Source organism: Pseudomonas sp. P42 (assembly GCF_017973755.1).
Classification (GTDB): domain Bacteria; phylum Pseudomonadota; class Gammaproteobacteria; order Pseudomonadales; family Pseudomonadaceae; genus Aquipseudomonas; species Aquipseudomonas iridis.
The window spans coordinates 569483-684825 of the sequence record NZ_JACOPU010000003.1; the positions used below are offsets into that span (position 1 = coordinate 569483).

Annotated in this window: 103 protein-coding genes (2 of these 103 running past the window's edge); 41 read left to right on the plus strand and 62 right to left on the minus strand. The window is 58.6% G+C overall.

The annotated features are described in order from the left end of the window. Together oadA and H8B20_RS11995 are read right to left on the minus strand one after the other, a co-directional pair. On the minus strand, positions 1-230 hold the start of the coding sequence (oadA, locus tag H8B20_RS11990) for a sodium-extruding oxaloacetate decarboxylase subunit alpha (RefSeq protein ID WP_210623233.1). 1579 nt of this gene lie to the left of the window's left edge; 230 of the gene's 1809 nt are visible here — the first part of the coding sequence; its start codon is at positions 228-230; the stop codon falls past the left edge of the window. A gap of 98 nt (positions 231-328) precedes the next feature. After that, positions 329-1744: an acetyl-CoA carboxylase biotin carboxylase subunit gene (locus tag H8B20_RS11995; protein WP_210623234.1), complete on the minus strand. Its 1416-nt coding sequence runs from the start codon at positions 1742-1744 to the stop codon at positions 329-331. A gap of 190 nt (positions 1745-1934) precedes the next feature. Here H8B20_RS11995 and H8B20_RS12000 point away from each other — a divergent pair, with 190 nt between their 5' ends. Next, positions 1935-2897 (plus strand): LysR family transcriptional regulator, encoded by a 963-nt coding sequence (locus H8B20_RS12000; protein WP_042561844.1) that lies wholly within the window; start codon positions 1935-1937, stop codon positions 2895-2897. Here the strand turns inward: H8B20_RS12000 and H8B20_RS12005 are convergent. Both H8B20_RS12005 and hexR read right to left on the minus strand, forming a co-directional pair. Continuing rightward, positions 2839-3051 carry a PA3496 family putative envelope integrity protein gene (locus H8B20_RS12005; RefSeq protein WP_047304266.1) on the minus strand — a complete coding sequence of 71 codons (213 nt, stop codon included), beginning with the start codon at positions 3049-3051 and terminating at the stop codon, positions 2839-2841. The genes H8B20_RS12000 and H8B20_RS12005 overlap by 59 nt on opposite strands. 183 nt (positions 3052-3234) lie before the next feature. Further along, positions 3235-4101 (minus strand): transcriptional regulator HexR, encoded by an 867-nt coding sequence (hexR, locus tag H8B20_RS12010; RefSeq protein ID WP_150688289.1) that lies wholly within the window; start codon positions 4099-4101, stop codon positions 3235-3237. 321 nt (positions 4102-4422) lie between these two features. Here hexR and H8B20_RS12015 point away from each other — a divergent pair, with 321 nt between their 5' ends. The 3 genes from H8B20_RS12015 to H8B20_RS12025 are packed head-to-tail and all read left to right on the plus strand — an operon-like array spanning position 4423 to position 9144. Continuing rightward, on the plus strand, positions 4423-5916 hold the full coding sequence (locus H8B20_RS12015) for a DUF6531 domain-containing protein (RefSeq protein ID WP_210623235.1): 1494 nt from the start codon (positions 4423-4425) through the stop codon (positions 5914-5916). A gap of 17 nt (positions 5917-5933) precedes the next feature. Next, entirely contained in the window at positions 5934-8624 is a 2691-nt protein-coding gene (locus tag H8B20_RS12020) for an RHS repeat domain-containing protein (RefSeq protein ID WP_210623236.1), read from the plus strand. Continuing rightward, positions 8608-9144: a hypothetical protein gene (locus H8B20_RS12025; RefSeq protein ID WP_210623237.1), complete on the plus strand. Its 537-nt coding sequence runs from the start codon at positions 8608-8610 to the stop codon at positions 9142-9144. Before H8B20_RS12020 ends, H8B20_RS12025 begins: the two co-directional genes overlap by 17 nt. A 42-nt stretch (positions 9145-9186) precedes the next feature. Here H8B20_RS12025 and H8B20_RS12030 read toward each other — a convergent pair whose 3' ends face one another. Next, on the minus strand, positions 9187-12057 hold the full coding sequence (locus H8B20_RS12030; protein WP_210623238.1) for a putative bifunctional diguanylate cyclase/phosphodiesterase: 2871 nt from the start codon (positions 12055-12057) through the stop codon (positions 9187-9189). A gap of 256 nt (positions 12058-12313) precedes the next feature. On the opposite strand from H8B20_RS12030, the gene uvrD reads away from it, so the two are divergent. The 3 genes from uvrD to H8B20_RS12045 all read left to right on the plus strand — a co-directional run bounded on the left by uvrD (position 12314) and on the right by H8B20_RS12045 (position 16213). Further along, on the plus strand, positions 12314-14497 hold the full coding sequence (gene uvrD, locus H8B20_RS12035) for a DNA helicase II (protein ID WP_042561847.1): 2184 nt from the start codon (positions 12314-12316) through the stop codon (positions 14495-14497). Positions 14498-14794: 297 nt separating this feature from the next. Further along, the gene (locus tag H8B20_RS12040; protein ID WP_210623239.1) at positions 14795-15667 is read left to right on the plus strand and encodes a Tim44 domain-containing protein; all 873 of its coding nucleotides are present in this window, start codon (positions 14795-14797) and stop codon (positions 15665-15667) included. A 138-nt stretch (positions 15668-15805) separates the two neighbouring features. Beyond that, positions 15806-16213: an SMI1/KNR4 family protein gene (locus H8B20_RS12045; protein ID WP_003187120.1), complete on the plus strand. Its 408-nt coding sequence runs from the start codon at positions 15806-15808 to the stop codon at positions 16211-16213. A gap of 21 nt (positions 16214-16234) precedes the next feature. On the opposite strand, the gene H8B20_RS12050 is transcribed toward H8B20_RS12045, so the two are convergent. Then, on the minus strand, positions 16235-17998 hold the full coding sequence (locus tag H8B20_RS12050; protein WP_210623240.1) for a cation:proton antiporter: 1764 nt from the start codon (positions 17996-17998) through the stop codon (positions 16235-16237). A 280-nt stretch (positions 17999-18278) separates the two neighbouring features. Between H8B20_RS12050 and H8B20_RS12055 the strand changes: the two genes are divergently transcribed. Continuing rightward, positions 18279-18761, plus strand: a complete 483-nt coding sequence (locus H8B20_RS12055) for an acyl-CoA thioesterase (RefSeq protein ID WP_003229693.1) — start codon at positions 18279-18281, stop codon at positions 18759-18761. A gap of 102 nt (positions 18762-18863) precedes the next feature. On the opposite strand, the gene pdxY is transcribed toward H8B20_RS12055, so the two are convergent. Then, positions 18864-19736 carry a pyridoxal kinase PdxY gene (pdxY, locus tag H8B20_RS12060; protein ID WP_210623241.1) on the minus strand — a complete coding sequence of 291 codons (873 nt, stop codon included), beginning with the start codon at positions 19734-19736 and terminating at the stop codon, positions 18864-18866. A 117-nt stretch (positions 19737-19853) separates the two neighbouring features. Between pdxY and H8B20_RS12065 the strand changes: the two genes are divergently transcribed. Beyond that, positions 19854-20267: a DUF3301 domain-containing protein gene (locus tag H8B20_RS12065; protein ID WP_210623242.1), complete on the plus strand. Its 414-nt coding sequence runs from the start codon at positions 19854-19856 to the stop codon at positions 20265-20267. 13 nt (positions 20268-20280) lie between these two features. Here the strand turns inward: H8B20_RS12065 and H8B20_RS12070 are convergent, their stop codons facing one another. Further along, positions 20281-21246: a CobW family GTP-binding protein gene (locus H8B20_RS12070; RefSeq protein WP_210623243.1), complete on the minus strand. Its 966-nt coding sequence runs from the start codon at positions 21244-21246 to the stop codon at positions 20281-20283. A 41-nt stretch (positions 21247-21287) separates the two neighbouring features. Between H8B20_RS12070 and H8B20_RS12075 the strand changes: the two genes are divergently transcribed. Then, complete coding sequence (locus H8B20_RS12075; protein WP_210623244.1) at positions 21288-21644, plus strand: NADH:ubiquinone oxidoreductase; 357 nt, start codon at positions 21288-21290, stop codon at positions 21642-21644. A 4-nt stretch (positions 21645-21648) separates the two neighbouring features. Here the strand turns inward: H8B20_RS12075 and H8B20_RS12080 are convergent, their stop codons facing one another. Together H8B20_RS12080 and zigA are read right to left on the minus strand one after the other, a co-directional pair. Next, a complete protein-coding gene (locus H8B20_RS12080) occupies positions 21649-22299 on the minus strand; it encodes a DUF1826 domain-containing protein (RefSeq protein WP_210623245.1) in 651 nt (216 codons plus the stop codon). Continuing rightward, positions 22299-23504, minus strand: a complete 1206-nt coding sequence (zigA, locus tag H8B20_RS12085) for a zinc metallochaperone GTPase ZigA (RefSeq protein ID WP_210623246.1) — start codon at positions 23502-23504, stop codon at positions 22299-22301. The genes H8B20_RS12080 and zigA overlap by 1 nt, the downstream gene beginning before the upstream one ends. Before the next feature lie 221 nt (positions 23505-23725). Between zigA and H8B20_RS12090 the strand changes: the two genes are divergently transcribed. The 7 genes from H8B20_RS12090 to H8B20_RS12120 all read left to right on the plus strand — a co-directional run bounded on the left by H8B20_RS12090 (position 23726) and on the right by H8B20_RS12120 (position 29506). Then, positions 23726-24103, plus strand: a complete 378-nt coding sequence (locus H8B20_RS12090) for a glutamine synthetase (protein WP_210623247.1) — start codon at positions 23726-23728, stop codon at positions 24101-24103. A gap of 196 nt (positions 24104-24299) precedes the next feature. Next, a complete protein-coding gene (gene folE2 / locus H8B20_RS12095) occupies positions 24300-25196 on the plus strand; it encodes a GTP cyclohydrolase FolE2 (RefSeq protein WP_210623248.1) in 897 nt (298 codons plus the stop codon). Then, on the plus strand, positions 25193-25861 hold the full coding sequence (locus H8B20_RS12100; RefSeq protein ID WP_042561856.1) for a metal ABC transporter ATP-binding protein: 669 nt from the start codon (positions 25193-25195) through the stop codon (positions 25859-25861). Before folE2 ends, H8B20_RS12100 begins: the two co-directional genes overlap by 4 nt. Next, positions 25861-26727, plus strand: coding sequence for a metal ABC transporter permease (locus H8B20_RS12105; RefSeq protein WP_210623249.1), 867 nt, complete (start codon positions 25861-25863; stop codon positions 26725-26727). The genes H8B20_RS12100 and H8B20_RS12105 overlap by 1 nt, the downstream gene beginning before the upstream one ends. Before the next feature lie 11 nt (positions 26728-26738). Next, the gene (locus H8B20_RS12110) at positions 26739-27614 is read left to right on the plus strand and encodes a metal ABC transporter substrate-binding protein (protein ID WP_210623250.1); all 876 of its coding nucleotides are present in this window, start codon (positions 26739-26741) and stop codon (positions 27612-27614) included. Further along, complete coding sequence (locus H8B20_RS12115) at positions 27611-28171, plus strand: gamma carbonic anhydrase family protein (protein WP_047304287.1); 561 nt, start codon at positions 27611-27613, stop codon at positions 28169-28171. The genes H8B20_RS12110 and H8B20_RS12115 overlap by 4 nt, the downstream gene beginning before the upstream one ends. 3 nt (positions 28172-28174) lie before the next feature. After that, entirely contained in the window at positions 28175-29506 is a 1332-nt protein-coding gene (locus H8B20_RS12120) for a dihydroorotase (protein WP_210623251.1), read from the plus strand. A gap of 80 nt (positions 29507-29586) precedes the next feature. Here H8B20_RS12120 and H8B20_RS12125 read toward each other — a convergent pair whose 3' ends face one another. After that, complete coding sequence (locus H8B20_RS12125) at positions 29587-30105, minus strand: DUF3617 domain-containing protein (RefSeq protein ID WP_047304291.1); 519 nt, start codon at positions 30103-30105, stop codon at positions 29587-29589. A 131-nt stretch (positions 30106-30236) separates the two neighbouring features. Here H8B20_RS12125 and cls point away from each other — a divergent pair, with 131 nt between their 5' ends. Further along, positions 30237-31676 (plus strand): cardiolipin synthase, encoded by a 1440-nt coding sequence (gene cls, locus H8B20_RS12130; RefSeq protein ID WP_210623252.1) that lies wholly within the window; start codon positions 30237-30239, stop codon positions 31674-31676. Positions 31677-31711: 35 nt separating this feature from the next. Here cls and cfaB read toward each other — a convergent pair whose 3' ends face one another. From cfaB to hflK (H8B20_RS12170), 8 genes are all read right to left on the minus strand, one after another. Next, the gene (cfaB, locus tag H8B20_RS12135) at positions 31712-32899 is read right to left on the minus strand and encodes a C17 cyclopropane fatty acid synthase CfaB (protein ID WP_210623253.1); all 1188 of its coding nucleotides are present in this window, start codon (positions 32897-32899) and stop codon (positions 31712-31714) included. 85 nt (positions 32900-32984) lie between these two features. After that, positions 32985-33773, minus strand: coding sequence for an HvfC/BufC N-terminal domain-containing protein (locus H8B20_RS12140; RefSeq protein WP_210623254.1), 789 nt, complete (start codon positions 33771-33773; stop codon positions 32985-32987). Next, complete coding sequence (bufB, locus tag H8B20_RS12145) at positions 33764-34609, minus strand: MNIO family bufferin maturase (protein ID WP_210623255.1); 846 nt, start codon at positions 34607-34609, stop codon at positions 33764-33766. The genes H8B20_RS12140 and bufB overlap by 10 nt, the downstream gene beginning before the upstream one ends. Positions 34610-34673: 64 nt before the next feature. After that, the gene (gene bufA2 / locus H8B20_RS12150; RefSeq protein ID WP_210623256.1) at positions 34674-34925 is read right to left on the minus strand and encodes a BufA2 family periplasmic bufferin-type metallophore; all 252 of its coding nucleotides are present in this window, start codon (positions 34923-34925) and stop codon (positions 34674-34676) included. Between the two features lie 110 nt (positions 34926-35035). Then, entirely contained in the window at positions 35036-36943 is a 1908-nt protein-coding gene (locus tag H8B20_RS12155; protein ID WP_210623257.1) for a heavy metal translocating P-type ATPase, read from the minus strand. After that, the gene (hflK, locus tag H8B20_RS12160; RefSeq protein ID WP_210623258.1) at positions 36940-38001 is read right to left on the minus strand and encodes a protease modulator HflK; all 1062 of its coding nucleotides are present in this window, start codon (positions 37999-38001) and stop codon (positions 36940-36942) included. The genes H8B20_RS12155 and hflK (H8B20_RS12160) overlap by 4 nt, the downstream gene beginning before the upstream one ends. Then, entirely contained in the window at positions 37998-39038 is a 1041-nt protein-coding gene (gene hflC / locus H8B20_RS12165) for a protease modulator HflC (protein ID WP_210623259.1), read from the minus strand. The genes hflK (H8B20_RS12160) and hflC overlap by 4 nt, the downstream gene beginning before the upstream one ends. Further along, the gene (hflK, locus tag H8B20_RS12170) at positions 39035-40996 is read right to left on the minus strand and encodes a protease modulator HflK (RefSeq protein WP_210623350.1); all 1962 of its coding nucleotides are present in this window, start codon (positions 40994-40996) and stop codon (positions 39035-39037) included. The genes hflC and hflK (H8B20_RS12170) overlap by 4 nt, the downstream gene beginning before the upstream one ends. 212 nt (positions 40997-41208) lie before the next feature. Between hflK (H8B20_RS12170) and lpdA the strand changes: the two genes are divergently transcribed. Then, positions 41209-42609, plus strand: a complete 1401-nt coding sequence (lpdA, locus tag H8B20_RS12175) for a dihydrolipoyl dehydrogenase (RefSeq protein ID WP_210623260.1) — start codon at positions 41209-41211, stop codon at positions 42607-42609. A gap of 126 nt (positions 42610-42735) precedes the next feature. On the opposite strand, the gene H8B20_RS12180 is transcribed toward lpdA, so the two are convergent. After that, positions 42736-43209 (minus strand): Lrp/AsnC family transcriptional regulator, encoded by a 474-nt coding sequence (locus H8B20_RS12180; RefSeq protein ID WP_042561872.1) that lies wholly within the window; start codon positions 43207-43209, stop codon positions 42736-42738. Positions 43210-43353: 144 nt separating this feature from the next. On the opposite strand from H8B20_RS12180, the gene H8B20_RS12185 reads away from it, so the two are divergent. Continuing rightward, positions 43354-43983, plus strand: coding sequence for a LysE family translocator (locus tag H8B20_RS12185; RefSeq protein ID WP_047304308.1), 630 nt, complete (start codon positions 43354-43356; stop codon positions 43981-43983). On the opposite strand, the gene H8B20_RS12190 is transcribed toward H8B20_RS12185, so the two are convergent. The 6 genes from H8B20_RS12190 to H8B20_RS12215 all read right to left on the minus strand — a co-directional run bounded on the left by H8B20_RS12190 (position 43980) and on the right by H8B20_RS12215 (position 52148). Continuing rightward, positions 43980-46115, minus strand: coding sequence for a hypothetical protein (locus H8B20_RS12190; protein WP_210623261.1), 2136 nt, complete (start codon positions 46113-46115; stop codon positions 43980-43982). The genes H8B20_RS12185 and H8B20_RS12190 overlap by 4 nt on opposite strands. Then, complete coding sequence (locus H8B20_RS12195) at positions 46102-47289, minus strand: DUF3142 domain-containing protein (protein ID WP_210623262.1); 1188 nt, start codon at positions 47287-47289, stop codon at positions 46102-46104. Before H8B20_RS12195 ends, H8B20_RS12190 begins: the two co-directional genes overlap by 14 nt. 162 nt (positions 47290-47451) lie before the next feature. Next, on the minus strand, positions 47452-48285 hold the full coding sequence (locus tag H8B20_RS12200) for a class I SAM-dependent methyltransferase (protein WP_210623263.1): 834 nt from the start codon (positions 48283-48285) through the stop codon (positions 47452-47454). Between the two features lie 40 nt (positions 48286-48325). Further along, entirely contained in the window at positions 48326-49225 is a 900-nt protein-coding gene (locus tag H8B20_RS12205) for a class I SAM-dependent methyltransferase (protein ID WP_210623264.1), read from the minus strand. Beyond that, a complete protein-coding gene (locus H8B20_RS12210; RefSeq protein ID WP_210623265.1) occupies positions 49222-50526 on the minus strand; it encodes a glycosyltransferase in 1305 nt (434 codons plus the stop codon). Before H8B20_RS12210 ends, H8B20_RS12205 begins: the two co-directional genes overlap by 4 nt. Further along, entirely contained in the window at positions 50520-52148 is a 1629-nt protein-coding gene (locus H8B20_RS12215) for a glycosyltransferase (protein ID WP_210623266.1), read from the minus strand. Before H8B20_RS12215 ends, H8B20_RS12210 begins: the two co-directional genes overlap by 7 nt. Before the next feature lie 426 nt (positions 52149-52574). Here H8B20_RS12215 and H8B20_RS12220 point away from each other — a divergent pair, with 426 nt between their 5' ends. From H8B20_RS12220 to H8B20_RS12255, 8 genes are read left to right on the plus strand one after another with little or no spacing between them, the layout of a single operon-like run. Next, positions 52575-53489 (plus strand): GDP-mannose 4,6-dehydratase, encoded by a 915-nt coding sequence (locus tag H8B20_RS12220; RefSeq protein ID WP_210623267.1) that lies wholly within the window; start codon positions 52575-52577, stop codon positions 53487-53489. Continuing rightward, positions 53486-54457: a GDP-mannose 4,6-dehydratase gene (gene gmd, locus H8B20_RS12225; protein ID WP_047304319.1), complete on the plus strand. Its 972-nt coding sequence runs from the start codon at positions 53486-53488 to the stop codon at positions 54455-54457. Before H8B20_RS12220 ends, gmd begins: the two co-directional genes overlap by 4 nt. Before the next feature lie 3 nt (positions 54458-54460). Continuing rightward, complete coding sequence (locus H8B20_RS12230; protein ID WP_210623268.1) at positions 54461-55903, plus strand: mannose-1-phosphate guanylyltransferase/mannose-6-phosphate isomerase; 1443 nt, start codon at positions 54461-54463, stop codon at positions 55901-55903. Beyond that, a complete protein-coding gene (locus H8B20_RS12235; RefSeq protein ID WP_210623269.1) occupies positions 55904-56701 on the plus strand; it encodes an ABC transporter permease in 798 nt (265 codons plus the stop codon). After that, a complete protein-coding gene (locus H8B20_RS12240) occupies positions 56701-57966 on the plus strand; it encodes an ABC transporter ATP-binding protein (protein ID WP_210623270.1) in 1266 nt (421 codons plus the stop codon). The genes H8B20_RS12235 and H8B20_RS12240 overlap by 1 nt, the downstream gene beginning before the upstream one ends. Beyond that, positions 57963-59339: a glycosyltransferase family 4 protein gene (locus H8B20_RS12245; protein ID WP_210623271.1), complete on the plus strand. Its 1377-nt coding sequence runs from the start codon at positions 57963-57965 to the stop codon at positions 59337-59339. The genes H8B20_RS12240 and H8B20_RS12245 overlap by 4 nt, the downstream gene beginning before the upstream one ends. Continuing rightward, a complete protein-coding gene (locus tag H8B20_RS12250) occupies positions 59323-60453 on the plus strand; it encodes a glycosyltransferase family 4 protein (RefSeq protein ID WP_210623272.1) in 1131 nt (376 codons plus the stop codon). Before H8B20_RS12245 ends, H8B20_RS12250 begins: the two co-directional genes overlap by 17 nt. After that, the gene (locus tag H8B20_RS12255; RefSeq protein WP_210623273.1) at positions 60454-61584 is read left to right on the plus strand and encodes a glycosyltransferase family 4 protein; all 1131 of its coding nucleotides are present in this window, start codon (positions 60454-60456) and stop codon (positions 61582-61584) included. 62 nt (positions 61585-61646) lie between these two features. Here H8B20_RS12255 and H8B20_RS12260 read toward each other — a convergent pair whose 3' ends face one another. From H8B20_RS12260 to serC, 8 genes are all read right to left on the minus strand, one after another. Further along, positions 61647-63677 (minus strand): pyridoxamine 5'-phosphate oxidase family protein, encoded by a 2031-nt coding sequence (locus tag H8B20_RS12260; RefSeq protein WP_210623274.1) that lies wholly within the window; start codon positions 63675-63677, stop codon positions 61647-61649. 45 nt (positions 63678-63722) lie between these two features. Next, complete coding sequence (locus tag H8B20_RS12265; protein ID WP_047304334.1) at positions 63723-64349, minus strand: glutathione S-transferase family protein; 627 nt, start codon at positions 64347-64349, stop codon at positions 63723-63725. A 105-nt stretch (positions 64350-64454) separates the two neighbouring features. Next, on the minus strand, positions 64455-65381 hold the full coding sequence (locus H8B20_RS12270; protein ID WP_210623275.1) for a LysR family transcriptional regulator: 927 nt from the start codon (positions 65379-65381) through the stop codon (positions 64455-64457). 362 nt (positions 65382-65743) lie between these two features. Continuing rightward, positions 65744-67009, minus strand: a complete 1266-nt coding sequence (glyA, locus tag H8B20_RS12275) for a serine hydroxymethyltransferase (protein ID WP_210623276.1) — start codon at positions 67007-67009, stop codon at positions 65744-65746. 25 nt (positions 67010-67034) lie between these two features. After that, positions 67035-68216: an aspartate aminotransferase family protein gene (locus tag H8B20_RS12280; protein WP_210623277.1), complete on the minus strand. Its 1182-nt coding sequence runs from the start codon at positions 68214-68216 to the stop codon at positions 67035-67037. Between the two features lie 23 nt (positions 68217-68239). After that, positions 68240-69085: a YggS family pyridoxal phosphate-dependent enzyme gene (locus tag H8B20_RS12285; RefSeq protein WP_210623278.1), complete on the minus strand. Its 846-nt coding sequence runs from the start codon at positions 69083-69085 to the stop codon at positions 68240-68242. Further along, positions 69085-70338, minus strand: coding sequence for a benzoate/H(+) symporter BenE family transporter (locus tag H8B20_RS12290; RefSeq protein WP_210623279.1), 1254 nt, complete (start codon positions 70336-70338; stop codon positions 69085-69087). Before H8B20_RS12290 ends, H8B20_RS12285 begins: the two co-directional genes overlap by 1 nt. A 123-nt stretch (positions 70339-70461) precedes the next feature. Continuing rightward, positions 70462-71544 (minus strand): 3-phosphoserine/phosphohydroxythreonine transaminase, encoded by a 1083-nt coding sequence (serC, locus tag H8B20_RS12295; RefSeq protein ID WP_200612923.1) that lies wholly within the window; start codon positions 71542-71544, stop codon positions 70462-70464. Positions 71545-71680: 136 nt separating this feature from the next. Here serC and pdxR point away from each other — a divergent pair, with 136 nt between their 5' ends. Continuing rightward, a complete protein-coding gene (gene pdxR, locus H8B20_RS12300; protein ID WP_042561892.1) occupies positions 71681-73177 on the plus strand; it encodes a MocR-like pyridoxine biosynthesis transcription factor PdxR in 1497 nt (498 codons plus the stop codon). Here the strand turns inward: pdxR and H8B20_RS12305 are convergent. Beyond that, complete coding sequence (locus H8B20_RS12305; RefSeq protein WP_210623280.1) at positions 73174-73350, minus strand: hypothetical protein; 177 nt, start codon at positions 73348-73350, stop codon at positions 73174-73176. The two genes, pdxR and H8B20_RS12305, sit on opposite strands and share 4 nt — an antisense overlap. Positions 73351-73380: 30 nt before the next feature. Beyond that, positions 73381-74679: a serine hydroxymethyltransferase gene (locus H8B20_RS12310; RefSeq protein ID WP_042561893.1), complete on the minus strand. Its 1299-nt coding sequence runs from the start codon at positions 74677-74679 to the stop codon at positions 73381-73383. Between the two features lie 260 nt (positions 74680-74939). Here H8B20_RS12310 and H8B20_RS12315 point away from each other — a divergent pair, with 260 nt between their 5' ends. The 5 genes from H8B20_RS12315 to H8B20_RS12335 all read left to right on the plus strand — a co-directional run bounded on the left by H8B20_RS12315 (position 74940) and on the right by H8B20_RS12335 (position 79523). Continuing rightward, positions 74940-76154, plus strand: coding sequence for an MFS transporter (locus tag H8B20_RS12315; RefSeq protein ID WP_210623281.1), 1215 nt, complete (start codon positions 74940-74942; stop codon positions 76152-76154). 155 nt (positions 76155-76309) lie between these two features. Continuing rightward, positions 76310-77272 (plus strand): AurF N-oxygenase family protein, encoded by a 963-nt coding sequence (locus H8B20_RS12320; protein ID WP_210623282.1) that lies wholly within the window; start codon positions 76310-76312, stop codon positions 77270-77272. Continuing rightward, the gene (locus H8B20_RS12325) at positions 77269-78330 is read left to right on the plus strand and encodes a 2Fe-2S iron-sulfur cluster-binding protein (protein WP_210623283.1); all 1062 of its coding nucleotides are present in this window, start codon (positions 77269-77271) and stop codon (positions 78328-78330) included. Before H8B20_RS12320 ends, H8B20_RS12325 begins: the two co-directional genes overlap by 4 nt. Positions 78331-78367: 37 nt before the next feature. Beyond that, positions 78368-79078 (plus strand): glutamine amidotransferase, encoded by a 711-nt coding sequence (locus H8B20_RS12330; protein WP_210623284.1) that lies wholly within the window; start codon positions 78368-78370, stop codon positions 79076-79078. 76 nt (positions 79079-79154) lie between these two features. Continuing rightward, a complete protein-coding gene (locus H8B20_RS12335; RefSeq protein WP_122543417.1) occupies positions 79155-79523 on the plus strand; it encodes an antibiotic biosynthesis monooxygenase family protein in 369 nt (122 codons plus the stop codon). A 354-nt stretch (positions 79524-79877) separates the two neighbouring features. Here the strand turns inward: H8B20_RS12335 and glmS are convergent, their stop codons facing one another. The 21 genes from glmS to rpmH form a co-directional block, all read right to left on the minus strand. Continuing rightward, on the minus strand, positions 79878-81710 hold the full coding sequence (gene glmS, locus H8B20_RS12340; protein ID WP_210623285.1) for a glutamine--fructose-6-phosphate transaminase (isomerizing): 1833 nt from the start codon (positions 81708-81710) through the stop codon (positions 79878-79880). Positions 81711-81712: 2 nt separating this feature from the next. Further along, a complete protein-coding gene (locus H8B20_RS12345; protein ID WP_210623286.1) occupies positions 81713-82489 on the minus strand; it encodes a DeoR/GlpR family DNA-binding transcription regulator in 777 nt (258 codons plus the stop codon). Positions 82490-82652: 163 nt separating this feature from the next. Beyond that, complete coding sequence (glmU, locus tag H8B20_RS12350; RefSeq protein WP_210623287.1) at positions 82653-84020, minus strand: bifunctional UDP-N-acetylglucosamine diphosphorylase/glucosamine-1-phosphate N-acetyltransferase GlmU; 1368 nt, start codon at positions 84018-84020, stop codon at positions 82653-82655. Between the two features lie 117 nt (positions 84021-84137). Then, positions 84138-84563, minus strand: a complete 426-nt coding sequence (locus tag H8B20_RS12355; protein WP_042556889.1) for a F0F1 ATP synthase subunit epsilon — start codon at positions 84561-84563, stop codon at positions 84138-84140. Positions 84564-84608: 45 nt separating this feature from the next. Next, positions 84609-85988, minus strand: a complete 1380-nt coding sequence (gene atpD / locus H8B20_RS12360) for a F0F1 ATP synthase subunit beta (protein WP_042556890.1) — start codon at positions 85986-85988, stop codon at positions 84609-84611. A 27-nt stretch (positions 85989-86015) separates the two neighbouring features. Then, positions 86016-86876 carry a F0F1 ATP synthase subunit gamma gene (gene atpG, locus H8B20_RS12365; protein ID WP_042556891.1) on the minus strand — a complete coding sequence of 287 codons (861 nt, stop codon included), beginning with the start codon at positions 86874-86876 and terminating at the stop codon, positions 86016-86018. A 50-nt stretch (positions 86877-86926) separates the two neighbouring features. After that, complete coding sequence (atpA, locus tag H8B20_RS12370; RefSeq protein ID WP_042556892.1) at positions 86927-88471, minus strand: F0F1 ATP synthase subunit alpha; 1545 nt, start codon at positions 88469-88471, stop codon at positions 86927-86929. Positions 88472-88492: 21 nt separating this feature from the next. Next, complete coding sequence (locus H8B20_RS12375) at positions 88493-89029, minus strand: F0F1 ATP synthase subunit delta (RefSeq protein WP_042556893.1); 537 nt, start codon at positions 89027-89029, stop codon at positions 88493-88495. 12 nt (positions 89030-89041) lie between these two features. Beyond that, complete coding sequence (locus tag H8B20_RS12380; protein ID WP_016772403.1) at positions 89042-89512, minus strand: F0F1 ATP synthase subunit B; 471 nt, start codon at positions 89510-89512, stop codon at positions 89042-89044. A gap of 59 nt (positions 89513-89571) precedes the next feature. Continuing rightward, positions 89572-89829, minus strand: coding sequence for a F0F1 ATP synthase subunit C (gene atpE, locus H8B20_RS12385; protein WP_003097235.1), 258 nt, complete (start codon positions 89827-89829; stop codon positions 89572-89574). Positions 89830-89962: 133 nt separating this feature from the next. Further along, positions 89963-90832 carry a F0F1 ATP synthase subunit A gene (atpB, locus tag H8B20_RS12390; protein WP_042556894.1) on the minus strand — a complete coding sequence of 290 codons (870 nt, stop codon included), beginning with the start codon at positions 90830-90832 and terminating at the stop codon, positions 89963-89965. Positions 90833-90848: 16 nt separating this feature from the next. Then, entirely contained in the window at positions 90849-91256 is a 408-nt protein-coding gene (locus tag H8B20_RS12395; protein ID WP_008084411.1) for a F0F1 ATP synthase subunit I, read from the minus strand. A gap of 148 nt (positions 91257-91404) precedes the next feature. Further along, a complete protein-coding gene (locus tag H8B20_RS12400) occupies positions 91405-92277 on the minus strand; it encodes a ParB/RepB/Spo0J family partition protein (RefSeq protein WP_210623288.1) in 873 nt (290 codons plus the stop codon). 9 nt (positions 92278-92286) lie between these two features. Next, positions 92287-93084, minus strand: coding sequence for a ParA family protein (locus H8B20_RS12405; RefSeq protein WP_007911909.1), 798 nt, complete (start codon positions 93082-93084; stop codon positions 92287-92289). Positions 93085-93102: 18 nt separating this feature from the next. After that, a complete protein-coding gene (rsmG, locus tag H8B20_RS12410; protein WP_210623289.1) occupies positions 93103-93747 on the minus strand; it encodes a 16S rRNA (guanine(527)-N(7))-methyltransferase RsmG in 645 nt (214 codons plus the stop codon). Continuing rightward, positions 93744-95642 carry a tRNA uridine-5-carboxymethylaminomethyl(34) synthesis enzyme MnmG gene (mnmG, locus tag H8B20_RS12415; RefSeq protein ID WP_042556897.1) on the minus strand — a complete coding sequence of 633 codons (1899 nt, stop codon included), beginning with the start codon at positions 95640-95642 and terminating at the stop codon, positions 93744-93746. The genes rsmG and mnmG overlap by 4 nt, the downstream gene beginning before the upstream one ends. A 554-nt stretch (positions 95643-96196) precedes the next feature. Further along, positions 96197-97567 (minus strand): tRNA uridine-5-carboxymethylaminomethyl(34) synthesis GTPase MnmE, encoded by a 1371-nt coding sequence (gene mnmE / locus H8B20_RS12420; protein ID WP_210623290.1) that lies wholly within the window; start codon positions 97565-97567, stop codon positions 96197-96199. 81 nt (positions 97568-97648) lie between these two features. After that, positions 97649-99331, minus strand: a complete 1683-nt coding sequence (gene yidC / locus H8B20_RS12425; protein WP_042556899.1) for a membrane protein insertase YidC — start codon at positions 99329-99331, stop codon at positions 97649-97651. Positions 99332-99333: 2 nt separating this feature from the next. Next, positions 99334-99579, minus strand: coding sequence for a membrane protein insertion efficiency factor YidD (gene yidD, locus H8B20_RS12430; protein ID WP_010465488.1), 246 nt, complete (start codon positions 99577-99579; stop codon positions 99334-99336). Then, a complete protein-coding gene (gene rnpA, locus H8B20_RS12435) occupies positions 99572-99973 on the minus strand; it encodes a ribonuclease P protein component (protein ID WP_042556900.1) in 402 nt (133 codons plus the stop codon). The genes yidD and rnpA overlap by 8 nt, the downstream gene beginning before the upstream one ends. Positions 99974-99989: 16 nt before the next feature. Next, complete coding sequence (gene rpmH, locus H8B20_RS12440; protein WP_003213577.1) at positions 99990-100124, minus strand: 50S ribosomal protein L34; 135 nt, start codon at positions 100122-100124, stop codon at positions 99990-99992. Positions 100125-100690: 566 nt separating this feature from the next. Between rpmH and dnaA the strand changes: the two genes are divergently transcribed. From dnaA to gyrB, 4 genes are read left to right on the plus strand one after another with little or no spacing between them, the layout of a single operon-like run. Then, the gene (dnaA, locus tag H8B20_RS12445; RefSeq protein WP_042556901.1) at positions 100691-102214 is read left to right on the plus strand and encodes a chromosomal replication initiator protein DnaA; all 1524 of its coding nucleotides are present in this window, start codon (positions 100691-100693) and stop codon (positions 102212-102214) included. A gap of 39 nt (positions 102215-102253) precedes the next feature. Next, the gene (dnaN, locus tag H8B20_RS12450; protein WP_042556902.1) at positions 102254-103357 is read left to right on the plus strand and encodes a DNA polymerase III subunit beta; all 1104 of its coding nucleotides are present in this window, start codon (positions 102254-102256) and stop codon (positions 103355-103357) included. Positions 103358-103371: 14 nt separating this feature from the next. After that, entirely contained in the window at positions 103372-104475 is a 1104-nt protein-coding gene (recF, locus tag H8B20_RS12455) for a DNA replication/repair protein RecF (RefSeq protein WP_047303476.1), read from the plus strand. Between the two features lie 5 nt (positions 104476-104480). Then, entirely contained in the window at positions 104481-106898 is a 2418-nt protein-coding gene (gyrB, locus tag H8B20_RS12460) for a DNA topoisomerase (ATP-hydrolyzing) subunit B (protein WP_042561927.1), read from the plus strand. A gap of 63 nt (positions 106899-106961) precedes the next feature. Here gyrB and H8B20_RS12465 read toward each other — a convergent pair whose 3' ends face one another. Beyond that, positions 106962-107681, minus strand: a complete 720-nt coding sequence (locus H8B20_RS12465; RefSeq protein WP_210623291.1) for a response regulator transcription factor — start codon at positions 107679-107681, stop codon at positions 106962-106964. A 167-nt stretch (positions 107682-107848) separates the two neighbouring features. On the opposite strand from H8B20_RS12465, the gene H8B20_RS12470 reads away from it, so the two are divergent. Beyond that, a complete protein-coding gene (locus tag H8B20_RS12470) occupies positions 107849-109381 on the plus strand; it encodes a sensor histidine kinase (protein ID WP_210623292.1) in 1533 nt (510 codons plus the stop codon). Between the two features lie 169 nt (positions 109382-109550). Here H8B20_RS12470 and H8B20_RS12475 read toward each other — a convergent pair whose 3' ends face one another. The 4 genes from H8B20_RS12475 to glyQ all read right to left on the minus strand — a co-directional run bounded on the left by H8B20_RS12475 (position 109551) and on the right by glyQ (position 113962). Continuing rightward, positions 109551-110330: a lysophospholipid acyltransferase family protein gene (locus H8B20_RS12475; protein ID WP_210623293.1), complete on the minus strand. Its 780-nt coding sequence runs from the start codon at positions 110328-110330 to the stop codon at positions 109551-109553. Between the two features lie 83 nt (positions 110331-110413). Further along, the gene (gene gmhB / locus H8B20_RS12480) at positions 110414-110953 is read right to left on the minus strand and encodes a D-glycero-beta-D-manno-heptose 1,7-bisphosphate 7-phosphatase (RefSeq protein ID WP_210623294.1); all 540 of its coding nucleotides are present in this window, start codon (positions 110951-110953) and stop codon (positions 110414-110416) included. Positions 110954-110957: 4 nt separating this feature from the next. Next, on the minus strand, positions 110958-113012 hold the full coding sequence (glyS, locus tag H8B20_RS12485) for a glycine--tRNA ligase subunit beta (protein WP_210623295.1): 2055 nt from the start codon (positions 113010-113012) through the stop codon (positions 110958-110960). Further along, a complete protein-coding gene (gene glyQ, locus H8B20_RS12490) occupies positions 113009-113962 on the minus strand; it encodes a glycine--tRNA ligase subunit alpha (RefSeq protein WP_025112261.1) in 954 nt (317 codons plus the stop codon). Before glyQ ends, glyS begins: the two co-directional genes overlap by 4 nt. A gap of 81 nt (positions 113963-114043) precedes the next feature. Here glyQ and tag point away from each other — a divergent pair, with 81 nt between their 5' ends. Together tag and H8B20_RS12500 are read left to right on the plus strand one after the other, a co-directional pair. Continuing rightward, positions 114044-114601, plus strand: a complete 558-nt coding sequence (tag, locus tag H8B20_RS12495; protein WP_210623296.1) for a DNA-3-methyladenine glycosylase I — start codon at positions 114044-114046, stop codon at positions 114599-114601. Between the two features lie 40 nt (positions 114602-114641). Continuing rightward, positions 114642-115343: the 5' portion of a lysophospholipid acyltransferase gene (locus H8B20_RS12500; protein WP_210623297.1), read on the plus strand. It continues 186 nt past the right edge of the window; only the first 702 of its 888 coding nucleotides appear in the window; the start codon lies at positions 114642-114644; its stop codon lies beyond the right edge, outside the window.

Sequence of the window (115343 nt, forward strand, 5' to 3'; positions counted from 1 at the left end):
GTGTTAGGCAGCGCGGCGCGCAGTTGGCGCAGACGCTCCCACGGATCTTCCTTGAGGAAACGTACGCAGGCGTCGAAGGTCGCGCCGCCCCAGCATTCCAGCGACCAGTAGCCGACTTTGTCGAGCTTGTCGCAGATCGGCAGCATGTCTTCGGTGCGCATGCGGGTGGCGAGCAGCGATTGGTGAGCGTCGCGCAGGATGGTGTCGGTAACGAAGATCTTCTTAGTCATTGGTATCTCCTCATAGCGGCAAGCTTCAAGCTACGAGCTGCAAGAAAAAGCCGAGTCGCTTTCACTTGAGGCTTGTAGCTGACAGCTCGCAGCTGCATTCATAGGCCTGCGTGGGCGGCGATGGCGGCGGCGATGGCCAAGGCCAGCTCTTCGGGTTTGCGCTTGATCGAGTAGTTGGTCAGTTCAGGGTGGCTTTCAACGAAGCTGGTATTGAACTGGCCGCTACGGAATTCCGGGTTGCGCAGGATTTCCTGGTAATACGCTGCGGTGGTCTTCACGCCTTGCAGGCGCATGTCGTCGAGGGCGCGCAGGCCACGATCCATGGCCTCTTCCCAAGTCAGCGCCCAGACCACCAGTTTCAGGCACATCGAGTCGTAGAACGGCGGGATGGTGTAACCGGTGTAGATCGCCGTGTCGGTGCGCACACCCGGCCCGCCGGGGGCGTAGTAACGGGTGATCTTGCCGAAGCTCGGCAAGAAGTTGTTTTTCGGGTCTTCAGCGTTGATGCGGAACTGCAACGCGAAACCACGGTGCTGGATGTCTTCCTGCTTGACCGACAGCGGCAGGCCGGAAGCAATCCGGATCTGCTCGCGGACGATGTCGATCCCGGTGATTTCTTCGGTGATGGTGTGTTCGACCTGCACCCGGGTGTTCATCTCCATGAAGTACACCTCGCCCTCGGCGAGCAGGAACTCCACAGTACCGGCATTCTCGTAGCCCACGGCTTTGGCTGCACGCACCGACAGGTCGCCGATGTAGGCGCGCTGTTCCGGGGTCAGTTGCGGGCTCGGGGCGATTTCAATCAGTTTCTGGTTGCGACGCTGGATCGAGCAGTCACGCTCGAACAGATGCACGACGTTGCCGAAGCTGTCGCCGAGAATCTGCGCTTCGATGTGTTTGGGATTGACGATGCATTTTTCCAGGAACACTTCCGCCGAACCGAAGGCCTTGGTGGCCTCGGAGATAACGCGGGGGAAATTCTGTTCAAGTTCTTCGCGACTGTTGCAGCGTCGGATACCGCGACCGCCACCACCGGAGGTGGCCTTGAGCATCACCGGATAGCCGATGCGGTCACCTTCGGTCAGGGCTTCGGCGATGTCCGCCACGTTGCCCTCGGTGCCTGGCGTAACCGGCACGCCAGCCTTGATCATGCTGCGGCGCGCTTCGGTCTTGTCGCCCATGCGGCGAATCACTTCTGCCGACGGGCCAATGAATTTGATTCCACGCTCGGCGCAGATGTCTGCCAGTTCGGCGTTTTCCGACAGGAAACCGTAACCGGGATGCAGTGCATCGCAACCAGTTTCCACCGCGAGGTTCACCAGCTTGCGCGGGTTGAGGTAACCGGCCAGTGGTTCGGCACCAATGCTGTAGGCCTCGTCCGCACGCTTCACATGCAGCGCATGCCGGTCGGCGTCGGAAAAAATCGCAACCGAGCGAATGCCCATCTCGGCGCAGGCTCGCACGATTCGTACGGCAATCTCACCACGGTTGGCGATCAGGATCTTTTTTATCACTTGGAGGTTCCCTTGAGCCGGTGGCACCACGACCTGCTAGACCCAGGTCGACGCGTGACCAAATGTTTCAATTTGGTCGCTTCTCCACACTAGCGCTCGCAAGGGATTAACAAAAATGAATAATTATTGGGTTAGGCATAAGTAAACACTTATAGTTGAAACATCTGCCCGAACCCTGAGCCTGAATAAAATGCGTAAGTCACTGATGCGTATGACATTACGCCAGTTACAGATCTTCAATGAAGTGTGTGATTTACGCTCTTACAGCCGCGCGGCCGAGGAAATGTCGCTGACACAACCGGCCGTCAGCCTACAGATTCGTCAGCTCGAAGAGCTGATCGGGCAGCCATTATTCGATTATGTCGGCAAAAAACTCTACATGACCGAGGCCGCCGAAGCCCTTCAGCGCGCCAGTCGAGACATCTTCGGACGCCTGGAAAATCTCGACATGCAGCTATCGGACATGCAGGGCTCGCTGCAGGGCCAACTGAAGCTGGCGGTGGAGTCGAGCGCCAAGTATTTCGTGCCACATCTGTTCGCGGCGTTTAAACGCCAGCATCCGGAAGTGAATCTGCAACTGACCGTGGTCAATCGTGGCCAGGTGATCCGACGTCTTTCCGACAACCGCGATGATCTGGTAATCATGTCGATGGTGCCGCAGGACATGGGGCTGGAATTCCTTCCATTTCTCAATAATCCGATTGTCGCCGCGGCTCGCCCGGATCATCCACTGGCGCATATGGGGCCGCTGCGTTTGCAGGATCTTGAGCCGTACACGCTATTGATCCGCGAACCCGGCTCGGGCACGCGACTGGCGTGCGAAGAGTATTTCAAAGAGAAGCGCGTGCACTTCACCCAGACTCAAGAGGTGGCCTCGGCCGAAGCACAACGTGAATGCGTGGCGGCGGGTCTGGGCCTGGCGCTGTTGACGCGCCACGCCCTGAACCTGGAGCTGGCGACCGGCGGCCTGGTCGAGCTGCCGGTCGAGGAGTTACCGCTGTTGCGAAGCTGGTGCCTGGTACAAGCCAAAGCCAAGCGCTTGTCACCAGTGGCGCACGCCTTCCTGGCGTTTATCCGCAGCGAACGCGTGCAGATCAGCGCGCTGGTTGAGCGCTTCGACGGGAAGCTGCCGGTGCCGCCTGCCAATAATTGAGTTCGACTTCCTCGGGAAAACCGCCGATTTCGGCCTGAAGCTGACGAAGTTCATAGCGATCTTCGATGGCGCGACGGAACTCCATGCGGCGCTGGTCTTCCTGCTGACGACGGGTTTTCGCTGCGCTGTTGCGTTCTTCGTAGGGCTGAGCCATTTCGAGTCTCCCAAGGCGATTACGGGAGTTTCACGATAGGCGCGGGGGATGACGGTTTGGCTGCGTCATGGTTACAGACTGATGAAGGTTTGCACCGAAAAGCAAAAGATCGCAGCCTTCGGCAGCTCCTAAAAGGGAATGCGTACACCCGTAGGAGCTGCCGAAGGCTGCGATCTTTTGATCTTAGTCATCCAGTGCTTTCACTGCTTTCGGAGACAAACGCAAGCTACGCAGACTGCGCTTCACACTCTTGAGGTGGTTGACCAGGCTCGGACCTCGCGCCATGGCCACGCCCATGGCCAGCACGTCGATTACCACCAGGTGAGCAATGCGCGAAGTCAGCGGCGTATAGATTTCGGTGTCTTCATGCACATCGATCGCCAGATTGACCGTCGACAGTTCCGCCAATGGCGTCTGGCTCGGGCACAGCGTGATCAGCGAAGCGCCGCTCTCGCGCACCAGATTGGCGGTGATCAGCAAATCCTTGGAGCGCCCGGACTGGGAAATGCAGATCGCCACGTCAGTCGGCTTCAACGTTACCGCCGACATCGCCTGCATGTGCGGATCGGAGTAGGCCGCCGCCGTCAGCAGCAGGCGGAAGAACTTGTGTTGCGCATCCGCTGCCACCGCGCCCGACGCGCCAAAGCCATAGAACTCGACGCGCTGCGCCTGCGACATCAAGGTCACCGCACGCTGCAATTCCACCGGATCGAGCCTCTCGCGAACCTCCATCAACGTGTGCAACGTGGTGTCGAAAATCTTCAGGCTGTAATCAGCGACCGAGTCGTCTTCATGGATCGCGAACTGGCCGAAACTGGCACCGGCGGCCAGGCTCTGCGCCAGTTTCAGTTTCAGATCCTGAAAGCCGGAACAACCGATGGCGCGACAAAAGCGCACGATGGTCGGCTCACTGATGCCGACGTTGTGGGCCAGGTCGGCCATGGAACTGTGCATCACCGCCGCAGGGTCAAGCAGCACGTGGTCGGCGACCTTGAGCTCCGACTTGCGTAACAGGTGACGTGACTGGGCGATGTGTTGCAGCAGATTCAAGGGGCTGGACTCTTGTTATGGTCGGGGATGTAGCAAGCTTGTAGTTATACTACATGAATTGGCTTTTTGCCTGCTCAATGCGTAACTGGATTGTCTCACCGCCCCCTGTTCTCGGCGCGTGCACCTTGTGTAGCCATTTTTAGCCCCCCAGACGAATCACCCGGATACCTTCAATCCAAAGACCTGGCAGAGTGGCGAAGCTTTAACTCCGTTTTAAATTAAAATTGATTTGTAAAAGCAATATATATGTACCACACCTCAAGCGACTTCAGGCGCGAGAATCCAAGAGATTAAGGACAACAAATACTCTAAGGATTTTCAATGCCCTCAAAACTACTGGCACCCTATGCAACACTTGCCCTTCTACTAGGCATATCTTTTCAAGCTTTAGCGGAGGGTTATTATTGGCACATCCAACCAGAGGCATATGACTGGACAGAAAGTCAGAAAAAGCATTCCTCTCCTGAAATGGCATGCAGGTCGCTCCATACAGACACCGAGTACGGCGAATATGAATACTACACTGCCACACCTACTTCCAGTGAAAACCAATGGACTTGCAATCTGATTTATGGGCCCGACCCAAATGAAGACAATCTCGCACTTTCCATTCATAGATACGGAGACTCATGCGAACGAAACACATTATTCAACCCTTTGAGTGGACAATGCGAAAATCAAAGCACTGATGAGATTTTTTGCATTTCGCAAACCGTCGGGAACCCCATTAATTTTTTAACCGGGTATAAAATACAAATAGAACAAGACCTCCCACTTTCGACAACTGCTGCTAAAAACAAATTAAAATTTATAAAATATTACAGTAGCGTCAATGGACTGTGGACCCACTCTTATTCCGACAGAATAATCACTAATGGAAAAACTATTACTTTAGTTCATTCCAATGGCGAAAGATCTTTATTTGACAAAGAATCAGGAAGCTATGTAGCCAGACACCCAAGGGCAGGATCGACATCAAATATCTCAAATACCTGGGTTTACTTAGCAGCAGATAACAGCATCCTTAGTTTTGACTCAACAGGGAGACTGCGCGAGTTCAAAAACCATGAAACGAAATACTCCATCACCTACACCGACAAACACCTGAAAATAACCAACGCACATGGAGATACGCTGGAAGTTTTCGAGGACACGAAAAAGCAACCATTAAAAGTAAAAACAAACAACACAGAGTTAACTTATGACTATAACGAATACAAGCAATTAGTCTCTATGACACGTGCACTCCATGACAGCTTAAAAATTAAACGATATCTATATGAGGACGATAATGACAGCAGACTTTTAACAGGCATTATCGATGAACGCGGCGTGCTCTACGCCACTTGGAAATATGACCAACATGGCCGAGCGATCTCAAGCGAGCATGCGCAAGGCGCTGAGAATGTGACTATTGAATATCACTCTGACGATTCCACCACTGTATCCAACGCTCTGGGCAAAAGCGCAACTTATAAATTCGGTTATTTTCAGGGTACCAAACGCATAACTTCGATTATTGGAGAACCCACCGCTAACTGTCCAAAAAGCAATTCGACATTTACCTATGACGAACGCGGCTTACTGACATCGCAAACTGACAGCAAAGGAATTACTACGCTTTACACCCATAATGATCGCGGCCTGGAAACATCCCGTACCGAGGCAAGTAATACACTTGAATCAAGAACCATTACTACAGAGTGGCACGATACACTATCACTGCCTTTGAAAATCAAACAGCCAAAGCGATCAATCCAATACACTTACGACGCTGAAGGACGCAAGCTTACCCAGACAATCAAAACACATTGATTCAGAAGGATCTGAACATGAACACACTGATAATAAGACTAGGCCTTCTAGTGTTAGCAATCGGGGGCACCTTCCTTACCGCCCCACTTTTGCAGACGCCAGAACGCGGATGGTTGTTTACCTACAATGCCCGTGGCTTGCTGAAACTCTCGGACGGACCAAGAACCGATGTAAATGATTTCACTCGCTACGAATATGACTCACACAGCAACCTGACGCGTGTTATTAACGCAGCTGGGCATACCTTCGAAATGTCAAACTTCGATTATTTAGGGAACCCGCAAACAATCGTTGATCCCAATGGCGTCTTAACCTTATTAACCTATACGCCTCAAGGTTGGCTGTCGTCTCTAAGCATCGAAGAAAGCACCCTGCAATTCGATTACAACGCTACCGGGGACATAACCAGACTGACCCAAGGGGATGGCGGGTGGATTGCTTATACTTGGGACGATGCCAGACGATTGATTCGAATTGAAAATAACCTGATGGAGCAAGTTGAATTTGAACTCGATCCGATGGGCAATCAAACAGCGATACGTTTGAAAGACGAAACAGGGAATATAACGAACCAGCATCGAAAGGTATATGACGAACTGGGGCGTTTACTTTACTCAGTAGGTGCTAATGAGCAAACGAGTCATTTGAAATACGACCTTAATGATAATCCTGTTGCGTTCGTCACTCCTCGTGACACTCACTATGGTCACGCTTACGACCCACTCAATCGTTTAATAAAAAGCACCGACCCGCTAAACGGGACGTCTCAGTTTGAGTATGACGCTCAGGACAACCTCACCCACGTCAGCGACGCACGCGGGGTAAGCACTCGGTATCACTTCGATGGCTTGAGTAACCTGACCCAGCTAGACAGTCCAGACAGCGGTACTAGCAAATACAAATATGACGCCGCTGGAAACATCAAAGAGAAAACGGATGCTCGAGGTGTTGCCACGTTTTACGCGTACGACGCTCTCAATCGATTGCTTAGTCGTCGCTATCCAGCAAACCCAAAGCTTGATGTACGCTTCCATTACGACTCTATCGCTGAAGGCAACAGGGGAGTTGGGCGCTTGACGGCGATTGAGGATGCGAACGGTGTGCAGACCTACTCCTATGACGCACACGGCAACTTGATAGCGCAACTGCACACGCCCTCCATGGCAAACATGGCTCAGTCCGAAAACGTTAGGTACGGGTATGACTCGGCCAATCGACTCAACCGAATCGACTACCCGGCTGGATTCAACATTCACTATCTTCGCGACACTGCCGGACAGGTCACTCAAGTGCAGATTCAGAATGGCAGCGAAAAGTCAGTTACCCTCGCACGAGACCTCACCTATTTACCATTCGGCCCATTGAAAAGCCTCACGTGGGGGAATGGCATCACGCTTCAGCGTACCTACGATCAGGATTATTTTTTAACCGCACAGGCGGTTGCTGACAAGAGCAACATTTATAGTTACGACCAAAATGGCAATATCACCAGAATACAAAATAATCATTTTGGCGATACAAACTATGCATATGACTCAATGGATCGTCTTGTAGAGAAGGACGACGCTAGCTCCCAGCAAACATATTCTTATGACGCTGGGGGCAACCGAATTAAGAGCACCCATAGATTTAAAGGCTTCGAACAAGAAAAACCCAGCACTCAAGTTTCGTACCGTTATGGAGAGAGCAGCAATCGATTAGTAAAGATCAACGATCAATTAATAACTATAGATCCAACTGGCAATATAATAAGTGACCAGCCCCATCGCCAGACCACATATACTGACAACAATCGCATGACTAGCGCAAACATCGGTGACATGCCACTGATACATTTTCACTATAACGCTACAGGCCAACGAATTAGGAAAGAAACTTCGGCACAGGTAACTACATTTCTCTACGGATACAACAGACAATTACTAGGTGAGACACGCCTAAATGAAAAAGGAAAAAAACTTTCTAGCCAGTATTACTTTTGGTTAGACAACATCCTGCTGGGCGGAATCACTATTGATTATGACTCGTCCGAGAATGAGATAAAACGTTCCCTTTTCTACATCCATAGCGATCATCTTAATACGCCACATAGAATAACGAATGACGCAAAAGAAATTATTTGGACTTGGAGTCCCGATTCTTTCGGTAAAGGAGAGCCTAATGGATCTTTGGTCTTTAATTTGCGCTTTCCTGGGCAGTATTACGATATTGAAACAGGGTTGCATTACAACTATTTTAGATATTACGATCCCGAATCCGGACGCTATTTAGAAAGTGACCCAGTAGGTCTTAGGGGTGGCTTTAACACCTACGTATATGTCAATGGCAATCCGTTGAAATATGTTGATCCCTTTGGATTGGAATCTGTGTTTGAATGGTCGTCAAACGCCGAGAAAATTGCAGAAAAGAGTGGTCTCCCAGGACCATACAATGGCCCCCAAGACGCTTACAGGCACTGTGTTGCATCGTGCATGATTGCGGCATCAAACTGGGGAGAATCAGTAAGCCGATTCGCCGGGTGGGCACATGAAGTATCGAATTTTGGCCAAAACAAATATGAAAGGGCTATGGATGACTGGAATAACCAAGCCGGATTGTGTGCTGCCAAAAACAGCGATGCTCCTAGTGACTGCCCCAACAGTTGCATGAATCTTATTGAAAACAATGCCCTTATTATGGAGGCAACATCACATGGCGCCTATTATTAAACGTAGACATTCAAAAACAGCAACGACCTCGGCGGTATTTCTTCTCGCATGCTTTGTAGCAGTCATAGCAGCACAATACTACTACCCCGCAGATATAGATCAAATTTGCGAAAAAGAATCATCACTGCTTGTGAACAACATCCAGAGTTGCAGCCTCACTCAATCGTTAATCAGCGACCTCGAAAATCAAGGCTACACCCCAATTCTTTTAGAAAGCTCCGAGAGTAGCAGAGGCCCATTTAAAGCAAAATTTGATTATAAAGTTTTTGAAGTATTCAACTTTAAGATAGATGGGGATTCTGGCAGTGGCACAGCTCGATTCCGATTCATTAACGGCCGACTTTCTTCAATAGTATATACCCCCGAAAAATCAGGGTCTGCGTTCGAACTGTTCCCTGAAAATAAAACCGAAAGCATAAGTATTCAACACTCATCAAACCCTGGGAGGGTGAAATCTGTATCCTGGTCAAATAATAAACTTGAGGCATATATTTCTTGGTGGATTAGACGATTCGCCTAAAGATGATCCTGTTGAGTCAGCAATATCTGCTGACTCATCAACTCAATTGGCTTCTTGCCCTCGTAATAGGCTGCCTAAGCCGGTTGAGTCCACCGGACGACTGATCAGATAACCCTGCACTTCATCACAGCGCTCGGCGCGCAAAAATTCCAGCTGCTCCTCGCGCTCTACCCCCTCAGCCACCACTTTCAGCGACAGCCCATGGGCCATGGCGATGATCGCCCGAGTGATGGCCGCATCTTCACTGCTCTCGCCCAAACCACGAATGAACGCTTGATCGATCTTCACGTAGTCCACCGGGATGCGCTTGAGATAACTCAGCGACGAATACCCGGTGCCGAAATCATCGATGGCCAGTTTCACCCCCAGATCGCGCAGTTGCTGGAACGTCGCGATGATGTGCTCAACGCTGTCGAGCAGCTGACTTTCAGTCAGTTCGAGTTCGAGGTAGTGCGGCGCCAGCCCGGTTTCTTCCAGCACTTGTCGCACCAGACTGACCAGCTTGCCTTGGCGCAATTGGTGCACCGACAGGTTCACCGAAACGCGAATTGGCGCGAGCCCCTGACGCTGCCATTCGCACGCCTGCCAGCAAGCCTGGCGCAGCACGAATTCGCCGATCGGCCCGATCAATCCGGTTTCCTCGGCCAGCCCGATGAAGTCCCCCGGCGGCACCTGGCCCATGCTCGGGTGATCCCAGCGCACCAGAGCTTCCGCCGCATTCAAGCGCCCCGACTCCAGGCACAGCTTGGGCTGATAGAACACCTGTAACTGCTTCTCATCGATAGCTTTGCGCAACTGGTTTTCCAGCTGCAATCGCTCAAGGGTGCTGGCTTGCAGGCTTTCGGTGTAGAACTGGAAATTATTGCCGCCCAGATGTTTGGCATGTTGCATGGCCATGTTCGACTGGCTGACCAGCGCGGAGATCTCCCGTGCGTTGTCCGGCAGCATGCTGATGCCCATCGAGGCGCTGACCACCAATTCGTGCCCGTCAACGGTCAGCGGCAGGCGCAGCTTGGCCGACAGCCGCGTGGCGACCCGCGCCAGACTCGACAGGTTGCCGTAGGCATCGAAGAGCACAGCGAACTCGTCGCCGGATAAACGAGCGATCGTGTCGGCTTCCGGCAAGGCGTTGACCAACCGGCGAGCCATCTTCTGCAACAACTGGTCAGCGACTTCATGGCCCAAACTGTCGTTGAGCAATTTGAAGCGATCCAGATTGATGTGCAGCAGCGCAAGACTGCGCCGGCCGCCCTGTCGAACCCGCTGATGCGCCTCATGCAGCCGCTCGCGGAATAGCGAGCGATTGGCCAGACCGGTAAGTTCATCGTAGTGCGTCAAATAACGCATGCGCTCTTCGGATTCACGCCGCGCGGAAAGATCAGCGAAGAAGCCCACGATATGGCCGACATTTCCCCGACTATCGCGTACTGCGTTGAGTTGGAGCCATTGCGGATACAGCTCGCCGTTCTTGCGGGTCTCCACCAATTCGCCCTGCCAACTGCCGTACTGCTCAAGGGCGGTGCGGATGGCGACGTAGTGGCGGCGGGCATCGCGACTGCATGGCAGCTCGACCACATTACGCCCGAGCATTTCATCAATGCCGTAACCGGTGACCCGGCTGAACGCCTGATTGATCGCGATCAGTGTGTAATTCGGGTCGAAAATCACAATGCCTTCGCTGGCCGCTTCGAACACCGTTGCCGCCAGGCGCTGCTGCTCTTCGAGGCTCTTGCTGGCGCTGATATCCCGGCGAGTGCCGACCATGCGGATCACTCGCCCACTTTCACTGCGCTCTACGGCGCGGCCCCGGTCCTCGATCCAGACCCAATGGCCATCGCCGTGACGCACGCGGTACTCGATCTGATAGTCCTCGCTGCGGCCCTTCAGATGCTCGATCAACGCCTGTTTGAGGGGTGGCACATCTTCGGGGTGCAGCCGCGGTTTGAGGTCGCGCAGGATGGCGGTGACGTATTCCGGGGCCAGGCCGAACAGTTCCTGGATCTGCGTGTGGTGGACTTCGTCGGTTTGCAGATTCCAGTCCCACAGCCCCAACTCACTGGCCTTCAACGCCAGCGCCAGACGTGTTTCGCTTTTGCTCAAGGCCTGATTGGCAGCGTCCAGCTCGCGGCTGCGCAGGGCGACGCGGTCTTCCAGCTCGACCTGAGCTTCGCGCAACTTGCCCTCGGCGCAGCGCCGATGGTCTATTTCTGTCGCCAGTTCTTGATTGAGCTGCTCGCTGCGCGCCTGTGTCTGCTGCAGATGTTCGATCAGGTGCTGATTCTGGAAGCGCCGCAGCAAACCACGATCGATCAGACGATTGACCTGCCATGCCACCACGCTCAGCGATCCCAACAGAATCAGCCCGAGCCAGCCCCAACCGCGCGCCTGCTCGTCACCGCCCCAGAACAGATAACCGATCGCCGGTAGCAGACAGGGCAAGGTAAACGACAGAAATGCCGGCAGGCTCACCGCGTAGGCGACACTGGCCGACAGGGTCGCGGCGCCGATCAGGCCGAAAACCCAGGCTTGCTGCATGAAATTGTCGGCGGGTACCAGCGCGATGCCCGCACCGGCCAGGGTCAGGCCGGTCATGGTCGAGCCGAGCAGGAACATCCGGCGCCAGATAGGTTGGGCCTGGCGATTGGGGATGGCTGAGTCGAACGCGGCCACCTGAATCACACGTAAAGCCACCAGCGACAACAACCACACCAGCCAGACGCTGACCACGAAATAGCGCTGCGGGCTCCAGAGCAAACCGGCGCAGACCAGACCATTGATCAACATGAACAGCGTGGGCAATAAAGAGCCCTGATACAGCAGACGCGTGCGCTCGACCGCCATCTCGACGGCGTAGTGCTTGCGGATAACCCGGGGTTCCACAGAGGGGCCCGACAGTTCGGCGCTGAGGGTCATGGGCAACGTTCTTGTTCTTATAAGGGGGCGTGCGCCCGAAACGTGGACGGAGCATACACAAGCCGATCCCGTTGCCAAACTGCTCCGGACCACAAATTCATCGAAAGTTTTCCCTCCCTTGGTGCCGGCAGAACCCGCAGAGTGAGGCGGGCTGACGCCTGTAGCCAGTGACCGACCGGTCGTCATTGACGGCACTTTCATCGGCTAATGCAAAGCTCGGTTTGCCCGGGCCTGCGGCGCACCCTAGAATGCCCCGATGCGCGATGACCTCTCCCTTCTGCTGAACTCCCTCAACGATGCCCAACGCCAGGCCGTAGCAGCCCCCGTTGGCCGTCAGTTGGTCCTGGCCGGTGCCGGCTCCGGTAAAACCCGAGTGCTGGTGCACCGTATCGCCTGGTTGATCCAGGTCGAAAACGCCTCGCCCCACTCCATCCTGTCGGTGACCTTCACCAACAAGGCCGCTGCCGAGATGCGTCACCGCATCGAGCAGTTGCTGGGTATCAACCCGGCTGGCATGTGGGTCGGCACCTTCCACGGCCTCGCGCACCGCTTGTTGCGGGCGCACTGGCAGGAAGCCGGGCTGAGCCAGACCTTCCAGATTCTCGACAGCGACGACCAGCAACGGCTGGTCAAGCGGGTAATCCGCGAGCTGGGCCTGGACGAGCAACGCTGGCCGGCCCGTCAGGCCCAATGGTTCATTAATGGACAGAAAGACGAAGGTCTGCGTCCGCAACACATTCAGGCCAGCGGCGACTTGTACCTGGCCACCATGCGCGGCATTTACGAGGCCTACGAGGCTGCTTGCCTGCGCGCCGGTGTTATCGACTTCTCCGAACTGCTGCTGCGCGCCCTCGACTTGTGGCGCGACCACCCCGGCTTGCTGGCGCATTATCAGAAGCGCTTCCGGCACATTCTGGTGGACGAGTTCCAGGACACCAACGCCGTGCAGTACGCCTGGTTGCGCCTGCTCGGCAAGGGTGGCGACAGCCTGATGGTGGTCGGCGACGACGACCAGTCGATTTACGGCTGGCGCGGGGCGAAGATCGAAAACATCCATCAATACTCCGCCGACTTCCCGGACGCTGTGACCATTCGCCTGGAGCAGAACTACCGCTCCACTGCCGGCATCCTGAAAGCGGCCAACGCCCTGATCGCCAACAACACCGGACGCCTGGGCAAAGAGCTGTGGACGGACGGCGGAGACGGTGAGGCGATCAATCTGTACGCCGCGTTCAACGAACACGACGAAGCACGCTACGTTGTCGAAACCATCGAAAGCGCGCTCAAAACCGGCCTGGCTCGCAGCGATATCGCGATTCTGTACCGTTCCAACGCCCAATCACGCGTTTTGGAAGAAGCATTGCTACGTGAACGCATTCCGTACCGCATCTATGGCGGCCAGCGCTTCTTCGAGCGTGCGGAAATCAAGAACGCCATGGCGTATCTGCGTTTGCTCGAAGGTCGGGGCAACGATGCTGCGCTGGAACGGGTGATCAACGTCCCGGCTCGCGGCATCGGCGAGAAAACCGTTGAAGCAATTCGCGAGCATGCGCGCCACAGCGATGTGTCGATGTGGGAAGGCATGCGCCTGTTGGTCGCCAATAAAGGCCTGACCGGTCGTGCTGCGGGTGCGCTGGGTGCGTTCATCGAGCTGATCGAGAACCTCGCTGCCAAATGCGCGGAGATGCCGCTTCACTTGATGACCCAAACCGTCATCGAGCAATCCGGCCTGATCGCCTATCACGAAGCGGAAAAAGGCGAGAAAGGCCAGGCTCGGGTAGAAAACCTTGAGGAACTGGTTAGCGCCGCGCGCAACTTCGAGAACACTGAAGAAGACGAAGAACTGACGCCACTGGCAGCATTCCTTGGCCACGCTTCGCTGGAGGCCGGCGACACTCAGGCCGACGAGCACGAAGACAGCATTCAGTTGATGACCCTGCACAGCGCCAAAGGCCTGGAATTCCCTTACGTGTTCCTCGTGGGCATGGAAGAAGGCCTGTTCCCGCACAAGATGAGCCTGGAAGAACCCGGGCGTCTTGAAGAAGAACGACGCTTGGCCTACGTCGGTATCACCCGGGCGATGCAAAACCTGGTGATGACCTACGCTGAAACCCGACGCCTGTACGGCAGCGAAACCTACAACAAGGTCTCGCGTTTCGTACGAGAGGTGCCGAAAGGTCTGATTCAGGAAGTCCGTTTGTCGAACAGCGTCAGCCGTCCGTTCGGCGGCAACCAGTCGATGAGTGGCAGCAATCTGTTCAGCGGCAGCGAGATTCCGGAAACCGGCTTCAGCCTGGGTCAGGCAGTGCGCCATTCGGTCTTTGGCGACGGCGTGATCCTCAACTTCGAAGGCGCGGGTGCACAGGCGCGGGTGCAGGTGAACTTCGGTGAAGGCAGCAAGTGGCTGATGCTCGGTTACGCGAAGCTGGAAGCTATCTGACACCGATTTCGCTTTTCTGTGGGAGCGAGCCTGCTCGCGGTGAAAATCACCACGGTTTATCTGATAAACCTCGGTGTGGCTTTCGCGAGCGGGCTCGCTCCCACAGGATTCTGCGCTGTAACCCCCAATCGCTCTGAACCAATCGCCTTTTCCTACAGCCAAAAGTACATCCGCTGATTGCCCCGACGGAGCTGAACGTAACCTGTCAGGCAAAAGCCCGAAACACTCTCTCGCTAGCCAGTAACACTTCAGCTGTGCAACATGGCGCGCGTGTCTCCACAAACGGGAATTCCCTTTATGAAACGTTTTCTTAGCATCGCCATGGCGTTGTGCATCGGCCTGACGATGAGCCTCGACGCCAACGCCAAGCGCTTTGGTGGTGGCAAAAGCGCCGGCGCTGCGCCGTCGCACCAGACCAGCCAAATGGCTCCTTCTTCCGCAGCTGGCGGCGCTGCTGCGACCGCTGGTGCTGCCGGTGCCGCTGGCGCTGCTGCCAAGGCCGGCGGTGCTTCGAAATGGCTCGGCCCTCTGGCCGGTATCGCCGCCGGTGGTCTGCTCGCTTCCATGTTCATGGGCGGCGGCTTCCAGGGCATGCAGATCTTCGACATCCTGATCATGGCCGTGATCGCGTTCGTGATCTTCCGCTTCATCGCCGCTCGTCGCCGCAAGCAGCAGGAGCACCTGGCTCCAGCTGGCGCGCCGATGCAGCGTGAAGTGTTCGAGCAGAAGCCTGCCGGCATGGGTTCGATCTTCGGTGGTTCGGCTACATCTGCTGCCGCCCGTCCGGTAATCAACGCACCGGCCTGGTTCAACGAGCAGAGCTTCCTTGAAGCTGCACGCAGCCACTTCCAGTCGCTGCAGCAGCACTGGGACGCTAACGAAATGGACAAGATCGCCGAGTTCGTGACCCCGCAGATGCTCGAGTTCCTCAAGCGTGAGCGTGCGGATCTGGGCGACGCCTTCCAGTCGACCTACATCGACAACCTCCAGGTTCAACTGGACGGCGTAGATGACCGTGCCGACAAGACCATCGCCACCCTGACCTTCAGCGGTGTGTCGAAGACCTCGCGTTTCGACCAAGGCGAAGTGTTCAGCGAAAGCTGGAACATGGAACGTCCGCAGGGCGAGAACCAGCCTTGGCTGGTGGCCGGTATCCGCCAGAACGGCTGATCCCCTCTGCGTTAAGCATGCGGTAACAAAAACCCCGGACTTGTCCGGGGTTTTTGTATTTCGCGGTTGCATCTATAGCAAGCTACTGTATAAACCGGCCCATATAAACCGCGCCATACAAGCAAGAGGATCCCGGACGTGGAAGAAATTATCGAACAACTGCGCGAAGCCAACGAACCGGTACCGGTTCCTTTGGAGTTGCCTGACGAAGACCTGCTGGTTGAAATCGAAGAACAACTGTTCATCGATATTCCGTTTGTCTTCAGGGAGTTTTTGCTGACGGTCAGCGACGTGGTTTACGGTAGCCTGGAGCCGGTAACTGTCACCGACCCGCAATCGCACACCTACTTGCCGGATGTCGCCGCCAACGCTTGGGATGCCGGTGTGGATCGCAGCCTGATTCCAATCTGCCAGGACGGCGACGACTACTACTGCGTCGAAGAAGACGGCACGGTGGTGTTGTGGCAAGCCGAGGAAGAGCTGATTGCCGAAGAAACCTGGGAATCGGTCTGGCATTGGGCACGGGACGTCTGGCTGGAAAGCTGATCGGCCAAACGCCCCGGGTGGTCAGTGCCCCGACGACTCCTTGTGGTTGTCGAGGGTTTCCAGCAAGGCCACCTGCATCCGCGTGTGCACGCGGATAAACCAGCGCCAGAGCAGCGCCGCCACGGCGGCCGCGACCACGGCGATCAGCACCAGCAACTTGTTGGTCGGCAGAATACTGGCCGACAAGGCTGCCAGCAGCAGGAAAATCACCAGCAGCGAGAGAATCGGGATCACCTCGGAGATCACCCGGCGCACTCGCTGCGTGTGCCTTCCGGCCATCTCCGGCTTCACGCCCATCTCGGCCAACAGCATCGATAGCGCCTTGAGCTTGCGATAGGCCGCGATCAGAAACGGCAACGACACCAGCAAAGCTCCGCCCCAGATCAACGCTTTCTGCCAGCTCGGATCGCTGATCCAGTCTTGCAGATACATCGAGATACGCTCGGCGAAGAACGCACCCGAGAAGAAGATCGCGATGACCAGCGCCAGATTGACCCCGACCTGCAACAGGATTCGCCGGATAATCGACGCCAGCATCGCCCCCTCGCCCTGCGGCTGAATGCTGCGCAGCCATTCGCCATACATCCCCAGCACCCGCCCTAAACGCTGCGGCATCGCGGCGGCCAGTTTGATCGACAGTGGATCGGCGGAGCGAATCAGGTACGGCGTCAGGAGCGTGGTAATCACCGAGACGGCCACGGCCACCGGATAGAGGAAGTTGCTGGTGACCTGCAGCGTCATGCCCAGCGCGGCGATGATGAAGGAAAATTCGCCGATCTGTGAAAGTCCCATCCCTACCCGCAGTGAGGTGCGTCCGTCATTGCCGGCGATAAACGCACCGAGCCCGCAGGACAACATCTTGCCGAGCACCACGGCTACCGTAATCACCGCAATCGGCCAGGCGTATTGCAGCAGAATCATCGGGTCGAGCATCAGGCCGATGGCGACGAAGAAGATTGCGCTGAACAGGTCACGGACTGGTTCGATCAGTCGCTCGATTTTCAGCAGTTGCCGCGACTCGGCCATGATCGCGCCGATCAGGAATGCGCCGAGCACCATGCTGTATTCAATTTTGACCACCAGCAGGCAAAAGCCGAAACACAGGCCCAGCACGGTTATCAGCAGCATCTCGTTGCTTTCGAATTTGGCGACGTAAGCCAGCAAACGCGGCACCAGCAGAATGCCGATCACCAGCGCGACGATCATGAATAGTGACAACTTGCCGACCGTGGAAAACACTTCGCCGGAGCTCACCGTACCGCTGACCGCGATGCTCGACAGCAAGGCAATGATGCCGATACCGAGGATGTCCTCAACGATCAAGACGCCGAAGATCAACTGTGCGAAGCGCTCGTTCTTCATCTTCAGGTCGTTGAGCGCCTTGACGATGATGGTGGTCGAAGAGATCGCCAGGATCGCGCCGAGGAACAGCGAATCCATGGTGTTCCAGTCGAACCAGCGGCCGATTTCGTAGCCGATCCAGATCATCAGGACGATTTCGAGAAACGCTGCGATGAACGCCGTGGCGCCCACCTTGAACAGCTTGCGCAGGCTGAACTCCAGCCCGAGGCAGAACATCAGGAAAATCACCCCCAGCTCGGCGAGGGTCTTGATGGTTTCTTCGTCGTGGATCAGGCCGAACGGTGGGGTGTGCGGGCCGATGATGAAGCCGGCGACGATGTAACCGAGCACCACCGGCTGCTTGAAACGATGGAACAACACGGTCACCACGCCCGCGACCAACATGATCACTGCCAGGTCCTGAATAAAACTGATGGCATGCATGGCGTGGGCTCCTTGAATGACGACGCTCGCAGTCAGGCATCAGAAAGGTCTGAGCGAGCCGGGGTAAAATCCGCTTTTCGTGTGGGAATTGCCCTTGGGCAGGGCTTTTGCAGGTTAACACCGCGACTTCTCACTGGAAGGCGGTGCAATATTAGGAAACAGATCGATCCCGGCGTGACGGCAGCCAGTCGCCCGGCGTCCCGATAACGGTGCTTTTGAAAAGTGACCAGGCACCCGCAGAGGTGCTTCCAGCAAACCAGCCTTGATCCGTGAGAACGTTATGGAACCCGGAAACGCCCAGCTGTCGATGACGGTACTGATGACCCCCGACATGGCCAATTTCTCTGGCAATGTCCACGGCGGCACCTTGCTCAAATACCTCGACGAAGTGGCTTACGCCTGCGCGAGCCGCTACGCCGGTCGTTACGTGGTGACACTGTCTGTGGATCAGGTGATTTTCCGCGAGCCGATCCATGTCGGCGAACTGGTGACATTCCTGGCGTCGGTCAACTACACCGGCAACACCTCGATGGAAGTCGGCATCAAAGTCGTCACCGAAAACATCCGCGAGCGCTCGGTGCGCCACACCAACAGCTGCTTCTTCACCATGGTCGCGGTGGATGACCAGCGCAAACCGGCCGCTGTGCCGCCGCTGCAGCCGCAGAACAGCGAAGACAAGCGCCGCTACATGCAGGCGCAGCAACGCCGGCAGATTCGCCAGGAGCTGGAAAAGCGTTATCAGGAGATCAAGGGCGACGCTTGATTGGTAGCGATCTGACGACCGCTTTCGCGAGCAGGCTCGCTCCCACAGGGTTCACGCGGTACCTGTGGGAGCGAGCCTGCTCGCGAATGGGGCGACGCAGTCTTACAAACTGATTGCCGTCGCCTCGAATTTCACCCGCGGATGCGCAATGCGATCCTGGGCCCGCACCAGTTGCAGCTCGTAACTGGAGCACGCCTGCGTTTCCAGCAGCACCTCATGCACCGCTGCCGCCGTGAACTCGAACGCCGCCACCAGACTGTCGCCCAGCAGCACGCGCGCCAGGAACAGGCCGGACGTCAGATCGCCCACGCCCACCGGCTGACGCGGAAATGCCAGCAGCGGACGACGCAGGTGCCAACTGCCCTCGGCGGTCACCAACAACATCTCGAAACCATCCGCCGGTTTACCCGGGTAGTCCAGATGCTTGACCAGGACGACTTTCGGCCCGCGAGCCAAAAGCGCCCGAGCCATTGCCAGGCAATCGAACAGCGATTGCGGCTTGCGTCCGGAAAAACTGTCCAGCTCCAACTGGTTCGGACACATGATGTCCGCCACAGCGGCCGCTTCTTCCAGCAGAAAATCGCTGACCTCCGTTGGCACGCTGCAACCTTTCTCCGCATGGCCCATCACCGGGTCGCACAGGTACAGCGCCTTCGGATTGACCGACTTGATGCGCGCCACGCCACTGAGAATCGCCCGGCCCTGCGCTGCGCTGCCGAGATAACCGGACAGCACCGCATCGCAATTGCCCAGCTCGCCAATGGCCGCAATGCCTTCGACCAGTTCGGGAATCTGTTGCGGCGCCAGCACTTCGCCGGCCCACTGGCCGTACTGGGTGTGATTGGAAAACTGCACCGTGTTGAGCGGCCAGACATTCACCCCGACCCGCTGCATCGGAAATACTGCGGCGCTGTTGCCGGCGTGGCCGAACACCACATGGGACTGAATGGCGAGCAGATGAGGCGTACGTTTCATTCGGGTTTTTCCGTAAAACGATTGAAATTCAAGCCGCGCAGTATGCGACGAAACGCAGCCTGTACGACAGACCGGCGACGCAGTTAAGCTGACGCTAACTTTTGGAGTTCCTTGTTGATGCTGACCCTCGAAAACATCTTCGTGCTGATACTGTTCGCCGCCGCTGGCGCGTGGCTATGGCACAACCACGGCTTGCGCGAGCGGGCGCTGGAGCGGGTCAAACAGCATTGCATCAACGTCGGTGTGGAGCTGCTGGACGGCAACGTCGCGTTGAAGAAGATTGGTTTTATCAAGGATGCCAGCGGTCGCCGGCGACTGGCGCGGGTGTACAACTTCGAGTTCACCGTGACTGGCGAAAGCCGCCACAACGGCACCATCACCCAGTTCGGCGCCCACAGTGCGCAGATCGAATTGGCGCCCTACCCGGCACCGTTCGACGACACGCTGCCGGTTGTCGAGGTGCACAAGCCACGGGCTGAAGTGATCGAGCTGAGTCAGTGGCGGCAGGAACACACCAAGTGGAAGCCGTAGAAATCAAAAGATCTCAATCGACTCGACAACCCGCTAACGCGTTCTGCAACACGCCAACATCCTGCACCTGAGCGAAAATCAGCTCGATCCGCGAATCGCGCCGCCATTCACTGGGCTGCCAATGCAGATCCGCGTTCTCCAGGGCATTCGCTGAAACCCAGCCATTGGTGCTGTGGATAACCAGTTTTGCCCTTTTCCAGACAAGGCTTTGCAGCCAGGCTGCGAGCTTTCGTGAGTCGAACGCCTGGCTCGGATGCCAACGCCAACCGATACTCCAACTACCGTCCTGGGCCTGGCTCAGGCAAATCGGCAGTGTCGGATCGCTCCAGACCGCCGGCATCTGCGCCAATCCTTTGGGCACGATCAGGTTATCCACACCCGCCACCGCTCGCGCGGCCAGACCCGGCAATTCGCTCAAGGGCAATTGCGCTTGTTGCGTCCAGACGAGTCTGACTGGCGGCAACTGACTGGCAATCTTCTGCCTGCCAGTTTCAGAAAGGTTTTCGGCCTTGTTCAACACCAGTAAACCCGCGCTGGCCAACGCATCCTGCTGCGCTGCCGGCAGCGCTTTCCCCGCATTGAGTGCCAGGGCATCCAGCACCAGAACGCACGGCTGAACCGCCAGCACACCTAGCCATGGCGCTTCACTCAATTGCTTGAGCAACTGCGCAGGATGGCCCAGTCCGGAGGGCTCGATAAACAGCCGATCCGGTTTCGCCTTGCGCAATAAACGCCCAAGGCCAATCTGAAACGGCGCCCCATTGACGCAACACAAACAGCCCCCGGCCACTTCCCCCAGTGCGATACCATCGCCGTCGCGGGTCAATAGAGCGGCGTCGAGGCCGATCTGGCCGAACTCGTTGATCAGCAACGCCCAGCGCTCGCCTTCAGGGCGTTGCGCCATGAGCTGGCGGATCAGGCTGGTCTTGCCGGCGCCGAGTGGGCCTGCGATGACGTGGACAGGAATGTTCTGCAACATGGCCGGGGATTTTCTAAGGAAAGTTTCTGAGGAGATTGAAAATGCGTTGGATGGGATGGTCGTTGCTGTTGCTGCTGGTGTCCAGCAAGGTGTTGGCTCAGGCCTGCGTGGTGCACAGTCAGGGCGAGCGGCTGGACGTTAAAGTCTGCCAGCAGAACCGCAACATCCCGGCAAAACTGTTCAACGACGGTTTTTGCCAACCCGCGCTGGCCGGGCAGAAAGTCGACGTGCAGTACGTCGATCAATGCCCCAGCGGCGCTTTCGGCGTGTGCAACAACGCACAAGTTGCCAATATGCCCTATCGCCAGGACATCCACTATTACGGCGTCGCCACTGACGCCGCTTATCTAAAGCCTTACTGCGAGAGCCAGAGCCAAGGCACATGGCTCAAGCCATGAGGCGTTAGCCAAGCCAGTCGAGGGTCAGGATCAAACGGCGCTCGCCCGGTGCCGGTTGCGGCGAGCGGTGGATCAAGCCGAAACCTTCATTGCCGTGCCATTTTTCACCTTTTAGTAGCGCCACCTCGCCGCTCTTGAGTTGCTGGATCTGCGTTGTGTCCATCGGCTCGGCGTTGACCTGGCCCAGTTGACCCCGATCCATGGCGCCCTCCTTCAGCCACTCACTGCCGACGCCAGCATAAGTTGTGATCAAGCGCACCGGCACATGATCGACGTGGAACCGCGGGCACATGGCTTTATCCAGCACCCGCAGGCGCAAACCGATACGCCGCGCACCGAGCAGGCAAGCGAAGGCACTGACCAACCATTTCAGATCGGCGATGAAGCCTTCGTAGCCTTCCAGATCGCGGAAGCCTGAGGCCAGTCCGCTGAGATCAGGCTCGGCGTCTTCGTCGGCCAATTCCAGACATAACGACTCTGCCAACGGCTCGTTTAGCGAGAGTAATAACCTTGCGAATTCGGCGATGTGCAGCGGCATCTGTCGCTGCCATACGGCGAGGTTTATTTCATCGTCAAGAATTCGGCTCAGCGCCTTGGGGGTCGGGCCCTGATGCTGTGAGCGCGTACGGTCTTGCAGCAGCTTCATCGCAAGCATCAGGCGGCCTCCTCGTGCCAAGGGCCGAATGGATCTGGCAGCAATCGCCAGCCTTGCGCACCCAGTGCCATTTCATCGTCGGTCAGCAGACACGCATCGAGCTCGGCAGATAGCTGTACGAAATTGATGTTCTGACCGATAAATACCAACTCCTGGCGGCAATCTCCGACACTCGGCGTCCAGTTTTCCATGATCGCGACGGTACTTTCCTGATCCTGCGGCCATTGGCTTTTCGGTACGAAACGCCACCAGCGCCCGGCAAAACCATGGCGCATCAAGCCGCCGGCCTGCGACCAACTGCCGGCATCGTTGGGCTTGCTCGCCAGCCAGAAAAACCCTTTGGAGCGCAGCAGCTTGCCGTTGAGCCATGGACGATCGATGAAGCTGAAAAAGCGTTGCGGATGAAACGGTCGGCGCGCCCGGTAGGCGGTGGAGGCAATCCCGTACTCCTCGGTTTCCGCGACGTGCTCACCGCGCAACTCCTTTAACCAGCCGGGTGCTTGCGCAGCTTTCTCGAAGTCGAAGCGGCCGGTGTTGAGAATCTTCTCCAACGGTACTTCGCCCATCACCATCGGGATGATTTCGGCTTGTGCGTTGAGCCGCTTGAGGATGGCGGTCAACTCCTCGCGCTCATGCTGGCTGATCAGATCGATTTTGCTGATCAACAGCACGTCGGCAAACTCGATCTGCTCGATCAGCAAGTCGGTGATGGAGCGCTCGTCCTCTTCGCCTAGTGTTTCACCACGAGAGGCCAGACTTTCGGCGGCCTGGTAGTCGAGCAGGAAATTCACGCCGTCGACTACAGTCACCATGGTGTCCAGACGGGCGATGTCGGCGAGGCATTGGCCTTGCTCATCGCGGAAGGTGAAAGTCTCTGCGACGGGCAATGGTTCCGAGATACCGGTGGATTCGATCAGCAAATAATCAAACCGCCCTTCTCGCGCGAGTTTGCTGACTTCTTCGAGCAAGTCTTCGCGTAACGTACAGCAGATACAGCCGTTGCTCATTTCCACGAGTTTCTCTTCAGCGCGGTTCAGGCTGACATCGCGCTGGACTTCGCTGCCATCAATGTTGATCTCGCTCATATCATTGACGATGACCGCCACGCGTAGACCCTTGCGATTACGTAGTACGTAATTCAAAAGTGTACTTTTTCCAGCGCCAAGAAATCCTGAAAGAACAGTCACAGGCAGTGCGGCTGACATTGGGTAATCCTCTATAGATGGCAGCCGATTAGCGCTTTTACGTAGCGCGTGACGTTCTGGGCTTCATACGGAGTTCGCAGAAGGTAAACGTTTGAAATCGGCCGATTCAGGCTCAGTTCAAATTGATGTTATAGTATAACAATAGAGAATGGCCAGCCCTGCTCTTACCCTTATCTACAAACAGCCGGAAGCTGCCTTTAAGTTCAGGCTCGGAAAATGTGATGAAAAGTGCGCTGAAATGCTCGGTTTTGAGCGTCATGCTGTTAACTGCGGTTACCGCCTGGGGAAAAACCCCGGCGCTCGCCTCCTGCACGCGCAGCGCCAATCTGTTGGCCTGCGTGGATGCTGATGGCAACGCTTACAGCGTCAACACGGTCGGCAACACGATTTATCTGCGCGGTTTTGAAAAGAACGGCAAGCGGTATTGGGCGCAGACCAACAGTCGGTTCGGGCAAATGACGTTCTTCACTGGCATCGCTTCCGACGGTGAAGCCTGGGTCGGCTACACCCGTCGGGTGGGATGGACCACCATCAATCGCTTCTCCAGTTCAGGTGGCAGCAGCGCGAAATTCACCTGCAGCCGATTGACCGGTTGCTAGTTCGCCCAAGTCATCGACATGTCGAGGATATAACCCCGATGATGTCTCGCTTGGAAGGGGCGATTTTCGCGAGTGTTTCACGTGGAACTCTAGACGGAATTGGCGTGCACATATGAAAACCTGTTCATGAAAAAGACATCGTGATTCGAATTGTTATAATGTAACATCGAATTTAATCAACACGATGGTCCCGATCATGAATTCGCTGACACTTCCGGATATCGCCGCGCAGGCCGCTCGCCAAGCCTTGCCACTCGAATGGGTGGGCATGCGCGGTATTGCGTTGCCTGTTTTGCTGGACGGCCAACGCCTGAGTGCGAAAGCTGATGCAGGTGTAAGTCTTGATGATGGCGAGGCGCGCGGTATTCATATGTCGCGCTTGTATCTGGCACTCGAAACCCTGGAACAACGCAACATTAGCCCAGCGTTGCTTCACCAGATTCTTGAGCATTTCCTCGATAGCCACGCAGGTTTGTCCAACAACGCCTATCTGAAAATCCACACGGATCTACTGCTCAAGCGACCCGCGTTGATCAGTCCTTTGTCCGGATGGAAATCCTATCCAGTCACCATTTCAGCCAGCCTGAAAAACAGAATGTTCCACGTGGAACTAGAAATTGAAGTGCCTTACTCCTCGACATGTCCGTGCTCGGCAGCGCTGGCGAGACAGCTTATCCAGCAACAATTCATTGAAGACTTCGCTAACACACAACTGAATCACGCAGATGTTTTGGCGTGGCTGGGTACGCCCCAAGGCATTGTCGCAACGCCACACAGCCAACGTAGCACCGCGCAACTACATGTTCATCTCGACGAATTCGTCGACGAACTACCGCTGAGCGCGATCATCAACGATGCCGAAGCCGCCCTCGGCACCGCCGTACAAACCGCGGTCAAACGAGCGGATGAACAAGCCTTTGCCCTCGCCAACGGGCAGAACCTGATGTTCTGTGAAGACGCCGCACGCAGGCTGAATCTAGCGCTACGCCGCTCTCCCGGAGTGAGCGCATTCAAACTGCGAGTGACCCACGCCGAAAGCCTGCATGCCCACGATGCCGTCGCCGAAAGTCATTGGCACCGGGAGCAGGCATGATCCGTTGCCAAGCCTTGAGTTGGGGCGCACCCGGCCAACCGCTCACCTCGCCCCTGACCCTCGAATTCGAAAGCGGCAGCCTGACGGCAATCATCGGCGCCAATGGTTGTGGCAAAAGCAGCCTGCTGAAAGTCATTGCAGGACTGCAAAGGCCTTTGGCAGGAAAGGTCTCATTGAGCGTTCCACGGCAAAGCGGCGTCTCCTTCCTCCCCCAACAACAGCATCTGGATCGCCAGTTCCCGATCAGCCTCGAAGAGTTGGTGGCCGCCGGCTTCTGGGGACGTAGATTGTCCACACAACTGCGTGCACAGCGCCTCGCCGCTGCCTTGGAAAACTGGCACCTGAACGGACTCGATCAACGCCCCTTGATGGCCTTGTCCGGCGGCGAATTACAACGCGCCTTGCTCGCTCGATTGAGTCTGACTGATGCACCTGTTTTGCTACTCGACGAACCGCATGCTGCTCTCGACGAACTGGGCCAACAGTTGCTGTGGCAACACATCCACGCCTGGCACGCCGAAGGTCGAACACTGATCGTGGTGTGCCACGACCTCTGCGCCGTTCGCGAACACATTCCAAAAACGCTGCTGATCAAAAACAGTGCCTGCGTATTTGGCACGAGCAAAGAGCTCATCCGGCAAACACCGCATACGCAGGTGGCGTGATGCTCACCATCGCGCACCTCTGGGAACCGTTCAACGAGTTCGTCTTCATGCGCCGCGCCCTGTTCGGTGGTTTGGTGCTGGCCTGCAGCACCGCCCCCCTCGGCGTTTTCCTGATCTTGCGGCGCATGAGTCTGATCGGTGATGCCGTTGCCCACGGCATCCTGCCCGGTGCCGCATTGGGCTTCTGGTTCGCCGGACTCAGTCTGCCTGCGCTCACCATCGGGGGGCTCGGCGCAGGTTTGAGCATGGCCGGACTCGCCGCCTGGATCACTCGCAAAACGGGTTTGCGAGAGGACGCCAGCCTCGCCGCGATCTATCCAATATCGTTGGCAGCCGGTGTGCTGATTCTTGGCATCGCGGGCAAACGCCTTGACCTTTTGCACCTGCTCTTCGGGTCGGCATTGGCGGTCGACGGTCCGACCCTCAACGGCATGCTGTGGGTATCGACCTTCAGCCTGATCGCCATGGCACTCATCTATAAACCGTTGCTGCTCGACACCCTCGACCCATTGTTCCTGAGAACCGTCAGCCGACTTGGCCCTCTCGCCCATGGCGTGTTCCTGACCCTGGTAGTGCTGAATCTGGTGATCGGATTTCAGGCGATCGGCGCACTGATGGTCGTTGGACTGATGATGCTGCCCGCCGCCAGCTCGCGATTCTGGAGTCGCCGTCTGCCGGTCCTGATTGCTATCGCCGCCCTTCTCGGCTGCCTGTCGGTGTGGCTCGGCCTGCTGCTGTCGTTCTACTCCTCGCTGCCCAGCGGGCCGGCCATCGTGCTGGTCGCGGGGGCCGGATATTTGCTCTCCGTGGTGTTCGGACCGGTTCACGGTTTGCTGCGCCGCCCACCGTTGCTTACATCCCAATGAGGTGTTTCCCGATGCGCGTTCTATTTGTGCTGTTCAGCCTGATGCTGTCGATGTCATTGTCGGCGGCAGAAAAATTGCCGGTGGTGACCAGCTTCAGCATTCTCGCCGACATGGTTCATCAGGTCGGTGGCGAGCATATTCAGATCACCAACATGGTCGGCCCCGACGCTGACGCGCACACCTATGAGCCGACCCCGGACGATGCCAAAGCACTGCTCAAAGCCAGACTGATCATCAAAAACGGTTTGGGTTTCGAACCGTGGCTGGATCGCATGGTGACCAGCACCGAAACCAAAGCCACGGTAGTCAGCGCCAGTCACGGAGTGATCCCGCGCTCACTGGATGAGGATGGTGAAACCGTTCCCGATCCGCACGCCTGGCACAATCTGGCGAACGCCGAGTTGTACGTCGCCAACATCACCAAAGCGCTGATCGCCGCCGACCCGACGAACAAGGCCGACTACGAGCGCAACAGCCAAACCTACCTGAAACAGATCTACGCCCTGCTCGCCGAAGCCAAGGCCAAACTCGGTTCACTGCCACCGGGCAATCGCAAAATCGTCACCAGCCACGACGCCTTCGGTTACCTGGGCCAGGCGTACAGCATCGACTTCATGGCCCCACAAGGACTGTCCACCGAGCGTGACCCCTCAGCCGCCGAAGTCGCGGCGCTGATTACCCAGATCCGCCAGGCGAAAGTCAAAGCGGTGTTCATGGAAAACATCAAGGACGCGCGACTGCTCAAGCAGATTGCCGATGAGAGCGGCGCACACATTGGCGGCACGCTCTACTCGGACGCCCTCGCCGCCAGCGGTCCGGCCAGCACTTTTACCGGGCTGTTCGAATACAACCTCAATACCCTTTACAACGCGCTGAGCCAACCATGATCCGCAAGAATCCTTCAGGCGATCTGCCACAGATCGCCGAGTCGGCCTACGTCGATAAAACCGCGATCATTTGCGGCAAAGTGGTGATTGGTGAAAACGTGTTTGTCGGCCCCTATGCCGTGATTCGCGCCGACGAAGTGGATGCTTCAGGCGAGATGGAGCCGATCACCATCGGTGCCAATTCGAACATCCAGGACGGTGTGGTGATTCATTCCAAATCCGGCGCGGCAGTGACCATCGGCGAGTTCAGCTCCATCGCCCATCGTTCGATCGTGCATGGTCCGTGCGTGGTCGGCGACCGGGTGTTCATTGGCTTCAACAGCGTGCTGTTCAATTGCGTGGTTGGCGACGGCTGCGTGGTGCGGCACAACTCGGTGGTCGACGGACGCGATTTGCCGGACGCGTTCTATGTGCCCTCCACCACCCGCATCGGCCCGAACACTGACCTCTCGCAATTCCCACCGGTGAGTGTCAGCGCCTCGGAGTTTTCCGAAGACGTGGCGCGTACCAATGTCGATTTGGTGCGCGGCTACAAGGCCCTGCAGAACGAGTTTTAGACCATGAGCAGTGTGCTGATTCGCAATGCAAGAATGATCAACGAAGGACGTGAGTTCGATGGCGATCTGTTGGTCAGCAACGGTCGTATCGTCAAGATTGCGCGCAGCATCGAAGGTGAAAACGCGAGTGTCGAAATCGACGCGGCCGGACAGTGGTTGTTGCCTGGGATGATCGATGACCAGGTGCATTTCCGCGAACCCGGTGCGCCGGCCAAGGGCAGCATTCATACCGAATCTCGCGCGGCGGTTGCGGGAGGCATTACCAGTTTCATGGACATGCCCAACACCCAGCCCGCCACCCTCAGCCTCGAGGCGCTGGCGGATAAAAAACGCCGGGCGGCGCTCAGCTCTGTGGCCAATTACGGCTTTCACTTCGGGGTCAGCCGGGACAATCTCGACACCGTCGCTGCGCTCAATCCCAGCGAAGTGGCCGGCGTCAAAGTGTTCATGGGCGCCTCCACCGGCAATATGCTGGTGGATGATCCGAAGATTCTTGAGCGGTTGTTTGCTGAAGTGCCGACGATCTTGCTGGCTCACTGCGAACACACGCCAAGCATCAACGCGAATGCGGCCAACCTGAACGACCTGTGTGGTGAGCGTCTACCGCCCGCGGCTCATGCGCTGATTCGTAATGCCGAAACTTGCTATCGCTCGTCTTCGTTGGCTGTGGAACTGGCCAAGCGTCATGGCACACGACTGCACGTTTTACACCTCACCACCGCCCGAGAACTGGATCTGTTCGAAGACAAGTCAGTGGCACAAAAACGCATCACGGCAGAAGTCTGCCTGCATCATTTGCTGTTTGATGATCGCGACTATCCGGCGCTCGGCAACCTGATCAAATGCAATCCGGCGATCAAGACTCAGGCTGACCGTGATGCCTTGCGCGAAGCGTTGAACTCCAATCGACTGGACGTCATCGGCAGCGATCACGCGCCGCATACCTGGGCGGAAAAGCAAAGACCTTACATAGAGGCGCCTTCGGGTTTACCGCTGGTGCAGCATGCATTACCGGCGTTACTCGAACTGGTCGCGGACGGCGTACTGCCGATCAGCACTCTGGTGGCGAAGACCAGCCATCGCGTGGCGGATCTGTTTGCGATTCCGGATCGAGGCTATTTGCGTGAAGGGTACTGGGCGGATCTGGTGTTGGTTGAGCGGCAGACTGTCGAGGTGTCTCGGCAACCGATTCTGTCGCAGTGCGGGTGGACGCCATTTGCCGGGAGAAGCTTTCGACATCGGGTCAGTACGACGCTGGTGTCAGGGCAGATCGCCTGGCGCGATGGTCGGGTGAATGAAGGCTGTCGCGGTTTGCCGTTGCGGTTTATGCGCTGATATTGACGACGCCATCGCCAGCAGGCTGGCTCCCACATTTCGATTATTCGACTGTGGGAGCCAGCCTGCCGGCGTTGCTTTTAGGCGCGAGGTTTCACGGCGCCGCAGTCCTGACCCAGCCACACGGCGCGGGTTTCCAGACTGCCCTTCTGGTTGATGCCGATGGCATTGAACGTGCCGTTGGCGACGGTGTTGAATTCCCGATCACTGAGGAAAGTCGCAACACCGGTACCCTGCGCTTTCGGGCAGCTGAAACGGAATTTCCACTGGTTGCCGTTGCGTTCGGTGATCTGCTGTTTGCAGCCCGATTGCGGGTCGGCCAACGGAATATCATTGGTCGCCACTTGCTCAGGCGTCAGGCACGCGCGGATGCCCTTGCCGCCGATATTGATGCCGTTTTTCTCCAGCGCCGCCCGCTGCTGCGGGGTCATCTGGCCTTGCAGCTGGCCGAGGATCGATTGCACGTCCATCGGCTGATCATCGACTTTGACGTTGCTCGACGTCATTTCCCACAACCCCGGCTGCAGCATCTGCGCCTGAGCAACCACCGGCAATGCCAAACCCAGGCCCAGCGCCAAACCCAGCAGACGAATGTTCATCGAAAAACTCCTGATCAGTAGTGGCCGTTAGACGTCGGCCAATTGCTTCGGTTCATGCACCAATTAATTAGCGACATTCGCGGCGGAACATGGTCTGTTAAGCATTGAATCTTCCGGAGCAAGGCTGCCCCATGGATTATTTTGGACCGCATATTTTCGGTTATCTGATCGCCCTGATACACACCCTCGGCTTGATCGCCGCCGTTCACGCGGTGCTCACCGTGCGCACGGCTCAAGGCTCGATCGCCTGGGCATTGTCGCTGATCTTCATTCCCTACCTCACGCTTATTCCTTACCTGGTGTTCGGCCGCAGCACTTTCGACGGCTACATCAAAGCTCGGCGCCAGGCCAACGAACAGATGCGCCAGGCCATCTCCGAATTGAACTGGCGGCCGTGGGTGGAAGAAGCCCTGACCGCCCGCGCCTCGAACGCCTACGCATCCTTGCGCGCCATGCCGAAACTGGGGCGAATGCCGTGTCTGGCGAATAATCAGGTGCAGTTGCTGGTAAATGGCAAAGCGACCTTTGAAGCGATTTTCCGCGCTATCGATCAAGCGAAGGAAGCCGTGCTGATACAGTTCTTCATCATCCACGATGATCGGCTCGGTCAACGCTTGCGTGATCTGCTACTGAAGAAGGCCGACGAGGGCGTAGCGATTCATCTGCTCTACGACCGTATCGGCAGTCACGCCCTGCCCCATAATTATGTTCAGGCACTGCGCGATGGCGGTGTCGAGGTCAAGGCGTTCGCCACACGCAGCGGCTGGCTCAATCGCTTTCAGGTCAACTTCCGCAACCATCGCAAAATCGTCGTGGTCGACGGCGTGGTCGGGTTTGTCGGAGGGCACAACGTCGGCGATGAATACATGGGCGAAAAGCCGCCGCTGGCGCCGTGGCGCGATACGCATGTAAGAGTGCGTGGTCCGGTGGTCGCGTGCATGCAGGAATCCTTTGCCGAAGACTGGTTCTGGGCCGCGCGCACTTTACCGCCGCTGATCCTGCCGGACGCTTACCCGGACGACGGCGTGCTGTGCCAGTTGCTTGCCAGTGGCCCGGCAGACGCCTACGAAACCTGTTCGCTGTTCTTCGTTGAAGCTATCCACGCGGCGACGGAACGGGTGTGGATCACCAGCCCCTACTTCATTCCCGATGAAGCCGTGTTCGCTGCCCTGCGTTTGGCCGTGTTGCGCGGTGTCGACGTGCGCTTGCTGCTGCCTTCGCGCCCCGATCACCGCATCGTCTACGCGGCGTCCAGCCTGTACGCCTTCGAAGCCGTGCGCGCCGGGGTCCGTGTATTCCGTTACGAACCCGGATTTCTGCATCAGAAAGTGGTGTTGATCGACAGCGAGATCAGCGCCATTGGCAGCGCCAATCTGGACAACCGTTCGTTCCGCTTGAACTTCGAAGTGATGCTGCTGACGGTCGACAGCGACTTCGCCGCTAGCGTCGAACAGATGCTGATCGACGATTTCGAGCAATCTTACGAGATCGCCAAAGAAGAAAGCCGGGAGATCCACCGCCTGCAACAGGTCGGCATGCGGATCGCCCGGCTTATTTCGCCGATTCTCTGACATCCCCCCTGCGGAGGGCAAGGGGATACAGGGAATCAAGGGTGGTAGATGTCGTCGCGAGTCCACGGCAGTTCATGGCTGCCATCCGCGTGCGCTTTTACCGCGAGGATCTGGTGGAGATTGATCCAGCCGCGCGCGAAGGCGTAAGCACAACCGGCCAGGTACAACCGCCAGATGCGCAGCGCCTGCTCCGGCACTAGCTTCGCAGCTGTTTCGAGATTGTCTTCCAGACGCTCGCTCCAGTGATCGAGGGTCCGTGCGTAGTGCAGGCGCAGACTTTCGACGTCGACAATCTCCAGCCCGGCTTCACTGATCTCGGCCGAGATCATCGACAAATGCGGCAACTCACCATTGGGGAATACATATTTTTCGATGAACTCGCCGGCACCACGTCCTACCGGGCGGCCATCGGTGTGCCTGGCCGTGATGCCGTGGTTCATCACCAGCCCCCCCTCCTTCACCGCACCGAACAGGGTTTTGCAGTACTCGGCCAGGTTGGCGTGACCGACGTGCTCGAACATGCCGACACTGACCACTTTGTCGAAGCGACCGTCCTGGGGCAGATCACGGTAGTCCAGCAGTTGCAGTTCGATCTGGTCTTCCAGGCCTTCGCCTTTGACACGTTCGCGGGCCAGTTCCAGCTGCGCTTGGCTCAAGGTGATACCGAACACTTTCGCACCGAATTCCCGCGCCGCGTACCGCGCCAACCCACCCCAGCCACAACCGACATCCAGCAGATAGTCGCCCGGCTGCAAACGCAGCTTGCGGCACAGATGACGGAATTTGGCTTGTTGCGCCTGTTCCAGCGTTTCACTGCCGGTTTCGAAATACGCGCAGGAATACGCCATGTCGCTGTCCAGCCACAGCTGGTAGAACGCGTTGGACAGGTCGTAGTGGTAGGAAATAGCTTTGGCGTCGGTTTCCTTGTCATGCACCGAACGCACGGGATGACTGTCGTCATCTGCACCGAGCAAGGCATTGCTCAATTCGTCGCAGAGCCGGATGACCTCGCTGATCGAGCCCTCCAGTTCAAGCTTGCCTTCGACGAACGCCGCCCCTAGCGCATCCAGACTTGGATGGGTGAACTGGCTGACCATCTTGGGATCCTTGACCACGATGGTGACGCTGGGCGTCGGGCCCAGATTGAATTCATGGCCGTCCCAGAGTCGCAGGCGAAGCGGTAGCTGCAGATTCTGTAAGGCCGGTGGAAGTTGCGCGAGCATGGAAAATCCCCCCTTGTTTCAGACGTCTGATCTGAGGGTAGACCATCCTCGAAAAATAGCAGGCTATCGATTTGATAGACCGAATCTACCGTTCCAGACGCTCCAACAAGCCATCCTGCACCCACTGTTTCAGCCAGGTGACGGCTTGAAGTGCAGCGCCCTCACCATAAATGACTGCCAACGCCTCACACAGTTCGGCGAAACTCCAGCCTTCGTCGAGCAGCCCGTTCAGGGCCGAGGCTTCGGGAGCTTCCAGGCTGCGGTAATGACAGATCAGATCATTACGCCAGATCAGGCAGACCTGAGGAGCAGCAAGCGCCATGCTTTCAGGGAAATCGCACGCTTCCTTCACCGCCCGCCACAGCGAGAGACTGTTGAATTGGCACTCCAACCTTTGCAACGACGGTGTGGATCTAAACTGCAATCCGGGCCATTCGTCCGGAGCAAGCGCCGCCATCGTTTCGAGGGTTAACGGTGAACCTGCGGGCGCATCAAAGGCCAGCGTGAACGCCCATTCCAGCGCAGCCAATTCGGCCAGTGGTGCGCCCTGTTCCGGCACCAGGTGCTCTCGGAGAAAATCGGCGAACCCCTTGCCCAACCAGCGCAGGCTGTAATGCGCCGACGGGCATTGGCGGATATACGCGGTGGCCAACTGATCGAATTCTTCGTCGCCCATCCAGTGCCAGATTGTCGGGTAGTCGGTACGTAAAACTTCCTGCAAACGCGCCTTGTAGGCGTTGTGATAAATCGCCAGACCGGTGTCGATATCCAGCGTCGGGCCGCCGATCAGACTCTTTCCCAATGCCAGATTGGCTGTCGCTGTGTCATCCAGCAGAAACGACTCGAACGCCAATTGCCATTCTCTCAGGCGCATTGCTGCCTCCCGGCCAATACATGGCTACCCAGCTCGCGAGCCTTTTGCAATTCATCGAGCAGCTCTTCAAAGGGCGGAAAGTGATCGTCACGTTCCAGCAATGTCGCCACCGGGCCGAAGTGTTCCAGTGTGCGTTGATACAGCGCCCAGACCGGGTCACTCACCGGATGGTCGTGGGTGTCGATCACGTAGTCGCCGTAATCGCTGTGCCCTGCCAAGTGCAACTGGCGCACTTTGTCCTTGGGCAGGCTTTCAATAAAGGTCCACGGATCGAAGCCGTGATTACGCGAACTGACGTAGACGTTGTTGACGTCCAGCAGCAACTCGCAACCGCTCACCCGGCTCAGTGCGGCGAGAAATTCCCACTCGGTGAAATCATCCGAGGCGGCGCGAACATAACTGGAGACGTTTTCCAGCACCAATGGACGCTGCAGCACATCTTGAACCTGGGCCACTCGCCCAGCGATGTATTCGAGGCTCTCAGCGGTGTACGGCAGCGGCAGCAGATCATGCAACTGGTGAGCGTTGCCGCGGCTCCAGCACAGATGGTCGGAGATCCACGCCGGTTTGACCCGATCGGCCAATTGCTTGAGTTGTTTGAGATAGTCCGGGTCGAGGGCATGCGGCCCGCCGATGGACAGGGAGACGCCATGCATCACCAGCGGATAGCGCTCGGCGATGGCCTCCAGGTAATACAGAGCCTTGCCGCCCTGCACCATGAAATTTTCCGAGACCACTTCGAACCAGTCCACGTCGGGCGACTGTTCAAGGATCTGCTGGTAATAAGCGCTGCGCAATCCCAGGCCATAGCCGAGGAAAGGAAGTAAGGCGGACATGTGCGGGCTCCTGATAAAAGTGGCCGCAGTGGCGTGAGCCACTGCGGCGGCACCTACCGGTCAGTTATTCGCCGACCTTGCCACCTGCTTTTTCGCAAGCCGCTTGAGTCATTGCTTTGAAGCCCTGGCCTTTGCAGGCGCCCATGCCTTTGCAAGCGTGGTCTTTGGTTTTGCAATCGTTCTGGCCTTTGCAGGAGGTCACGCCGTAACAGTGCACGTTGGCATCGGCGGCGACCACATTGGTGGCTACACCGGCAAACATAGTAGCGGCGGCCAAAGCGAAAGCAGCACCAGCAGCAGCGGTCTTGATAGTCATTTTTCTTATCCTCGGTAAGCATCAGGGGTGTCGGCTGGACGGTTGTTCAGTCCCGACATAGCACTAGAGAACATTGACCTGATGGCGTTACAGCGAGGCGAAAAATAATTTCAGATTTCTTCCTTGAGCTTGAGCAGCGGCTCTTGAAAGCGCAGCAATCGCCCGGCATTGCCCAGCACCAGTAACGTGCTGAGGTTGTGCAGCAACGCGGCGATCATCGCCCCGGCGGCTCCGAGCCAGCCGAACGCGGCGAACACGACAATGGCCAGCGTCCAGCCCAGGCCGATGATCACGTTGACCTGCAAGGTTCGCCGGCACTGACGACTGAGCCGCACACAAGTGCCGAGCCGACGCAGATCGCTGCCGATCAACACGATATCGGCGGAGGCCAAGGCGATGTCTGCCCCGCCCGCCCCCATCGCCACACCGACCACGCCAGCCTTGAGCGCCAGCGAATCGTTGATGCCGTCGCCCACTACCATCGGCCGGAAACCGTCGTTGATTTCTTTCAGAACACGATTGAGTTTGTCCTCGGGCAACGCCTGGGCTTCGACTTCTTTCAGACCGACTTCGCGGGCCAGTGTCCGGGCCACGCTTTGGCGATCGCCGGTCAGCAACAGTTGCCGCCCGAGGCCCAGCTCACGCAGTTCACTGAGGGCAAATCGGGCTTCCGGTTTCACACTGTCAGCCAACAGCAGCCAGGCGAGAAACTCACCGTTCAAGGCCAGGCCGGCAATCGGTCCATCGTGTTCAGGGACGGTTGTAGTAATGATGCCCAGATGTGCGAACAACTCCGGGCGGCCTAGCGCCGCTTCGCCTTGGCCGGTCATGGCGACTACGCCGAGACCCTGCCGTTCGTGAATATCCGACAGAGGAAAACAGTCGTCCTGACTGACCAACCCCGCCAGCGCACGACTGACCGGATGACTGCTCGCCGCACCCAGACTGGCGGCGAGCGCCAACACCCTCGACTGATCCGCGTGCGAGCTGTTGATCGACTGCAAGCGCAAGGTGCCGAAAGTCAGGGTGCCGGTCTTGTCGACGACCAGCGAGGTGAGATCGGCCAGCTCTTCGAGGAACGCCGAGCTGCGGATCAGAATGCCGTGCCGCGCCGCCACCGCCACACCGGCAATCGCCGTGGCCGGTGCGGACAGCACCAAGGCGCAGGGGCACGCGGCGACCAACACCGCGAGCATCGCTTGCGCATCATTAGTGATGAACCAGGTGACGGCCGCCAACAGCAACACCAGCACCATGTAACTACCGGCATAGCGCTCAAGCAACCGAGTGATCGGCGGTTTCGAACGCTCGGCGTTTTGCATCAGCGCGATGACTTTGCCCAACGTCGACTCGTCGCCGGTGCGGGTCACTTCGATGCGCAGCAAACCGTCGAGATTGATCGCGCCGCCAAACACCGTCATGCCGACGCTCGCTTCCACCGGCACGGATTCACCGGTAATCGACGCGGTGTCGAGGCTGGCCTGGCCGGACAAAACCCGACCGTCCGCCGGCACTCGATCACCCGCGCGGACCTCGACCCTGTCTCCGGATTTGAGCGTGCCGTTGTCGACTTCAACGATCGAGCCGTCAGCCTGAATCTTGCGTGCATGACTGCGGGTCAATTGACCGAGTGCGTGAATCGCTTCCTGCGAGCCAATGACGCTGCGCTCCTCCAGCACGTGGCCGAAGATCATGATGATCGGCAGCAACGCGGCGGTCAGCAGATCGCCGGTCGCCCATGCCCCGAGCATCGCCAGGGCAATCAGTTGGTCGGTGATGCCATGCAGACTTGGATAACGCAGGCTGAACCACGCCGAACGCATCACCGGCACGGCGACCAATAAAGAAGCAACGCCCAGCAGCAACTGACTGACACCGGTTTGTGTCGGCAGCAGCCAACGCCAAATCAGACCGAGGCCGAGCAGACCAAGCGCGAGCATGGCCAACGTCAATTGACGCGCGGCGCGACGTTGTTCGGCCGAAGACAACAGGCCCGGTGCAGCAGTGGTCGCGCTCATTGACTGGCTCCCTGAATGATCAGGCGGGAATCGTCTTTCGGATCGACCGTGGTCACTGATCCGGCCTGACCAAGAATTTTCGGTATGCGCTCGCGGTACAGACGCAGGAGCATTTGTGGGTCAGTGCCTTGCAATTGGGCCTTGGCCAGACTCGACACCGTAGCGGTATCCGCAGACGCTTTGGCCAGGCGCTCACCCGCCTGAGCGTGAGCGACCTGCAGCGTGCGGTCGGCTTGTTCGTTGGCGGTCTGGGTGAGTTTCTCGGCATCAGTGCGGGCATTGGCCACGGCTTTGTCGGCTTGTTGGCTGGCGGTCAGAACCGCGTTGAACGCGCTGACGGCGCGACCGGGCAGACTGGACTGCACATCAACCCGTGCCACCTCGATGCCGATGCCCTGCCCGCTGGTTTTCAGTTCAGCCAAGCGTTGGTTGATGCCTTGCACCAGATCACCGCGCAAGCGCTCGCGACGTTCGGCAGCCTGATTATCGGCGCCGATCAATTCCGGTCGGGCCACCAAAATAGTGTCGAGATCTCGCGCGGCGGTCAGTGCCAAGGCGCTGCGAGTGACCAGCCGATCAAGCGCTGGCAGCACATGATCGCCCTGCAGCACGAAGTCATAGGGATCGGTCACTTTGTAAAACACTCGCACATCCAGTTGTACGACGCCGGCGTCACCGGTCAATAAATAACCTGATCCGGCCAGTGCATCACTGAGCGGCGTGGCAAACGTGGCTACCCGTTCAGCCTTCAATGCCTCATCGCTGCGCAGCAGATTTTCAACGCGACGCTCTATCACTCGATCTGCTGCCGGGAGTAAAACCACCTGCTCGAACGGCTGCGGCCAAGCCAACAGCAAACCGGCATTCTGGATGCGATCCAGCGCACCAAAGTGCAAAACCACAGCACGGTTCTGCGGATCAATCTGCCGGACATTCGAGAATGCCCAAGCCACCGCGGCCAGCACTGTCACGGCGTACAGGGCAAAAAACGCCAAACGCCCGGCCTGAATCCAAGGACTGTTCAGCGAATATGTTCCACGTGGAACTTCTTCACTCATGGTTGCGATCCGGCTTTGCTGTCGAGATTCGGCGGGCCGTCGACCAGCACGCGAAACGGCGCGGCATCAGTGCGCAAAATCAACTTGGTGTCTGGCGTGACGATGGTGCCGAGGGTGTCCAGCGAGCGCAGCAAGTTATACAACTGCGGTGAACTGGCGTAGGCGCGGCCGTAGATCTGCGCGGCCTCAACCCGAGATTGCGCTTCGATATCCGCGGCTTTCACCGTGGCGTCCGCTTGAACAATCCGCGCATCACGCTCGGCGGCAGAGCGAATTTGAGCAGCTTCACGCTTGCCGATGGCGGTGCGTTCGGTGGCAATTGTTTCACGCTCGGCGCGCATCCGATCGACCGTGGCGGTGAGTGTCACTGACGGCAAGGTCAACCGCTCGATACCGACTTGCACCACTCGCACGCCGTAAGTCGCGAGGAGTTGCTGTTCGATTTGCTGACGCAGCTGCGCCTCGAATTCGGCGATGTGTACCTGATTGGCGTCGGTGTTTACCAGATTCGCCAAGTCAAAACTGCTGGCGGTGGTTTCCAGAGCGGAGCCAACAAACGTGCGAATCTGCCGTGCTGCTTCGTCCGGCTGGTTCTGCACGGCGCGCATGAAACGTTGCACATTGTCCGGATCGCCCTGCACCTGCCACGCAACATAAGCCTGGACGATGATGCGCAAGCCATCCCGGGTGCCGACATCCTGCAAACCGCTGGAGGTGGTACGCAAGCGCAGATCCACCGGGATCGCCGCTTCGAATGGCGCAGGCCAGCGCCAGCTTAAACCCGGATCGAGCAACACCCTCGACGGATTACCAAAACGGGTAATGACTGTGGCTTCGCCGGAGCGCACTTGCACCAGGCTCGCCGCAGCGATGGCGAACGCCACCAGCAACGCCGCCCAACCCATGCGTCGCCATGGAAAAGGCCCCGCCTCTTGCGGCGCGCCGTGGTGATGATGCCCATGATGATGGTGATGTCCGCCGTGGCCGTGATCGTGGCCGCTGTGGTCATGATGATCGTGAGTGTGCGACTGGCTCAATGGGCGACTCCTGGTTGAGCGGTAGAACGTGCGGGCGTCGGATCAGCCGGCAGCGTGAACGTGCGCAAATCGATAGTCGGCGCGTTACTGCTCCCGCCCAGTCGATGGTCAAGTACCAGCAATTTGGATTTGCTCAGGCCCTGGCTAAGCTGACTGAGGTATTGCTCAAGGACGAACGCCTGACCCGCGCTGGCGTAGGCTTTTTGTTCGGCACTGAATTTCAGATCCGCTGCCTGCGCGGCAGCGCTGATTTCAACAGCGTTGGCGCTGGCCTGATCGCGAGCAAGACTGGCCTGCAATTGCGCCTGATTACTCGCCTCAGCGGCGGCGCCACGTTCGTGGGAGATCAGGGCTTGCGCCCCGATCTGCGCCGCTTGCACGCTGTGATAAGCATTGGCAGCGCCAGCCGGCGGGTGAATGGCTTCGACGACCGTGGCGAGAATTTCCACGCCGCTGTCGAGCTGTTGCAGATCGCTTTGCACCGCACGACCGATTTCTTCACCCAGCCCCGCCCTGTCTGCACCGAGCAAACCGTCGAGGGTGCGCGAGGCAAAATCGTGGACCAGAATCCGGCTGGCGGTGCTGCGGATCAGCGTCGGCACATCGGCGCTGTTGTAGGTAGCCGCCAGCGCTGCCTGGTCGGTGAGACCGATGCGATAGACGAAACGCACATCCATGTTGACGATCTGAAAGCTCTGCTGCGCGCCACGGCTGCTGGCGATGACTTGAGACTTATCATTCACATGGCTGGCGTCCCACAAGCGGTTGGCCGTGGACGGCGCCGGGCCTTCAGCGGGAACAGGTTGGACCGGCACCGGATTCACGCCAACGCTGGTCGCCAGTTCATGCACCACGCCGTTTTCAACGCCCAACACCCGGCCCAGCGGCCACGGCAGTCCTGCGTGCAAACCTGGGCCGAACACCTGCACCGGTTTGCCGAAACGTTCGTAAATGCCTCGACCCTGCAAGGGGATTTCATGCAGACCGGTCAGCAACCAGCCGACTGCCACGACCAACGCCAACACCGGCAAAAACGCCCGACGCATGTAGCTGAACGCCCAGATCTGGCGTAGATCGATACCGAAGCGATTGTGTAATTCGTGCTGCAGCGCCAGCAATGGCTGGGGCGGCCAGCGCAGCATGTCAGCGACAAAACTGCGCGCGAGCAACGTCGGTTCAAGCTGTTCGCGTTGAGGGCTGAACACCGACAGAACGGCGCGCAATAGCAGCTCGATCGCGACCAGACCCGGCAAGATCCCGACCAATACTGCCAGACGAACCGGCCAAACGGAGGTTTCTGTGGCGAACAACAAACACAAAGCGCCCAACACCAGACTGATGATCGCCACGCGAGTCAGTTGTGCAAGCGAACTCGCTTCGGGCCATTGCGCGGGGGTTTCCTGAGCCAGTTGCCGCTCCAGCACCAACAAGCCGAACGCCAATAACAACGCCAGCGCGGCGCCGAGTGTGGCCGAGACACCGACAGCCGAGGGCGGCAATGTCAGGTTCCATACCTGCTCGATGCTGAGCGCAATCAGCAACGCCCAACCGCCCAGCCACAATGTCGGTGCGCCGATCAGTCCAAGCAAATGTAGGCTGCGCCGGCTCAAGCGATCGAGCAGGCGTTCATACCAGCCCTGCGCCGCGGGCTGCTCATCAACAGTCAATGACACGGCTGCCAGTGGACTCATCACTCGTGCACGCCACTGTGTCACCCACCAGGCCGATTGCAGCGCGGCAACCACTATAAGCAATGCCGCGCTCTGGTTGATCAGAAGCGGCAGCCACAACGACTGCGGCGCAAACAACCCGACAAAAAACGCCAGCACCCACCCTGCCCCGGCCAGCCCACCGAGGCCGCTCGCCAAACGGCGTGACCTTCGGCCCTGCGTGGCCGCCTGCTGAAAGCGCGGGAGTCCGGTCACTTGCGTGCCTTCAACCTCCAGATCGACTTGCATATCACCCCAAAGCCATCGGCTCACTGCTCATATCGTTACGATATAACGAAAACCGTGAAATATTTGTGCACAAATTGCGCTTATCTAAAGCCGCTTGACCTGTCGCCTGCCTGAAGCCTTGACCGAAATGTCTGCAAACGCACATATTACGTTCGTAATTTTGTGCGATGACTACTTTTAACGATCTGCATCCATCCATCAGGAGCAAGCGCATGAGCAACTATGACGTGGTGATTCTGGGCGGCGGCCCCGGTGGCTATAACGCGGCAATCCGCGCCGGTCAGTTGGGCCTCAAGGCTGCCTGTGTCGAAGGCCGGGCAACCCTCGGTGGCACCTGCCTGAACGTCGGTTGCATGCCCTCGAAAGCCTTGCTGCATGCTTCGGAACTGTACGAGGCAGCCATGGGCGCGGAGTTCGCCAACCTCGGCATCGAGGTCAAACCGACCCTGAATCTCGCGCAGATGATGAAGCAGAAAGACGAGAGCGTGACCGGCCTGACCAAGGGCATCGAGTTCCTGTTTCGCAAGAATAAGGTCGACTGGATCAAGGGCTGGGGCCACATCGACGGCCCGGGCAGGGTCACCGTGACCGACGATCAGGGCAGCAAGACCGAACTGACCGCCAAGGACATCATCATCGCCACCGGTTCCGAGCCCACTCCCCTGCCCGGTGTCGAGATCGACAACCAGCGCATCCTCGACTCCACCGGCGCGTTGTCGCTGAGCGAAGTGCCCAAACATCTGGTGGTGATTGGTGCTGGCGTGATCGGCCTCGAACTCGGATCGGTGTGGCGGCGACTCGGCGCGCAGGTCACTGTGGTCGAATACCTTGACCGTATCTGCCCCGGTGTCGATGGCGAGGCCGGCAAAACCTTGCAACGCTCGCTGAGCAAGCAAGGCATTGCCTTCAAATTGAGTTCGAAAGTGACCAGTGCCACCACCTCGGCCAACGGCGTGCAGCTCAGCGTCGAGCCTGCGGCGGGCGGCAGCGCCGAATTGCTGGAGGCCGATTATGTGCTGGTTGCCATCGGCCGCCGCCCATACACCCAAGGCCTGGGCCTGGAAAACGTCGGGTTGAGCACCGACAAGCGCGGTATGCTCGCCAACCAGCAGCATCGCACCGAAGCCGCCGGGGTCTGGGTGATCGGCGACGTGACGTCCGGGCCGATGCTCGCGCACAAGGCTGAAGACGAAGCCATGGCCTGCGTCGAGCAGATCCACGGCAAAGCGGGCGAGGTCAATTACGATTTGATCCCCAACGTGATCTACACCAAGCCGGAGCTGGCCAGCGTTGGCAAGACCGAAGAGCAGCTCAAGGCCGAGGGACGCGCCTACAAGGTCGGCAAGTTTCCGTTCACCGCCAACAGTCGGGCGAAGATCAATCACGAGACCGAAGGGTTTGCCAAAGTCCTCGCCGATGAGCGCACGGACGAAGTGCTTGGTGTGCATCTGGTCGGGCCGAACGTGAGTGAGATGATTGGCGAGTTTTGTGTGGCGATGGAGTTCAGCGCTTCGGCCGAGGACATTGCCCTGACGTGCCATCCGCATCCGACGCGCTCCGAGGCATTGCGCCAGGCAGCGATGAATGTCGAGGGGATGGCGACGCAGATGTAGGTGTCGTCTGGACTACCGCTTTCGCGAGCAGGCTCGCTCCCACAGGGTTCTCGGGTGTTCACATAATTCGTGTTCGACGAAAATCCACTGTGGGAGCGAGCCTGCTCGCCATCGGGTCAACTCGGTCTAGGAAGGCAGATGCCCCAACGGCAACGCTCCCGGGGTCTTTACCGTATGAATCGCAAAGTTGCTGCGGATATCACTTACCCCCGGCAGTTTGAGCAGGTAACCGCTGAGAAAACGGTCGTACGCACGAAGGTCTGGCACCACCACTTGCAGCAAGAAATCCGACTCCCCCGATACCAGAAACGCTGAAATCACCTCCGGCAATGCAGTGACCGCTTTGTAAAAGGCTTCAGCCTGTTCATCGTTGTGCCGCTCGACCTTGACCCCGACAAACACCGTCAATCCCAGCCCCACTTCATCGCGATCCAGATTGGCCTGGTACCCACGAATCACCCCGGCCTCCTCCAGCATTCGCACGCGCCGCAAGCACGGCGACGCCGACAGGCCGATCTCGTCCGCCAGCTCGACATTGCTCAGGCGTCCGTCCCGCTGCAGTGCGGCGAGAATCTTGCGATCAAAAGCGTCGAGTTTCATGGTTGGCAGATCCTGATTGTTTCAGCAGAAAAAAGAAGCAGGTTATGCCAATCACGATGGATTTTGAAGCGGACTACGCAAGCACCTGCCCCGCCCTTCGGCCCTAGACTGACCTCACCAAATCGACAACGAAAGGGGTGTGGCATGGCGAGTCTCTGGCTGTTTTTCCTGGCATTGGCTGTGGTTTTTCTTTTGCCTGGGCCGGACATGATCCTGTTGCTGCAAACCGGCGCCCGTCAGGGTCGCGGTGCGGCGCTGGCCACCGCCATCGGTCTTGGGATTGCCAGGGGTTGTCATGTCGCGTTGGCGGCGCTGGGGCTGGCGGCGTTGTTCAAGGCTGCGCCGTGGACGTTCGAAGTGGTACGGCTTGCCGGGGCGGCGTATCTGCTGTGGATCGGCATTCAATGCCTGCGCAGCACGCTGGTGCCGAACCTGAATGGCGGGGATGTTGCCCAGACTCAGGGCCAATGGCGTGAAGCGGTCCGGCGCGGCTTGCTGACCAATTTGCTTAATCCCAAGGCGCTGCTGTTCTGCTCGGTACTGTTGCCACAATTCATCGTCGCCGACGGTGCGCCCGTGCTGACCCAGTTCGCCATGCTCGGCATGCTGCTGGTCGGCGTCGGCTTGCTGTTCGACAGCGCCTACGCCTTGACCGGCGCGGCGCTGGGCCGTTGGCTGCAACACAGTCCAACGGCCCAACGGGTTCAACAATGGCTGTTCGGCAGCCTGTTGATCGGCTTTGCGCTGCGCCTGACGTTCATCCAGCAGGCTTAGCTTTTACGTGCCTTGCGCCGGCGGCTGAACACCAGCAACGACGTGCCAACCACCAGCAGGAACGCAGCGATCTGTACCGGCCACTTATACGGTCTGAGCGTGGCGCGCACCGAATCGGTCACTTGGGTGACATAGCGCTTGTCAGCGTTTTCGAAATCCGGATATGGGCATTGATTGCCAAAATCCACCGCCCACGGCACGTAAGGCCCTTCCTTCACGTAGCGTTGATACAGCGCGCTTTGTTCTTCCAGGCTGCTGTTGAAACCAGCGGCGTTACACAACACGGCGGCGAACGCCTGACTGGTGTGGGGCAAATTATCGGCAGCACGACTGGCCAGAGCGGTGGCGACAAACCGATAGTGAAAACGCTGATCCGGCTGAGCTTCGCTGATTTTCTGGCGTTGCACCTCGGCTTCGCTCACCAGCGGCCCGACTTTCAACTCAGTGTTTTCCAGGTTGAAGCCGCCACTAAACACCGCGTAATCCGGCGCCATTTCATAACCGAGAATGTCCATGCCCCACTCGCGGGCGGTCCACGCCGCGTTATACAACGCGCTGGCGCGTGTGGTTGGCCACCACGCGGCATCAGCCTTGAGCCGCTGCTCGGCATAAAGGCGAGCCTTGTGTTGCAGATCGGGGTTGTCGAAATAGCTGATAGCCGCCTCGTAATGCCCTTCGCGCAACAAACGTCGGCCTAACAGATTGCGCAATTTCGCCGCCACTGACAGCGGCACGTAGTTGTCGCGCTCCTCTTGGGTCAACACCGCAGGGGCCGGAACCGCTTCGTCGACATACTGCTTGAGTTCGTCGACCGTCAGCACCCGCTCGGCGACTGCTGCGGCATCGAACCAGTAGACGTCATTGCTGCGAAACAACTGCACGAAGGCCTGCAGGTATTCACCGCGTTGCAGTGCGAGAATTGCGCTTTCCCCCTCGACCCGACATTTAGGCTGAACCGTTTCATAGGCCCAGTCTGTCGTACGCCGATAGCCCCAATCCTCGGTCTGCGGGAAGGCCTGTGCGGCTTTGGCGTAGGCTGCCACGGCGGCATTTTTATCACCGTCGCGCATCGCCAGCTTCGCCCGCAACCACCAGGCGAGTCCACCGTCGCCAGCGCTTTCGAGAAAAGCCTTGGCGCTGGCATAGTCACCCTGTTGATAATTCACAGCCGCCAGCCGATCGGCGTTTTCGAGGCTGCCACGGGTGCTGTTTTGCAGGAGCTTGACCAGTTTTTTCTCGTTCGGCGGTTCATCGCCGAACGACCAGCCCTGACGACTGAGCAACGATGCGGTGACTAGTTGCTGCACCGGTTTGTGTTCCAGCAATCGTGCCAGCTCAACCTCGGGCAGCTCCGCCAGCTCATTCATCAACTGCTTCAGCGAGGTGTTGCCTACCGCAGAACCGTGCAGGTTCTGCGCCTCATACAGTTCAATCGCGCCGGCCCAATCGCCAGTGGTGCGCAATATCCGCGCTTCTTCCCCGAGACTGGCGACGCCGAGCTCCAGCGGATCGCTGAAACCGTCGATGCTCAGTTGGCGAGTCTGACGAAATGCTTCGCGCGATTTTTCCAGCGTCTCGACCCCGTTGTTCGCCTCGGTGCTGATGGCAAACCAGGCGCGCCCCAGGGAGTACGCGGCCCACGTGCTGCGCAAGGAGCGCTGATCCGACGGCAGCGCCAGCAGCCTGTCGAAATACTCGACGGCCAGCTGATGATCGCCCGTTGCGAACGCCACCGCGCCTGCCACGTAAAGACGAATTTCCGCTGGCAGACTGGCACCCTGCGCCTCGACCTGACGCGCATCCGTCAAACCGCGCAGTTGTTTGACCAGCGCCTGTTGTTCTGGCTTGAGCCCGACCTGCTCGGCCTTTTCACGCTGTTCGACCGTTTCAGTCGACTCCGCATAGGATTCGTTCGGGTTGTAGGTCGCGGCAGTGACGTTCTTCAGCCCGGCGATGGTTTTACCCAGGCGACTCAGCTCAAAGTTGAAGTTGCCCTCAGGTAGCTCCGACATCGTCTGCCCGCGATTATCGAGCAGGCGCATCGGGAAGTCCGGGCCGCAGGCCAGCGCCGAACCCAGCGGCAGGCTGAGGCTCAGGCACAGCAGATAGCGGGGCCAGTTACGGGTCAACATGCGAACCTCCTTGATCAATATTTGCGCAACGCGCCCAACCAATGGCGCGCTGCCCGTTCGCTGGCAATCGGCCGTCGCGAAGGCGGGTGAAGGTAAGCAGATCCGGGCTTTGTTGCAACGAGTAACCGGCGAGCGCGTCAGCGCCTTCGCAATCCCGGGCCTTCAGGGTGATCTGTGCGGGCCAGGCGCTGTCGAGGTTGCCGGTATTGTTGAGCTTGATGTCGTAGAGGCCGCTCTGCTCGCTGAACGTCACGTCGAGTTGGCTGTGCAGCGCATCGCCCCGCGCTACGGCGCGCAGCGTGGTCAAACTCCAGGCACGACGGTCGTTGACCAGCGGCAGGCGAAACCAGATCAGGCCGGCCAGATGTTGTGGCGGATCGTCACGCAGCGTTTTACCCAGTCGGTTCAATTGCAGCGGATCGGCCAGCAATTCCCGGCGCTCTCCGCCACGTTCAAGCTGAACCTCGCTTTCCACAACCGGTGCGCCGCCGACATCCGGCAACAGCGCCACGCCATAGGCCGGTAGCGCCAGGTAGAACGGTTTGTCGGTGAGCCGCGCCCAAGCCTTGGCCCACTTCAACGCTTGATCAGGATCAAACAAGCCTCGCCGAGGATCGCTGACCGCATGCACTTGCAGCACGCTGCTGTCGACCGTGGCCAGCAGCGCGGGCAGCTGCGAACTGTCGAGCCACGCCGGCAGCGCGGTGATGCTCAGCGGCAACGTCGTCGGCAACGCGAAGCGCAGACGAGTGAGGAATTGTGCGTAGGCCGGCAGCCGCGCATTGCCAGCGTCGTGGTCGATCTCCACGCCGCTCAGGGTTAGACCTTGCGCCTGCCAATCTGCAACGACCTGAAGAATCTGCGCCGTGACCTGTTGCTGATCCAGCGCCTGGAGTTGGCCGTCGAGGCGGATCACCGCGATCAACGGACGACCATCGTTTTTCAGCAGCGGCGCATCGATGCGCGCCCGGCTCCATCCTTCATGGGGGAAGGCCTGCAACGCCAGCACGCGCAGGGTGGAAAAATCACTTCGGCTGTCGCGCAATGCCGCCTCATGGGCTGGCGTCCATTGGCGTTGCCAGACGTAGAGTTGCTGGTCGAGTGGCGGTGCGGTCTGCTGATCGCACCCCACAAGTAACAGCAACGTGATCAGAATCGAATAACCAAACCGCATGAAGTCGCTAATCCCTGCCGACAAAAAATGCAGGGTACACAACATCCTGTAGGAGCTGTCGAGTGAAACGAGGCTGCGATCTTTTGATGATGATTTTTGGAAATCAGATCAAAAGATCGCAGCGCCTACAGTGAGATCCAGCGATGCCTTGAGGTAAGCGGCTCAAGGCTTGCGGGCAATGATCACCTGACTCTTCGCCACCACCGTTTCCAGCGCATCTTTGATCTGTGCGCCGCGGGGTGACGAGAGCAAGGCTTGCCAGGTATTGGCCCAGTGATTGAGCAACGGGTGATCGGGGTTGCTCAGGTCGACCTTCGCCTCCCAGAACAGCAGCATCCACATCGACCAGTAAAAGCCGTACTGACTGTGGCTGATGACCTCAAGACCGGCATCACTGACCATGGTCTTGAACTGTTCTTCGCTGATGATGCGAATGTGATTGGGCTTCTCGTAATACGCCGGTGCAGCAATGTCTTTTTGCAGGTCTTCGGAGCTCGGGTGCGGCACGCTCAACAGATACAACGCCCCCGACTGGCCGACGCGCACCAGTTCGGCGAGGAACTGCGCCGGATCGTCGACATGCTCGAGGACTTCGGTGGAGACCACGCGGGTGGCGGTGCCATCGGCAATCGGCAGTGGATTGCCGTCGGTGACGTGGCACTCGACACCGCGCGCCGGGGTCTCGCTCAAACGCTGGCGGGCCTGTTCGATCTTGTCGCCGTCAATGTCGGCGACAATGAGCCGCGCCCCACGCCTGCCACAAAACTGCATGTTGCCGCCGTCACCGCAGCCGACATCGATCACGATGTCATCCGCCGACACCGGAAAGCCTTTATAGAGCTCTCCCGTCTCCTCGTTGAACCAGCCACTGAGCTGGGCATCGTGCAGACCGAGCATGAACGGATCGACCTTCTCGGCGACCGGCGTGACCGCCGCGACGGGCGCAGCAACCGGGGCGGGGGTCGCCGCTGTGAGTTTTCTCAAAAAGCTCAGCATGAGGTGGCTCCAAAATTGATATTCATGATCGGTTCGCCGCTCATGACGTCTGTCCCGCGTCCAGCGGTTTGCGGGCGATGATCACCTGGCTCTTGGGCATGAAACGGTCAAGCGTCTGCTTGATGGCGAGGCCTTCGGGTTGATCGAGCAAGTCCTGCCAGGTTCTGGCCCAGCTCTCCATCAAAGGCATGAACGGCTCCTGGATTCGGTCTCGTACCGCACCGGCGGGGTCCCGACCGGCCGCACGTTCGCCGGCCCAGAAAAAGATCATGCCCATCACCCAGAAAAAACCGTTGGCCTGACGATGCTCGATCACCAGACCCGCGTCCTCTACCAGCGCGGCGAAGCGCTCCGCGGTGTAAATCTGCACATGATTGGGTGACTGGTAGTAACTGGCCGGAGCAATGCCTTTTTGCAGGTGTTCGCCAATCGGCGCCGGCACGCTGAGCAGGTATTGCGCGCCGGGACGGCCCATGCGCACCAGTTCGGCCATGAACGGCTCAGGCTGGTCGATATGTTCCAGCACTTCCATGCACACCACTTTGCTCGCGCAACCATCGGCCAGCGGTAACGGCAAACTGTTGCTGACCAGCCCGAGATTCGACTGGCGGCTTTGCGCTTCGACCTGACGAGCAAGGTCGCGCACCTTGTCCAGTTCACTGTCGGTGAAGATCACCGAGGCGCCTTGGCGGACCGCAAACAGTGTCGCTACACCTTCGCCGCAACCCACATCGAGCAACGTATCATCAGCCGTGATTGCAAAGCCCTTGAGCAACTCGCCGCTGTCACCCAAAAACCAACCGTCGAGGACGGCGTCACGCAAACCGACGTCGCGCGGCGACACCGTATCGCGCGGAGCCGGCGTCGGCGTCGGCGTCGGCTCTGGCAATGAGACCGCTACAGGTGCCGGGCGAAAGCGGGCGAGCAGACGCCGGATCATGCGCCCGAGGCTTCCACGGATACCGCCTCGGCGGTGGCTGAGCGCTGGGCAAAAAATGCCCGCAAACGCTGTTCGGCGGTGGTCTGGCTACAAAACCGCTGCAGGCTGCGCACGGCTTCGGCCGACATTGCGGCGTAACGCGGCTGATCGGCTTTCGCCACCTCATAACTGGCGCGATAGGCCGCACACAGCGAATCCCAATTGGTCATGTAACGCATCGTGCGGTAGGCGGCGCGTGGGTCATGCGGCCAGGCCGTCAGCTCTTCGGTGAAGTCGACGATGAACGCGTTGTCGCTGTTCACGTAGTCAGCCATCGCCGTGTTCAGTGGCGCAATGGCCGGTTTGCCGCATGACATGAATTCCATCAGCGGCAGGCACTGGCCTTCACCGTATGAACTGTTGACCACGAAGCTGGTGGCTTGCACCAGCCGTTCGTAATCACCGTCCGCCAGATAACCGTGAATCAGCACGATCCGGCATTGGTAGGACTGGTTCTTGTACAAGTGGTGGAGCATGTCGGTGAGCGCATTGGCGATGTCGTGGTGCGTGAGTTTCAGCACCAGCGTCGCATCGGCAGTGTCACGGAATGTCGTGCAGAACGCGCTGATCATGTCCTGCCAGTTCTTGCGCCCGTCGTAAGGATTGAACACCGAGGTGTAGACCACGCCCTCCAGCTGCAACGGGCAATCCTGCGCCGGCGCGGCAAAGGACATCGGGGTGCCTTCGCAGCGTCCGGGTGGCCCGTAAGGCCGCAAGTCGACGGTGCGACTGTCAATCAGCAGCCCGCGCAGGTTCAGCGTGACCGCCTCGACCACAGGGTGTCGTTCCAGATGCTCACCGCGGGCGGCGAAGCGATCCCACACCGGCGCGGGGATCGCACAGACCGGATAGTCTTCGCCCATCACATCGCGCACGGTGTTGACCGTGAATGTCGAATGGGTAATCGCCCGGCCACATGCTTCAAGCACCACACGCCAGTCGTGGCGCGGTTCGCCCTGCCAGCTCTCGGTGGGAATGGTGCTGAACTCCCAGGCAAACACCGGGATGGTCGGGCAGGCGTAATGAATCGGCGTACGGTGCGGTGGAGAGAACGACAGGTAGATGCACTCTTCACCCCGGCTCAGACAGTCGAAATACAGGCGATCCACCAGTTCGTCGGGGTTGCTGACTTCGATGACCTGACCAATGCGCTCCAGCACCGGGCGGAACTCCTTGAGCACAAAGTAGTAGCTGTACTCGGGCCGTCCGAGGTTTTGCTGGATGTTGCTCTTGTTGGTTTCCGAATGAATGATGATCAACATGAGGCAGTCCTCGACTCGGCTGTCAGCGGCGTGGTTTCGCTCTGCGCCTTGAGTTCGAAAAACTGCATCACGCGCTGCTGAACCGGGGCGAAGCCGCAGTAATCGCGCATGCGTTCATTGGCTGCCGCGGCCATCGCCTGATACGCATCCGGATGGTTTTTGGCCATGGCGTAACTGTCCTCATAGGCGGCTTTCAGCGAGCCCCAGTCCGGGCGATGGCGCAGGGTACGGTAGAGGATGCGCACATCCTCCGGCCAGATCGTCGGCTCATGGCTGGACTTGACGACGAATCCGACCCGCTCATCGATATAGTCGTGCATCGCCGTGTGGTTCGGGGCAATCACCGGTTTGGCGCAGGACATGAATTCCATCAACGGCAGGCACAAACCTTCGCAGCGCGAAGCGTTGACGTAGAAACTCGCGGCACCGTAAAGCCTGGCGAACTCCTCGTCGTCCAGATAGCCGTGCATGACCACCACCCGACAGGCAAACGGCGAGAGTTGCGAGAGCAAGGTGATCAAGTGAACGTAGTAGCTCGACAAGTCGTTCTGGGTGATTTTCAACACCAGCGTGGCGTCTTCGTTGTCACGCATGGCCCAGCAGAAGGCGGTGATCAGGTGATGCCAGTTCTTGCGACCGTCGGCGGGATTGAACACGCTGACATAGACCACGCCACTGACGTCGATCTGTACCTGCTCGTTGGTGTCGGGCAACGCCGCTTGCGGATGGGCGTCAGGTTGCATCGCCTCGCTCACGGTGGTGGGCACCGGCAAGGGTGCTGCTGGCGCGGCCGGCGTGCGCAATTTCGTCAGTTGCTGGCGGATGGCATTTGGCACTACATCGCACAAGGCTTCGCGATACCACAGCAGCAGGTTGTGCTTGAGTAAAAAAAGCGGCGGGTGTTCAGCTGGCGCCGTCAGCGCCCGGAAGCTTTCGCGCAAGTAGTGTTTGGAAATGAAGACGCGTCGGCGCAAGGTCAGTGGCACAGGTACTTCGGGTTCCGGTTCTGGTTCCACCAGGCCGCGAGTTTCCAGCTCCTGCTCATTGAATATCGGCGCGATCAAGCCATCGGCGGACAGCCCCAGTACGCGGCTGTCGATGATGCAGCCCTTGATCTGCAGCGTGGTGCCCGGGTTTACCGGGACACTTGGAAAGTCTCTGCGCACGTGCGCAAAGCGCTCCCACAACGGTGTGGGTAGTACCAGCACGGGGAAGTCTTCACCCAAAGTCCGGCGGATCGCCTGCGCGGTATGGGTGGACAAGGTAATCACCCGGCCATGACGTGCCAGGGTCTGGCTCCAGTCCTGACGAGGATCGTCGTCGCAGCACTCGGACGGGATCGAGTCATACTCCCAGGCAATCACGCAGACCATCGGGCACTGCAGATCGATCGGGGTTTTGTGCGGTGGCGAAAACGAAAGGAACAGGCATTCCTGACCGGCCTCGCTCAACTGCCGGTACAGCGGATCGACCTCGTCGACCGACGCCACCACATGCACGCGGCCAAGGCTTTCCAGCACCGGCCGATAAGCCTTGAGCACGAAGTAGTAACTGTATTCGGGACGCCCGAGACTCTGGCTGATGGAACTGTCGTTGACGTCCGAGTAAAGAATGAAATTCATGGCATCCCACGATGAAGCAGCCATCCCGACCGCTTCATGCTATGACGGCCGGACGTCGGATCAAGTCGGCATCACCGGCGCTTGAACTTCATCTACAGGCACGTCTTCGTTCTTGTTTTAGTGGTTGGTTTCACCCTGTTGCGCAATACCCACGGTGAACTTTGGGCAATCGCGACGAAGGGCATTCTAAACACATCCGTCGAGGATTCGTGAACCGCACGATGAGAAAAATCTGACTACGCTAACGAGAACTGACCAGTCACGGTTTGCCTGTTGAAATTGCCGCGCAATTGGCACAGATTGGCACCAAACAACTACAACAACTGACTTCGCCTGCCGTCCTGCCGGTTTTTTCTATCGGTCTGACAGACTTACCCTCAAAGCATGTGGGAAAGTGGCGCAAGTTCAAGACCAAGGGGTCGCGGTTTGAAAAAGCGTCTGTTCATTACGGGCCTCACTGGCTTCGTGGGACAACATATTCAGTCACGATTGGCGCTACCTAATTCGTCGTGGGAGCTTCTGTCTGCCGCAACGCCCTACGACCTCACGGACGCGGGCAGCCTCGTCGATCTCTGGCCTCAAGTACCCGACGCGGTCATCCATCTGGCCGGGCAGACGTTCGTCCCCGAAGCCTTTCGCGATCCGGCGCGCACGCTCGACATCAATCTCATCGGCACCCTCAACCTGTTGCAAGCCCTCAAGGCGCGCGGCTTCGCCGGCACCTTCCTGTACGTCAGCTCCGGCGACGTCTACGGCCAGGTCGACGAAAGCGCTCTGCCGATCACTGAGCTGCAACCGCCCTGCCCGCGCAACCCTTATGCGGTGAGCAAACTCTCGGCGGAGTTCCTCAGCCTGCAATGGGGCATGAGCGAACAGTGGCCGGTGCTGGTAGCGCGGCCGTTCAATCACATCGGCACCGGGCAGAAGGACAGTTTCGTCATCGCCAGCGCCGCCCGCCAGATCAGTCGCATCAAACAAGGCCTGCAAGCGCCACAACTGGAAGTCGGCGACATCGACGTGACCCGCGACTTCCTTGATGTCGCCGACGTGATTTCGGGCTACTTCGCGCTGCTTGAAAAAGGCCAATCTGGGCAGGTCTACAACATCTGCTCGGGGCGCGAGCAAAGTATCCGCAGCCTGATCGAGCAGTTGGCAGATCTGGCCGAAGTCGAGATGCAACTGGTTCAGGATGCGGCGCGCATGCGGCGTGCCGATCAACGCCGCGTTTGCGGCAGCCACGCAAAACTGGCCACAGCCACCGGATGGGCGCCAGACATCACCACACAACAATCCCTGCGGGCGATCCTGTCCGACTGGGAGAAGCGAGTACGACAAGAATGACAAAAAGTGCATTGATCACAGGCATCACCGGCCAGGACGGCGCATATCTGGCCAAACTGCTGCTCGACAAAGGCTACAAGGTTTACGGCTTTGTGGCTCGGCGCAGCAGCGATTCACGCTGGCGCCTGCGCGAAATGGGCGTCGAAGCCGACATTGTCTACCTGGACGGTGACATGGCCGACGCCTGCTCGGTACAGCGCGCCGTGATCAAGTCGACCCCGGACGAGGTGTACAACCTGGCGGCGCAAAGCTTCGTTGCCGCCTCCTGGGATCAACCGGTGACCACCGGCATCGTCGATGGCCTGGGCGTCACTCACTTGCTCGAAGCGATCCGCCAGTTCAGCCCGCACACCCGGTTCTATCAGGCCTCGACCAGCGAAATGTTCGGTCTGATCCAGGCTGAACAGCAGGACGAGAACACGCCGTTCTACCCGCGCAGCCCGTACGGCGTGGCCAAGTTGTACGGTCACTGGATCACCGTCAACTACCGCGAAAGCTTCAACCTGCACGCCAGCAGCGGCATCCTGTTCAACCATGAATCGCCACTGCGCGGCATCGAGTTCGTCACGCGCAAGGTCACCGACGCCGCCTCCCGTATCAAGCAAGGCAAACAGCAGGAACTGGCTTTGGGCAACATCGACGCCAAACGCGACTGGGGTTTTGCCGGCGATTACGTCGAAGCCATGTGGCTGATGCTGCAACAGGACAAACCCGACGATTTCGTGGTCGCCACCGGTGTCACCACCACGGTGCGCGAAATGTGCCGCATCGCCTTCGATCACGTCGGCCTCAACTACCGTGATTACGTGAAGATCGACCCTGCGTTTTTCCGCCCGGCCGAAGTCGAAGTGCTGCTCGGCAATCCGGCCAAGGCTCAGCGAGTGCTGGGCTGGAAGCCGAAAACCGACCTGGATACCTTGATCCGCATGATGATGGACGCGGACATGAAACGCGTCGCCAAGGAGTAGGCCATGCTGATCCCCGTGATTCTGTCCGGCGGTGCCGGCACCCGTTTGTGGCCGGTGTCCCGCGAGGGCCATCCCAAGCCGTTCATGACCCTGCCCGACGGCCAATCGCTGCTGGGCAAGACCTACCAGCGTGCGGCAGCGTTGCTCGACGGTTGGGGCGACATTGTCACGGTGACCAACCGCGAGTACTACTTCCAGAGCAAGGATCACTACTGCGCCGCCCACGTGTCGCGCCATCGCGGGCACTTCCTGCTGGAGCCGACCGGGCGTAACACGGCTCCGGCAATCGCCGCAGCGGCACTGTCGCTGCAAGCCTTGCATGGCGATGACGCGATCATGGTGGTGATGCCAGCCGACCACTTGATCGTCAATCAAGGCGCGCTGAAAAGTGCGGTCGAGCATGCGGTCAATCTGGCGAAGGACGGTTATCTGGTGACCTTCGGCGTGATCCCGACAGCCCCGGAGACCGGCTTCGGCTACATCGAAACCGGTGCGCCACTGGACGCCAAAGGCGCGGCCAAAGTGCAGCGCTTCGTGGAAAAACCTGATCTTGAAACTGCCACGCATTATCTGGAGAGCGGCAACTTCCTGTGGAACTCGGGCATGTTCTGCTTCACCACCGCGACGGTGATTGCCGAACTGCAACTGCACGCACCGCAAATGCTGGAGCAGACCCGCACCTGCATGGCTGCCAGTGCCCCGGTAGAAACCGTTGGCTGCCTGCAGCAAGAGTTGTCGCCGGAGTTGTTCGCTGAAATTACCGACATATCCATCGACTACGCGCTGATGGAGCGCTCGGAAAAAGTCGTGGTGGTGCCCGCCGGTTTTGACTGGAGTGACATCGGTTCGTGGAACGCCGTAGCTGCACTGGTGCCAGCCGATGCCGACAACAACCGCGCCAGCGGCGAAGCGATATTCATCGACAGCCACGACAACTTCGTGCAGAGCGAAGGTCGGCTGGTGGCCGCCGTCGGTGTGGATAACCTGATCGTGGTCGACACCGCCGACGCGGTGCTGATTGCCCACGCTGACCGCGCGCAGGATGTACGGCGCGTCGCCAAGCAACTCAAGGACAAATCCCACGAAGCCTATCGCCTGCATCGTACGGTCTGCCGCCCCTGGGGCACCTACACCGTGCTCGAGGAAGGCCCACGCTTCAAGATCAAGCGCATCGTGGTCAAACCCGGCGCCAAGCTGTCCCTGCAAATGCACCATCACCGCAACGAACACTGGGTGGTGGTCGAAGGCATGGCCAAGGTCACCAATAACGGCAGCGGCACGACGCTGGTGGCCAAGAACGAATCAACCTTCATTGCCGCCGGCCACAAGCATCGCCTGGAAAACCCCGGGGTAATCGACCTGGTGATCATCGAAGTGCAAAGCGGCGAATACCTGGGAGAGGACGACATCGTTCGCTTCGAAGACCAATACGGCAGGACGGTTTGAATGCTGCTCTCCCTGTATCGCTCGCTGCGCGGCTACCGTGGATTCATCCTCGGTAGCGTCAAGCGAGAGTTTCAAGCGCGGTATCGCAACTCGCTGTTTGGTGCGCTGTGGACCGTGCTCAATCCGCTGTCGATGATCATCGTCTACACGGTAATCTTCTCCCAGATCATGCGCGCCCGCCTGCCAGGGGTGGACGATGGCCTGGCCTACAGCGTCTACCTGTGCGCCGGCCTGCTGACCTGGGGTCTGTTCGCCGAAATCACTACGCGCAGCCAGAGCATGTTTCTGGAAAACGCCAACCTGCTGAAGAAAATCAGCTTTCCGCGCATTTGCCTGCCCGTGATTGCGCTACTCAATGCCGGCATTAACTTCGCGATTATTCTGGGGCTGTTTTTCGGCTTTTTGCTGATCAGCGGACGCCTGCCCGGCATGGCCTTGCTGGCGCTGATACCGCTGCTGATTCTGCAAGTGGTCTTCGCCGCCGGACTCGGCATGCTGCTGGGCATTCTCAATGTGTTCTTTCGCGATGTCGGGCAAATGTTCGGTATCTGCCTGCAATTCTGGTTCTGGCTGACACCGATCGTGTATCCGCTGTCGATCCTGCCCCCGGGCATCCAGCACGTGATCAGCCTCAACCCGATGACTGCGTTGATGAACAGTTACCAGAATGTATTCCTTTACAACCAATGGCCGGACTGGTCCTCCCTGACACCGTTGCTGATCATCGGACTCGTGCTCTGCGCCCTGGCGCTGCACCTGTTCCGCCAACGGGTTGGTGAAATGGTGGATGAACTCTGATGGGGCACATACGCGTCAGTGGCCTGGCCAAGGCTTACAAACAATACCCCAATCGCTGGAGCCGGTTGTTTGAATGGCTGGTGCCGTTTTCCCGGCCCCGGCATCACTTGCACTGGGTCTTGCAGGACGTTGATTTCGAGATTCAGCCGGGCGAAGCTGTGGGCATTGTCGGCGTCAACGGCGCGGGCAAAAGTACTCTGCTGAAGATGATCACCGGCACCACTCAACCGACCTGCGGACAGATCCAGTTGCAAGGTCGGGTCGCCGCGCTGCTGGAACTGGGCATGGGTTTCCACCCCGACTTTACCGGTCGCCAGAACGCTTTCATGGCCGGCCAGTTGCTGGGGATGCAGGTTGAAGAGATCGACGCGTTAATGCCGCAAATCGAAAGTTTTGCCGAAATCGGCGAAGCCATCGATCAGCCGGTGCGCACCTATTCCAGCGGCATGCAGATGCGTCTGGCGTTCAGTGTCGCCACAGCGCGGCGCCCGGACATCCTGATCGTCGACGAAGCGCTGTCGGTCGGCGATGCCTATTTCCAGCACAAAAGCTTCGAGCGCATCCGAAGCTTCCGCAAGGCCGGCACCACGCTGCTGATTGTTTCCCACGACCGCTCGGCCATCCAGTCGATCTGCGATACCGCGATCCTTCTGGAAAACGGGCGTCTGGCCATGCGCGGCAAGCCCGAAGAAGTCATGGACTACTACAACGCCATGCTCGCCCAGCGTGAAGGCCAGATCGTGCGTCAAGAGATGCTCGCCAACGGTCAGGTACAAACCATTTCCGGCACCGGTGAAGCCGCAATCATCAGCGTGCGCCTGCTCGATGCGCAGGGGCGCAGCCTCGAAGTGGCGGAAGTCGGCCAGCCAGTGGTGCTGGAAGTTCAGACAGAAGTACGTGAAGACATCGAACGGCTGATTCTCGGCTTCATGATCAAGGATCGCCTGGGCCAGGCGATTTACGGAATCAATACCCATCGCCTCGACAAACCGGTCGTCGAGCTCAGTGCAGGTGATCGCGTAACGTTCCGCTTCGCCTTTGACATGCGTCTGGGCAAGGGCAGTTATTCGGTGGCGCTGAGCCTGTCGCGGCTGGATTCGCACCTGGACCGCAACTTCGAGTGGCGCGACTACGGCTTGATCTTCCATGTGATCAACAACCGTCAGGAAGACTTCGTCGGCTGCGCCTGGCTGCAAGCGCACACTGAAATCACTCGCTCCAGTGGCAACCTCACGCCAACGCCTGATACGGAGATCTCGCGATGACGCGATTGTTGGTGGAATGCACTTACGTGTTCGAACATCCAAGCGCCAACTCGGGCATTCAGCGCGTGGTCCGCAACGTCGTCCAGCAATTGCCGGCCGCCGACGAGAACGTTGAATGCATTCCGGTGGTGATGATCGGTGGTGGTCTGTATCAAGTTAAGAGCCTGGCGCCACTGAAATCGGCAAAGCTGGATCTGATCAGCCTGCGAGTGAAACTCGAGCAGTGGGCCAATGCTTTCTGGTTGCGCCACCGTGCATTGGAGCGCCGCCGTCCATTCAGCCAGTCGCATTTCGCTCGCCGCGTGTTGTACGTCGGGTGCCGGCTGAGCGCTTTCGCCTGTTTCAGCCTGCCGATGCGCCTGCTGGAACGAGCCCTCAAGGGCAAGCAAATTCCCGAGCGCTGCGTGCCGTTACAGCATCGGGCCGGCGATCAACTGGTACTGCTCGACTCGTCCTGGCACGCCAATTTTTTCCCCCTGGCCGAGCAACTCAAGCGTGACGGGGTCGGTATCGTTTCGGTGATCTATGACCTGATTCCGCTCACTCATCCGCAGTTCTGCGATGCCGGGCTGGTCAAAGTGTTCAACGACTGGTTCGACTGGATCGCCCGCACAGCGGACGGCTATGTGGCAATTTCGACGACCATCCGCGATCAGGTGCGCGAGGAAATGCTGCGGCGCATCGGTTCGCAACAGGTCGCACAGCGCTGGTTCGATTATTTCCATCTCGGCTCGGAACTGGACTTGAGCGACACCGATACCAAGGTCGATCAGGGCTTGCTGCACATGTTCAAAACAGCGGAACCGGTGTTTCTCATGGTCAGCACGATCGAGCCGCGCAAAAACCACGCTTACCTGCTCGATGCATTCGAGCGCGCCTGGGCCACGGGGTCCACAGCGCGGTTATGCATCGTCGGCAAGATCGGCTGGAAGTGCGAAGCGTTGATCGAACGCATCCGCCGGCATCCCGAGCTGAACCGCCGCTTGTTCATGTACAACACACTCTCGGACAAAAGCCTCGAACACGCCTACTCCCATGCGACGGCGCTGGTATTCCCGTCCTACGTAGAAGGGTTCGGTCTGCCGCTGGTGGAAGCGATGCAACGCGGTTTACCGGCGATGGCCAGTGATATCCCGGTGTTTCGCGAGATCGGCGGCGATTACATGGCGTATTTCGACCTGGCCAACCCGCAGAGCCTGACCCACCTGATCACCGACATGGAACGCAGCCAGGTCTTTCCAGCACCGCTGAGCCTGGAACAGTGGCGCTGGCTGAGCTGGCGCGAAGCGAGTGCGCAACTGATTGAACGCATCGAGCACAATTTGCATCCTTCGCCGGCAACCCCGGAGAGCCAGCATGCGCATTGCTCTTAACGCCCGGATTCTACAGGCGCCGCGCACCGGCATCGGCCACTACGTCGCCGAACTGGTCAACGCCTTGCGCAGCGAGCCCGACGTCGAAATGACGCTGTTTCATGGTTGGGGCTGGAGTTCGGCGCTACCGGAAGCGGCAATGCCCGGCTATTCGCGTTTGACACCACTGCTGCGGCAAATTCCCGGAGCCTATCAGGCACGGCGCTGGATGGAGCAAAAGCGCTTCGATCAGGGCCGCGCGCAAGGCATCGACCTGTATCACGAGCCCAGTCTGTGGCCGCTGGCTTTCGACGGCCCGACGGTGATCACCCTGCACGATCTGACGCATCTGCATTTTCCCGAAACTCAGCCCTCGGCTAGGCTCAGGGAAATCGAGCGACGGCTGGCCCTTGGCGTCGAGCAAGCGCAGGTGATTCTGACTGACTCACAGGCGATTGCCGACGAGGCGCAAGACTATTTCGGACTGCCCGCCGAGCGTTTTGTGGTGGCGCCACTGGGCGTCGCCGAGCGGTTTCATCCACGCGAAGCCGACACGATCAGCGCGGTACTCAAGGCTCATGCCGTGCAGGCACGCGAGTATTTCCTGTGTGTCGGCACGCTGGAGCCACGCAAGAACCTGAGCCTGGCGTTGCGCGCCCATGCCCTGCTGCCGGAAGCGGTGCGCGAACGCTTTCCGCTGTTGATCGTCGGCATGGCCGGTTGGCAGCGTGAGCAGCTCAGTGACGAGCTGCGCCGGGCGTTGGCCAGTGGAAATGTGTGCCTGCTCGGCTACCTGCCTGATGAACAAGTGGCGCAACTGCTGGCCGGCGCTCGGGCACTGATTTTTCCTTCGCTGTATGAAGGCTTCGGCCTGCCAGTACTGGAGGCGATGGCCAGCGGCACGCCAGTGGTGGTCAATCGCTCTTCGGCAATGCCGGAAGTGGCGGGGGCTGCCGGCAACTATATCGACGCCGACGATGCAGACGGCTTGCGCGATGCGATGAGCCGACTGATCGACGATCAAATACATTGGCAGGCATGCCGAGAAGCCGGCTTGCAGCAGGCGCGGTTTTTTTCCTGGCAGCGTTGCGCACAGGCCACGGCCGGTGCCTACCGCCAGGCCATGGGAGGTTGAATGCGAGTTCTTCATTTCTTCAAAACGTACCTGCCCGACTCGGTCGGCGGCATCGAACAAGTGATCTTCCAACTGTGCGAAAGCGGCGCCCAGCATGGCATCGATGGGCAGGTGCTGACCCTCAGTGCTGATCCAAATCCACCCGTGGTGAAGCTGGGTCAACACGAAGTGCACCGGGCAAAACTCGATATACAGTTCGCCTCCACGGGGTTTTCCTGGAGCGTGTTCAAACAGTTTCGCGAGATGGCGGCCGAGGCCGACGTGGTCAATTACCACTTCCCCTGGCCCTTTATGGACCTGGTGCATTTTGCCAGCGGCATGAACAAACCGAGCGTGGTCACTTACCACTCCGACATCATCCGCCAGAAACACCTGCTCAAACTCTATCGGCCGCTGATGAACCGCTTTCTCGCCAGTGCCGACCGGATTGTCGCGGCGTCGCCGAATTACCTGCACACCAGTGATGTGTTGCAACAGTTTCAAGACAAGACCCGGGTGATTCCCTATGGCTTGAACAAGGCAGGTTATCCACAGCCTGATAGCGAACGAATCAACCGTTGGCGCCAGCAGCTTGGGGATAAGTTTTTCCTGTTCGTCGGGGTCATGCGCTACTACAAAGGCCTGCACATCCTGCTGGATGCCATGAAGGACGTGGATTATCCAGTGGTCATCGTCGGCGCGGGTCCGCTGGAGCAAGCGCTGCATGCCCAGGCCGCCGCGTTGGGCCTGCGCAATATTCACTTCCTTGGGCGCCTGGGGGATGAAGACAAAGTCGCCTTGCTGCAATTGAGCTACGCCATTGTTTTCCCATCGCATCTGCGCTCGGAGGCGTTCGGCATCTCGCTGCTCGAGGGCGCGATGTACGGCAAACCAATGATCTCCAGCGAGATCGGTACCGGCACCAGCTACATCAATATCCACAACGAGACCGGGCTGGTCGTACCGCCAAGTAATCCACAGGCGTTTCGCGAAGCCATGCGCACCTTGTGGGAGAACCCCGATCGCGCTGCCGCCATGGGCGCCAAGGCCGAAGCCCGTTACCGGCAGTTATTCACAGCCGATGAGATGGGCCGCAAATGGACAGAGTTGTACCAAGAGCTGCTGGAAGAAAAATCCTTGTCCTACGCCTGAACTGGCTTGGAATCCACTCCCTGTAGGAGCAGCCTTCGGCAGCTCCGACACGGGCGCTTGCATTACAAATCCAGCACCAGCGGCTGTTCGCTTTGCGCCGGCACCGCACAACAAATCAGCACATGCCCCGCCTCCGGCACTTCGGCCGGGGGCTGTGGATAATTCACTGCGCCGCTGACCAGCCGTGTCTTGCAGGTGCCGCACGAACCGCCGCGGCAACTGAACTCGGGGCGCAATCCGCGACTTTCCGCCAGCTCCAGCAAACTGCTGCCGTCCGGTTGCCAGCGCGCTTCCTTGGCCGAACGTTCGAACACCACTGGCACGGATGTGGTGGCTGCGGGCGGTTGTTCAATGACAATCGCATCCGGATCGGCGCGACGCTTGAGCGTCGAAGGGCCGAACGTTTCGGCGTGAATCTGCGCATCGCGCACATCCAGCTCACGCAAGCCGTCGTACAGCCCTTGGGTAAAACCGCCGGGCCCACAGACCACAAAATCAATTTGATCGTAGTCCTCGACCTCCAACAGATCCCTTAATACCGCGCCGTCGATTCGCCCGCGCAGGTCGAAATCCTCGCCCTCGTGCGCGTCCGCTTCCGGCTGACTGAGCAACCGCAGGACCCGCACCGCGTCGCCAGCGCTTTCCAACAAGTGATCCAGCTCCCTTCGAAAAGGTTGATCGGCCAGGCTGCGTGAACTCTGCAGCAACCATGTTGGACGAATCCGGCGCGTGCGCAGGCCTTGATAAACCACCTCGCGCAGCATCGACAGCAGTGGCGTAATTCCAACCCCCGCGGCTAACAACACCAGTGGCCGTCGCTCCAGCGGCGCCACGGTGAAATGCCCCTGAGGCGCTCGCGCCTCCACTACATCACCCACCTGGATCTGCTCGTGCAGATGGGTCGACACGCGTCCTTCGCGCTTCACACTGATCCGATAGAAACCATCCGATGGCGCACTCGACAGGCTATACGTGCGGATGTGCACCTCGCCGTCGAGGGTAAATCTCACAGGCAAATGCTGGCCCGCGAGAAACACCGGCAAACCGGCGCCATCGTCTGGCTCCAGATAAATCGAGCGGATGCTGTGGCTTTCCCGTTCGATCTTCGCCACCCGCAGCGGTCGCCATTGGTTGCCCAACGCTTGCGCCTGCAAACGCGTATCGGCTTGTGCCCAGTTTCCAGTCAACAGACTGGTGGGCGACATGCCGTCGAAGCGCCAGCGCAAGGCCAGCGCTGCTGGCCGGCGAACCAGTTTCTCCACCTCGAATGTCCAAAACCGTTCGGCGCCTTGAAACGCCTCGATCTGCGGCCCTTCCAGGATGATTTCGGTACGCCCGCTGAGTTGCAGCAGATCGCCTGTGGAAAAGTCGATGAACAGCAAGCCAGCCTGGGGGTTGAGCAGTAGATTGCCGAGGGTGTTGAAGTGCAGATTGCCGGCAAAATCCGGGATGGTCAGACGATTGCCTTCCACCCGAACGAACCCGGGCTGGCCGCCACGATGGGAAACGTCCACCGAACGCTGACCATCGACATCGACATAACTGGCGACAAAGAACGTATCGGCGCCTTCGATCAGCGCTGTGGCTGCGTCATCAAGGGTGTCGAGATGCTGAGGTGGGCGCGTCTGCGGATCACTCAGTGGCACGCGCTGAAACTGGCGAAGTTGAATGTATTGCGGACAGTTGCCGAAGGCTTGATCGACACTCACATCGAAACCGTTATCGCCTAGATCGCCGACATGGCCGTTGAGGCGATTGCGCCGCCGCGTATGCAGTTCAATCCCGAGCAAACCGATGGGCTCGCCGTTACGCAGTTGCGCCGGATCATCGCCAGCGGGCAACGTGCTGAAACGCAGATGCTCAGCATCAGGCGAATGGGCAAACCCCGGCGCACCTTCGAGCACGCTGGCCCACGGACGACCCTGGGCATCGACCGCGCCGTACAGCATGAAGGGAAGTTGCTGATAGAACTCGCGGTGCTGGTCCGGCATCCAGGTGCGAATCACCTTACGCCCGAAAGCCTCCATGCGTTCGGCAACGCCTACATGGGCCTGTAACTGTTGCTCGCCAGCGTGCCACGGTGAACGTTCCATCACGACCTCTCCCCTGCGCCCTCGGCGCAACGTGGATTGCGGGAATCAGACTGCGGTTTGCAGACCGGCGACGGTGCGCGGCATGCCGACGAAACCGGGCAGCGCTTCGACCCGGGCCAGCCAGGCGCGGACATTGCCGTAGTCGTCCAGCGAGACATTGCCCTCCGGAGCGTGGGCGATATAGCTGTACGCCGAAATGTCGGCGATGGTCGGCTCATCACCTGCCAGATACGCGGTTTTCCCCAGCTCAGTGTCCATGACCGTGAGCAGGTTGTGTGCGCGAGTGATCAGTTCTTCAGCGTTCAGTTTGGCCCCGAACACCGTGATCAGCCGCGCTGCCGCCGGGCCAAATGCAATCGGCCCGGCCGCGACCGACAACCAGCGCTGCACCCGTGCCGCACCGACCGGATCGCTCGGCAACCACCGACCGTTGCCGTACTTCTGCGCCAGATACACCAGAATCGCATTGGAATCAGCCAGCACCACGCCGTTGTCATCAATGGCCGGGACCTGACCGAAACTGTTGATTGCCAGATATGCAGGCTGCTTGTGCTCGCCCTTCGCCAGATCGACCAGGATGGTCTCGGTCGGCAATTGCAGCAGCGACAGCATCAGTTCCACCCGATGGGCGTGGCCGGAACGCGGGAAGTTGTAAAACTTGATCGGTTGCATGGTCGACTCCACTGGATGATCGCACCGCCCAAGGGTTGGCAGCGCTGATGGGAGCCATCTTCCACCTGTCTGCAGAGCAACAGAATCACCAGTATTCGCAATCGATCATTTCATCTCATGCAATAACGCGGCATTTTTCAGCGATGGATGCTCACGCAGAGCGTTCACCGTGAAATCAACAAAGCTGCGCACCCGTGTCGGCGCTTTGCGCCCGCCCTGATACACCACATGAATGGGCAGCGGCGGCAGTTCGAAGTCGGCAAGGACGATTTCCAGCTCACCTGCCGCCACTTTGTTCGCCACCTGATAGGAAAGCACCCGCGTCAGCCCGAGGCCGAGGCACGCCGCTCTGATCGCCGCCTGATTGGCGGTGACCATCAGACGCGGCTCCGGGCGCACGATCAGCGATTCGCCCCTCTCAAGGAATGGCCAGTTGCGCATCTGGCCGGTGGCCGTAGTAGCGACGACGGGCAAGCCATTCAACGCTTGTGGATGCTGCGGTCGACCGTGCTCGGCCAGATACTGCGGCGAACCACAGACCACGCGCCTGACCTCACCCACCCGAATCGCATGCTGATTACTGTCCGGCAGCTCACCGATGCGCACCGCCACATCGACCCCCTCCTCGACCATGCTCACCACCCGATCCACCAACAACGCGTTGATCGAAACGTCCGGATACTGCGTGAGATACCCGGCCATCACCGGTGTGACAAACAATTCACCGAACAACACCGGCGCTGTCACCGTCAGTTGCCCACGAGGCTGGGCGTGACTGCCTGCGGCCGAATCCTCCGCTTCCTGCACTTCGGCGAGAATTCTCCGACAGTCCTCCAGGTACCGCTGACCCGCTTCGCTAAGGTGCACGCTGCGCGTGGTACGGATCAGCAATTGCGTACCGATTCGTTGCTCCAATGCAGCAACGGCGCGGGTGACGCTCGCAGCCGACAAACCGAGGCGCCGCGCGGCGGCAGAGAAGCCCTGGTCTTGAGCGACGGCGGCGAAGACCTGCATTTCCTGAAAGCGATCCATGGCGAAGACCTCGATTCAAAAGCAAAAGATCGCAAAACTCCCGCAGCATCCTAAGAAGCCTATTAAGCGCAAACGTCTTGAGAATTAAAACTGTCGCACCGGGCTTGATGCAGCCCTGACAGCCAGTCACGCGCGGAGCCAAGCATCAGCATTGCCGTCTGGGTACATTGGGCGTAAAGCGAATTGATCACAATGATCAATTTACTAGAGTCGCAAGCGCCTGTTGTCATGGCATCTGATACAGCTTTCGAGGATTGCGGGCAATTACCTGCTCAATGGCACGCGGGTGCGGCCAAAGGGATCGCCTGATAAAACAGTTGAATACCCGGCCACCACCCGATCAGGCAATGGCCGGGCCAGACTCAGCGATAGACCGGAAAACGACGGCACAGCGCGACAACTTGTTCGCGCACGTGGTGCCCGACCTTGTCGCTGCTTCCGTTTTCCAGGGCATCCAGTACGTCGCACAACCAGCCGGCCACTTGCTCGCAAGCCTCCACACCAAACCCGCGGGTGGTCACCGCCGGGGTACCGATACGAAGGCCGGATGTCACAAACGGTGAGCGCGGGTCATTCGGCACCGAGTTTTTGTTGGCGGTGATATAGGCACTGCTCAGGGCCGCGTCGGCCTCCTTGCCGGTGTAGGGTTTGCCGGACAGGTCGATCAGCATCATGTGGTTGTCGGTGCCGCCCGAGACGATCTTGTACCCGCGCTTTTGCAACACCCCGGCCATGGCCCGGGCGTTGATGACCACTTGGGTCTGGTAGATGCTGAACTCAGGCGAAAGCGCTTCCTTGAAGGCCACCGCCTTGGCCGCGATCTGGTGCATCAGCGGCCCGCCCTGCACGCCGGGAAACACAGCGGAATCGAGCTTTTTGTAGAAGGCTTCATCCTGTCCCTTGGACAAAATCAAACCGCCGCGTGGCCCGCGCAGGGTTTTGTGCGTGGTGCTGGTCACCACATGCGCGTGGGGAAGCGGATCCGGGTATTCGCCTGCGGCGACCAGCCCGGCGACGTGGGCCATATCGACCCAGAAAATAGCCCCAACCTTGTCGGCAATGCTGCGCATGCGCGCCCAGTCCTTGTACCGCGAATACGCGGAAAAACCACCGATCAACATTTTTGGGCGAGTCTGCAGTGCGATTCGCTCCATCTCGTCATAGTCGAGAAAGCCGGTTTTCGGGTCCAGTCCGTAAGGCACGATGGTGTAGTGACGCCCCGAAAAGTTGGCCGGGTTGCCGTGGGTCAGGTGACCGCCCTGGGCCAGGTTCATGCCCATCACCGTATCACCGGGGTTGATCAGTGCCAGGAAGACCGCCGCGTTGGCCTGGGCGCCCGCATGGGGTTGCACGTTGGCGTAATCGCAGTCGAACAGGGCCTTGACCCGCTTGATGGCCAGCCGCTCGGCCACATCGACGTATTCGCAGCCGCTGTAATAGCGCTTGCCGGGGTAGCCTTCGGCGTACTTGTTGGTGAGCACCGTGCTCTGGGTTTTCATCACCAGCGGGCTGGCATAGTTTTCCGAGGCGATCAGCTCGATATGGTCTTCCTGGCGATGCTCTTCGTTGTGAATCGATTCATACAGCTCAGGGTCGAAAGTGTTGAGGGTCAGCGTCGAGTCGTACATATGCAAAGTGTCCTTGGTCAAGAATTCAAGCGGCGGGTGACAGCAGGCGGGTGATACGCGCGGCGATGTCGTCGATCTGTGCGTCATCGCAAATCAGCGGCGGCAACAGGCGCACGGTGTTGCCCCGTGTGACGGTGATCAGCAGGCGTTGTTCTTCACGGGCCCGGCCGACCAGTTCGGCGCACGGGCCATTGAGTTCAATGCCGATCATCAAGCCGATGCCGCGAACGGACACCACCTCAGGATGGTTGCCCAGCGCCAGCTTCAGGGCTGCCAACAAGCGGCGGCCCGAGGCGGCAGCACGTTGCGGGATGTGATCGCGCTGCATGATGTCGAGCACTGTGCAGCCCACGCGGCACGCCAGCGGGTTACCGCCGAACGTGGACGCATGGTGACCGGGGGAAAACAGCTGGGCGGCCTTGCCCCGCGCCAGGCATGCGCCGATGGGGAAACCGTTGCCCAGCGCTTTGGCCAGGGTAATGACGTCCGGCTTGATGCCCGCGTGCTCAAAGCCAAACCAGGTACCGGTGCGGCCGAGTCCGGTCTGCACTTCATCGATCATCATCAGCCAGTCGTGTTCATCACACAGTTGGCGCAGCGCCTGCAGGTAGCCGGCAGAAGCGGCGTGCACGCCCCCCTCACCCTGCACCGGCTCGACGAGCACCGCGACGATATCCGGTGACTGCGCCGCGACCTGGCGAATCGCCTCGATGTCGTCGAAAGGCACCCGCAAAAAGCCCGGCATCAGGGGCTCGAAGCCGCGATGCACGGCGGGATTGCCGGTGGCGGCGAGTGTGGCCAGGGTGCGCCCGTGAAAACTGTTCTCCATCACCAACACTTGCGGCTGGCTCACCTGCCGAGCGTTGGCGTGCAGGCGGGCCAGTTTGAGCGCCGCTTCGTTGGCCTCCGCTCCGGAGTTGCAGAAAAACGCCCGTTGCATGCCCGATAGCAGGCACAGTCGTTCGCCCAATTGCTCCTGCCATGGGATGCGAAACATGTTGGTCGTGTGCAGTAACACCGTGGCTTGCTCGGCGATGGCCGCGGCAATTTCGGGGTTGGCATGCCCCAGGCTCGTCACCGCCACACCGGCGATGGCATCCAGGTATTCAACACCCTCGGTGTCCCACAACGAGGCACCCTGGCCTCGGCTGAACGAAACCGGTTGTCGGGCTGAGGTGTGCATGAGGTAAGCGGGTGCAGCGGACATTGCAGGCCTCCTGTAGAGGGGGATCAACGGCTGGGTGTGATCGACAACAACGTGTCTTCAATGAGGGGGCGGGCATCGGCGGTCGGCCAGTAGTACGCATCCGGCATGGCTCGGGCACCGAAGATCGCCTGCCCGACGCGCACCACGGTCGCGCCCTCTTCAATGGCGATTTCAAAGTCACCCGACATGCCCATCGACAGCTCTTGCAGCGACACCCCGACAGGGGCGCAATGACGCAAGCGGTCGCGCAATTCACGCAGCCGGACGAAGCAAGGGCGCACCCGCACCGCGTCGGCCGAGAACAGCGCCAGCGTCATCAACCCGCGAACCCGCAGTGTCGGGAACGCTGGCATTGTCTCCAGGAAAGCCGCCACGTCATCGGGCGCTAGCCCGTACTTGCTGGCTTCGCCGGAGGTATTGACCTGGACGAACACGTCCATCTGCCGATCTAAAATGCGCAGGCGACGGTCCAGCGCCTCGGCCACCCGCAGGCTGTCCAGGGCCTGGAACTCACTGGCGAAGCGTGCGACCTGCTTGGCCTTGTTGGTCTGCAAGTGGCCGATCACCGACCATTGCAGGTCTTGCAGATCGGTCATGGCTTCCCACTTACGCTGTGCTTCCTGCACCTTGTTCTCGCCCAACAGGCGGCAACCGGCGGCATAGGCCAGACGCAGATGAGCTTCATCAAAGGTTTTGCTGACCGGCAGCAAGCGCACACCGGCAGGGTCGCGTCCTACCCGACGGCACGCCTCGACAATGCGTTGCTGCACGGCGGCCAGGTTGCGGCGAAAATCTTCGACACTGTCGGCCTGTGGGTAACGACCATGGCGCGCATGCAGGATGTTGAGGTCTTCGGTTTGATCAGGCATCAGTTGGCCGCTCCCTTGGTCGGCACTGCAACCGGGTCGGCCTGGGGGACTGCAGTCTTTTCACGACGCGGCAACTGCCCATTGAGCACGGCGTAGGCCGTCAGGCCGATGACCAGGCCCCAGAACGCGCCGCCGATGCCCAGCAGAGTGATATTGGCCGCGCAGGCCAGGAAAGTGATCAGCGACGCTTCCCGCGATTTCACGTCCGCCATGGCATTGGCCAGGCTCGCGCCGAGTGTGCCCAACAGGGCCAGCCCGGCCAGGGTAGTGATGAAGGTCGCCGGGAAGGCCATGAACACCGCCGCCAGGGTCACGCCGAAGATCCCCACCAGAATGTAGAAGATGCCCGCGGCCACGCCTGCGATCCAGCGCTTGGACGGATCTTCCGAGGCTTCCTTGCCCGTGCAGATGGCGGCGGTGATGGCCGCGATGTTGAAGGCATGGGAACCGAACGGCGCCATCAGCAGAGAACCCAGCCCGGTCACGCTGAGGATCGGGTTGGCACTGGTGTTGAAGCCGTCACTGCGCAGCACCAGCATGCCCGGCATGTACTGCCCCGTGAGGGTGATCAGAAACAGCGGCAACGCCACGCTCAACAACGCATTGACCGAGAACTCCGGGCGGGTGAACACCGGTGTCGCAAACTCCAGCGTCAGCCCCGTGAAGTCCACGCGTCCCTGCATCAGCAGAAAGCCAAGCCCCAGCACCAGAATGCCGACCACCGCGTAGCGCGCACTCAAGCGCTTGAACAGGATGTAGGCGCCGATCAACACCCCGACCAATAGCGGGTCGACGCTCATGCTGGCGAAAGCACCGATACCGAACTGCAGCAGGATGCCGCCCAACAGGCCCGCTGCCACACCCGGCGGGATCAGGCGAACGGCTTTTTCAAAGTAACCGGATACGCCCAGCAGCACGAACGCTGCAGCCGAAATCATGTACGCCCCAATGGCCTCGGCGTAGGGTGTGGTCGCCAAGGCGACGATCAAAAACGCCGCCGCCGGGGTCGACCAGGCGGTGATGATCGGCTCGCGGCTCACCCAACTGAGGAACAGCCCGGTCACCCCTACCCCGATCGACACAGACCAAACCCACGATGCCGTCAACTCAGGGCTGAGCCCTGCGACCTTGGCGGCCTGAAACACCAGGATGAAGGTGCCGCCGTAATTGACGATCACCGAAATCAACCCGGCAACCACCGGGTGCAGCAGGTCCCGCAGACGCAGGGACGAGAGGGATTGAGTAGATGACATAGGTCTTGGCTCCTTGCTGGACGACGCATCCGGCCGCTGGTAAGCGGTCATTTATAGCGGTTGAATGGCAGGTTTTACCCCTACGCTTTAACGCAGCAGACCAGACCACTTTCTGTGGTCGGCTCAGCCATGCTCACGCGCAAAGGCGTTCATGAAGTCGCACAGTGCCTCGACCGCCGGCACCGAAACGGCGTTGTAGAGGCTGGCGCGCAGGCCGCCGACGCTGGCGTGGCCTTTGAGGCCGTTGAGACCGGCCTGCTCCGCGCGCCGCAAAAAGGTCTTCTCCAGCGCTACCTCGGCCAATCGAAAGGGCACGTTATTGATGGAGCGATACGGTGCCTGCACTGAGTTGCGATAAAACCCGTCACTTCCATCGATGGCGTGATAAAGCATTCGCGCCTTGGCCTGGTTACGTTGATGCAGGGCCTGCAGACCGCCACTGTGCTTGATCCACTTGAGCGTCAGGCCTGTGAGGTACCAGGGGAAAGTCGCAGGGGTATTGAGCATCGACTGCGCTTCGCTGATGCGCGCGTAGTTGAGAATGTCCGGGGTAAAGGCATGGGAACGCTCAAGCAACGCCGGGTCCACGATGACCACCGTCAACCCGGCCACGCCCATGTTTTTCTGCGCGGCGGCATACACCAGCCCATGTCTGGCGATGTCGATCGGCTTGGACAGCAGGCTTGAACAGGCATCGCACACCAGCGGCGCGTCGCTCGCGGGTGTGTCGATGAACTGCACGCCGTGCACCGTCTCATTCTCGGTGTAATGCAGATAGGCGGCGTCGGCGTTAAGGCGCCAGTCCGAGGCAGGGGGGACATGGTCGAAACCGGACGCGTGGGCGCTGGCAACCACGCGCACATCGCAGTAACGCCGGGCAGCCTCGATCGCCTTGCCCGACCAGAGGCCGGTGTGCAGGTAATCCGCCGTGCCTTTATCGCCTATCAGGTTCATCGGCACTTGAGCGAACTGCAACGAGGCGCCACCTTGCAGGAACAGCACTTTGTAGGCGGGCGGCACCTCGAGGATATCGCGCAGGTCCTGTTCGGCTTCACTGGCCACCGCCATGAATACCTGCGAACGATGGCTGATTTCCATCACGGACATGCCGGTGCCGGCGAAATCGAAAAACTCCTCGTGCGCCTGAGTGAGGACGTCCAACGGCACCGCGGTGGGGCCTGCGCTGAAGTTGTGTGACCGAGCCATGGTTAAGTAACTCCTGTTCAAGAACGCTCGCCCTGCGCGTCATCACCGAGGTAAAGCCGAAGGGTGGCGAGGGCCAGAGTCTACGGATAAACTGGCCTGCCTTTACCTGCCAGTTCATGGAAAGAGAGCAGACCACATGGCGAAGACCTTCGAGCTGGAAACCCTGAAGATGCGCCTCAACGACGCTGAATTTCAGCTGCTGGATCTGCATCAGCGGATTCAACGTGCATTACGTGCGCTGATTCTCGACGGCGCCCTTGGCCCCGGCTTGAAACTCCCCGCCACGCGGGTGCTGTCCAAGTCATTGGGGTGCGCCCGCGACACCGTCGAGAACGCCTATGTGCAGTTGCATCGGGACGGGTTCATCGTGCGCCGCGAAGGCGCCGGCAGTTACGTCTGCGACACGGTGGGCGTCGAATTGCGCGGTACTGGCCGCCGACGCCTCAGGGCGCAGGAAATCAGGAGCAGCGTCGCCGCACCGGGCGCCGAGCTCAGCCAACGCGGGCGGATGATCTTCGACACCGGCGGCGTGCGCGATCAGCAAGTCATCAAGGCATTCGCCACCGGTCTGCCGGAAACCCGCAGCTTCCCGACGGATGTCTGGGAGCGTTTACAGCGCCAGGTCATGAAGGACTATCGCGCGAGCGTGCTGCTGCATGGCGATCCACAAGGGGCTGAGCCCCTGCGCAAAGCGATTGCCACCTACCTGAACCTCGAACGCGGCGCCAAATGCTCCCCCGACCAGGTACTGGTCTTGAGCAGTACGCGTCAGGCGTTGTATCTGTGCGCGCAATTGCTGGTGGACGCCGGCAAGCCAATTCTGATGGAAAACCCCGGCTACTACGGCGCCCGCAAGGCCTTCCAGATCGCCGAAACCAAGGTGATGCCCATTGATGTCGATGAACAGGGCATCCGCACCGACCTGTTGTACGCCGACCGCAGCGGCGCCAATTGCGTGTATGTCACGCCCTCCCACCAATACCCCACCGGCGCAACGTTGCCGCTGGAGCGGCGTCTTGAGTTGATCAATTGGGCGGCGCAAAAAGGCAAGTGGATCATCGAGGATGACTACGACAGCGAGTTCCATTACGACGGGCAACCCACGGCGTGCGTGCAAGGCCTGGACAAGTATCAGCGCACGCTCTATATCGGCACGTTCAGCAAGACCCTCTACCCCGGACTGCGCATGGGGTACATGGTGCTGCCCTCCGAACTGGTGAAGCCCTTTGCCTATGCGCGCAGCATGATGGACGGCCACACTCCGCAAACGCTGCAACTGACGCTGGCGCGCTTTATGGAGGACGGCCATTACAACGCGCATGTCCGGGCCATGCGCAAGCTGTATGCCGGACGCCGGTCGATCATGCACGACGCCATCGGCAAGTACTTGAGCACGGTGGTCACCGCCGAATTGCCGCCGGGCGGGTTGCAAATCCCCTGCTTGCTGAAAGCCGGATGGTCCGAGGAAAAAACCATCCGCCAGGCCGCCACTGCCGGCGTGCAACTGTCCGGCCTCAGCGGTTTGTACGCGGGCGAACCGAAGCAACAGGGCTGGCTGCTGGGCTACTCCTCCCTGACCGCGTATGAAATAGAAGCCGCCATGTTGCGCCTGGCCAACGCCCTGAAAATCTAATGGCCCAGCGCATAGTTCATCAGCAGCTGCTGGGCCTGGACGGCCATCCGAGCACGCGGGGACAACTTGGAGTATTCAACCGTGATGACGGGTTGAGGCTTGGCGGTGGTGAACAACCTGAACCGTGACGTGCGGGTAGCCGCCAGGCGGCCGGTGGGGATGAAGCCGGGCATCGGAATTCCTTTTCAAAAAAACGCTGACGATTAATACGGCAGCCTGAAACGCTTGGTCAGGTCGCTGATACCTTCACGAATCGAACGTTCAGTGCGGCCGTCAAGGGCACCACTGCGCACGCCACCGAGCATGGCCAGAATCATGTCGCCGATCTCCCTGAATTCATCGACCCCCATGCCACGCGAAGTGCACGCCGCACTGCCGAGACGAATGCCGGACGTCACGGTGGGCTTGACCTCATCGCCGGGCACGACATTTTTGTTCACGGTAATGCCGATTGCCTCCAACGCACGCTCGGCGACATTCCCCACCAGGCCCCACGGCCGCAGATCAATCACGCCCAAGTGACAGTCGGTCCCGCCCGACACGACCAACAGCCCTCCTTCAGCCAATCGGCCGCACAAGGCCTGGGCATTGGCGACCACGGCGTGGGCATAAGCGCCGAAAGCCGGTTGCAATGCCTCGCCCAGTGCCACGGCCTTGGCTGCAACGATATGCATCAGTGCTGCGCCCTGCAGGCCGGGGTACACCGCCGCATTGATCTTCTGCGCAATGGCCTGCTCATTGCACAGGATCATCCCGCCACGCGGGCCGCGCAATGTGGCATGGGTACTGAGGGTGGTGACATGGGCGAACGGCACAGGAGACGGATACGCACCACCCGCGACCAGCCCTGCGACGTGGGCGATATCGGCCATCAGGTACGCACCCACCTCGTCGGCAATCGCACGAAACCGGGCGAAATCCAGCGCCCGTGAGTACGCCGAGGCCCCTGCGATGATCAGGCGTGGACGTTCTTGTCGGGCGATCTGCTCGACCTGATCCATGTCGACCCTGTGGGTCACCGGGTGCACGCCATAGCTGAGGGCCTGAAACCAGCGCCCGGACAAGTTGAACGCTGCACCATGGGACACGTGCCCACCGGACTTGAGGTCCAGGCCCAGGATCTTGTCCCCCGGCGCCAGCAGAGCCAGAAACACCGCTTGGTTGGCCTGGCTGCCCGAATGAGGTTGCAGGTTGGCATAGGCACAGCTGAACAGCTGCCTGGCCCGCTCGATGGCGAGCTCTTCAATTGCATCGACATTGCAGCAACTGGCGTAATAGCGACGCCCTGGGTAGCCCTCGGCATATTTGTTGGTCAGCACCGACCCTTGGGCCTCGAGCACCGCACGACTGACCACGTTCTCAGCGGCGATCAGCTCGATTGACTGCACTTGGCGCTGACGCTCGGCGTCAATGGCGCGCCACACCTCCCCGTCCACCTGAGGCAGCGCAACGCCACTGACCCCTGGCAGCGCGTGGCCCTCCCGATAAGCGAAATGCGGCATGGTCACTCCCTTTGTAAACGCCCGATAACACGCCGCACTACCCTATCCGCCCACGGGCCGGCCAGCCATACCAGTTCGCTCAGATGTTGCAGACCACCGCCCTCAAAGCCCTTGCCACACGTCTATGCAGGGGCAGGCGCGGTGAAATCGCCGCCATTTAAAGTGGTCTGGTGGCCTCATCGGTAATGGACTATCGCGCAAGACCATCGCCTCATTAAGCTCTGCGCCGAATTTGCCATGCTCACTACACAGGTTTCGCCATGACGATTCGTATCGGGTTGCTGCCACAGGTCGCCGCCGCACACTTTGTCAGTCATCTGCACATCATGGTGCTGGCGGCGCTATTCCCTCTGCTTCCGGCTTTTTTCAACGTGGAGTATGTGGAACTGGGCCTGGCGTTGAGTCTGTTCAATATCGTTACAGCGCTGGTACAGGCACCCATGGGATTTGCCGTGGACCGCTACGGTGCCAGGCGCTTGCTGTTGGTCGCGCTGGCACTGGGCAGCAGCAGTTTCCTGCTGATTGCACTCCTGCCCGGCTACACCTGTTTGTTGATCGGCATGGTACTGGCCGGCGTCGCCAACGCGGTTTATCACCCGGCCGACTACGCCCTGCTGTCCCGCCATATTGACCCCGCCCACATCGGTAAGGCGTTCTCCGTGCATACCTTTGCCGGGTTCCTTGGCGCGGCCGTGGCCCCGGCGTTTTTGCTGGGCATCGCGGTGGCGAGCAACCTGCCCATGGCCTTCGCGGCGGCGGCACTGGTGGGCTTTTTCGTGCTGGCGCTGTTGTTGATCCCTGGCTCCGCACTGGCCAGAGTCAGTCGCGTGTCTCCCGCCGCCGACCCGACACCCATCGGCGCCAGTCGCCTGTCACTGCTCTCGCCTATGGTGCTCAGCCTGACCCTGTTGTTCGTGCTGCTGAACCTGAGCACCGGCGCGATTGAGAAGTTCTCGGTCGCCGCCCTGATGCAAGGCCAGGGCGTGGCCTTGACCTGGGCCAACTCGGCGTTGACCGCCTTCCTCTTTGCCAGCGCTTTCGGCGTGCTGGCAGGGGGAGCCTTGGCCGACCGGACCCGTCGCCATGGCGTCGTCGCAGCCAGCGCGTTTGCCTTGGCCACCGTGCTGATGCTGCTGGTCGCCACGGCACGCTTGAGCGGGCCGGCGCTGCTGGTCGTGCTGGGGGCTGCGGGCTTCCTGACCGGGGTGATCGCACCGTCCCGCGACATGCTGGTACGAGCGGCTGCCCCGAAGGGTGCCGAAGGCAAAACCTTCGGCATCGTCTCTACCGGTTTTAACATCGGTGGCGCCATCGGGCCCGTCGGGTTCGGCTGGCTGCTCGACCAAGGTCAGCCCAACGCAATTTTCTGGGCCAGCGCCGCCTTCATGTGCCTGACCGTTGTACTGACTCTGATACAGGAGCGGTCCATGGCCAGGGCCCGAAAAACGGCGGCACTCCAAGTGGCATTCAAGTGACCTGAATCAATAGCCGCAACGTGTTTTTGCCGCAGACTTGAAGGGCGCCGTCCCGCATTTATTGCGCTGCACCCTCGCTTGTGCGGACCCGTTATTTTTGCAAGGACTGCACGGTAAACCCTAACACCAATAGCCGATTTCCTTGGAGTTAAAACATGGAACGTTTGAATTGTGGTACCGATGACGTAGTAAAAAACATGCTGGCCAAACTCTCCACGCTCTGGAAAACCCGCGCGGCCGTCAACAACCCGCAACCGAACTACTGGGGCCTCGCCTTCGATGCCGACAAGCACGACTTCAGTCTGTCGCTGCTACCGTTTCGTCATCACCAGGCCTGGCTCGAAGCCCCTCAGGACCTGCAATCCAAATGCCTGTCGTATGCGTGGGGCATCTACAACCTCAAGACCATCTACATCGAATGCAATGTGGTCGTGCCTGCCTGCGAGGACATTATCAAGACCCCGCCGCCGAGCAACAACCGCGCCTTGCTGCAAGACGTGATGTCTCAGGCACTGCTCGACGAAGCCCTGCACACGCGCATGTCCATCATGGCCTGCAACTATATCTATGACATGCGCAAACTCACCCCGCTGGACTTCAGCGCGTTCAACCTGGTGACCTGGCGCGAGGCCCTCCTGGCCAACTGCACCGCCGAATGGGAGCGACGCCTGACCCGCTTCGGCGTCGCGTGTGCCAGCGAAACGCTGATCACCGACTACCTCAAGACCATGGCCGAGGACGCCAGCATTCAGGCGGTGTGCCATGAGGTCACACGCACCCATGCCATGGACGAGTGGAGCCATTCCAGCGTCTTCAGCTTCGTTGCTTCCGACATCGTCAACGGCCTGAGCCGCAAGGAACGCGAGTACTTGCGCTCGATCATCCTGCGCACGGTGCAGATGTTCGCCAATAACGAAATGGGCGCATGGGCCACCGTGTTTTCGATGTTGGATTTCCCCCATGCCGGCGAGATCGTGCATGACGTGGGCGACAACAACGAAATCAGCGTCTACACCGACTCGCTCGAAGCCCTGATAGACCGGATCGGCTTGACCGGCAACGGCCTCAGCAGTGCCGAGCATGCCATTGAAACCTTAGGCGAGAAGGCCCGCGCATGAACGGCATGGCATCCCTCAAGGCCCTGTGCGAACACGTCAGCATTGAAACGGCCAACGTAAAAGTCTTCACCTTGCGTGCGGTAGACGCACCCGTCGAATTCCTCGACAGCCTGGAGGCAGGCAAACACGTGGCCCTGCACGCCGCTGACATGGCGGGCACCCATCATCAGCGGTTGTATTCGATCACGCGCAAGCACGGCGCCGACCGGTTCGACATTGCGGTCAAACGCGAAGGCCGTGGCGGGGTTTCGGACCAGTTGCACGCTACGCTGCAAGCCGGCTCAACCACCGCGATGCAGTTTGTGGCAGGTGATATTTCGCTGGAGTCGGTTCTGGGTTGCCGACAGGTCGGCATGCTCGCCGGCGGCATCGGCATCACCTTGCCGATTGCATTGCTGCGCGGCCTGGCCGAGCGCGCGCGACGCGGATTGGCGGTGCCCAATGTGAGCCTGCTGCTGTGTGTGCCGTCCATCGCCGAGATTTCGTTTCTACATGAGTTGCTGGAGCTTGAGCTGACCACATCGTGGTTCTACTTGCATGTGTTCGTAACCCGCGAAGCGGTCAACAACAACGGACACTTCAGCGCCGGTCGTCCCCAAGCTCATGACTTGAGCCGGCTGGGTAACCCCGACCGCGTGGTGATCTGCGGCAGCTATGGCTTCGCCCAGGGCATGCGCGAACACACTCTGGCCATGTTCCCAACGAGCCGTTTGCTCATCGAGTCATTCACGCCACCGGCCGCGCCGGCCTCCGCCGCACAGCCTGAGGCTCAGGCCGACGCGACGCTGCGCCTGCACTTGAACCACAACGATCAGGTGCTGGAGCCGCCCGCCGGCAAGAGCTTGCTGGAGATGCTCGAAACCAGCGGCATCGCGGTGCGCAGCCTTTGCCGCGCCGGCATCTGCGGTCACTGCCGGCTGAGGGTATCGGAGGGTCACTACACCCTTGAGCCCGACTTTTGCCTGACCGACAAGGACAAGGACGACGGCTACGCCCTCGCCTGCTGCACCTTCCCGCAATCCGGGACGATCAAGGTCGACCTCTCCACCACGGTATGAACATTTACCGTCCTTACTTCAACAACTGGTTTTTTCCATGAAAACTGCCATTGCATTGCGCCACATTCACTTCGAAGACGTTGGCACCCTCGATGCCGTTCTGGCCGAAGAAGGCTATACGCTGATTTACCTGGACCCCACGGTCGACGCCATCTACAGCGAGCCGGTGCTGCAGGCCGACTTGTTGATCATACTCGGCGGCCCTATTGGAGCTTATGACGAGCAGCTGTATCCGTTTTTGCACGACGAATTGAAACTGGTGCGCCAGCGCGTTGCGTCCGGAAATCCCCTGCTGGGCATCTGCCTCGGTGCGCAATTGATCGCCCGGGCCATGCACGCCGACGTCTACCCGATGGGGGTCAAGGAGATCGGTTTTTCACCGCTGACCCTGACTGCGGCCGGTCAAGACTCGCCGCTCGCCGCGCTGATGGACACCCCCGTGCTGCACTGGCACGGCGACCAGTTCGATGTACCAGAAGGCGCTGTGCTGTTGGCCAGTACTCAGGTGGGTGCTCATCAGGCGTTCGCCGTGGGCAACACGATTCTCGGCCTGCAATTTCACCTCGAAGCCGATACCGCCAACATCGAGCGATGGCTGGTTGGCCATGCCAGCGAACTGGCACAAACCGGCATCGATCCTGTTGCGTTGCGCAGCGAGGCCATAAACCTCGGCGACCGCCTGACCCGCGCCGCGAGCCACGTCATGCGGGCCTGGCTGAACAACTTGGGCACCCCGATAAAACACTAATAGCGGTCGGGCAACCGCCCACCGCATTTGCACCGTGTAAAACCACCTGAAAAATATCAAGGATGAGGAATCAAGAATGATCGTCGTATTGTTTGAGTTACAGGCACTGCCAGGCCAGGGCGAGACTTATGTTGACCTGGTCAACAAGCTGACCCCGCTGCTTGAACCCATGGACGGGTTTATCTCCGTCGAGTGCTTTCAAAGCACGCTGAACCCCAAGAAGGTGATGTCGGTCACCACCTGGCGCGATGAGGAAGCCGTGGTGCAGTGGCGCAACGTGACAGCCCACCTGTCGGCACAGCGCGCCGGACGCGACAAAATCTTCGATGACTATCGCGTGCGCGTGACATCGGTGATTCGTGATTACGGTCTGCGTGATCGCGAACAGGCGCCGTACAACGTAGTCGTCGACGGTGAACCCGCCACGGCTGCGGCGGTGGTTTAACGGCGTATTCTCGTCACCTGCACAGGGGGTCGGTGGTTGTGGTGAGCGGCTCACCACAACCCCTCTTCCACACTGGTAATCCCGCAACGCCTATTCACGCAAGCCAACCTCCCATGCCTTCTGCGGCCGCCACATATTCCTGAAAATGGAATGTGCACGAAAAGTCCTGGAAAAATATCAGCCCTGTGAATAAGTCTGATCACCGGTACCAGGCTAAACCTTCAGCAAGATCACCCACCAATATCGGACATCTGGTGGAGGCCATTAAATAGAAAAAGCCCCTGAAATCGGGGCTTTGGCATTGCTTCAAAATCTGTTGTCTAAAACCATTCGTCCACATCCATTGTGGATAACTTATTCCACCGTCACCGACTTCGCCAGATTCCGCGGCTGGTCAACGTCCGTGCCCTTCAGCACAGCGACGTAATAGGACAGCAACTGCAGCGGGATGGTGTAGAGGATCGGCGAGAGAATGTCGTGGATGTGCGGCATCTGTACCACGTGGGTGCCTTCGCCATTGGTCATCCCGGCCTTCTCATCGGCGAAGACGACCAGTTCGCCGCCGCGTGCGCGGACTTCCTGCAGGTTGGACTTGAGCTTCTCCAGCAGTTCGTTGTTCGGCGCGACGGTGACCACCGGCATATCGTTATCCACAAGCGCGAGCGGGCCGTGTTTCAGTTCGCCGGCCGGGTAGGCTTCGGCGTGGATGTAGGAGATTTCCTTGAGTTTCAAGGCACCTTCCATCGCCACCGGGAATTGCGCGCCGCGACCGAGGAACAGGGTGTGGTTTTTCTCGGCAAACAGCTCGGCGACTTTTTCCACAGTACTGTCCATCGCCAGCGCTTCGCCCAAGCGAGCCGGCAGGCGACGCAATTCTTCCACCAGCGTGGCTTCCACGCCCGCCGCCAGACTGCCGCGCACCTGGCCCAGAGACAGGGTGAGTAGCAACAGACCAACCAGCTGCGTCGTGAACGCTTTGGTCGAGGCGACACCGATTTCGCGACCGGCCTGGGTCAGCAAAGTCATGTCGGATTCGCGCACCAGCGAGCTGATGCCCACGTTGCAGATCGCCAGACTGGCGAGGAAGCCAAGCTCTTTGGCGTTGCGCAATGCGGCCAGGGTGTCGGCAGTCTCGCCGGACTGCGAGATGGTGACGAACAATGTGTCCGGCTGTACAACCACTTTGCGATAGCGGAATTCGCTGGCGACTTCGACCTGGCACGGGATCCCTGCCAGCTCTTCGAGCCAGTAACGGGCAACCATGCCGGCGTGATAACTGGTGCCGCAGGCAACGATCTGTACGTTACGCACCTTGGCGAACAGCTCTGCCGCTTGTGGGCCGAAAGCTTGCACCAGCACTTGGTTGTTGCTCAGGCGACCTTCCAGCGTACGCTGCACCACAGTAGGTTGCTCGTGGATTTCCTTGAGCATGTAGTGGCGAAATTCGCCCTTGTCGGCAGCTTCGGCGCCGTCGGTGTACTGCACGGTCTGGCGCTCGACAGCGGCTCCGCTCACATCCCAGATCTGCACGTTATCGCGGCGAATTTCGGCGATATCGCCTTCTTCCAGGTACAGGAAGCGGTCAGTAACCTGACGCAGAGCCAGTTGATCGGAGGCGAGGAAGTTCTCACCCAGACCCAGACCAATCACCAATGGACTGCCACTGCGCGCGGCGACCAGACGATCCGGTTGTTTGCCATTGATCACGGCCAGACCGTATGCACCGTGCAGTTCCTTGACGGTGGCCTTGAGGGCGACAGTCAGATCTGGCTGATCCTTGAGTTTGTGATTCAGCAGGTGAGCGATGACTTCGGTGTCGGTATCCGACGTAAACACGTAACCCAGCGCTTTCAGCTGTTCACGCAGGGCTTCGTGGTTTTCGATGATGCCGTTGTGCACCACCGCGATGTCGCCGGAGAAATGCGGGTGAGCATTGCGCTCGCACGGGGCGCCGTGGGTAGCCCAACGTGTGTGCGCAATACCGAGGCGGCCAACCAGCGGGTGCTCGGCCAGCGCGACTTCCAGTTCGCTGACTTTGCCCGGACGGCGCATGCGCTCAAGGGTTTGCTCATTGGTGTACACCGCCACACCGGCGCTGTCATAGCCACGGTATTCCAGTCGTTTGAGACCTTCGAGCAGGATGGCAGTGATATTACGTTCAGCAACTGCGCCGACAATTCCACACATGCTTATTTCTCCTGACTGACAGCCGCGCAAATCACGGTGATACCGCGGGCCTGAATCTGATCGCGTGCATCAACAGGCAGGCGATCATCGGTAATGAGGGTATGGACGTTGCTCCAGGGCAGCTCCAGGTTGGGAATCTTGCGACCGATCTTGTCGGCCTCGACCATCACGATCACTTCACGCGTCACTTCAGCCATGACCCGGCTCAGGCCGAGCAGTTCGTTGAACGTGGTCGTACCGCGCGCCAGATCGATGCCATCGGCACCGATAAACAATTGGTCAAAGTCGTAAGAGCGTAGTACTTGCTCAGCCACCTGGCCCTGGAAGGACTCCGAGTGCGGATCCCAGGTGCCGCCGGTCATCAACAACACCGGTTCGTGCTCAAGTTCACTTAAAGCGTTGGCGACGTGCAGGGAGTTGGTCATCACCACCAGACCCGGTTGCTGACCCAGTTCAGGGATCATCGCGGCGGTAGTGCTGCCACTGTCGATGATGATGCGCGCGTGCTCGCGGATGCGTTTTACCGCCGCGCGGGCGATTGCCTGCTTGTACTTGGAAACGCTCTGCGCGGTTTCCGCGACAAGTTCTTGAGGCATGGTGATCGCTCCACCGTAGCGGCGCAGCAATAAACCGTGGCTCTCCAGCGCAGCCAGGTCCTTACGGATCGTAACTTCTGAGGTTTCGAAGCGCTTGGCCAATTCATCCACACTCACCTCGCCCTGCTCGTTGAGCAAGGCGAGAATGTTATGGCGGCGTTGAGGCGTGTTGCGTTTCGACATGGCGATGGCTTAAGTTTCGATTCGAAAGATAACGGAAGCAATCAAAACCTATTGACCATAAATCGTCAACCCGGCAAACAAAAAAAATCGCAGACCCCAGCAGTCCTGTGTAGGAGCTGCCGAAGGCTGCGATTTCCAGATCTCAAAAATGACTGTGGATAACTCAGTCCTTTTTGATCTTCTCTGGCCGCTTCCAGCCATCAATGTTCTTCTGCCGTGCGCGACCTACTGCCAACTGAGCGTTATCCACATTCTGCGTAATCGTAGAACCCGCCGCAGTGGTCGCACCATTGGAGATATCCACAGGCGCCACTAATGAGTTGTTGGAGCCGATGAACACGTCCGCGCCCAACACGGTTTTCCACTTGTTGGCGCCGTCATAATTGCAGGTGATGGTGCCAGCACCAATGTTGGTGCGTGCGCCAATCTCGGCATCGCCCAGGTAAGTCAAATGACCTGCCTTGGCGCCTTCGCCCATGTGGGCATTTTTCAATTCGACAAAGTTACCCACATGCGCCCGGGCTTCGAGCACGGTGCCCGGTCGCAGACGAGCAAACGGACCGGCATCGCTGCCTTCGCCGAGAATTGCACCTTCGATGTGGCTGTTGGCCTTGATCACCACGCCTTTGCGCAGGGTACTGTCCTTGATCACACAGTTCGGACCGATGACCACGTCGTCTTCGATTACAACATTACCCTCGAGGATCACGTTAACGTCGATCAGCACATCGCGACCCACCGTGACCTCTCCGCGTACGTCGAACCGGGCCGGATCACGCAGGGTCACACCTTGAGCCATCAGACGACGACCGGCGCGCAGCTGGTAATGACGCTCCAGTTCGGCGAGTTGCTTACGGTCGTTGGCGCCCTGCACTTCCATCGGATCCAGCGGTTGCTCAGTGGCGACGACCAGACCATCGCTGACGGCCATTTCGATCACGTCGGTCAGGTAATACTCGCCCTGTGCGTTGTTGTTCGAGAGTCGGCCCATCCAGTCAGCCAGCCGATTGGCCGGCACTGCGAGAATGCCAGTGTTGCCTTCGGTGATCGCGCGCTGCGCTTCGCTGGCATCTTTGTGCTCGACGATGGCGGCAACTTTGCCGTCAGCGTTGCGAACAATGCGGCCGTAGCCCGTTGGGTCGTCCAGCTCCACGGTCAGCAAACCCATCTGCCCTGGAACGACATGCTTGAGCAGGCGTTGCAGGGTTTCGACTTCGATCAACGGCACGTCACCGTAAAGAATCAGCACAGTGTCGGCAGTAACGAATGGCACGGCTTGGGCAGTCGCGTGACCGGTGCCCAGTTGCTTGTCCTGCAACACGAAGTTCAGATCGTCGGCCGCGAGACGCTCGCGCACCACGTCGGCACCGTGGCCGATTACTACGTGGATACGCTGCGGGTCGAGTTGCCGGGCGCTGTGGATAACATGGCCCAACATGGATTTGCCGGCAATCGGGTGCAGCACTTTCGGCAGAGCCGAGCGCATGCGAGTGCCTTGACCGGCCGCGAGGATGACGATTTCGAGAGACATGACTGGCTACCAATCCTGGAGGTCAGCAACTGCGACCGGGGTTCTAGAATTCGGAAAAGAAAAAAGGGTAGCCGAGGCTACCCTTTTTTATCAATCGCACAACAAGCGGATGACGGATTAACCGCCAAACTTCTTGCGGATCTGCTGGACGGTGCGCAGCTGAGCTGCAGCCTCGGCCAGACGTACGGACGCAGCGCCGTAATCGAACTCTGCGCCACGCTCATGCAAGGCAGCCTCGGCAGCCTTGAGAGCTGCTTGAGCCTGAGCTTCATCCAGGTCGGCGGCACGTTGCACGGTATCGGCAAGCACCTTGACCATGTTCGGCTGAACCTCGAGGAAACCACCGGAGATGTAGAACACCTCGGCTTCCCCGCCTTGCTTGATCAGGCGGATCGGACCTGGCTTCAGATTAGTGATCAGCGGCGCGTGACCCAGAGCGATACCAAGATCACCCAGTGCACCGTGCGCAATCACCATCTCGACCAGGCCGGAAAAGATTTCTCCTTCCGCGCTGACGATATCGCAATGGACTGTCATAGCCATCTGATTGCCTCAACCTAAATGAGCGCCCGTTGCCGGGCGCCGGGATTACAGTTTCTTGGCTTTCTCGATCGCTTCTTCGATGCCGCCAACCATGTAGAACGCTTGTTCTGGCAGGTGGTCGTAGTCACCGTTGAGGATGCCTTTGAAGCCAGCAATAGTGTCTTTCAGGGAAACGTATTTACCTGAAGCACCGGTGAAGACTTCAGCCACGAAGAACGGCTGGGACAAGAAGCGCTGGATCTTACGAGCACGGTTAACCAACTGCTTGTCGGCTTCCGAGAGTTCGTCCATACCCAGGATCGCGATGATGTCTTTCAGCTCTTTGTAACGTTGCAGAACGTACTGAACGCCGCGAGCGGTGTCGTAGTGGTCCTGGCCGATTACGTTCGGGTCCAGCTGGCGCGAAGTCGAATCCAGTGGATCTACCGCTGGGTAGATACCCAGGGAGGCGATGTCACGGGACAGAACGACGGTGGCATCCAAGTGGGCGAAGGTGGTCGCTGGCGACGGGTCGGTCAAGTCATCCGCAGGTACGTATACCGCTTGGATCGAAGTGATCGAACCTTCCTTGGTCGAAGTGATACGTTCTTGCAGAACGCCCATCTCTTCAGCCAGGGTCGGCTGGTAACCTACTGCAGAAGGCATACGGCCCAGCAGTGCGGATACTTCAGTACCGGCCAGGGTGTAACGATAGATGTTGTCGACGAACAGCAGAACGTCGTTACCTTCGTCACGGAACTTCTCGGCCATGGTCAGGCCGGTCAGTGCTACGCGCAGACGGTTACCCGGCGGCTCGTTCATCTGACCGTAAACCAGTGCCACTTTGTCCAGAACGTTGGAGTCCTTCATCTCGTGGTAGAAGTCGTTACCCTCACGAGTACGCTCACCCACACCGGCGAACACGGAATAACCGCTGTGCTCGATGGCGATGTTACGGATCAGTTCCATCATGTTTACGGTTTTGCCTACACCGGCACCACCGAACAGACCGACTTTACCGCCTTTGGCAAACGGGCAAACCAGGTCGATAACCTTGATGCCGGTTTCCAGCAGGTCGTTGCCGCCTGCCTGTTCAGCGAACGAAGGTGCTGGACGGTGAATGCCCCAACGCTCTTCGGTGTCGATTGGACCGGCTTCGTCGATCGGGTTACCGAGGACGTCCATGATCCGGCCCAGGGTCGCTTTACCGACCGGTACGGAGATGGCTGCGCCAGAGTCGGTAACTTCCAGACCGCGCTTCAAGCCCTCGGTGGAACCCATCGCAATGGTACGAACCACGCCGTCGCCCAGCTGCTGCTGAACTTCCAGAGTGGTGCCGGCATCGCTTTGTACTTTCAAAGCGTTGTAGATGCTCGGTACGCTGTCGCGTGGAAATTCCACGTCGATAACGGCGCCGATGATTTGAACGATACGTCCGCTACTCATAGCTGGATCCTCTGAATATTTGAACCGTTAAACCGCGGCAGCGCCGCCGACGATTTCCGAGATCTCTTGGGTGATCGCAGCCTGACGCGCCTTGTTGTAGATCAGCTGCAAATCGCTGATCAAATCACCGGCGTTGTCGGTAGCGTTCTTCATCGCGATCATCCGCGCAGCTTGTTCAGCCGCGTTGTTCTCGACCACCGCCTGGTAGACCTGCGACTCGACGTAACGGACCATCAAGCCATCAAGCAGCTCTTTGGCGTCCGGTTCGTAGAGATAGTCCCAGTGGTGCTTGAGACCCTGATCCGGGGTTGCCACCAATGGAATCAACTGCTCCACGGTAGGCTGCTGCGTCATGGTGTTGATGAACTTGTTGGACACCACGGACAGGCGATCAATACGGCCGTCCAGGTAGGCATCCAGCATCACCTTGACGCTGCCGATCAGATCATTGATCGACGGCTCTTCACCCAGGTGGCTGATAGCTGCAACGACGTTACCGCCGAAGTTGCGGAAAAAGGCCGCACCCTTGCTACCAACGACACACAGATCAATCTCGACGCCGTTTTCGCGGTTTACCGCCATGTCCTTGACCAGGGCCTTGAACAGGTTGGTGTTCAAGCCACCGCACAAACCACGGTCACTGCTCACCACAACATAACCAACACGCTTGATTTCGCGGTCGATCATGAACGGGTGGCGGTATTCCGGGTTGGCGTTGGCCAGATGCCCAATTACCTGGCGGATACGCTCCGCATAAGGACGGCTAGCAGCCATGCGCATTTGTGCCTTGCGCATTTTGCTGACCGCCACTTTTTCCATGGCGCTGGTAATCTTTTGCGTGCTTTTGATGCTCGCAATCTTACTGCGAATCTCTTTTGCGCCTGCCATGTAACACCTATCAGGTTAGCAAGCGGGAGCCTCGCGGCTCCCGCTGCGGCTTACCAGGTTTGGGTGGCCTTGAACTTCTCGATACCGGCTTTCATGCCAGCGTCGATTTCGTCATTGAAGTCACCTTTAACGTTGATCTTGGCCATCAAATCGGCGTGATCGCGGTTGAAGTAAGCAATCAGCGCTTGTTCGAAGCTGCCGATCTTGGCGATTTCAATGTCAGTCAGGAACCCACGCTCAGCGGCATACAGCGACAGCGCCATGTCAGCGATCGACATTGGTGCGTATTGCTTCTGCTTCATCAGCTCGGTAACGCGCTGACCATGCTCAAGTTGCTTACGGGTCGCTTCGTCCAGGTCAGAAGCGAACTGGGCGAATGCCGCCAGTTCACGGTACTGAGCCAGAGCGGTACGGATACCACCGGAGAGCTTCTTGATGATCTTGGTCTGAGCGGCACCACCCACACGGGATACCGAAACACCGGCGTTCACAGCAGGACGGATCCCGGAGTTGAACATGGCCGATTCCAGGAAGATCTGACCGTCAGTGATGGAAATCACGTTGGTCGGAACGAACGCGGAAACGTCGCCAGCCTGGGTTTCGATGATCGGCAGTGCGGTCAGGGAACCGGTTTTGCCGGTCACTGCGCCGTTGGTGAACTTCTCTACGTATTCTTCCGAAACGCGGGAAGCGCGCTCCAGCAGACGGGAGTGGAGATAGAACACGTCGCCTGGGTAAGCTTCACGGCCTGGTGGACGGCGCAGCAGCAGGGAAATCTGGCGGTAAGCCACTGCTTGCTTGGACAGATCGTCATAAACGATCAGCGCGTCTTCACCGCGGTCGCGGAAGAATTCACCCATGGTGCAACCGGAGTACGGTGCCAGGAACTGCAGCGCAGGAGATTCCGAAGCACTGGCAGCCACGATGATCGTGTTGGCCAGGGCGCCGTTCTCTTCCAGCTTGCGAACCACGTTGGCGATGGTCGATTGTTTCTGACCGATCGCTACGTAGACGCAGAAAATGCCGCTGTCTTTCTGATTGATGATCGCGTCGATCGCCAGAGCGGTTTTACCGATCTGACGGTCACCGATGATCAGCTCACGCTGGCCACGGCCGACAGGAATCATGGCATCGACAGCCTTGTAGCCAGTCTGTACAGGCTGGTCTACCGACTTACGCCAGATCACGCCTGGAGCAACTTTCTCGACCGCGTCGGTCTGAGTGTTGCCCAGTGGACCCTTGCCATCAACAGGGTTACCCAGTGCGTCGACTACGCGACCCAGCAGTTCCTTACCAACAGGAACCTCGAGGATGCGGCCGGTGCACTTGGCGCTCATGCCTTCGGCAAGAGACTGGTAAGCGCCCAATACAACGGCACCTACGGAGTCTTGCTCCAGGTTGAGGGCCATACCGTAGACGCCGCCCGGAAACTCGATCATCTCGCCGTACATTACGTCGGCCAGACCGTGAATCCGCACGATGCCGTCAGATACGCTGACGACAGTGCCTTCGTTACGGGCTTGGGAGGTCACATCGAGCTTATCGATGCGGCCCTTGATAATTTCACTTATTTCGGAAGGATTGAGTTGCTGCATTGCTCTGCTGCCCCTTCAAACTCAAGATTTCAATGCTTCGGCAAGTTTCGCGATTTTGCCGCGAATCGAGCCATCGATAACCAGGTCGCCGGCGCGGATGACAACACCCCCAATAAGGGCTTTATCTTCCTCGACTTGCAGGCGCACTTCCCGGTTGAGTCGTGCACTGAGAACCTTGGCGAGTTTGTCTTGCTGTTCTTGGTTCAATGCAAAAGCACTGGTCACTTCAACGTCTACCGACTTCTCTTGCTCGGCCTTGTACAGGTCGAAAAGAGCGGCTATCTCCGGCAGAAGCGGGAGACGGTCGTTTTCGGCAACGACATTGATGAAGTTCTGTGCCTTCACATCAAACTTGTCGCCGCACACGTCAATAAACGTGGCGGCCTTTTCTGCGCTCGTCAGTCGCGGGGCCTTGAGCACGCGCTGCATGGTGTCGTCTTGCGACACCGCTGCAGCCAGGCCGAGCATGGCTGACCAATTGGCCAGTTGCTGGTGGGCCTGAGCGTGCTCGAAGGCCGCCTTAGCGTAAGGTCGGGCCAACGTGGTCAGTTCTGCCATGATCGCCCTCGCTTAGATTTCAGCAGCCAGTTGGTTAACCAGCTCTGCGTGCGCGTTTTGATCGATTGTGGCACCCAGGATCTTCTCGGCGCCGCCGACAGCCAGCAAACCCACTTGGGCGCGCAGCTTGTCTTTGACACTGTTCAGTTCCTGTTCGATCTCGGCTTGAGCCTGAACCTTCACACGGTCAGCGTCGATACGGGCCTTTTCAACGGCCTCTTCGACAATCTGGTTACCGCGTTTCTTGGCTTGCTCGATGATTTCAGCTGCTTGAGCCTTCGCTTCGCGCAGTTGCTGACCCGCTTTTTCTTGGGCCAACTCCAGGTCGCGAGCTGCACGGCTGGCAGCGTCCAGACCATCAGCGATCTTCTTTTGACGTTCGTGCAGAGCAGCAATGACCGGAGGCCAAACATACTTCATGCAGAACAGTACAAAAATCAGGAACGCAACGGACTGGCCAATCAGGGTCGCATTAATGTTCACGCCAACACCTCGCAGTTACGTTGTCCATCACATCAAATTACTCGGAAGAATCCGGGTAATTAGCCAGCGATCTGACCAACGAACGGGTTCGCAAAGGTGAAGAACAGAGCGATACCAACACCGATCATGGTTACGGCGTCGAGCAGACCGGCAACGATGAACATTTTAACTTGCAGCATTGGAACCATTTCTGGCTGACGCGCTGCGCCTTCCAGGAACTTGCCGCCCAGCAGGCCGAAACCAATTGCGGTACCCAGTGCGCCCAGGCCGATCAACAGTGCAACAGCGATAGCGGTTAGACCAACTACAGTTTCCATCTTTCCTCCCGACTTTTACGTCGTATGGTTTAGGTTTTTTAGATTAAAGCGGTAAAACAAATCGTTTCAGGTGCCCTGTGAAGAGCCCCTTCCCGTTTGACCGGGAAGGACATCAGACTAGTCGAGACTGGTCTTAATGGTTTTCTTCGTGCGCCATCGACAGGTAGACGATGGTCAGCATCATGAAGATGAACGCCTGCAGCGTGATGATCAGGATGTGGAAAACAGCCCACGCCCACTGCAGAACAACGCCCAGGCCGCTCAGCCAGAGCAGACCGCTGCCGAACATCACAGCGATCAGAATGAACACCAGCTCACCGGCATACATGTTGCCGAACAGACGCAGAGCCAGAGAGATCGGTTTAGCGATCAGGGTCACGAATTCCAGCAGGAAGTTCACCGGGATCAGCAGGGCTTGAACGAAGATGTTCTTGCTGCCGAACGGGTGCAGGGTCAGTTCGCCGATGAAGCCGCCGATGCCCTTGACCTTGATGCTATAGAAAATGATCAGTGCGAAAACCGACAACGCCATGCCCAGAGTCGCGTTCGGGTCGGTAGTCGACACGGCGCGGAACGGGATATGAGGGTCACCGGAGATCAGGATGGCCAACTGAGGAATCCAGTCGACCGGTATCAGGTCGACGGCGTTCATCAGGAACACCCAGACGAAGATGGTCAGTGCCAGCGGTGCAATCACCGGGCTACGGCCATGGAAGCTGTCTTTCACGCTGCCATCGACGAATTCGACCAATACTTCAACGAAGTTCTGCAAAGCACCTGGCTGACCCGAAGTCGCCTTCTTTGCCGCCATGCGGAAAAGAAGAACGAAGATCAGACCCAGCGCAACCGACCAGCCGAGAGTATCGACGTGGAAAGCCCAGAAGCCCATTTCTTTGGCTTCTGCTGCGGTGTGGGCAAAGCCCCAGCCGCCGTTGGGTAGCTGACCGAAGGTCAGGTTCTGCAAGTGGTGCTGGATATAGCCCGAAGCGGTTGTTTCTGCCATGGTTGCCTCAAACGCCCTAAGGTCTCGAAAGTCTTGTTCTCATCAGCAGGGGAGCGAACCAGCTGACCGACTGAGTCAGCACGAACACGCCGAATACTGCTATCGGCGCCAGCGGCTTCACACCTGCAAACACCAGTGCAAAGAGCACTGCCGTCAAAATCAGTTTGCCTGCCTCGCCGGCATAAAATGACCGGACGATGGACTGGGCTGCTCGGGCGCCGGAAAACCGAAATGCCTTGTGAGCGAAATATACATTGGGCAGCAAGGCTATCAGGCCTCCGCAAAGTCCCGAGTATCCGGCAACGACTCCGTGCCATTGCCAGAGCGCCAAAGCGGCAATGAGCAAAATGACAAATTGAGCCATTAACACCGGAAAAACCGCCAGGCGATGGAACGGCAGGCGGTTTGGCTTGCGGGTTTCCATCACATTTGCTCTCCAATGGTCGGCTGCCAGAATTCAATAACTTGGCATAATTTGTGCCGACAAAATGCGCGCAGAGTATAGGGGCGGTTCTGCCCCTATTCAACTGTCAGGTAGTGATTTCCGACTGCCCGCTACATGAGGAAATGTTTCAGCGGATGTGAGCGAGCACACCTTGAAGCTCATCGAGCGAGTTGTAGCCGATCACCAACTGGCCCTTTCCCTTCTTCCCGTGGCGAATCTGCACCGCAGAGCCTAGGCGCTCGGCCAGACGCTGCTCGAGACGAGCGATATCGGGGTCGGGTTTGGTCGCTTCCACAGGCTCCGGTTTGCCACTCAACCAATGGCGAACCAGTGCTTCAGTCTGGCGCACGGTGAGGCCTCGTGCGACAACATGTCGCGCCCCTTCTACCTGTTGATTGTCCGGCAGACCGAGCAAAGCACGGGCATGACCCATTTCCAGGTCGCCGTGAGACAGCATGGTCTTGATGACTTCCGGCAACGCAATAAGCCGTAACAGGTTAGCCACAGTCACGCGTGACTTACCCACAGCCTCGGCAACTTGTTGCTGAGTCAGCTGGAATTCCTGCTGCAAGCGCTGCAGCGCGACCGCTTCCTCAATCGGGTTGAGGTCTTCGCGCTGGATGTTCTCGATCAGGGCGATAGCGATCGCGGTCTCATCCGGCACATCGCGGACCATCGCCGGGATGGTTTCCTGACCGGCCTGCTGGCTGGCGCGCCAGCGACGCTCACCCGCGATAATTTCAAAGCGCCCATCACCAATCGGTCGAACCACGATCGGTTGCATCACGCCTTGCGCCTTGATCGACTGCGCCAGTTCTTCCAGCGCCTGCGGGTCCATGTCCCGACGAGGCTGGTATTTGCCCCGCTGGAGCAAGTCCAGCGGCAGGTGTTGCAGCTCACGCGTGTCAGCTTGTGCGGCTTGTTCTTCCAGCGAGCTGACAGTCGGACCACTCAGCAGTGCATCCAGTCCACGTCCGAGACCTCGTTTCTTGACGGCCATGGGGATTCCTTAAGTTGCCTGAGCGGCAGCAATGCGTGAATTTTTGCGCTGACGACGAACCATCTCGCCTGCCAGGGCCAGGTAGGCCAGTGCGCCGCGCGATTGCTTGTCGTACGCCAGAGCCGGCATGCCGTAGCTCGGAGCTTCGGCGAGACGGATATTGCGCGGAATGACCGTGTCGTACAGTTGCTCGCCAAAGTGTTCCTTGAGCTGCGCCGAGACATCGTTCATCAGGCTCAGGCGCGGGTCGTACATGGTGCGCAACAAACCTTCGACTTTCAGGTTCGGATTCAGCAGTTCGGCGATACGCTTGATGTTATCCACAAGGTCGCTCAAACCTTCGAGCGCAAAGTACTCGCACTGCATGGGGATAATCACCCCGTCAGCGGCTACCAGTGCGTTGAGAGTGAGCATCGACAGCGACGGTGGGCAGTCGATCAAAATGTAATCGTAATTTTCCCGGATCGGCGCCAACGCGCTGCGCAGGCGGCTCTCCTTCATCTGCATTTCCAGCAGAACCACTTCAGCGGCTGTCAGGTCGCGGTTGGCCGGCAGCAGTTGATAACCGCCGTGCTCGGAATAGTGCATGGCCTGAGCCAGATCGCATTCACCGATCAGCAAGTCATAGACCGAGTTTTCCAGACCGTGTTTATCCACACCGCTACCCATGGTGGCGTTGCCCTGTGGATCGAGATCGATCAACAGCACCCGGCGCTTGGTCGCGACCAGGGATGCTGCGAGGTTGATGCAGGTGGTGGTCTTGCCCACACCACCCTTTTGGTTCGCTATCGCGAATACCTTAGCCATTCTTGCTTGTGTTCCCAATCATGCCGTGCGGCGCAGTATCAGCAGATGGCGTTGGCCTTGGCAACCGGGTACGGCCAAGGCGTGTTCGCTATCGAGTTTGAAGTCTGCCGGCAATGCTACCAGCTCATCGGCCGGATGAACGCCCTTCATTGCCAGCCAGCGTGTATCGGCGTCGCCGAGATGGCGAGTCCAGTTGCTGAAGTTTTCCATGCTGCTGAACGCCCGGGAAATGATCCCGTTGAAAGGCTGAGCAGGTTGAAAGACTTCGACACGACTGTGGATAACTTGCAGGTTATCCAGTTTGAGTTCGAGTTTGACCTGAGTCAGGAAGCGGGTTTTCTTGCCGTTGCTGTCCAGACACGTCACTTGCGAGTCCGGATACAAAATCGCCAGCGGGATCCCCGGCATACCGCCACCACTGCCGACGTCGAGCCAGCGGCCGTTTTCGATGAACGACATCACGCTCAGACTATCGAGCAAGTGACGCGAAACCATTTCGTCCGGATCGCGCACAGCCGTGAGGTTGTAGGCCTGGTTCCATTTGATCAACAAGGCCAGATAACCCAACAGCAATTCGTGCTGGGTTTCAGTGAGATTGATCCCGAGCTCGCGGGCTCCTGTGGATAACTCTTCGGCGTGTTGCGAAGTGACCTTAGAACTCAAGCGCTTTGCTCCAACTGACGGCCCGCGCCGCGTTTTTTCAAATGAATCATCAACAGCGAAATCGCTGCCGGGGTCACGCCCGGGATCCGTGAAGCCTGACCCAGCGTCTCTGGACGAGTCGCGCCGAGCTTGCTCTGGATCTCCTTGGAGAGACCGGAAATGTTGGTGTAATCGATATCCACAGGCAACTTCGTGTCTTCACTGGCGCGCAGACGGGCGATTTCGTCCTGTTGACGATCAATGTAACCGGCGTATTTGGTCTTGATCTCGACCTGTTCGGCGACCTGTGGATCTTCGGCGCCGTGCCCGGTCACTTCGACCAGACCAGCGTAGTCGATTTCCGGACGACTCAAGAGGTTGAGCAAGTTGTATTCGTGGGTCAGCGGAGTACCGAATTTTTCCGCAATGGCATCGCCCTGTTGCGTGCCCGGGCGTACCCAAGTGCTTTTCAGGCGCTGCTCTTCGAGTTCGATGCTTTCGCGTTTCTTGCAGAAAGCCGCCCAACGCGCGTCATCGACCAGACCCAGCTCGCGACCTTTTTCAGTCAGGCGCAGGTCGGCGTTGTCCTCGCGCAGGATCAGACGGTACTCGGCACGGGAAGTGAACATGCGGTACGGCTCTTGGGTACCCAGTGTGATCAGGTCATCGACCAGAACCCCGATGTACGCCTCATCGCGGCGCGGGCACCAGGCTTCTTTGCCCTTCGCACGCAGTGCCGCGTTGGCCCCGGCCAGCAAACCCTGGGCGCCGGCTTCTTCGTAACCGGTGGTGCCGTTGATCTGCCCGGCGAAGAACAGACCGCCGATGACTTTGGTTTCCAGGCTGTACTTCAGGTCACGCGGATCGAAGTAGTCGTACTCGATCGCATAACCGGGACGCACGATGTGCGCGTTTTCCATGCCGCGAATCGATTGCACGATTTGCAATTGCACGTCGAACGGCAAGCTTGTGGATATCCCGTTCGGATAAAGCTCATGGGTGGTCAAACCTTCCGGTTCGATGAACACCTGATGGCTTTCCTTGTCGGCAAAGCGGTGAATCTTGTCTTCAATCGACGGGCAGTAACGCGGGCCGATGCCTTCGATCTCGCCGGCAGCGGAATACATTGGCGAACGGTCGAGGTTGGCGGCAATGATTTCGTGAGTACGAGCGTTGGTGTGGGTAATCCAGCAACTGACTTGCCGCGGATGCTGTTCCTTGTTGCCCATGAACGACATCACCGGGATCGGCGTATCGCCCGGTTGTTCGGCCATCACCGAGAAATCCACAGATCGGCCATCGATACGCGGCGGCGTGCCGGTTTTCAATCGACCCACACGCAGCGGCATTTCACGCAGACGATGTGCCAGAGCAATCGATGGCGGATCACCGGCACGACCGCCGGAGAAATTCTGCAAACCGATGTGGATAAGTCCACCGAGGAACGTACCGGTGGTCAATACCACGGAATCGGCGAAGAAACGCAGACCCATTTGTGTGACAACACCGCGTACCTGTTCCTGTTCAACGATCAGGTCATCGGCAGCTTGTTGAAATATCCACAGGTTGGGCTGGTTTTCCAGAATTTCGCGGACAGCGGCTTTATACAAAACCCGGTCGGCTTGCGCACGAGTTGCCCGTACCGCTGGGCCTTTGCGGCTGTTCAACACGCGAAACTGGATGCCGCCCTTATCGGTAGCCATGGCCATCGCGCCGCCAAGGGCGTCGATTTCCTTGACCAGATGGCTTTTGCCAATGCCACCGATGGCGGGGTTACAGCTCATGGCGCCGAGGGTTTCCACGTTATGCGTCAGCAACAGGGTTTTTGCCCCCATACGTGCTGACGCCAGTGCTGCCTCGGTACCGGCATGACCGCCGCCGATGACGATCACTTCAAAACGGGAAGGGAAATCCACCACGCACCTCGTGCCTGCTTAAGTAGGTAATTCAGGAATAGTTTGAGATCAGGTTTCTGAACCCGGTCGAGAAGTATAGGGACTTCGCCCTCCCTAAAGAACCCTCTGCACAAAAATTAACCAGCTGTGGAGAACTCGAGCTTAAAAGAATAAAAAAGAAAGAAATTTATAAAACCTTTGTTTTAATGCTTATTCTTACTGAGCATGATTTCTGTGGATAGATCTCTACAGGCCTTATTTTTCAATGTGTACAGAGATTCAAAACCCTGTGGCCATGTGGCCATGAGCGGCTTGGATAACCGGTTTAAGCCTGTGGATGAAAGGGGTGGTTATCCACAGAGCGAGTTATATCCAGTTTTCAGGCCCTGTTATCAACTGATCTCAGTGGCAGTTATTCACAGGGCTTAAACCACAGAAAATTGATCAATGAACCACTCGCGCGCAGGCGAAAGTCGCCCTGGGCGCATAAATCTGCCCGGCACTTCTGGAATCAATTCAATGATGAGGGAAACAGACGGGCCGCGAACGGGCCCGCCTGTGAACAGCAGGAGGGATTATTTACCGATGCAGAAGCTGGAAAAGATTCGTCCGAGCAGATCATCGGAGCTGAATGCACCGGTAATTTCACCCAGCGAGTGCTGGGCCTGGCGCAAATCTTCAGCCAGCAACTCACCAGCCCCCGCCAGTGTCAGTTGGGCTCTACCGTGTTCCAGCGCCGCGCTGGCGTGGCGCAAGGCCTCCAGATGCCGGCGACGGGCGCTGAAGCTGCTTTCCGAGGTTTGCTCGTAGCCCATGCAGGCCTTGAGATGTTCGCGCAGCAACTCCAGGCCTTCACCTGCAGATTTGGCACTCAGACTGATGGTCACATGGCCGTCGTCGCTTGTTTCCAGAGCAATTGGTTCGCCCGTCAGATCTGCTTTATTACGGATCAGAGTGACTTTCGCCGGGTCCGGGCGGATCTCGAGAAATTCCGGCCACAAGGCGAACGGGTCCAACGCCTCAGGCGCCGACGCGTCTACGACCAACAGCACCCGATCCGCTTCAGAAATGGCTTTCAATGCGCGCTCGACACCGATTTTTTCCACCTGATCGTCGGTATCGCGCAGACCTGCGGTATCCACAACGTGCAGAGGCATACCGTCGATGTGGATATGTTCACGCAGGATATCCCGAGTGGTACCGGCAATCTCGGTCACGATCGCTGCCTCACGGCCGGCCAAGGCATTCAGCAGACTGGACTTGCCGGCATTTGGACGGCCGGCAATCACCACGGTCATACCATCGCGAAGCAAGGCACCCTGGCCGGCCTCGCGCAGTACTGTGGATAATTCGTCGCGCACTTTGTCGAGCATGCTCAATACGTGGCCATCGGCGAGGAAGTCGATTTCTTCTTCCGGGAAGTCGATGGCGGCCTCGACGTAGATACGCAGGCCTATCAGCTGTTCGGTGAGGTTATGCACACGCTGGGAGAATGCGCCTTGCAACGAGCGCAGGGCATTGCGCGCCGCCTGTGCAGAACTGGCCTCGATCAGGTCGGCAATCGCCTCGGCCTGGGCCAGGTCGAGTTTGTCGTTGAGAAACGCGCGTTCGCTGAATTCACCTGGGCGAGCCAAACGGCAACCCATTTCCAGGCAACGCTTGAGCAACATGTCCAGAACGATCGGGCCGCCGTGGCCCTGCAATTCCAGCACATCTTCGCCAGTGAATGAGTTCGGCCCCGGGAAATAAAGCGCCAGACCTTCGTCGAGCACCTGTTGGTCGTCACTGTAAAACGGGCCGTAATGGGCGTACCGCGGTTTCAGTTCGCGGCCGGCGATAGCTTTGGCCGCAACACTGGCCAGTGGACCGGAAATTCGAACAATGCCCACACCACCGCGACCTTGAGCGGTGGCGACAGCTGCGATGGTTTCACGAGGTGCGCTCATAAACCGTAATCCAGACAAAAGTGGCAGATAGCAAAACGCCCCACTAGGGGGCGTTTTGAGTGGTGTTATCCACAGAGCAAGTTACGCCTCGGCTTTTTTCGCCGCCGCTTCGATCTTACGCGTGATGTACCACTGTTGTGCAATCGACAGACAGTTGTTCACTACCCAGTACAGCACCAGACCAGCCGGGAACCACAGGAAGAAGAAGGTGAAGATGATTGGCATCATTTTCATGACCTTCGCCTGCATCGGATCCGGAGGAGTCGGGTTCAACTGCTGCTGGATGAACATGGTTGCGCCCATGATGATCGGCAGAATGAAGAACGGATCCTTGATCGACAGGTCAGTGATCCACAGCATGAATGGCGCTTGGCGCATTTCCACGCTTTCGAGCAGAACCCAGTACAGCGAAAGGAAAACCGGCATCTGCACGAGGATTGGCAAGCAGCCACCCAGCGGATTGATCTTCTCTTTCTTGTACAGCTCCATCATGGCTTGCGACATTTTCTGCCGGTCATCGCCATGCTGCTCTTTCAATGCGGCCAGTTTCGGTGCTACGGCACGCATGCGCGCCATCGATTTATAGCTGGCTGCCGACAGAGGGAAGAAAATACCCTTGATCAGCATGGTCAGGAAGATGATCGACCAGCCCCAGTTACCCACGATCGCGTGGATGTGTTGCAGCAGCCAGAAAATCGGCTGGGCAATGAACCACAGGATGCCGTAGTCGACAGTCAGTTCCAGACCTGGGGACAACTCTTTCAGCACGGCTTGGCTTTTTGGACCGGCGTATAGCACAGCACTGGTTTCAACTTTGGCACCTGGTGCAGCGGTCATTGTTGGACCGGTGTAACCGATGATGTAGTTGCCTTTGCTGTCTTTACGGGTCTGGACGATGTTGTTTTCGCCCTTGGCCGGAATCCATGCGGTCACGAAGTAGTGTTGCAGCCAGGCTACCCAGCCACCGGTGACGGTTTCCTTGAGTTGCGCCTTGTCCATGTCCTTCATGGACACTTTCTTGTACGGCTCCGAACTTGTCCACAGGGCAGCGCCCAGGTAAGTCGCGGTGCCGGTAGCAGTTGTGGACGAAGGATCGCCGCTGTCGTCGCGCTTCAACTGGGCAAACATTGCGCCATTCCAGGGCTGAGCGCTCTGGTTATCCACAATGTAGGAAACGGTTACGTCATACAGGCCGCGTTTCACAGTGAAACGCTTGATGTAATTGACGCCGTCCTTGCTGAACTTCAAATCAACGACCAGTTGGTCCTGACCGTCAGCCAGTTGATAAGTCTTCTTCTCGGCGGAGTAAAGAGGGCGACCAGCCGGATTTGCGTCCGGGCCATTGGTACCGATCAGACCGCTTTGCGCCAGATAAATACGTTCGCCGCCGTTGTCGAACAGCTGGAACGGAACATCTGGACGATCCTGACGACGTGGATACAGAGGCAAGGTCAGTTGAGCAACGTCGCCACCTTGTGGATCGATCGCAAGATCGAGCACGTCGGTTTTAATCTGGATCAGATCCTTGCTGGCAGCCACCGGAATTTCAGCAGGTGCGCTGGTATCGCTAGCGGAGCGCGGAATATCGTCACTGGCGGCAGCATTATTGCCAGTGGCGGTGTCCGGCAAACCGGATGTAGTCGTACTGGCAGCAACATTCTGAGTCGGCAGGGCAGCCTGGCCATAGTCCTGGTTCCATTTAAGAACCATAACGTAGGACACGATTGCCAGGGCGACGATCAGGATCGTGCGTTTGATATCCATGATTACTCGGCCATCGAAGAAGAACGGGAGGTAGGGATAGGTGGAACCGGGTCATAACCACCGGGATTCCACGGATGACAGCGACCTAAACGACGAAAGGTCAGCCAGCCACCGCGCAGAAGGCCATGATTTTCAATGGCTTCATACGCGTAGCAGGAACAACTGGGGTAGAAACGACAGTGGCTGGCCATCAAAGGACTAATGGCATAGCGATAAAACTGGATCGGAACGAGGGCCAGTTTACGCATCTGGACTGTCTACCCCTACAGTTTCGGTTTTGACTGCTGGAACTGGATTGTTACGGGCCAGACGCTTCCAGAGTTTGCCGAAATGCTGAATCAATTCGGGGTTTTCTACATCACCCAAACCTTTGCGCGCGACGATAACAATGTCCCAGCCGACCAGTGAATCCTGGTGCAGACGGAACGATTCGCGCATCAGACGTTTGAGGCGATTGCGCTCAACGGAGAGCTTTACGCTCTTTTTCCCGATAACCAGCCCGAGACGGGGGTGATCAAGATCGTTGTTGCGCGCAAGGAGCAGGAGATTTTTCCCCGGAACCTTGCCGGTAGGGGAGTCAAAGACTGCCTTGAAATGCCGGGGGGTAAGCAGACGCTTTTCCCGACTGAAGTCCTGACTCACCTCCAGTACCGGATTATCAAACTGCCAGACGCGCACGACCTTTGGCGCGGCGACGCGACAGGACTGCGCGACCGTTCTTGGTAGCCATGCGAGCACGGAAACCGTGGGTACGAGCGCGTTTGATGGTGCTTGGTTGGAAAGTACGTTTCATGTCGTGTTACCTGGTTCGTCCACAACGGGCCGGAATGGCCCCCGTTTTAAGAGACCGGGGATTCTAGAGAAAGCAAGGCTTCAGGTCAATTTCCAACCAACGTTTCCTTATAAATAGATCTCAGGACCTTCTTTGGCTGAAAGCCTGTTCGCCATACATAAAAATAAAGAAGGGAATTATTTAAAGCTTTTCTGTAAAGCTTATAAAAGCTAGGGCGACGATCTTCTGTGGATAACTGCCTTGAGGCCATGTTTAACCTGATGTACAGAGAATGACAACTACAGTGGAAAACCGTGGTCAGCCTGTGCTGCAGTGTCGGATAACCTGTGTGTGGAATGGGCTGTTATCCACAGGCAGGTTATCCACCGAGTTTAGCCCCCACTTGTCCAATGCCCTTAGAGGCGGTTATCCACAGAGCTTATTCACACACCGTTGGTCGCCTTTTTTCCGTTTAACGCATTGATAAATCATGGACGGGGGGCAACCTGCATGTGGATAAGTGGACGGCTCGCCGCTACAATGGCCGCTTGTTTTTGCCTCACCGGCTTTCAACTTAGGGGATATCCGTGTCAGTGGAACTTTGGCAGCAGTGCGTGGAGCTTTTGCGCGAGGAGCTGCCTGCCCAACAATTCAACACCTGGATCCGTCCACTACAGGTCGAAGCCGAAGGCGACGAGTTGCGCGTCTACGCACCGAACCGTTTTGTACTGGACTGGGTCAACGAAAAGTACCTTGGGCGCGTCCTCGAACTGCTGGATGAGCACGGCAACGGTATGGCGCCGGCGCTTTCCTTATTAATAGGCAGCAAACGTAGCTCGGCACCGCGTGCGGCCCCGAATGCCCCGTTAGCCGCCGCGCAAGCGTCTTTGGCCCATGCCAACAACGCCCCGGCAAGCCAGCAGGCGCCGGCCGCAGCGCCAACTCAGGCCAAACGTTCGACGCAGAAAACTGTGGAAGTCAGCGAAGAGCCTTCTCGCGACAGCTTTGACCCGATGGCCGGTGCTGCGTCGCAGCAGGCTCCGGTTCGAGCCGAACAGCGCACTGTGCAGGTCGAAGGTGCGCTCAAGCACACCAGTTACCTGAACCGCACGTTCACCTTCGAAAACTTCGTCGAAGGTAAGTCCAACCAGCTCGCCCGCGCGGCGGCCTGGCAAGTGGCGGACAACCCAAAGCATGGCTACAACCCACTCTTCCTATATGGTGGCGTTGGCCTGGGTAAAACTCACTTGATGCACGCGGTGGGTAACCATCTATTAAAGAAGAACCCGAATGCCAAGGTCGTGTACCTGCATTCCGAGCGTTTCGTGGCCGACATGGTCAAGGCGCTGCAACTGAACGCCATCAACGAGTTCAAGCGCTTCTACCGTTCGGTGGATGCTTTGCTGATCGACGATATTCAGTTCTTCGCCCGCAAGGAACGTTCCCAAGAGGAATTTTTCCACACTTTCAATGCCCTGCTTGAAGGTGGCCAGCAGGTCATTCTCACCAGTGACCGCTACCCGAAAGAAATCGAAGGCCTTGAAGAACGCCTGAAATCCCGTTTTGGCTGGGGCCTGACCGTTGCCGTCGAGCCGCCGGAGCTGGAAACCCGCGTAGCAATCCTGATGAAGAAGGCCGACCAGGCCAAAGTCGACTTGCCACACGATGCAGCGTTCTTCATTGCCCAGCGCATTCGCTCCAACGTCCGTGAGCTGGAAGGCGCGCTGAAACGCGTGATTGCCCATTCGCACTTCATGGGTCGCGACATCACCATCGAGCTGATTCGCGAATCCCTGAAAGACCTGTTGGCGTTGCAAGACAAGCTGGTCTCTGTGGATAACATTCAGCGTACCGTCGCCGAGTACTACAAGATCAAGATTTCCGATCTGCTGTCCAAGCGCCGTTCGCGCTCGGTGGCACGTCCGCGTCAGGTCGCCATGGCGCTGTCCAAAGAACTGACCAACCACAGCCTGCCGGAAATCGGTGATGTGTTTGGCGGCCGCGACCACACGACTGTTTTGCACGCCTGCCGCAAGATCAACGAACTTAAGGAATCCGACGCGGACATCCGCGAGGACTACAAGAACCTGCTGCGTACACTGACCACTTGATGAACACCAGCGCAGCTTATTAAGGCAAGGGACTAGACCATGCATTTCACCATTCAACGCGAAGCCCTGTTGAAACCCCTGCAACTGGTCGCAGGCGTCGTTGAGCGCCGACAGACCTTGCCGGTACTCTCTAACGTGCTGCTGGTTGTCGAAGGCCAGCAATTGTCGCTGACCGGTACCGACCTGGAAGTCGAGCTGGTTGGTCGTGTGCAACTCGAAGAGCCGGCTGAAACAGGTTCCATCACCGTGCCTGCGCGCAAACTGATGGATATCTGCAAGAGCCTGCCCAACGATGCGCTGATCGATATCAAGGTCGACGAGCAGAAGCTGGTGGTGAAGGCCGGTCGTAGCCGCTTCACCCTGTCGACCCTGCCCGCCAATGATTTCCCGACTGTGGAAGAAGGCCCGGGCTCGCTGACCTGCAGCCTGGAGCAGAGCAGACTGCGTCGTTTGATCGAACGCACCAGCTTCGCCATGGCCCAACAGGACGTGCGCTACTACCTAAACGGTATGTTGCTGGAAGTCTCGGAAGGCATCATTCGCGCAGTGGCCACCGATGGTCACCGTCTGGCGATGTGCTCGATGAAGGCCGATATCGGTCAGCCGGATCGTCATCAGGTGATCGTGCCGCGTAAAGGCATTCTTGAACTGGCGCGTCTGCTCACCGAGCCGGACGGCATTGTCAGCATCGTCTTGGGTCAGCATCACATTCGCGCCACCACGGGTGAATTCACCTTCACCTCGAAACTGGTCGACGGTAAGTTCCCCGACTATGAGCGCGTTCTGCCGAAGGGCGGTGACAAGCTGGTGCTGGGCGATCGTCAGGCACTGCGTGAAGCGTTCAGCCGTACCGCGATTCTGTCCAACGAGAAATACCGCGGTATCCGTCTGCAACTGGCCAGTGGTCAGTTGAAGATCCAGGCCAACAACCCGGAGCAGGAAGAAGCGGAAGAGGAAGTGGGCGTTGAATACAACGGCGGCTCTCTGGAGATCGGCTTCAACGTGAGCTATTTGCTCGATGTGCTGGGCGTGATGACCACCGAGCAGGTTCGTCTGATTCTGTCCGACTCCAACAGCAGTGCGCTGGTGCAAGAGTCCGATAACGACGATTCGGCTTACGTTGTCATGCCGATGCGCCTGTAAACAGCTGATCCTGGATGTCCTTAAGTCGTGTTTCGGTCACCGCGGTGCGTAATCTGCACCCGGTGACCTTCTCTCCCTCCCCTCGCATCAACATCCTTTACGGCGCCAACGGCAGCGGCAAAACCAGTGTTCTGGAAGCCATTCACCTGCTGGGGCTTGCCCGTTCGTTTCGCAGCACGCGGCTATTACCAGTCATCCAGTACGAGCAACTCGCCTGCACGGTGTTTGGGCAGGTCGAACTGGCCGAGGGTGGCCACAGCGCTTTGGGAATTTCACGCGACCGTCAGGGCGAGTTCCAGATCCGCATCGACGGCCAGAATGCCCGTAGCGCCGCGCAACTCGCGGAAATCCTTCCGCTGCAGCTGATCAACCCGGACAGCTTCCGCTTGTTGGAAGGTGCGCCGAAGATTCGCCGACAGTTTCTCGATTGGGGCGTGTTCCACGTCGAGCCTCGGTTCATGTCCACTTGGCAGCGCTTGCAGAAGGCCCTGCGCCAGAGAAACTCTTGGCTGCGGCATGGTACACTTGACGCCGTTTCACAAGCGGTTTGGGACAGGGAACTGTGCCAGGCCAGCGCTGAAATCGATGAATACCGCCGCGCTTACATCAAAGCCTTGAAACCAGTCTTTGAACAAACCTTGAGCGAACTGGTTGAGCTCGAAGGTTTGACGCTCAGCTATTACCGAGGTTGGGACAAAGACCGGGAATTGAGTGCCGTACTTGCTGGATCCCTGCAACGGGATCAGCAGGTGGGCCATACCCAGGCTGGGCCACAACGAGCTGATTTGCGTCTTAGATTGGGCGCACACAACGCTGCGGACATCTTGTCCCGGGGTCAGCAGAAGCTGGTGGTCTGTGCATTGCGGATTGCCCAAGGGCATCTGGTGAGCCAGGCCCGTCGCGGTCAGTGTATTTATCTGGTGGATGACTTGCCGTCCGAGCTGGACGAGAACCACCGTCGTGCGCTGTGCCGCTTGTTGGAAGACTTACGCTGCCAGGTTTTTATTACCTGTGTAGATCACGAATTATTGAGGGAAGGCTGGCAGACGGAAACGCCAGTCGCTTTGTTCCACGTGGAACAGGGCCGTATCACCCAGACCCACGACCATCGGGAGTGAAGGCATTGAGCGAAGAAAATACGTACGACTCAACGAGCATTAAAGTGCTGAAAGGCCTGGATGCCGTACGCAAACGTCCCGGTATGTACATTGGTGACACCGACGATGGCAGCGGTCTGCACCACATGGTGTTCGAAGTGGTCGACAACTCGATCGACGAAGCCCTCGCCGGCCACTGCGATGACATCAGCATCATCATCCACCCGGATGAGTCCATCACCGTTCGCGACAACGGCCGTGGCATCCCGGTAGACGTGCATAAAGAGGAAGGCGTTTCCGCCGCCGAGGTCATCATGACCGTCCTCCACGCTGGCGGTAAGTTCGACGACAACTCCTACAAGGTATCCGGTGGTCTGCACGGTGTAGGTGTTTCCGTGGTGAACGCACTGTCCGAAGAGCTGATCCTGACCGTGCGCCGTAGCGGCAAGATCTGGGAACAGACTTACGTGCACGGCGTTCCGCAAGAGCCGATGAAAATCGTTGGCGACAGCGAGACTACGGGTACGCAGATTCACTTCCGCCCTTCCGATGAAACCTTCAAGAACATTCACTTCAGCTGGGACATCCTGGCCAAGCGCATTCGTGAGCTGTCCTTCCTCAACTCCGGTGTCGGCATCGTCCTTAAAGACGAGCGCAGCGGCAAGGAAGAGCTGTTCAAATACGAAGGTGGCCTGCGTGCGTTCGTTGAATACCTGAACACCAACAAGACCCCGGTCAACCAGGTGTTCCACTTCAACATCCAGCGTGAAGACGGCATCGGCGTGGAAATCGCCCTGCAGTGGAACGACAGCTTCAACGAGAACCTGTTGTGTTTCACCAACAACATTCCGCAGCGCGACGGTGGCACTCACTTGGTGGGCTTCCGTTCCGCACTGACGCGTAACCTGAACACCTACATCGAAGCTGAAGGCCTGGCGAAGAAGCACAAAGTCGCCACCACGGGTGACGATGCGCGTGAAGGCCTGACTGCGATCATTTCGGTGAAAGTGCCAGATCCGAAGTTCAGCTCCCAGACCAAAGACAAGCTGGTCTCTTCCGAAGTGAAGACCGCCGTCGAGCAGGAAATGGGCAAATACTTCTCCGACTTCCTGCTGGAAAACCCGAACGAAGCCAAGCTCGTTGTCGGCAAGATGATCGACGCCGCACGTGCCCGCGAAGCGGCGCGCAAGGCTCGCGAGATGACCCGCCGCAAAGGCGCGCTGGATATAGCCGGCCTGCCGGGCAAACTGGCCGACTGCCAGGAAAAAGACCCGGCGCTGTCCGAACTGTACCTCGTGGAAGGTGACTCCGCGGGCGGCTCTGCCAAGCAGGGGCGTAACCGCAGGACCCAGGCCATCCTGCCGTTGAAGGGTAAGATCCTCAACGTCGAGAAGGCGCGCTTTGACAAGATGATCTCTTCCCAGGAAGTGGGCACCTTGATCACTGCGCTTGGCTGCGGCATCGGTCGCGACGAGTACAACATCGACAAGTTGCGCTATCACAACATCATCATCATGACCGATGCTGACGTCGACGGTTCGCACATCCGTACTTTGCTGCTGACCTTCTTCTTCCGTCAGTTGCCGGAGTTGATCGAGCGTGGCTACATCTACATCGCTCAGCCGCCGCTGTACAAGGTCAAGAAAGGCAAGCAGGAGCAATACATCAAAGACGACGACGCCATGGAAGAGTACATGACGCAGTCGGCCCTGGAAGATGCGAGCCTGCACCTGAACGAAGAAGCACCAGGCATTTCCGGCCCGGCGCTGGAACGTCTGGTGAATGACTTCCGCATGGTGATGAAGACCCTCAAGCGTCTGTCGCGCCTGTACCCACAGGAGCTGACCGAGCACTTCATCTATCTGCCGGCCGTCAGCCTTGAAAAGCTCGGCGACCACGCTGCGATGCAAGACTGGCTGGCTCAGTACGAAGTCCGTCTGCGTACCGTCGAGAAGTCCGGTCTGGTCTACAAGGCCAGCCTGCGTGAAGATCGTGAACGTGGCGTGTGGCTGCCGGAGGTCGAATTGATCTCCCACGGCCTGTCGAACTACGTGACGTTCAACCGCGACTTCTTCGGCAGTAATGACTACAAAACTGTCGTCACTCTCGGCGCTCAACTGAGTACCCTGCTCGACGAAGGCGCGTACATCCAGCGCGGCGAACGCAAGAAAGCGGTCACCGAGTTCAAGGAAGCCCTGGACTGGTTGATGGCCGAAAGCACCAAGCGCCACACCATCCAGCGATACAAAGGTCTGGGCGAAATGAACCCGGATCAGCTGTGGGAAACCACCATGGACCCAAGCTCGCGTCGCATGCTGAAGGTCACTATCGAAGACGCCATTGGCGCGGACCAGATCTTCAACACCCTGATGGGTGATGCGGTCGAACCTCGCCGTGAGTTCATCGAGAGCAATGCGCTGGCGGTATCCAACCTGGATTTCTGATCCCGGTCAGCACCAAAAAAAGGCCAACGCATTTGCGTTGGCCTTTTTTTTGGCTCCTTGATCTTATTCTTGCGCCGTCGCCACACTTTCCAGCCGATACCCATACCCATAAATCGTCAACAACTGCCAGCCGCGATCCGCCGTCAGCCCCAGCTTGTTGCGCAGTCGATAGATGTGCGTGTCCAAGGGCCGCGATGAAGCGACTTCTTCATGGGGCCAGAAGCGCTCATACAGGTAATCCCGCGACAGCGGTCGGCCGAGGTTGCTGAACAGGCATCGTGCGAGGCGGTATTCGCGTTCGGTCATGACGATCGGTTTACCCTCACGGGTGACCGTCAGTTCGGCGTCATCGAAGGTCAGATCATTGAAGCTCAGCACTTCGGTTGCAGCGCTGCGTGGCTGGCTGTGCCGGCGTAATACTGCGGCGACTCGGGCTTTCAGTTCATTGGGCCGGAACGGTTTGCTGACATAGTCGTCGGCACCAGCATTCAGGGCCTGGACGATATCGCTTTCGCCATCGCGGCTGGTGAGCATGATCGCCGCCGGTGGCGACTCCATGTGTTCACGGGTCCAGCGCAACAAGGCCAGCCCGGTGATGTCAGGCAGTTGCCAGTCGAGGATCAACAGGTCGAAGGTTTCCCGGCGCAGCTGTCGCAACAGGTCTTCACCGTGCTCGAAGTTGTGCAGCGACCAAGGCTGTTCTCCGGCTTCGGCCATTTGCTGCAGGGTCTGCTCGACCCGGCGCAGTTCGGCGGGTTCGTCGTCCAGTATCGCAACGCGCATACGCGAGGGTTCCTTGTTGCTTGGGCTGTTGGTCGTCAACCTTAGTCGCTCGACCATCGCTATTAAAGTAAGCGGCCCGCCGTTGGTCGACGTCCGCTATGATTCTTCGGGTCGAGTATCAGACCTGTGAACTATGAAACCATTCACACCTCCCTGCCCTTTTTCCCATGAATGACCGCAGACGGCATGAAAGCCGAGAGCCGAGCCAGGTGCAGCGACTGTTTCGCCAGTTGGTGCGCGAGTGGTTGTGGATAAGTCTGGTGCTGCTGCCACTGACTGCGCTGTTATCGTATAGAGCGCAGGTCAATTTGAATGACGCATCCCCGGGCCTTGGCGCATTGCTCTCGGTGGGCCTGGTGGCTTGCGTTCTTGGGCTGCTGTTATGGCGTCCACGTCTGGCCCTTTGGATGACGTTGATCGGCATGGTCGGCGTGCTGCTGACCAGCGTCGGGCTGGCGGAAATCCGCGAGTGGTGGTCGCCGACGCCAGCGATGCTAGGCATGTTGTTCGGCTATCTGATCTGGAACTGGCGACGCCTGAGTGTGGTGCTGACGTACTTCGGTTGGGAGCTGGCGCGGCTGGACAGCGAACCGAAAGTCTTTCCCGAACGCCGGCGCGCACAGTTCACTGGCGCTGATCACTTGCAGCGCCAGATCATGGCGCTCGAACAAGCCATGAGTCGTACCCGCGATACCCGGCGCTTTATCGCTGACGGTCTGGAATATTTACCCGTCGCCACGCTCATCAGCGATCCCAAGGGCCAGATCCTTTTGGTCAATCGCAAGGCTCGCCAGCTGTTCGATCATGCTTTGGTGGGTGACGACGTTCTCGATCAGTTGGCGCTGCTCGGATATCCAGAGTTGTCCACAGCCCCGCGTCCTCTGTTATCCGCACTGCCGTTGTTGGAATTTCGCGATCACAAGGAGCGCAGCCTGCGCCTTGAGCGCGCTGCGTTGCTACCGGTGGATGGTGACACGCCAATCGGCTGGTTGCTGAGTTTGACCGACCTGAGTGCCGAGCGCGCCGCCGAGGAACAACGCGGCGTCTTGCTGCGTTTCCTCTCCCATGATCTACGTGCGCCGCACTCGGCGATCCTCGCTCTGCTTGATGTTCATCGTCATCAGGCCGGGGCGGATGCGCCATTGTTCGAACAGATCGAGCGTCAGGTTCACCGCGCTCTGGATCTGACCGATGGCTTCGTGTTGTTGGCGAGGGCTGAATCCGAAACGTATCAGTTCCAGCCGACGTTGTTTGGGATGCTGGTGCTGGACGTACTCGATCAGGCCTTGCCGATCGCTCAGCAGAAATGCATCAAACTGCTGCACGACATGGACGAGCAGTCCCAGGAACGGTTGGTGTCTGCTGACCAGGGCCTGCTGACCCGTGCGTTGTTCAATCTGCTGGAAAACGCCATCAAGTACAGCCCGGCTGACACCACGATTCAGTTGCGCGTCACGTGTCAGGACGATTGGCTCCGTTGTGAGCTTGTTGATCAGGGCAAAGGCATTGCCGCCGAGGAACTGCCCGACCTGTTCAGCCAATACCGGCGCTTTTCCTCGGCTCAGGGCATTGATGGCGTTGGTCTGGGCCTGTCGATGGTTAAAGCCGTGGTCGATCACCATGGCGGCAGAATCGAATGCCGCAGTGTGGTCGATCAAGGTACGACGTTCAGGCTTGAGTTACCGCTGATCATTGAATGAACAGGCACAAAAAAAACCGGCTATATCAGCCGGTTTTTTTACGTCCAAAAAAAACTTATGCACCTTTTACGGCGTTTTATGAGCTTGAGAAATATATAAGTAAATCAGTAGGTTATATATAATATTCAAGCTTTTTCAACAAAAGCGTACACAGGTTATCCACAAAATCTCAGACAGCGATCTGACCACTTTCAGCGGGTGCCTGTGGCGCAGGTGGCAATGAGCCCATTTCCCGTTGCGTCTGCTCGTTCCAGGCTTGCACCCGGTCGTTCAATGCTGCAATGGCTCGCGGCCCAGTACCTTCGGCGTACATCGGTTCGCCAATGACCACAGTGATCACTCCAGGCTTTTTGGCCCAACCGGTTTTCGGCCAGAATTTGCCGGCATTGTGTGCAATCGGCAGTACCGGAAGCTCGGCATTCACCGCCAAAGCGCTGCCACTGCGGGAGAATTTTCCGACAGTGCCGTAGGGGACGCGAGTGCCTTCCGGAAAGATCAGCACCCAGACATTGTCTTTGAGCAGCTCATCGCCTTTCGCCGCGACTTGCTTGAGCGCAGCTTTCGGATTGTCGCGATCAATCGCGATCGGTCGCAGCATCGCCATGGCCCAGCCGAAGAATGGCACGAACAGCAATTCGCGCTTGAGCACCTGGCTCAAAGGCGAGAAATAAGCGGAGAGAAAAAACGTCTCCCAAGTGCTCTGGTGGTTCGATTGAATCACGCAGGGCCGGTCAGGCACATTTTCCGCGCCTTTGATTTCGTAACGGATACCCAGGAACACCTTGCTCAACCACAAGGCGCAACGGCACCAGTACACGTTGATGAAGCGATAGCGCGCCTTGAATGGCAAAAAGGGCGCGATAAAAAAGCTCAGGCTGCACCACAGTAAGGAGGTGGTGCCCAGCAGCAGGTAAAAGAGAAAGATTCTGAAGGCCCGCAGTATCGACATGGCGACGTTTACCGTTACGGGGCAATGCCCGTCTGTTCAAGCGCACTCCCGATCAATCCCTGGTCAGGAATTTCAGAAGTACTCTAGTTGTGGATAAGTTCTGCGGCAATCGCCGCCAGATCGTCAAAAATCAGAGTGCCAACCGGCAGGGTTTTGCCCTGAGTCTTTTCGCCTTTTCCGGTCTTTACCAAAACTGGCTGTGAATCGACGGCTTTGGCGGCCTCCAGGTCACCAAGGCTGTCGCCGACGAACCAGACATTGTTCAGTTCGACGTGGTAATGCGCCGCGATGGTTTTCAACATGCCCGGTTTCGGTTTGCGGCAATCACAACCCTCGTCCGGCCCATGCGGGCAGTACACGATCAGCCCGACTTCACCGCCCTGCTCCGCTACCAATGTGCGCAAACGCGCGTGCATGGCGTCGAGGGTAGCGAGGTCGTAGTAGCCGCGAGCAATGCCCGACTGGTTGGTGGCAACCGCCACCGTCCAGCCGGCCTTGCTCAACTGCGCAATCGCCTCGATCGAGCCGGGCAAAGGAATCCACTCCGCCACCGACTTGATGTAAGCGTCGGAGTCGTAATTGATCACTCCGTCCCGATCGAGAATCAGCAGTTTCAAGAGCAATCCCTCAACCCAGCAACGAAATGTCGGCAACACCCAGGAACAGGCCACGCAGACGCGCCAGCAGCGCGTAACGGTTGGCCCGCACTTTGGCGTCTTCGGCATTGACCATTACCGCGTCGAAGAACGCATCTACCGGCTCGCGCAATGCTGCAAGGCGTGCCAGCGATTCGTTGTACTGACGCGCCGCAGCCATTGGCTGTACAGCCTGATCCGCTTGCTGGATCGCCGAGTACAGCGAGAACTCGTTGGCATTGTCGAAGTACTTGGCTTCAACCACGCTTGGCACAGCGCCTTCAACCTTGCTCAGCAGGTTGGAAACCCGCTTGTTCACCGCCGCCAACGCGGCCGCTTCCGGCAGTTTGCGGAAGGCCTGCACCGCTTGCACACGCTGGTCGAAGTCCAGCGCCGAACCCGGCTTCAGGGCACGTACCGACAGGTAAGTGGCGACATCGACGCCTTCGTCTTCGTAACGCGCACGCAGACGGTCGAAGATGAATTCCAGCACCGCTTCGTTAAGACCAGCAGCCTTGACCTTGGTACCGAACGCATTCACGGCGAAAGCCACGGCGTCGTTCAGATCGAGATCGAGTTTTTTCTCGATCAGGATACGCAGCACGCCGAGTGCCGCACGGCGCAGGGCATACGGGTCTTTGCTGCCGGTTGGCAGCATGCCGATACCGAAGATGCCGACCAGTGTGTCGAGCTTGTCGGCAATGGCGACGGCTGCACCGGTCAGGGTCGCAGGCAGTTCAGCACCGGCACCGCGCGGCATGTATTGCTCGTTCAGCGCCAGCGCGACGTCTTGCGGCTCGCCGTCATTGAGGGCGTAGTAGTAGCCGGCGACACCTTGCATCTCCGGGAACTCGCCGACCATTTCGGTGGACAGGTCGCACTTCGACAGCAAGCCTGCGCGGGCAGCCCACGAAGCGTTGCCGCCGATGCGTGCGGCGATGTAAGCCGCCAATTTCGATACGCGCTCGGCCTTGTCATAGACGCTGCCGAGTTTTTCCTGGAACACCACGTTCTTCAGGCGATCGTTGAACACTTCGAGCTTCTGCTTCTTGTCTTGCTTGAAGAAGAACTCGGCGTCGGTCAGGCGTGGGCGAACCACTTTCTCGTTACCGGCGATGATCTGCTGCGGGTCTTTGCTTTCGATGTTGGCCACGGTAATGAAACGAGGCAGCAACTTGCCGTCGGCATCCAGCAGGCAGAAGTACTTCTGGTTGTCCTGCATGGTGGTGATCAGCGCTTCTTGCGGCACGTCGAGGAAACGTTCCTCGAACGAGCACACCAGCGGCACCGGCCATTCAACCAGCGCGGTCACTTCGTCGAGCAGCGCCGGCGGAACGATTGCAGTGCCTTCCTGACGGGTCGCCAGCTCTTCAGTGCGCTTGCTGATGATCTCGCGACGCTCGTTGGCGTCGGCCAGAACATAAGCGGCACGCAGGTCGGACAGGTAGCTTGCCGGCGAACCGATGCGCACGTTTTCCGGATGGTGGAAGCGGTGGCCACGGGAGTCACGGCCAGCCTTCTGCGCGAGGATGGTGCAGTCGATGACCTGGTCACCGAGCAGCATCACCAGCCATTGGGTCGGACGCACGAATTCTTCTTTGCGCGCACCCCAACGCATGCGTTTCGGGATCGGCAGGTCGTTCAGCGAATCTTCGACGATGGTCGGCAGCAGGCTTGCGGTCGGCTTGCCGGCGATGCTTTGGCTGTAACGCAGTTTCGGGCCGCTCTGATCGATTTCGCTCAGGTCGACGCCGCACTTCTTGGCGAAGCCCAACGCTGCCTGGGTCGGATTGCCTTCGGCATCGAAAGCCGCCTGACGTGGCGGGCCGTCGAGGTTGATGCTGCGATCCGGTTGCTGGGTGGCCAGCGCGGTGATCAACACAGCCAGACGACGCGGCGCGGCGTAGACGGTTTTTGCTTCATAGCTCAGGCCGGCAGCTTGCAGGCCCTTGTCGATACCGGCGAGGAACGCGTCAGCCAAAGTGTTCAGCGCTTTGGGTGGCAGTTCTTCGGTGCCCAGTTCAACCAGAAAATCTTGCGCACTCATTGTGCAGCCTCCAGCTTGGCCAGTACTTCGTCACGCAGGTCCGGGGTCGCCATCGGGAAGCCCAGCTTGGCGCGCGCCAGCAGGTAGGCTTGCGCAACGGAACGCGCCAGGGTGCGTACGCGCAGGATGTATTGCTGACGCGCGGTCACCGAGATTGCCCGGCGCGCATCCAGAAGGTTGAAGGTGTGCGAGGCCTTCAGGACCATTTCGTAGCTCGGCAGCGGCAACGGCTGGTCGAGTTCGATCAGGCGCTTGGCTTCGCTTTCATAGAAGTCGAACAGTTCGAACAGTTTGTCGACGTTGGCGTGTTCGAAGTTATAGGTGGATTGCTCCACTTCGTTCTGGTGGAACACATCGCCGTAGGTGACTTTGCCCATCGGGCCGTCAGCCCAGACCAGGTCGTAGACCGAATCCACGCCCTGCAGGTACATGGCCAGACGCTCGAGACCGTAGGTGATTTCGCCGGTCACCGGGTAGCACTCGATGCCGCCCGCCTGCTGGAAGTAAGTGAACTGAGTCACTTCCATGCCGTTCAGCCAGACTTCCCAGCCCAGACCCCAGGCGCCGAGGGTCGGCGATTCCCAGTTGTCTTCGACGAAGCGAATGTCGTGAACCAACGGGTCCAGGCCGACATGCTTGAGGGAGCCCAGGTACAGTTCCTGGAAGTTGTCCGGGTTCGGCTTCAGGACTACCTGAAACTGATAGTAGTGCTGCAGACGGTTCGGGTTTTCGCCGTAACGGCCGTCAGTCGGACGGCGGCTTGGCTGCACGTAGGCGGCGTTCCAGGTTTCCGGGCCGATGGCGCGCAGGAAGGTCGCGGTGTGGAAAGTGCCGGCGCCTACTTCCATATCGTAGGGCTGAAGTACCACACAACCTTGCTCGGCCCAGTATTGCTGGAGCGCGAGGATCAAGTCTTGGAAGGTACGCACGGCTGGCGTAGGCTGGCTCACGAAATTCACCTGTTTCTTGGGCTGCGATTTAAAGAGCGGGAGTATACCCGATTCAGTCGCACCTCCACCCCCTGGAGCCTTATGCCACGCTGCTTTTGGTGTACCGAAGATCCGCTGTACATGGCTTATCACGATCAGGAGTGGGGCACGCCGCTACGCGATGCGCAGGGTTTGTTCGAGTTGCTTTTGCTCGAAGGGTTCCAGGCCGGGCTTTCCTGGATCACCGTGTTGCGCAAACGCGAGCGCTATCGTGAGGTGTTGTTCGGCTTCGATGTGCAACGTGTGGCGCAGATGAGTGACGCCGAAATCGAAGAATTGATGCTCGATCCTGGGATCATCCGCAACCGCCTCAAACTCAATGCCGCCCGGCGTAATGCCCAGGCCTGGCTGGCGTTGGAAGATCCGGTGGCGTTTCTCTGGTCGTTTGTCGGCGGCCAGCCGATCATCAATCATTTCAACGATCGCAGCGAAGTCCCGGCGATCACCCCCGAAGCGCTGGCGATGAGCAAAGGCCTGAAAAAGGCTGGCTTCACGTTCGTCGGTCCGACCATTTGCTACGCGCTGATGCAGGCCTCGGGCATGGTCATGGATCACACCCGCGACTGCGACCGCTACGCGCAGCTCGTCAACGGCGGTTAGAATGGCCGCCTCGCGCACAGCACAAGATCAGGAGTGACCTGTGGAAAAGTTTAAAGGCGCCTTGCTGGTAGGCGCTCTGCGGCTGTTTGCCCTGCTGCCATGGCGGGCGGTGCAGGCCGTGGGTTCGGCAATTGGCTGGATCATGTGGAAAACCCCCAACCGCTCCCGCGGTGTAGTGCGGATCAACCTCGCTAAATGTTTTCCACAGATGGACCCGGCCGAACGCGAGCGTCTGGTCGGGCAGAGTCTGAAAGACATCGGCAAGTCCCTGACCGAAAGCGCCTGCGCGTGGATCTGGCCGGCCCAGCGCTCCATCGACCTGGTGCGCGAAGTCGAAGGTCTGGACATCCTCAAGGACGCACTGGCCTCGGGCAAAGGCGTGGTCGGCATCACCAGTCATCTGGGCAACTGGGAAGTGCTCAACCACTTCTATTGCAGCCAGTGCAAACCGATCATTTTCTACCGTCCACCCAAGCTCAAGGCTGTGGATGAATTGCTGCGCAAGCAGCGCGTTCAACTGGGCAACAAAGTCGCGGCGTCAACCAAGGAAGGCATTCTCAGCGTCATCAAGGAAGTGCGCAAAGGTGGTGCAGTGGGCATTCCCGCTGACCCGGAACCGGCCGAATCAGCGGGGATTTTCGTGCCCTTCTTTGCTACCCAGGCGCTGACCAGCAAATTCGTGCCGAACATGTTGGCCGGTGGCAAAGCCGTTGGCGTGTTTCTGCATGCGCTGCGTCTGCCC

Bases quoted from the DNA above. Each gene is read 5' to 3' on its own strand.
- H8B20_RS12235 (WP_210623269.1), top strand. From the start codon at position 55,904: ATGCTGCTCTCCCTGTATCGCTCGCTGCGCGGCTACCGTGGATTCATC.
- H8B20_RS12470 (WP_210623292.1), top strand. From the start codon at position 107,849: ATGAATGACCGCAGACGGCATGAAAGCCGAGAGCCGAGCCAGGTGCAG.
- H8B20_RS12020 (WP_210623236.1), top strand. From the start codon at position 5,934: ATGAACACACTGATAATAAGACTAGGCCTTCTAGTGTTAGCAATCGGG.
- H8B20_RS12285 (WP_210623278.1), bottom strand. From the start codon at position 69,085: ATGCCTGATCAAACCGAAGACCTCAACATCCTGCATGCGCGCCATGGT.
- bufA2 (WP_210623256.1), bottom strand. From the start codon at position 34,925: ATGACTATCAAGACCGCTGCTGCTGGTGCTGCTTTCGCTTTGGCCGCC.
- H8B20_RS12305 (WP_210623280.1), bottom strand. From the start codon at position 73,350: ATGCCCGGCTTCATCCCCACCGGCCGCCTGGCGGCTACCCGCACGTCA.
- H8B20_RS12185 (WP_047304308.1), top strand. From the start codon at position 43,354: ATGGCGAGTCTCTGGCTGTTTTTCCTGGCATTGGCTGTGGTTTTTCTT.
- H8B20_RS12030 (WP_210623238.1), bottom strand. From the start codon at position 12,057: ATGACCCTCAGCGCCGAACTGTCGGGCCCCTCTGTGGAACCCCGGGTT.
- H8B20_RS12310 (WP_042561893.1), bottom strand. From the start codon at position 74,679: ATGCCGCATTTCGCTTATCGGGAGGGCCACGCGCTGCCAGGGGTCAGT.
- H8B20_RS12065 (WP_210623242.1), top strand. From the start codon at position 19,854: ATGCTGACCCTCGAAAACATCTTCGTGCTGATACTGTTCGCCGCCGCT.
- atpG (WP_042556891.1), bottom strand. From the start codon at position 86,876: ATGGCAGGCGCAAAAGAGATTCGCAGTAAGATTGCGAGCATCAAAAGC.
- H8B20_RS12250 (WP_210623272.1), top strand. From the start codon at position 59,323: ATGCGCATTGCTCTTAACGCCCGGATTCTACAGGCGCCGCGCACCGGC.
- H8B20_RS12270 (WP_210623275.1), bottom strand. From the start codon at position 65,381: ATGGATCGCTTTCAGGAAATGCAGGTCTTCGCCGCCGTCGCTCAAGAC.
- H8B20_RS12180 (WP_042561872.1), bottom strand. From the start codon at position 43,209: ATGAAACTCGACGCTTTTGATCGCAAGATTCTCGCCGCACTGCAGCGG.
- hflK (WP_210623258.1), bottom strand. From the start codon at position 38,001: ATGAGTGAAGAAGTTCCACGTGGAACATATTCGCTGAACAGTCCTTGG.
- H8B20_RS12025 (WP_210623237.1), top strand. From the start codon at position 8,608: ATGGCGCCTATTATTAAACGTAGACATTCAAAAACAGCAACGACCTCG.
- H8B20_RS12055 (WP_003229693.1), top strand. From the start codon at position 18,279: ATGGAACCCGGAAACGCCCAGCTGTCGATGACGGTACTGATGACCCCC.
- H8B20_RS12315 (WP_210623281.1), top strand. From the start codon at position 74,940: ATGACGATTCGTATCGGGTTGCTGCCACAGGTCGCCGCCGCACACTTT.
- H8B20_RS12195 (WP_210623262.1), bottom strand. From the start codon at position 47,289: ATGCGGTTTGGTTATTCGATTCTGATCACGTTGCTGTTACTTGTGGGG.
- hflK (WP_210623350.1), bottom strand. From the start codon at position 40,996: ATGCAAGTCGATCTGGAGGTTGAAGGCACGCAAGTGACCGGACTCCCG.
- H8B20_RS12075 (WP_210623244.1), top strand. From the start codon at position 21,288: ATGCGTTGGATGGGATGGTCGTTGCTGTTGCTGCTGGTGTCCAGCAAG.
- H8B20_RS12355 (WP_042556889.1), bottom strand. From the start codon at position 84,563: ATGGCTATGACAGTCCATTGCGATATCGTCAGCGCGGAAGGAGAAATC.
- rpmH (WP_003213577.1), bottom strand. From the start codon at position 100,124: ATGAAACGTACTTTCCAACCAAGCACCATCAAACGCGCTCGTACCCAC.
- H8B20_RS12125 (WP_047304291.1), bottom strand. From the start codon at position 30,105: ATGAACATTCGTCTGCTGGGTTTGGCGCTGGGCCTGGGTTTGGCATTG.
- H8B20_RS12155 (WP_210623257.1), bottom strand. From the start codon at position 36,943: ATGAGCGCGACCACTGCTGCACCGGGCCTGTTGTCTTCGGCCGAACAA.
- tag (WP_210623296.1), top strand. From the start codon at position 114,044: ATGCCACGCTGCTTTTGGTGTACCGAAGATCCGCTGTACATGGCTTAT.
- H8B20_RS12110 (WP_210623250.1), top strand. From the start codon at position 26,739: ATGCGCGTTCTATTTGTGCTGTTCAGCCTGATGCTGTCGATGTCATTG.
- H8B20_RS12400 (WP_210623288.1), bottom strand. From the start codon at position 92,277: ATGGCCGTCAAGAAACGAGGTCTCGGACGTGGACTGGATGCACTGCTG.
- uvrD (WP_042561847.1), top strand. From the start codon at position 12,314: ATGCGCGATGACCTCTCCCTTCTGCTGAACTCCCTCAACGATGCCCAA.
- yidD (WP_010465488.1), bottom strand. From the start codon at position 99,579: ATGCGTAAACTGGCCCTCGTTCCGATCCAGTTTTATCGCTATGCCATT.
- H8B20_RS12190 (WP_210623261.1), bottom strand. From the start codon at position 46,115: ATGTTGACCCGTAACTGGCCCCGCTATCTGCTGTGCCTGAGCCTCAGC.
- H8B20_RS12105 (WP_210623249.1), top strand. From the start codon at position 25,861: ATGCTCACCATCGCGCACCTCTGGGAACCGTTCAACGAGTTCGTCTTC.
- atpE (WP_003097235.1), bottom strand. From the start codon at position 89,829: ATGGAAACTGTAGTTGGTCTAACCGCTATCGCTGTTGCACTGTTGATC.
- H8B20_RS12080 (WP_210623245.1), bottom strand. From the start codon at position 22,299: ATGCTTGCGATGAAGCTGCTGCAAGACCGTACGCGCTCACAGCATCAG.
- H8B20_RS12395 (WP_008084411.1), bottom strand. From the start codon at position 91,256: ATGGAAACCCGCAAGCCAAACCGCCTGCCGTTCCATCGCCTGGCGGTT.
- H8B20_RS12245 (WP_210623271.1), top strand. From the start codon at position 57,963: ATGACGCGATTGTTGGTGGAATGCACTTACGTGTTCGAACATCCAAGC.
- lpdA (WP_210623260.1), top strand. From the start codon at position 41,209: ATGAGCAACTATGACGTGGTGATTCTGGGCGGCGGCCCCGGTGGCTAT.
- H8B20_RS12335 (WP_122543417.1), top strand. From the start codon at position 79,155: ATGATCGTCGTATTGTTTGAGTTACAGGCACTGCCAGGCCAGGGCGAG.
- glyS (WP_210623295.1), bottom strand. From the start codon at position 113,012: ATGAGTGCGCAAGATTTTCTGGTTGAACTGGGCACCGAAGAACTGCCA.
- H8B20_RS12090 (WP_210623247.1), top strand. From the start codon at position 23,726: ATGAAAAGTGCGCTGAAATGCTCGGTTTTGAGCGTCATGCTGTTAACT.
- gmd (WP_047304319.1), top strand. From the start codon at position 53,486: ATGACAAAAAGTGCATTGATCACAGGCATCACCGGCCAGGACGGCGCA.
- H8B20_RS12330 (WP_210623284.1), top strand. From the start codon at position 78,368: ATGAAAACTGCCATTGCATTGCGCCACATTCACTTCGAAGACGTTGGC.
- dnaN (WP_042556902.1), top strand. From the start codon at position 102,254: ATGCATTTCACCATTCAACGCGAAGCCCTGTTGAAACCCCTGCAACTG.
- atpB (WP_042556894.1), bottom strand. From the start codon at position 90,832: ATGGCAGAAACAACCGCTTCGGGCTATATCCAGCACCACTTGCAGAAC.
- H8B20_RS12375 (WP_042556893.1), bottom strand. From the start codon at position 89,029: ATGGCAGAACTGACCACGTTGGCCCGACCTTACGCTAAGGCGGCCTTC.
- H8B20_RS12405 (WP_007911909.1), bottom strand. From the start codon at position 93,084: ATGGCTAAGGTATTCGCGATAGCGAACCAAAAGGGTGGTGTGGGCAAG.
- H8B20_RS12255 (WP_210623273.1), top strand. From the start codon at position 60,454: ATGCGAGTTCTTCATTTCTTCAAAACGTACCTGCCCGACTCGGTCGGC.
- H8B20_RS12475 (WP_210623293.1), bottom strand. From the start codon at position 110,330: ATGTCGATACTGCGGGCCTTCAGAATCTTTCTCTTTTACCTGCTGCTG.
- pdxR (WP_042561892.1), top strand. From the start codon at position 71,681: ATGGCGAAGACCTTCGAGCTGGAAACCCTGAAGATGCGCCTCAACGAC.
- H8B20_RS12290 (WP_210623279.1), bottom strand. From the start codon at position 70,338: ATGTCATCTACTCAATCCCTCTCGTCCCTGCGTCTGCGGGACCTGCTG.
- glyA (WP_210623276.1), bottom strand. From the start codon at position 67,009: ATGTACGACTCGACGCTGACCCTCAACACTTTCGACCCTGAGCTGTAT.
- zigA (WP_210623246.1), bottom strand. From the start codon at position 23,504: ATGTCAGCCGCACTGCCTGTGACTGTTCTTTCAGGATTTCTTGGCGCT.
- H8B20_RS12070 (WP_210623243.1), bottom strand. From the start codon at position 21,246: ATGTTGCAGAACATTCCTGTCCACGTCATCGCAGGCCCACTCGGCGCC.
- recF (WP_047303476.1), top strand. From the start codon at position 103,372: ATGTCCTTAAGTCGTGTTTCGGTCACCGCGGTGCGTAATCTGCACCCG.
- H8B20_RS12040 (WP_210623239.1), top strand. From the start codon at position 14,795: ATGAAACGTTTTCTTAGCATCGCCATGGCGTTGTGCATCGGCCTGACG.
- atpD (WP_042556890.1), bottom strand. From the start codon at position 85,988: ATGAGTAGCGGACGTATCGTTCAAATCATCGGCGCCGTTATCGACGTG.
- H8B20_RS12240 (WP_210623270.1), top strand. From the start codon at position 56,701: ATGGGGCACATACGCGTCAGTGGCCTGGCCAAGGCTTACAAACAATAC.
- H8B20_RS12115 (WP_047304287.1), top strand. From the start codon at position 27,611: ATGATCCGCAAGAATCCTTCAGGCGATCTGCCACAGATCGCCGAGTCG.
- H8B20_RS12215 (WP_210623266.1), bottom strand. From the start codon at position 52,148: ATGAATTTCATTCTTTACTCGGACGTCAACGACAGTTCCATCAGCCAG.
- mnmE (WP_210623290.1), bottom strand. From the start codon at position 97,567: ATGAGCGCACCTCGTGAAACCATCGCAGCTGTCGCCACCGCTCAAGGT.
- yidC (WP_042556899.1), bottom strand. From the start codon at position 99,331: ATGGATATCAAACGCACGATCCTGATCGTCGCCCTGGCAATCGTGTCC.
- pdxY (WP_210623241.1), bottom strand. From the start codon at position 19,736: ATGAAACGTACGCCTCATCTGCTCGCCATTCAGTCCCATGTGGTGTTC.
- H8B20_RS12280 (WP_210623277.1), bottom strand. From the start codon at position 68,216: ATGTCCGCTGCACCCGCTTACCTCATGCACACCTCAGCCCGACAACCG.
- H8B20_RS12000 (WP_042561844.1), top strand. From the start codon at position 1,935: ATGCGTAAGTCACTGATGCGTATGACATTACGCCAGTTACAGATCTTC.
- H8B20_RS12260 (WP_210623274.1), bottom strand. From the start codon at position 63,677: ATGGAACGTTCACCGTGGCACGCTGGCGAGCAACAGTTACAGGCCCAT.
- H8B20_RS12140 (WP_210623254.1), bottom strand. From the start codon at position 33,773: ATGCGCCTGAGAGAATGGCAATTGGCGTTCGAGTCGTTTCTGCTGGAT.
- H8B20_RS12230 (WP_210623268.1), top strand. From the start codon at position 54,461: ATGCTGATCCCCGTGATTCTGTCCGGCGGTGCCGGCACCCGTTTGTGG.
- cfaB (WP_210623253.1), bottom strand. From the start codon at position 32,899: ATGCTCGCGCAACTTCCACCGGCCTTACAGAATCTGCAGCTACCGCTT.
- H8B20_RS12005 (WP_047304266.1), bottom strand. From the start codon at position 3,051: ATGGCTCAGCCCTACGAAGAACGCAACAGCGCAGCGAAAACCCGTCGT.
- H8B20_RS12015 (WP_210623235.1), top strand. From the start codon at position 4,423: ATGCCCTCAAAACTACTGGCACCCTATGCAACACTTGCCCTTCTACTA.
- H8B20_RS12265 (WP_047304334.1), bottom strand. From the start codon at position 64,349: ATGCAACCGATCAAGTTTTACAACTTCCCGCGTTCCGGCCACGCCCAT.
- H8B20_RS12320 (WP_210623282.1), top strand. From the start codon at position 76,310: ATGGAACGTTTGAATTGTGGTACCGATGACGTAGTAAAAAACATGCTG.
- bufB (WP_210623255.1), bottom strand. From the start codon at position 34,609: ATGTCCGCCTTACTTCCTTTCCTCGGCTATGGCCTGGGATTGCGCAGC.
- H8B20_RS12465 (WP_210623291.1), bottom strand. From the start codon at position 107,681: ATGCGCGTTGCGATACTGGACGACGAACCCGCCGAACTGCGCCGGGTC.
- H8B20_RS12205 (WP_210623264.1), bottom strand. From the start codon at position 49,225: ATGATCCGGCGTCTGCTCGCCCGCTTTCGCCCGGCACCTGTAGCGGTC.
- cls (WP_210623252.1), top strand. From the start codon at position 30,237: ATGGATTATTTTGGACCGCATATTTTCGGTTATCTGATCGCCCTGATA.
- H8B20_RS12200 (WP_210623263.1), bottom strand. From the start codon at position 48,285: ATGCTGAGCTTTTTGAGAAAACTCACAGCGGCGACCCCCGCCCCGGTT.
- H8B20_RS12100 (WP_042561856.1), top strand. From the start codon at position 25,193: ATGATCCGTTGCCAAGCCTTGAGTTGGGGCGCACCCGGCCAACCGCTC.
- glmU (WP_210623287.1), bottom strand. From the start codon at position 84,020: ATGTCTCTCGAAATCGTCATCCTCGCGGCCGGTCAAGGCACTCGCATG.
- H8B20_RS12325 (WP_210623283.1), top strand. From the start codon at position 77,269: ATGAACGGCATGGCATCCCTCAAGGCCCTGTGCGAACACGTCAGCATT.
- H8B20_RS12050 (WP_210623240.1), bottom strand. From the start codon at position 17,998: ATGCATGCCATCAGTTTTATTCAGGACCTGGCAGTGATCATGTTGGTC.
- H8B20_RS12120 (WP_210623251.1), top strand. From the start codon at position 28,175: ATGAGCAGTGTGCTGATTCGCAATGCAAGAATGATCAACGAAGGACGT.
- H8B20_RS12345 (WP_210623286.1), bottom strand. From the start codon at position 82,489: ATGTCGAAACGCAACACGCCTCAACGCCGCCATAACATTCTCGCCTTG.
- H8B20_RS12210 (WP_210623265.1), bottom strand. From the start codon at position 50,526: ATGTTGATCATCATTCATTCGGAAACCAACAAGAGCAACATCCAGCAA.
- glmS (WP_210623285.1), bottom strand. From the start codon at position 81,710: ATGTGTGGAATTGTCGGCGCAGTTGCTGAACGTAATATCACTGCCATC.
- atpA (WP_042556892.1), bottom strand. From the start codon at position 88,471: ATGCAGCAACTCAATCCTTCCGAAATAAGTGAAATTATCAAGGGCCGC.
- serC (WP_200612923.1), bottom strand. From the start codon at position 71,544: ATGGCTCGGTCACACAACTTCAGCGCAGGCCCCACCGCGGTGCCGTTG.
- folE2 (WP_210623248.1), top strand. From the start codon at position 24,300: ATGAATTCGCTGACACTTCCGGATATCGCCGCGCAGGCCGCTCGCCAA.